Here is a 115,070-nt window from a genome sequence, read left to right on the forward strand (position 1 = left end):
GATCGGGCGCAGGCCCTGGCGATCGGAGGTCAGTGCCGGCAATGCGGCCAGCACCTCCGGCCCAGCCGCGTCCAGGCCGTCCCAGAATGCCTGCTGGCGGCGCCAGGCCAAGGCATGGCGTGGATCGGCCTGCAGCCATCGCTGCAGGGCCCGCTGCTGCCGGTCCGGCAACGGGCCTGCACTGCACCGGATCACCCAGCGCAACGCCTGCCTGGCCTGTCGCGGCGAGGGTTCGGACGTGGTCATGGTCGTAGCCTGTCGCACCACGAACCGGTGCGCGTGACTGTTGTGACAAGGGCGGGCGGCCTCTGCCCACGGTAATTGCAGGTCATCGGCGTGCGCCCTGCTGGTGCTGCTGGATCAGCATTGCCGCGCGCAGCACATGCTTGCCGACCAGGCTCTTGGAAATGCCCAGGCGGGCGGCGATCTCACGCTCGCTCAGGCCCAGGTAGCGGTTGAGCACGAAACATTCACGTACCTGCGGCGGCAGCGCAAGAATGGTCCGGGTAATCTCGCGCAGCTGCGCCTGATCCAGAGCCTGCTCCTCACCACCACCAACGGCATCGCCGACCTCGCACGCGTACTCGGCCATCGCCCGCCGTTCGCGTGCGTCGGCCTGGCTGCGGTTGAGGGCGTGGTGGTACGCCATGCGGTACAGGTAACCGCGCGGTTCAAGAATCGGCGGATCGCCGGGCACGCTGCTGGCCTTCAGATAAAGGTTCTGCAGGGTGTCCTCGGTGCTGGCCGGGTCCAGGTAGCGCGCGATGAAGCGTGACAACGCACGGCGCTCGCGGATCAACAGCTCGACCAGCGCCAGGGCATTGGGAGACATAGGTGCCAGGCCGGACCGGGGAATGATGGGCGTGATGGCGACGGTCCGGGACGTGATTGTAGGGCGCGGCACCCCATCACGCCCAGCCCGCACTACGGCACCCGCCACTCCCGGGATCGTCAGTCCCATTGTCACGATAGCCCTGCCACCCGATCATCACCGGTGATGGCCGCGCGGCACCGCGCCTGATCCGGCCCCACATCCCCCGCACAGGAGAAGCCCATGGCCTACGCACGCATTGTCTCGACGGCTGACAACTACCTGCACCACATCAGCAACGGCACCTTCGATGTCAACGCCGACGAGCCGGCCTCGCTGGGCGGCCAGGGCAAGGGATTCGCCCCGTTCGATCTGTACCTGGCCTCACTGGCCGCCTGCACCGCCATCACCCTGCGCATGTACGCCCAGCGCAAGGGCTGGGAGCTGGGCGAGTTCCACGCCGAACTGCGTTCGGAGCGCGATCCTGATGGTCGTTTCCATGTGCACCGCATACTGCATGCCAGCGCCGCGCTGGACGATGCCCAGTGGCAGCGACTGCTGGAGGTGGTCGAGAAGACCCCGGTCACCCTGGTGATGCGCGAAGGGGCGCGCATCACCAGCGAACGCGGCCAGAACGCCGCTTCCGGAAAGCGCTAACGGCGCGGGTGCAGCACGGTACGCTGGCGCATCGCGTTGAACTCCCGCTCCACCTGCTGGATGTCTTCGGCCTGGAAACCCGCGGCATCCAGCATCTGGTTGGCCGCGGCGGCCGCCAGCGGATCGTCGTCACGCTGGCGCCAGCAGCGGGACGGCAGGAAATAGCCCACCTCGCTGCGCCCGCGCATGATCACCACCGGGCGGCCGGCGTACAGCAGGAACTCGGCCAGGTGCTGGCGCAGGCCCTCCACCGAGACATAGGCCGGACCGATGCCCAGCATCTGGCTGGACGTCCCGGGATTTTCGAACAGCTTGCGACGGCTCATCACACTCCTCCTTGTTGCCACGCGTGGTCTCCTTTCCCTAGACGGGCGCATCGCTGCACCCCCGCCACGTTTCGTGCCGGCCCGTCATCGCTGGCGGCTCAGAAGCCGGTGTTGAACTCCAGCTGGAACACATCGATCGCCAGCGGCGGGCCCGACACCGCCTTGGCAGCCATCCACTTGCCGCTGATCCAGCTGCGCGCGTCCAACGCATAGGCACCACCCACGTAATAGCCGCGCGCGTTGGTGCCACCCAGATGGAAGTTCGGATCGTTGTAGGCATCCGGCAGCGCATCGGCCTCGATCCGCTTGTAGCCCAGCAGTGCCTGCCACTGCCCCTTCTCCTTCAGGTCGGTGGCGCCGAACGTTGCCTGCAGCATCCACGCGGTGTCGCCGCTGCGGAACGTATCGATGCCGGGAGCGTCACCCGCACCGAAATTGTTGACGATGCCGTTGTTGGCGCGGCGGAACATCGCCTGCGTGTCGTACGCCAGGTTGCGGATGAAGTCGCCCTCCAGGCGCAGTCCGATGTCCTGCGCCAGCCGGGTATCCCAACGCAGGTTCAGCGTGGCCAGGCGGAAGGCGGACGCCAGGCCGACATACTGCGGCGTCGGCGTGCCGGCCGGATCCATCGGATTGAGCGCAATGTCGCGGATCAGCATCAGGGTGTTGCCCTTCTGCATGAACGCCGGGCGCGACCAGTCGGTGTCGCAGCCGACGGCGCCGGAGTACAGGGCACAGGGCGAGGACAGCCGACCGCTGATGTTCTTGAAGTCGTAGTAGCCCAGTGCGGCCCGCAGTGCGTTGTCGTCGTTGAAGCGCCAGTTCACGCCAGCCTGCGCGCCGGACAGCCATTTGTTCTCGTTCGGCGACTTCTCTCCGCTGCGGCTCTGCAGGCTGTCCGAGGTGTACTCCAGCGGCGCCACGGCAAGGGTGCCGAACAGGTCCAGATCGCCGTCGCCGAACCCGTACTTCAGGTTGGCGGCAAGTCCATCGAAATTCAGATCGTTGGAGAACAGGGTGTCGCTGCTCCAGAACGGATTGCCGAAACGGCCACCACGCACGGTCACCCAGTCAGCCGGACTGTAGGCCAGCCATGCCTGGTCGAGCCACACGTCCTTCTTGCTCAGGCCGCCCCCCAGCTGCTCGGTGGTGGACACCGGGCCATTGCTGCTGCCGCTGGCCAGGCGGATGCCAGCGGTGGTGTGATCGCCGATCATGGCCTCGACCCCCAGGCGGGCGCGGATGCGCCACAGGTTACGGCGGTCCTGTCGGGTGTTGAGCAAGGGCGGCAGCTGCAGGTTGGTATTGGTGTTGGTGTCGAATCCACTGCCCGCATTGACCGCGGCCCAGTTGCTGACGATGCCGCTGTTGTCATCGCCATAGAAGCGCGACTCGCTGCGCACACGCACGTCCCCGGTCACCTTGATGCGCTGTGTCCATTCGGCGACCTCATTCGGCGCCGCCCAGCCCTCCGCCTTCGCCTGCGCCATTACGTCCTGGCGCACTTCGTCGCGGATGCCATCACGGACACTCTGCGGCACATAGGGCACACGCACATCGCCCGCCTCAAGCGCGATGCCTCCACTGCTGGCCGATGCAGCACCCGTGGCGCCGCGCTGGCCTGCCGCTGCCTCGGCTTCGGCCTGCACCAGCAGCGCCTGGCCGTCCTCGGGCTTGAGCGCGCCACTGGCCATCAGGCCTTTGATCAGCTTGATCATGGTGGTCTCAGCAGCCATTGCACCGGCCGGCGCCGCCAGGCTGAGCAGCACAGCGCAGCACAGCAGCGCCCGTCGGGCCGGCCGCGGCGGGCGGGAGTCGGTTCGAGCGCGGACGTGGTTGTTCATCACGGTTCTCATCGGAAGAAGGGAAATCGGGGAAATCACGGTTCACGCCCCCGGCCTGCGGCCCTGCACAAGCACGCGCGCGGGGAAGTCCAGTGAAGGTGGCGGCGGCTGGTCCACCCGGCCGATCTGGCGCAGTGCGTCGAGCACGGCGGCGTCGGCCTCTTCATTGCCGCTGCCGCGCACCAGCTCGACTTTCTCCAGGCGCCCATCCGGCGCCAGCCACACGTTCACCTGCAACTGGAAGGCCAGGCGCTTGACCCGCGCATCGCGCGCAATCGCCTGCTGCATCAGGTAACCCAGATAGCGGCCATAGGTGGCATTGCCGGCACCACCGCGACCGGTACCGGACGCGCCGCCGCCACTGCCCGCCTGGATGCCGAAGTTGTCACCGCCCGCCTGCGCGTCGGCGTTCATGGTCACCGGGTCGGCGTTGTCCGGCGTCGGCGTCGGCTCCTCGGCCGGGGTCGGCTGATCCAGCGGCTCTGGCTCGGGCAGGGTCTCCTCCGGCGGGGTCTCCGGTTCGGGGGGCTTCTCAGGCGGCGGCGGTGGGGGTGGCGGCGGGGGTGGCAACGCCAGCATCGGCGGCTGCACCACGGGGCGGCGGATGCTGGCCGTGTCCTTGAACAGCAGCCACCACAGCACGGCGCCCACTACCAGCAGCGCCGCCAGCACCAGCGCGACGGTCACCAGCAGCGGGCGGTCACGCATGCCGGGCTCCGGCCGTGGGGAATGAGGGCCGGTCATGCCTCAGCCCTGTGCCTTGCCGGTGACCAGGCCAACCTGGGCCAGTTCCAGCCGCCGCAGCAGATCCAGCACCTCGACCACGCGCGCGTACTGCACCTGGGCGTCGCCACGCACGATTACCGGGAAGTCCGGCGAGGTCGCACGCTCTGTCCGCAGGCGGTCCTCCAGCTCGGCCATCGTCACCGGGTAGGCGTCAAGGAACACCTGGCCGCTGGGATCGATGGTGATCGCCTTGGTCTTGGGCTTCTCCAGCGCCACACTGTTGCTGGCCTTCGGCAGGTTGACCTCGATGCCGGGAATGGAGGCGTTGCTGGTGAGGATGAAGATCACCAGCACCACCAGCAGCACATCGACGAAGGGCGTCACGTTGATGCCCTTCTCGCGCTTCTTGATGCCGAACTTCGCCTTCTGGGCCATGACGCGCTCCTCAGCCCTGCGCCGTGGCCGGGCCGCGCCCGTCCTGCTCTTCAGCCAGGCGGGCGGCGAATTCGTCGATGAACACGGCCATGTCGGCACCGATCGCCTCGGCGCGTGCGCCCAGCCAGTTGTAGCCGAACAGTGCCGGGATCGCGACGCCGAGGCCGGCGGCCGTACACAGCAAAGCCGCCGCCATGCCCGGCGCGACCGAGTTGATGTCCACCGCACCGGCCATCGCCGCGACCACGAACACCAGCATGATGCCGATCACCGTACCGAACAGGCCCACATAGGGCGCGCCTTCGATGGTGGTGGACAGCCAGTTCATGCGACGCGACATCGCCTCCTGCTCGCGCACCATCACCGCATCCATCGATGCGCGGATCGCCGCGATGGTCGCCGCGCTCAGATAGCCGCCGTTGCCGTCGCGCTGGTGGCGTTGCTGCATCTCATCGATGGCCACCTGGTAGATGCGCCACAGTGAACCCTCGCGCATGGCCGCCGGTGCCTGGCCCTGCCGGTCCATGTCCGAGAGCGTGCGCAGCGGCACGCCGGCCAGCTTGCCGAAAGCATCAGTGAACACCGCATTGGCCTTGCCGGTGCGGCCGAAGTGACGGCTCTTGGCGATCATGATCGCCCACGACATCAGCATCATCAGGCCGAGGATGGCCACCACCACCCAGGCGTCGAACGGCATCGCCTTCAGGATGAAGCCGAAGTGACTCTGGCCCGTGGACTGCTCATCGGCGCCATAGCTGATCAGGCGTGAGTCAGCGCCCTGCGCGGTGGCATCGGCCAGCAGCAGTGCCGCCGGACGCGCAACGCGAGAAATCCGCAGTTCATCCAGCGCACCGTCGAAGCTGGCCAGCGGCTGCTCGGCACCCGGCGCGTCAGCACCCACCACCGCTGCGGTGGACATGGCCGGAAGTTCGCCGCTGAGCTGCGCCACCACGTGGCCATTGAGATACAGCTGCAGCGACCCCTTCTCCGCCGTCAGCGCCAGATGCGCCCACTGTCCCTCCGGAATCGGCTGCGCAGGCGTGCTGCGCTGGCCATTGAGCTGCACGAACGGCACCCGGTTGTCGATGCCCAGCAGCAGTTCCGCGCTGCCATCGCGACGGGCATAGATGGCCTGCGCCGCATTCTGTGCACCCGGCTTGATCCACGCGGACACGGTCAATGGCGCGCCGGCCTCCTGCGCCAGCGAAGCACTGGCTGGCAGCGGCAGCGCAGTGCCGGCGAACTGCACGCCGCGACCGATCACCGAACCTTCGGCGGCCGGCACCACTGCGCCCGCATTGTTTCCGTAGGCCGTGGTGTCACGTGCCGGGGCATTGGCGTCGGCGAAGTGGTAGACCAGCGTGTAGTCCGGATCGAATACCTGCTGTCCATTCCCACTGGCCGGCGCCTTGTCGTTGCCGTAGTACATCCAGATCGTCTGAGGTGCGGCGGCGCTGACGGCCGGCACATCCACCCACACCAGGGCCAGCCCCAGCGCCGGGTCGAACTGTTCGATCTGGTGCGCCAGCACGGTGCGCCCGTCTGCCGACACGAAACGCAGATCGCTGCCCGCGGCCTGGGTGCCGTCGAAACCGAAGTTGCCCGTATGCAGGCGAAGCAGCAGCGGGGTTCGACCGGGGTCGCCTGCCAGACCGGCACCCTGCGGGCCTGCGTCGATCGTGATCGGCTTGCGGTATTTCCATTCGGCCTGCCACCAGCTGGCATCGGCCGCAGCGGCGGGCAGCGCGATCAGCGCGGCCAGCAGCAGCAACATCCGGGAAAGCAAACGGTCCATGCGAGGGGTCTCCGGAGAACGCATGTTCAAGGGAAGGGTCAGTAACTGGTGCTGATGTTGAAATGAAGCCGCGGGTCGTCCTTGCGGGTCACCGGCCCATCGGCATAGGGCCACGCATAGTCCAGGCGCAACTGCAGGTGATCTCCCAGGCGCAGCTGCGCGCCGAGCCCGACCGAGGCCAGGTTGTACTGGTCGCGCTGTTCGGGCAGCGGCCGCCGCAGACGCAGGTAGGCCGCATCGGCAAAGCTGTACGCGCGAAGCTGGCTGCCGCTCCACAGCGGCCATGCCGGGGTGCGCCATTCCAGGTTCGCCACACCGCCGTAGTCACCGATCGCCTCGGCCGACAGGTAGCCGCGCACGGTGTACATGCCGCCGGCGGCGAACTGCTCGGCCGAGACCAGTGGCGCATCGGTCACCTGCAGGGCCCCGCGTGCATACCATTGCCAGTCGCTGCCGAAGGTATGCGTATTCGACACATCGGCCTTGAGTGCGACGAAGCTGGGATCGGCCCACGCCCGCTTCTGGCTGAAGTCGTACCCAGTGCTGCCATAGCCGAACAGGCGGCGCGTTCCGGCCACCAGCTGCGTGCTGATGCTCAGCTGGTCCTGTTCGCCCTGGCGCACACCCACGAATGCCAGCGTGAGCGGTGCGTACTTCAGGGGGGTCTTCAGGTTGTCGCTGCCCATCCAGGTGTCCTCCTCGGTGTCCTTGAAGTCGACGCCGAGGCTGAGCTGCCGCCACCAGGCAGTGCTGCCGGGCAGGCGGTAATTGAGCTTGAGCCCGATCGAATGGCCATTGCCGATCACGTTGGTGCCGGTTCCCGCACCCCCCTGGCCACCGGCATTGAGCACGCGGCTGTCGGAGGTATAGCCCGACGCCTCCAGGCTCCAGGGGCTGCCTTCAAACGGCAGCGTGTACGACGCCGAGAACACCTTGGCCTGATCTGTATCTTCCGGAGCGAGGAACACGCCGAGACTGGCGCTGTGCCCGCGTCCCCACAGGTTGTCATGCGCCAGCGAGGCACTCAGGCGCAGTTTCTCGGTGTCGGCACTGCGGTCATTGTTGAGCGCGGCGCTCGCTCGCCAGGGCGACTTTTCTTCCACCTGCAGGTCCACGTCCATCGTGCCGGGCGTCTTTCCCTCGCGGACCAGCGGCATCACCTGGCGGCGACCGCCTTCGTTGAGCGCGGTCAGTTCCTTCTGCGCCCGGTCGAAATCCGGCACCTGGCCCTCGGCCAGCGCCGGTACCCGTGCGCGGATACGCGCCGCCGCAGCAGGCGCAGCACCGACCACGCGCAGTTCGCCGATCGGCGTCTGCTGCACCTTCAGCAGCACCACGCCGGCACTGACCTGCTGCTCGGGCAGTTCCACGTACACCGACTGGTATCCCGCCTGCTGGTACAGCGCGCTGACTGCATCGCGCGCCTGCTCGACGTCGGCCAACGTCCTGCCCGGGCCGAGATAGGGCTCAACGGCGCGCTCGATCAGGCGCGGATCAAGTACGGTGTTGCCGCGCACGATGTACTCGTTGATGTTCACCCTGGCCGCCGGCGTGGCATCCTGCGCGAGCAGCGGCAATGGCAGGGACGCCACGGCCAGCGCGAGTACCCGCGGACGCAGGCGCAGCGGGAGTCGGACAGCTCGGCACGGAACAGGCGTCATTGAAGGCATCGCGTCGTATCGAAGGAAGTGGCCAGGGAGCGGCGCGTGGGTCTACCCACAGGACGTGCAGGGCGCGTCAAAGCCGCCAACAGTTTTGTGACAGCACTGTCATCTGTTGACGGCGGCGGAATGCGCGCAGGCGGACACTGCGCCCGCCACCCGTCCATGAAGCAGCCGACATGGGGTGGCGGGAGATAGGAGATGAGCATGATCCTGACTGCATGGCGCTGGCCTGCCGTGGCGCTGCTCGCGTCCATCGCGATGCCGGTTGCGCACGCCGATGACCGCGCAACGCGCGCGGACACACCGCCCTGCATCGACGTGCAGGTCAACGGAGAGCGCATTCCGGCCTGGGAATGTCTGCAGCGCAGGCTCGCACCGGCACCGCCACGTGCACGATCACCGCGCCTGTCCGAGTCGGAGCGGCTGATGCGGCAGCCCGGCAACCAGCTCATGCAGTACAACCTGGAAGGCACCCGGCAACGGATGGGCGACGCCTTTGGTCGCGCGGTGACACCGCAGCGCCCCTCTCGCTGATCGCGCCTCAGTGCCGCCCCGCAGCGGCAGGCACGATGCCATCGGCAGGAACGGGCGGCAGCGCGGGCACCGGCAGGCTGCGCGACCGCCCCGCCTGCTGCAGTTCGATGGTCTCCGCGCCGATGCCGGCCAGTACCGTGGACGGTCCCAGGCGCTGCCCCGGCACATAGGCATCGACCGCGCCACCATCGACCGACAGCAGTGCCAGCGGTGCGTGCGCGCTGGCCATCACACCCAGCACCACTACCTCGGTGTGGATCGCACCCGGTGACAGCAGCCGCACCAGCGGAGCGCTGGCCGCAGCGTCGAACGGTGGCCGGGCCGGTGTCGACGGCCTTACCGCGCTGGCCGCCGCGGGTGGTCCTGCAGCGAGCAGGGCAATGCCCCAGTAGGCCATCACGGCCAGCAGCAGCGTCGCCGCCAGCAGTGTCAGCAGGTGATTGCGATCCCAGCGCCTGCCGTCCATGTTCCGCACCTTCGTCGACATTGACGGCCACCACGCTAGCAGTCGCCGCTGACGCTTTTGTTTCATCATCCGCCGCTACCCTGTCCGCGATCGGCAGGCACAGGAGGCGATGTCGATGCGGCGCATCCCGCGCGGCTTCACCCTGCTGGAACTGATGGTGGTGCTGGTCATCATCGGCATCTGTACAACGGCCATCGGCCTGGGCCTGGGCACACTGCTCGATCCTGCGCGCCAGCTCCGTCAGGAAGGCGAGCGATTGGCGCAACGCCTGCAGGTGGCACGCGATGAGGCCCGCATCGATGGCCGCAGCCTCCGCTGGCAGGCGGATGCCGAGGGCTACCGCTTCAGCCGACGCGAGGGCGACCGCTGGACCGACGTGCAGCGCGACGACCTGCTGCGCCCCCAGCGGTGGCAGAGCCCGGGCATCGCCGTACAGCCGGCGGCAGCCATCGAACTGAGTCCGGAATGGATCGGCGTGCCGTGGGAGCTGGCGCTGTCGCTGCAGGGGCGACAGCTGCGCCTTCGCGACGACGGCAGTGGACAGCTGCAGGTCGTGCAGTGATGCGGCCGCGGCGGGGTTTCACCTTGATCGAGGTACTGATCGCACTGGCCATCGTGGCAGTCGCGCTGGCGGCGGTGATGCGCTCGGTGGCAGTGGCAACCGATGACCAGTCGCGGCTGCGCGACCGACGTCTGGCACTGCTGTGCGCACAGGACCGCTGGCAGGAACTGCGGCTGGCCGCGCAACCGCCCGCGGATGTGCAGCAGCGCTGCGTGCAGGGTCGCAGCCGCTTCCTGGTGCGGCAGCATCTGGGCAGCGGCAGCGACGGGCTGCCGCTGCTGGAGCTCATCGTGGTGGCGGAGGATGCACCAACGCAGTCGCTGGCACGCATGCTGCTGCCATGGACCGCTGCACCGTGAAACGGCGCGTGCAGGGCTTCACCCTGATCGAAGTGATGATCGCGATCACCCTCATGGGCGTGCTGGCCGTGATCTGCTGGCGTGCGCTGGACAGCGTGTCCAGCAGTGACCAGCGACTGCGCCACGCCGATGCAGGAACCAATGCCGCATTGCGGGTGCTGCAGCAGTTCCAGCGCGACATCGAGATGCGCGCGGACGATGCCCTGATGAATGGTGCGGTACGCCCCGCTGACCAGCCGCAGCGCCTGCTGCCGCCGGCGCTGGTCAGCGAACGGCAGGCCGACGGCAGTTTCGCGCTGGAGATCACCCGCAGCGTCGGCAGCGACGGGCTGCGCTGGCAGCGGGTGCGCTGGTGGCGCCAGGGCAATACCCTGTGGCGGGCCAGCGGGCCGCCATCGGATCGCTATCCGTTGCCGCCACCAGAGCGGTCACGCGGGCTGGCCGTGGCGCACGATGTCCAGTTCTTCGATGTGCGCGCCTGGCAGCCGGGCGCCGGCTGGACGACGCTGCCCAGCCAGGGCGTGCTGCTGCCGGCCACCGGGCTGGAACTGAGGCTGCGGCTGCGTGATGGCCGCGGTCCGTTGAGCTACCGTCGCGTCCTTAAACTCTAGCCGCAAACGCAGCTGCACACCGTAGACCCACGTCATCCGGGGCGCAGCGTCCGCCATCCCGGCCACCGGGCGCTGTCCCGCGCCCGGTGGCGCCTGTGGGTGCTCCTCACCGCCGATGGCTGCTCCCTGCCCTCCGTGCCGTCCTGGCGGGGGCCGCCACCGCTCCGTGGCAGCGGGCCCGATTCCGGATCACCACGCACCGCGTGGATCACCCCCGGCAACTATCGACGCTGTGCGCCACCCTCTCCACGCGCCTGCGGTTCGCGGGCCTGCGGGAACTGGAAAGCACTGTCTACGTCGTAGCCGCTGGCCGCGGTCGTGCCGCGTGCCGGCGGGTTGATGCTGCTGCTGGCGTTGCCGAAGCCCAGGATCTGCACGCTGATCACCGAAGGCTGGTTGCGCCGGGCATCCTCCTGGCTCTTGCGGATCACATCCTGCGCCGCCTGGCTGGCACTGCTGGCGGCGGCGCTGGCCGAAGCCAGCGCGTTGACGTTCACCGACGCCAGCACCGGCAGGCCCTTGCTGTCTCCCTGCACCTGGATGTTGGCCGCGTTGAGTACCTGCAGCGCGGCCAGATTGATGTTGCCCGACACACGGATGCCCGCCTCGCCCGCATCGATGGTGCCCAGCGGCGCGATCAGATCCACATCACCCGGCGCGACTTCCGCGATCGGATTGAGGGTGGCAATGCCCGCACCACTGGCCGGCGCCTGCGGCGACAGGATCACATTGCCCCAGGTGTCATAGACGCGCCGTGGCGGTGTATACAACAGCGTGGTGCGCGAGCCGCGACCCGCATTGATGTCGCCCTGTTCCGACCACGCCAGGATGTCACCACCGAACGTGGTCATCACCCGCGACAGGCCCAGCAGCACGCTGTCCTGGCTGAACAGGCGGATATCGCCCTGCCCCTGGGTGACGAGGCCGGCACTGGCAGGCGGCACCACCCCCTGTACGCCCACCACGACCTGGCCTCCCGGTGCCATCAGTTCGATGTTGCCGCCCGCCTCGGTGCGTACACCGGAGCCGCCGTACATCACGATATCGCCGGTACGGTCGATCGTCGCACCGGCCGCATTCCTGTCCGGCATCAGCGTGGCGATGGCCTCGCGCCCGCGCAGATAGGAGCCGAAGCGCGGCCCTTCCGCATCGGTGTACTCGCGTCCGCCTTCGCGCAGCTCGGCGTAGTAGATCTGCCGCAGGAAGATGCGCTGCTGTTCCTGCGGCAACGCATCGAACGCTGCCAGCGCTGCCTCGCCATCGGCGGCCATGCCGAAGCGTTGCTGCAGCCACTGCTTCAGTTCCTGGTCGTAGACCTTGACTGCCCTGCCCGGCTGCGACGCAAGCGATTGCGCGGGATCGGCCAGGTTTGCGGGATCCAGATAGCGGGCACGCAGGGCGGCGAAATCGATCTGCTGGTTGCCGGCCGTCAGCGCGATGCTGGCACCCGGACGGGTGTCACCCTGCACGATGCCACCGAGGCTGACGATGCTGCCCGCCTCTTCCTGGCGCAGCTGGCGGCCGGCACTGATCTCGACGTTGCCGGGGCCGGCGATCGTCGCGTCCAGATGCACGATGTCACGGCCCGCCGCCGCCACCGTGATATCGGTAGGCGCGCTGTTCAACGCGGTCATCGACGCGCCGAGGATGTCCCGCCCTGCCCGCAGCTGCACCGCGCCTGCTGCCTCGAACCAGTTCAGCTGCGTGCGCTGCCAGGCGGTGCCGTCGAGCGTGCGTTGGGCGCCTGTCGCCAGGCCGATGATGTCGCCCTGCACGGCGTAGAAGCGGCTTGGTGCCAGTGCCGCGGAGACCGTGGACAACGGCGTACCCGGGCCGAACGCGAACAGCGGTAGCGATGCCTCCGGCGAGGCGATGTTGCCATCGACCGACAGGTTGTGCCGCGGGCGCGTCACATTACCGCTGGCATCGCGTTGCTCGGCAACGAATGCGGGGTCGAACGGCCCCGGCAGGCGCGCATCCGCGCCCGAGCGCGTGATCTGGGTCGCGCCGCTGCGGGCGAAGATGCTGCCGCCGGCCAGGACGTCCAGCCGCCCGGTGGCCGAGGGCGCCAGCAGGATCACATCCTGCGTCCCCGTCACGGCACTGATCCGGTCCAGCTTGATGTCACCCTGGGCGGCAACGGCGCTGAAGCGCGAAGGATAGAGCCAGTAGTTCAGCAGCTCCTCCCGGCTGCCCGGTGCCAGCGCAACCTGCTCGGGCCACAGATTGCTGCCGGTCACGTTCTCCGGCCCGGCGAGGCCCGGCGCTAGGTCGCCACCGGCGCTGAACAGGTCCACGGCGGTCGCGTCGGTCCATAGGGAGAACCACGTGCTGCCTGCAGCGGGCGCGCCATCGTCCTTCAGCACCGCGCTGTAGTTGGCCAGCGGAACCCGGCCGGCATCGGCGACGCCGCCGAGCACCACATCACCCCGCGCCTGCAGCTGCGCGACCGCATCGCCCAGCACCAGCACCGGCCCGCCCATCGGGCGGGCGGCGTCGGCGGCGAACAGATCGGCCGCACGCAGCTGGCCCAGCGTCCCGTAGCTGTCCAGGGTGACCCCCATTGCACCGATGCGGCCCGCGTCGAGCTGCAGGCTGCCACGCAGATTGCTGAAGGTACCGTTGAGGTCGAGATTCTGTCCCGCCCTGGAGGCATTGAGGCTGGAGAACGTCGCCCGCAGATTCGGATTCAGTGCGCCACCGATACGCAGCTGCAGGTCACCGCCGCCGGTCAGGTGCAGCTGGCCATCGCTGACCCGGCCGGTCGATCCCACCGCCGCGATGATCGCACCCGAGCGCGGTGCGATCGTCGAATCCAGCGCGTCACCTATCGCATCGCGCACGCCGGCGTCACGCCCGGCCTCCAGCGTCAAGTTGCCGCCGCCCAATGTGCCGAAGCCGGTGAAGCCGACCATCCGCGGAGAGGCGCCAGCAGCAGCGGACACGTTGGTGTAGGCGCCAAAGTTCACCCACCAGCTGGTCGGCACCGGCTCCACGCCGGTGGTGCTGCCGGTTCCCTGCCGCCACAGCCAATTGCCGACCGCGGCACTGGAGTACAGCGCCCAGTCGCGCTCACTGGTGCCCGACTCCGCGCGCGCGGTCCAGACATCACCGACGATATCGCGTCCGGCCTCGACGCGCAGGTTGCCGCCATGATCGGGATACCAGGCCTGGTATCCCGCGATTGCGGCGTCATAGCTGCCCGGCACCAGGTTCTCACCCAGCAGCGTGGTGTTCCAGGGCGCCGCCGCGCGCGGTGAATCAAACGCGGCGTCACGGCCCTCGCCGAGTGAGCTGGGCGTACCGGCGGTATAGACGCCGAACCCGGACTTCATCGCAACGTCGCCCGCCGCGAGCAGTTCCAGGTCGCCCTTGCCGGTGCGCAGGACACTCCAGGCCGGTGTACCGGCGCGCTTGCCGTAGGTGGTGACCTCGGTCTGGGTGCCACCGCCGGCACAGTAGCCCGGTGCCATTCCGCAGAATTCGTCCTCGGTCATGCCCAACAGCTCGGCGAAGTCCTTTGCCGGCGTGCCGACGTAGGATTCATCGCCCCAGAAATCCAGCGAACCCTGCGCGGCGACCTGTCGCGGCGCGGGGCCGCAGTAGCCATCGGAAAGCGCGCAGAACTCATCCTCGCTGAAGCCGAACATGTCTGCCAGCTCGGAAATCGGACGGCCGGCATAGGAGGTGTCGCCCATCCAGTCCAGTGACGCCTGTTCGGTCAGGACCCGGTCGCCCACCCAGATGATCTCGGTCGTCACGGTGCCGACCGAGCCCTGATGGGTATCGGCAAGCACCACGCTGCCGTCGCTTCCCCAGCGTCGCGAACGCGGATCCGCGGCGTCGCTGTCAGCCCCCGCCACCAGTGTCATGTCCCACGATGTCGTACCTTCGGCCAGCATCGGGGCAAGCGCCCAGTTGCGTCCCTGGTTGCCGTTGGCGTCGGCAGGACGCAGGTTCACCGATGCGTCGCCGGGCAGCTCCACCTTGGTCAGCGATGGAATGTACGCGCCTACCTTGAGCTCGACTTCCCGTGCCAGGCGCAGGGTCACCGGCAGCATCGCGCCGGCCGGCCAGTCCTGGGCGGCCATCTGCACATCGCTGCGCAGGCGGAAGCCAGCCCCCAGTCGCGCACCGGCCGCCAGCACCAGCGGCTCCTGCAGCACGGTGCCCGCCGCCAGCGTCTGCCCGGAGTCGGTGGTCACCGCCGCACCCAGCACCGTGCCCGCGGGCAGGCGCAGGTTCTGCGAGATCACCATCGGCGCGGGCAGCACGGTACCGACCGGAAGCGTTACCGATTCGACCGGCACGTCATAGTTCAGGCGGGTACCGGCCTGGAACTCCGTACCGGGCTGCAGCTTCACGCCCTCCACCGGCACCACCAGGTCGCCGCCGAACGGCGTGTGACCGGCGGTGCCGTTGCGGCTCTCATGCAACTGCCATCCTGCCTCGTCCGGATTGGCCGGTGGCGGCGCGAAACCATCGTTGATGCTGCCGTGGATGTTGATGTTGCCCTCGGCCCGCAGCACCAGCGACGCCGACTCGCCGAAGCCGCGCCGTGCCGGATCATTGCGATCGGCATCGGGCCCATAGCGGTAGCCGGACAGGTCGATGTCACCGGATACGGTCAGGTCACCTCCGGGATTGGCCTCGCTGCGGCGGGCGAGGATCTGCACGCCGGGGCGCAGGCGATGCGTGCCCAGCGCAGTCGTGCGTTGTTGGAGGTCCGCATTGGCCAGCGCGCCGTCCATCCACGCGCGGTTGTCCGGATCGACGATCTGGTCCAGCCACTGCTGGGTGACGCGCTGCGCGCGGTTGCCGTTGACGTCGACAGTGTCCGCCAAGGGTGCGTCCTCATAGCGTCGCACCGCATTGACCTGGATATCGGCCGCACCTTCGACGCGCAGACCGTTGGCGACCGTTATCGCCGCATCGTTGCCGCCGATGCGGGGCGCATCGATCTTCAGGGTGCCGCGGGCCACGCCGTCGTTCTGCCCGAGGCCGCCGCCCACCGCCACCGCCGTGCCCGCGCGCAGGTCGAGATGGGCGCCGGCGCCGATGTCGATCCCGCCGGCGGCGCTGCCCAGTTCGATCGTGGCCCGGTTCGGGCTGTCGATGATCTTGCCCTGGCTGTCCACGCGCAGGCCGGTGCCATGCGTATCCAGCGTTCCCTCCACCTGCAGACCGTCACGTGCGTACAGGCGGATCGCGCCGACCTGCTCGCCACTGGCGTCGATGCGCCCCGCCACGCGCAGGCTGCCTGCGTCGAGGCTGATGTCGACCCTGCGCGCCTTCACCTCATCACCGATCAGAAGATCACCCTCACCGATCCGGAACGTGCGCCCGCCGGTGACACCGCCTGCGTTCAAGCGCTGGTTCAGGCCTGCGAAGTCCTGCAACGTGCCGGCGCGAACCACGAGGTCTGCGCCGTCGTAAGGCACCACGGTGCCACCTGCGTCGTAACGGCCACTGGCAGCCCCCTCGATGCCGCCGGCCAGATCGGCACTCCCGGCCAGGGCGTTCACCGTCAGCCGTCCGCCGCGGTTGTTGCGCGCCGAGAGATCGATGCGTGAGGCGGCGTCAGTGCTGACGTCACCCGCATCGCTGGACAGCAGCACGTCGCCGCCCCAGCTGTACCGGTCCACGTCGTACAGCGTAACCCTGCGTCCCGCCAGATCCAGCGCCGCCTGGCTGCCGAGCGCGATGCCTTCGCGTGCGCTCGCTGACAGGCGGCCGGAGGCCAGTGCGATCGTGCTGTCCAGCGCGATCCGCTGCGCATCGATGCTCAGTTCACTGCCCAGTGCGTCGCCGCCGGCTCTGCCGCTGCCGCCCTGCAGGCGGAAGTCGCCGCCGGTCCGTACCTGCAGCTGCGCACCCGGATCGGCCGTCAGCAGCGGCGTGTCGATGCCGATACTGCCACCGCTGTACTGCCAGCCCTTGTCCGCGAGATAGTCGCCGCGCTGCTGATACACGTCCAGCGTACCCTGCGCGGAAAACAGCAGCTGCCCGGACGCGCTGAGGTTGAGCGCGCTGAAGCCGAGCACCTGGCGGTTCGCGGGCACCTCGGAGGTGGGACGGCTGAACGGGGCGCGCGCCAGCTGCAGGTTGCGGGTGACGATGTCCAGCTGCCCCGCGCCAAGCCGGTCCACCATGGGATCGGCCGGCGGCACCGATGCATCGCTGCCCGCCGCCTGCGTCGCCGCCAGCGAACCGTCCCAGACCAGTGTGTCCACCAGGATGCGCGCACGGTCGCTCGCCGCACCATAGCCATGGATGGCCTGCGCGCCCAGTACCAGCGTCTGCAGGCCACCGCGGCCGGTGGCACTGTCGCGCGCATCCAGGTCGACGCTGCCGAACACGTTGACCGAATCGCGTGCGACCAGGGTCAGCGTATCCAGCGCCGGTGCGCCGGTGGCATCATTGCCGCGCAGCAGCTGCTGCAGCACGGACTGGTTCATGGTCATGCCATTTGGCAACGCCCCTGCGGCCGCCGCCTGCGCGATCGCCTCGGCGCTGCCGAGGTTGAGCGCCGCCATGCTCACGCCCAGCTGGCGCGTGCCATAACGGGCGGAATCGCGCATCTGCAGCACGCCATCGGTGGCCACCCCGATGCTGCCATCGGATACCAGCCGTGCCTCGCCTTCGCAGTCCGTCTGGCAGCCGCCGATGTCGATCGCGACCGGCCCTGCCGCCACGCCGGTCGTACCGGTGATCAGGTTCAGGCGCTGGTTCGAGACGGCCAGCAGGCCGCCATTGACCTGATAGGGCACGGTCGGCGCGGACGCGGTGTCGCGTGCGAAAGACAAGGTATCGAGTGTCGCCCCGGCTTCGACCAGGATGCCGCTGCCACCGGACGCCGCAGCCACCAGTATCTCCGGCGCCTGCAGGGTCGCACCGGAGCGGATCGCCACATCGCGCACCGCGCCGGACACCGCCACCAGCGAAGCCGTCTCATTGAACTGTCCGCCGATCACCATGCGTTCCGGCCGCAGCGCATTCAGTGCGTCGTCGGTGAAGGTCGCGCCACGATCGTGTGCCTGCGACGGACTGCCGGCAGCAGCGATCTCCAGCGAACCCACCGCCGGGCTGGCGAGCGTGGCGACCAGGGTGCCGCCGCGTCCCTTTTCATTGGCCGCGGAGAAGCGCGCCGTGCCGGCGAAGTCGATGGCCGCGGTTCCCTCGCGACCAGCGCCTTCACCCAGTGCCAGGGTCAGCCCCAGCGCATCGATGGTCTGCCAGCCGCGCGCCTCGCCACGACGGTCGGCGGTGGCCTGCACGAAGCTGTTGTAGCTGGTTTCGTTGTAGCCGGAATGCCGGCGCACCACCGCCGCCGGCGTCAGCAGGATGTCGGTGAGCAGCGGCGACGCCACCCCACCCAGTGCCGATCCCTGCAGGCCGGACACGCGCCACGTCCCGGTGCCGGTCTGGATCGGCTGCGGTACGCCGGAGGTCCCCGTCGCGCCCAGCTCTACGCGGAATGCACCCGGCTGCAGCGCGAAGCTGGCCGGCAGCAATGTGTAGGTCCCCGCAGGCAGGCCGGGAACGCCGGCCGGTACGGTGATCTGCTGGCCCACCGCCGGCGCAGCGAAGCCATCATCACTGCTGGGTGCGAAGCTGCCGGCACGTCCCGGCATGATCGCGTACACCGGGTTGCCGGACGCACTGAACGCATAGCGCGGGTTGGCATCGGCCAGCGCGGTGCGCAGCACGTCGACGGAGCCACCGCGGCCTGAGACAAACGCCGCGCCCGTCAGTTCGCCGCCACCTGACACGTCCAGCAGCGCACCGGCATGCACATCCACATCGTTGGCGGTAAGGGTCACGCCTTTGGATGCAACTCCACCCGGCGTCAGTGATTCCAGGCTGCTGCTGCCCCTTCTCCACGACACGCCGTCCACGGTACCGCCATAGGGCAGCGCCAGACCTGCGCCACTGGTGGAGGTGATGCTGCCCGGCAACAGCTCCACCCGGCTGGCACGTGTGCCGCCCAGGATCAGGCCGCCCAGTTGCAGCGCTCCCATCGGCGCCTGCACGTTTCCGCCCTGCTGCACGGTCGCTGCCACCAGCTGCAACGCGCCCAGCGCTGACTCCGGCGGAGTGGCCGCCGCCGTACCCGTACCCCGGATGCGCAGCACCGCATCCGGATCCGACCAGTATCCGGGCGTCGCCACGGTCGCCGCAGACGCACCCGCGACCAGATAGCCCGTCGCACCGGAGGTGGGGTACAGGCGGGCGGCACTCACATCCATCGACCCGCTCGCCATCAACGCACTGATCGATCCGCCGTTGGACACCGCGTTGAGCAGCCGCACGTCGCTGCGGCTGTCCAGCACGACCTGGTTGAAGCCGGGCAGCCAGGTGACATCGCGGATGTCGATCAGATCAGCCCTCGCCGACAGCACGTGGTCGCCTTCCGCAGCCGACGCCACGGTATCGGTGACCACCAGGTTCTCACCCGGCAGCGACTGCCAGTGCGACTGTGCCAGCAGCAGGTGCGGAGCACTCAGCGAAATGCCGCTGGACTGCGGTGCTGCCACGGCCATGCCGAGGCTTGACTGCCCCTGTCCGTAGATGCGCAGGCTCTGGCCCATGCGCAGGTCGACATCGCCCTCCGCGCGGACGTCACCGAACACGGACAGGGTGTCGAAGCCACCGGCCTGGATCTGCTCCACCGACAGCGCCGCGTGCCCGTACTCCAGCCGGTCCGGCAGCACCGCGTCGACCGGGCTGCGCTGGCTGAGCGTGATGCCACGCGCGCGCAGCACCTCCTCGCTCGCACCGCGCGCATGAACGCTGCCACCAAAGGCTACGCCCAAGGTGCCGCCACGCGCGCTACTGCCGCCGGCAGAGGCATCCATTGCGCCGTCCAGGTACAGAGCGTTGGCCGAACGCAGCACGATCTGCCCGCCATCGCTGTCCACCCGGGTCCGCCCCTTCCCGTCGACATCCAGCGGCGCCGAGGCGCCCGCTGCCCGCAGCTGCGCGCCACGCTCGAGCACGACGAAGGCTTCAGGCGGACGGTTGTCCACCGACGCAGAGCTCTCCCAGTCGAGCGCGCCGCCGATCTCGATGCGCCCGCCGGCCCGCACCTGTCCCTGCAGGCGGCCACCGGCATCGGCCAGTGACACCGCATCCGCGCTGGCATCCAGCAGCGCACCGTCGGCGAACCGCCAGGTCCGTTCGCTCCGCTGCCCGGCATACAGCGTGGTCGGCAGGCGCACATCGTCGATGCTGATGCGTCCCCCCTGCGCACGCAACGTACCTTCCACGTCGATGTTGCCGGCGCCGAGCAGGGAGATCGCCTGCCCCGGGTCGACCTCGATCAGCGCGGCCTTGCCCACCCGCAGGTCGCCGCCGACGCTGTTGCGATCCGAGCGCAGGCTCACGCTGGCACCGCTGCGCTGGCGGACCAGCCCGCTCAGCGGATCGGCACTGTAGAGCGGTGCCAGCCAGCGCTCCAGTGCGTCCTTCCGGTCCGTCGCGGCGCGCGCGTCGGCGGTGATCCGAAGGCCCGGCATGCGCGCTGCCAGCTGCGTGCCATCGGCAACCTCCAGCCCTTGATGGCCATTGATGTCGTACTGGGCAAAGCCGCTGCCGAACAGGCCGGCATCGATCTGCAGCGCGGCTGCATCGGCCGAATCCGCATCGCCCACCCGCACCCGGCCACCGGTGCCCAGCGAGAACGTGCCGCTGCCCTGGCCACGGCCACTGAACCGGCTGCCCTCGCCCAGCTGCACCCGGCCGCTGCCGTCCGTTGCCACCGTGCTGCTGTTCGCCTGCAGACTGATGCTGCCCCCTTTGCCGACACGACCCTTGCCGCGCAGGTCCAGCGCGGCGCCGGCCTCGACGTCGACCGTCGCCCCCGCGCCCACCCTCACGTCATGGCTGTTGCTCAGGCTCAAGCGGCCGCCATCCGTCCAGGCACCACCCGCATCCAGTGGCTCTCCCAACGCTGCGTTGCTCCATTCACCGGCAAGATCGATGTGGGTACCGTCGGCAATAACGGTGCGTGCGCGGCCATCGTGCAGCAGTGCCGTCGGCCTGCCCTGCACCTCCAGCAGGTTGCCCGCCGACAGCTGGCCACCGGCAACGCCGATGTCGCCCGCCAGTTCAACCTCGCTGCCGGTCAGGTTCAGCTGTCCGCCCGCCTGCAACCGAAGACGGCCGTCGATGCTGATGCGATCGGCGCTCGCCAGATCGATCCGCCCCCAATGCTGGGCACTCAACTCTGCGATGTCCAGCCACACCGTGTCGCGCCGCTCCTCCCCGACCGGTGCCAGCAGTGACCACGCCGCCGTCTTCGGCGCATTGTCATCCACGCGCACGTCCGAACCGAACACGCCGCTGCGGCCCTGGCCGTCATAACGCCCGAGGTAGAGCTGCGCATTGCGCGCTGCCGCCGTCTGCGCCTGTGCATAGCCGTCCAGTGCGGCATCAGGCCGGCGGTTCTGCTGCGCGCCCTGGAAGGTGGCGGTCTCCACACGGCCCTCCAGCACCGCCGTCGGGGCGGAGACGATCAGGCGTCCTGCATCGCGGCCGACCGTATACCCGTTGTCGACACGCTGCGCCGCGAACACGACCGGATCGCGGAACGTCTCGGTGACGCCCCAGCGCTCCTGTTTCACCTCATGGCCGTTGTACACCCCGTCGAACAGCATCTCCGCCGGTGCATCATCAAGGCGGTACACCTGGCCATCCACGCCGCGCACCCAGCTCTGCCGGATCACGCCGCTCTGCACATCCAGGCTGCCACCCGCAAGGTTGATGCGTGACCCACCATGCGTGATCACTTCACGGCCACCCAGCAGGACGGTGCCTCCCTGCGCGGCCCATTCGCCGATCGAATGCCCCTGGTTGTCGAGGTAGCCGCCCACTTCCAGCAGGCCGCCTGCGGCATACCAGCGCTCACCGTCGTAGCCCCCGGTTCCGGCTGGCACGTGGATGAGCCTGCGGCGGTCGACCCAGACCTCGCTGCTGGTCAGCTTGCCGCTGTCGCGGTTGTCCAGCGCATCGCGCAGTTCGTTGCCCTGCACCTTGATCTGGACATTGTTGCTTTCCATCGAGACCTGCACGCCCACGGCACCCGACACGTCCACGCGTGCTGCATCGTCGACGTAGCTGCGGGCCGCCGCGTCGGCGATGACCTGGCCGCCCGTGGCAACCGTGAGCGAGTCCGGACGGAAATGGATGGTGCCACCGGACACGATCTCCACCCGCGACTGGTCGCGTCGGTCGTTGTGCTGGGAGAGATTGTCGAAGGTTGCCGAGCGCGCGCCCGCGCGGATCGCATCCTGCTCTGCCGATTCCCTGATGAGGCTGTCGCGCTGGGTGTCCAGTGCCGTGGCCTTGCCATCGTCCTCGATCAGCACCGCCGTGGTCGATCCATCGGCGAGCGTGACGGTGCTGCCGGTATCACTGGCCGAGGTCAGAAGATGCACGGTGCCGCGCTGTGCGAGCGTCGTGCTGGCCACGGCAACGCCGGCCTGCTCGACGTTGCGTCCGGCCAGGGTCACGTCACCCTCGCGGGCACGCAGCAGGCCGGTATTGCGCACGCTGCCCGCGGTACTGTCAGCGATGAAGCGCGGCGCGATTTCATTGCCACGCGTGGTCGAGCTGGTATTGGCTGCGGTGCCGACGCCGCGCCGGATCACGAAACTGTCGCCGGCCGCCAGCTGCACCTGGCCCTTTCGTGCCTCGATCTGGCCGGCGTTCTCCACGCTGTGTCCCGCCAGCAGCACGTAACCGCCGCCACGCGTGGCGCTGGTCGGCTCGTGGGTCGCGATACGTGCGCCCCGCTCCACCATCACCTTGCCAGCGGCATCGCTGAGGGCGGCCGTATTCGTATCCGCGCTGTACAACCCGGTGTCGCGGAACTGGCCGTCGCTGATGCGCGCCGCCGCCGCGACCAGGTTGCGGACGTTGACCTGGCTGTTGTTGCCGAACACCACGCCGTTGCGGTTGGCCACGAACACGGTGCCGCCCGCGGTGAGCTGGCCGAGAATCTGGCTGGGCCGCGCATTCGGATCGTTCACCCGGTTGAGCACGGCCCAGTCCGGGTTCTGCACGAAGTTCAGGTGGGTGTTTTGACCGACATTGAAGCTCTCCCAGTTCAGGATCGCCTTGTCCGCGGTCTGCTCGATGCTGACCTGGACGCGTCCGTCGCTGCCCTGCGACTGGATTGCCTCGCGGGCGTTGATCCAGCCCCGGGTCAACGGATTCTCATCGACCTTCAACCCGTCCCTGCCCAGTCCGTCGGCAACGATGAACCCGGCCTCCCGCCGCGATTGCCGCGCCTGATCCTGCAGGCGCTGCTGCAGGGCGATGGCCTGTGCGGCAGTGCCGAGATTGTCGATCGACTGCTGCAGCTTCTGCCGCGCGGCATCCTGCTGCTGGGCCGGCAACTGGAACTGGATGGGCACGCCGTTGGGCATGCGCCCGCTCTGGGTGGCCGCGCCCTGCGCTGCGCCGCGTTCGGCAAACCATGCCGGGCTGAACGCCTGCTGGGCCTGGCTGGCCGGGGCGACCACGCTTCCCAGTGCGACCGCGATGGCCCACGCCATCGGATGATTGCGGCGCATCGGCGCGGCCTGATGAACAGCGGACGGGAGCGGGTGCGACATCGTAACCTCATCAACCTGGTGGACCGCACTGGCGGCGGTGATCGCAGACACGCGCAACGCATGCCCTGCCACTGATAGACGGTTCGCGTGACATGAAGCCGACAGCGTGCAGCGGGCGATGGCGTTGCACGCCGCACGGCGGAAAAGGCGACGCCGGCCACAGGGGCCGGCGCCGGGTCAAACAGGGTCCACGCGGTGCTGCGGATTACAGCGGACGGCCGATGCCCGCGCAGGTGCTGGGATTGTTCAGGCCGGCTGCGCTGCTGGCCAGCACGAAGCGGTTGCGGATCGCATCGCGCCAGGCCTTGGTCAGCGGGATGAATCCATGGCCGGTGATCGACGCCTCGTAGGCCGCCGGGTAGGTCGCCGGATAGTGACGGGCCAGGAAGCCGCGCAGGCTGGTGGCAACCGCCGAATCCTTGTAGCACTGGCCGATCACCAGGTTGGTGTAGCCGGCGATCGGATAGCCGGCCGAGGGGTTGCCGAACACCGGCACCCAGTTGGCGGGGTTCTCGGCAGCGGTGCCGGTCGGCGGAGCGACGGTATCCAGGGTGGCCTGCACGCTCACCTGGTCCGGCGAGAAGCCCTTGACCTTGGCAACCTTGGTCGCATCGGTCAGGCTCGGGATCACGTCCGGGCCGACGTAGCCGATGCGGCCATCCGCCGCATAGACAGCGTTGTACAGCGAGGTGCCACCCGTGGCCGGCGCGGCGACCAGGAACGCCGGCAGGTTGTTGTTGGCATCGCGCTTGTACAGGTCGGCGAAGGTCGACTTCACGGCGAACGTGCCACCGACCAGGTTCGAGGTCGCAGCCGGCTCAGCGGCGCAGGCGGCAGCCAGGAAGCGGGTGAACATTTCGCTGGTGCCGCTGCTTTCGGTGCGGTAGACCACACGGATCGGACCGCTGCGGTTGGCGTCGATGGTCGACCAGTCGCTGATCGCGCCGGAGAACACGCCGCAGATCTGCGCCACGCTCAGGTTGACGGCCGAACCCGGCTTGTTGAACGGGATGGTCACCGAGGTGGCCACCGACGGCACCTGGATCAGGGCGCCGTAGCGGTTGGCATTGGTCGACTGGTTGTAGTTGGTGGTGTAGGTGCTCAGTTCGGTCGCGCTCAGCACCGAGTCGCTGCCAGCGAAATGCACGGTGCCGGTGGTCGAGAACAGCGCCGAATTGTTCTCCAGGAACGCCTTCTTGCCGGTGCCCGAACCGGTCACGGCGTAGCTGAAGTTGGCCGGCAGGATGCTGTCAGCCTGGCCCTTGTAGAGGTCGGCCGGCAGCGATGCACCACCGCCGGTAACGGTCTGCGCCGACGCGGCGCCGGCAGTGGCGAGCAGCGCGGTGGCAACCAGCGCGGCCAGAGTCTTGTACTTGTACATGATCTTCTCCTGAAGGGTTTGCTGCGAAGGGAAACGCCAAGGGAGGAACGGTCACTACACGCCTGCTGTCGCTGAGGGCCTCCCAGCCCGCTCCGCGACGACAGGCTCATGCTCGTCCGTGCCGATGACAGGCCGCTTAAGAAACCTGTGGAAGATCGAAAAAAGGTATGGAGGATTGTGTGGAGAAGCGTGGCCTGTGCGCCGCACGCCCGTCACTGCACTAGCTGGTTCATTTCCATGATCGGCATCAGCACCGCCAGCACGATGGTCAGCACCACCCCGCCCATCACCAGGATCATGGTCGGCTCGAGCAGTGCGGTCAGTGCCATCGCGCGCCGCTCGATCTCGCGCGAGAGGGTCTGCGCGGCGCGATCCAGCAGGGGCGCAAGTGTGCCGGTCTTTTCACCACTGGTGACCAGATGCACCAGGATCGGCGGATAGACCTTCTGCACTTTCAACGCAGCGCCCAGTGCCGCGCCCTCACGCACGCGCGCGGCAACATCCTCGGCGCAGCGCACCAGCAGCGTGTTTCCCAGTGTCTGCCGCGCTGCCTCCAGCGCGCGCAGCAATGGCACGCCGGCATCGAGCAGGATGGCCAGCGTCGAGGCGAAGCGCGCACTGTTCACGCCAAGCACGAAGCGCCCCATCACCGGTACGCGCAGCAGCATCGCATCCCAGCGCAGGCGCAGATCGGTGCGGCGCAACGCCAGCCGCCATGCCGCAACCAGCAGGCCGATGCCCAGCGCTGTCCATGCACCCCAGCTGCGCACGAACGCGCTGGCGGCCAACATCACCTGGGTCAGCATCGGCAGTGTCTGCCGTGCCTGCACGAACGCTGTCACCACCTGCGGCACCACATAGCTGAGCAGGAAGATCACGATCGCCACCGATACCAGACTGATCGCCGCTGGATAGATGAACGCCGTGAGCACCTTGGCCTGCAGCGCATTGCGCTCCTCGATGTAATCGGCCAGGCGTTCCATCACCCGCGCCAGGTCGCCCGAGTCCTCGCCGGCGCCGACCAGGGCACGATAGATCGGCGGGAAGTCGCGCGGCCGGGCCGCCAGGGCCACGGTCAAGCGCTGACCCGCACGCACATCGGCGCGCACCGAGGTCAGCGCCTGGGCCACATGCGGTCGCTCTGCCTGCTCGATGACGGCACTCAATGCGCCCTCCAGCGGCAGACTGGCGGCGAGCAGGCTGGCGAGCTGGCGGGTGGCCCAGGCCAGTTCGCTCGCTGAAAGCCGGCGTGTTCCCCAGCCCCCGCCTGCGCCGCGCGCGGGGCTGACCTGCACGGGCGTCAGCCCACGCCCGCGCAGCAGCTGGCGCGCGCCACGCGGGCTGTCGGCATCCAGCTGGCCCTTTTCGATGCGTCCCTGCGCGTTGGCGGCCTGGTAGTCGAACAGCGCCATCGTCGCGTCAACCGTCGCCGCTGACGCGCAGGATTTCCTCCAGCGTGGTCAGGCCGCTGTCGACCCAGCGCTGGCCGTCCTCGCGGAGGCTGCGCATGCCGGCGGCCCGTGCCGCCTGGCGCAGCGCGGGCTCGCCCTGCCCTTCATGGATCAGCGCGCGCACCCGATCATCAACCACGAACAGCTCATGGATGCCGGTTCGCCCGCGGTAGCCGCTGTGTGCGCAGGCTGCGCAGCCCACTGCCCGCCACACCGTGCGACCGTCGGCGTCGACCTCCGCGCGCCGGCACTGCATGCACAGGCGCCTTACCAGCCGCTGTGCCAGCACACCGCGCAGCGAAGACGCCAGCAGGAACGGCTCCACCCCCATGTCTGCCAGCCGGGTCACTGCCGAGATCGCATCGTTGGTATGCAGCGAGGCCAGCACGCCATGACCCGTCAGTGACGACTGCACGGCGATCTGCGCGGTTTCCAGGTCGCGGATCTCACCGATCATGATGGTGTCCGGATCCTGGCGCAGGATCGCGCGCAGCGCGGTGCCGAAGGTCATCCCGATACGCGCATTGACCTGGATCTGGCCGATGCCCGCGAAGTCGTACTCCACGGGATCCTCCACGGTGAGGATGTTGCTGGTGCCGCTGTCGAGCTGGCCGAGCGCTGCGTACAGCGAGGTGGTCTTGCCACTGCCGGTCGGGCCGGTGACCAGCACGATGCCGTGTGGCTGGCGGATCAGGCCGGTGAACGTGGCCAGGGTGTCGTCGGCCATGCCAAGGCGCTGCAGCTGCAGCCGGCCGGCATCCTTCTCCAGCAGGCGCAGCACCGCGCGCTCGCCGTGCCCGGTCGGCACGGTGGACACGCGGATGTCCAGCGGCCGGCCGCCTACGCGGAGGGCGATGCGCCCGTCCTGTGGCAGGCGCTTCTCGGCAATATCCAGGTGCGCCATGATCTTGATGCGCGACACCAGGGCGGCATGCAGGGCGCGCCGCGGCTGCACCATGTCGCGCAGCGTGCCATCGACACGGTAGCGGACCACCGAATGGGTCTCGAACGGCTCGATGTGCAGGTCGCTGGCGCCATCGCGCGCGGCCTGTGCCAGCAGCGCATTGATCATGCGGATCACCGGCGCGTCATCCTGTGCATCCAGCAGATCAGTGATCTCCGGCATGTCCTGCATCAGCCGGTCAAGGTCGACTTCGCTCTCCGCCGCGCCGACGACCGCCGCGGCGTCGCCGCCGTCACGATACTGTTCGCCCAGCCGCTGCTGCCAGGCCGCACTGTCCAGTTGCTGGAACGGCAGGGGTCCATGCCGGCGGCGAAGCTCGGCGACAGCCCAGGCCGGGGTCTCGGCGGTACCCAGCAGGACCGGCCCATCATTCGTGTCGGCCAGCAGCACACCGTGGCTGCGCACCCAGGCATACGGCAGTGATCGCAGATCGTTGGCCACGGTCACGGCCCGATCACCAGTTCCGGGGTGTATCCCAAGCCCCGCAGCTGCTGCAGGGCCGGGTCCAGCTGTGCCGGATCACGTGGCAGTCGCACCCGCAGGCGCTGACCCGCTGCGCCGGGTGTGGCTTCTGCGTACGCCTGCAGCCCCAATGCCCGCACCTGCGCCACCGCCTGCGCGGCGCGTGCGGGGTCCAGGCCCTGCGCGAACTGCACATGTTGCGCGGTGCCCTCGCCGGTCGGGTACAGGGCGGCCAGACTGGTGTTCTGCAATGGTCGCCCCTGGCCGTCGCGCGCGTTGCCCTGGCCGAGCGTACCCAGGTCCTGTGGCGGCAGCTGCGGCGCCGACAGCGCCGGCAATACCCAGCTCTGCACCGGCTGTGCACCGGCCTGAGCGTTGCGCATGTAGTCGTAGCGATCGCGGGTCAGGCGCTGGCCGGCCGCCGGGTCACGCACCACGTGCGGTCGCAGGAACACCATCAGGTTGGTCTTGGCGCGCCTGCGCGTGTCGCTGCGGAACAACGCGCCCAGTACCGGAATCCGGCCCAGGCCCGGCACCGCGTCGCGACCGTGGCTGACGCTGTCCTCGAGCAGGCCGCCCAGCACCATGATCTGGCCGTCGTCGAGCAGCACGCTGGTGTCCAGTGCCCGCTTGTTGGTGATGATGCCCTCGCTGCTGGAGCTCTGCCCGTCGATGCTGCTCACTTCCTGATAGATGTCCAGCTTCACCGTCCCGCCTTCGGAGATCTGTGGGCGCACCCGCAGCTTCAGGCCGATGTCCTCGCGCTCGATGGTCTGGAACGGATTGTTGCTGCCACCTCCGCCGTCGGTGACATAGCGGCCGCTGACGAATGGGACGGTCTGGCCGACCATGATGCTGGCGGCCTCGTTATCGAGCGTCATCAGGTTCGGCGTGGACAGGATGTTGGCACCGCCCTTGCTCTGCAGCGCGTTGGCCAGTGCCTTCATGTTGAGGATCTGGCCCACGCCCGGCAGCGTGATGGTGCCATCGATCACGCCCACGTTGAGGCCATCGCGCGGCAGCACGTCCAGCGTGGTGCGCGCCGTGCCATTGAGGCCGCTGCCGCCGGTCGCACCACCGAAGTGGGTGCCTGCGAACGTACGGCCATTGCCCAGCATCCACTGCACGCCCAGTTCAGCGGCATCGGTCTGGTTGACTTCCACGATCAGGCTTTCCACCAGCACCTGCGCGCGCCGCTGGTCGAGCTGGTCGATCACCCGACGCAGGTTGCGGTACACCGGCTCCGGCGCCGAGATCAGCAGCGTATTGGTGGCGACATCGGCCTGTACGGAGATGCCGTTCTGGCTGAAGCCACTGCTGCCGGCATCAGCGGGGTCGCGCCGGTCCGGATCGAGCCGCTGCGACGGCAGCGCATTGCCCGTGGCCCCGGCCTGCTGCGGCTGCGGCTGCGTCGGCGCGCTGCGAGCGGCCCCGCCAGGCAGCGGCGTGATGCCCTCGCTGCTGCCCATCGCCTGCGCGTCGCTCTGCCCGGCCACCACGCCACGCAGCACGCCCGCCAGCTGCGTGGCCTGTGCATTGCGCAGATAGACCACATGCAGGTTGCCGGACTCGTCCTGTGCCCGGTCCAGCTTCTCCACCAGCTGGCGTGCCAACCGCGTGCGCCCCGGGCTGCTGGAGCGCAGCAGCACGCTGTTGCTGCGCGGATCGGCCATCACTACCACCTTCTGGCCCGGCTCGGCGCCCTGCGCATCCAGCAGCGGTGCGACCATCGCGGCCACATCCACGGCGATCCCCTGCTGCAGCTTGACCACGTCGGTGTCCATGCCAGCCGGGGTGTCCACGCTGGCGATCACCCGCGCGATGCGTTCCAGATTGTCGGCATAGTCGGTGATGACCAGCGTATTGTTGCCCGCGTTGGCGGTGATCGGGTTGTCCGGGCTGATCATCGGCCGCAGCACCGCGACCAGTGCGGCCGCATTCTCGTAACGCAGCGCGAAGGTCCGTGTGGCGACCTCTCCACCTGCCGCTCCGCCGCCTACCCGGCCGCCCAGCAGCTTGGCATCGGCCTGTGGCACGACCCGGCTAATGCCACCGTTCTCGACCACGGCGAAACCACGCATGCGCAGTGCGCCGAGCAGAAGCTGATAGGCCTGCGCGCGACTGACAGGACCATCCGATACCACCGTCATCTTGCCGGTCACGCGTGGATCGATCAGGAACTGGCGGCCGGTGAAACGCGCCGCCATCCGCAGCACGCCACCGATATCGGTATCCACCAGATTCAACTGCACCGGCTCGTCGCTGGCATCCTGCGCCCATGCCGGCGCGGGCAGGTGGACCATCCCCACGACCAGAGCCAGCACCGCGCCACAGGCAAGACCGTGCATCGACCTCATCGAAGCTCACCCGCAACGGCCTTCATCACGATGCTTCCTGAAATGCGTGCCGCCGGCATATCCGCGTCCCCTGTGCGTTGCAGTTGCAGTCGTTGCAGTTCGATGGTCGGGTCGGCCAGCAGCGGCAGGAGCCAGTTCCAGAGCACATCGGCGGGCACCGACTGCACCTGCACGTGCCAGCGTCCCTCGCGCGCGTCGACCCGCACGGCATCGGCAAGGCCGGCGGCGGCGATCCGCGAACGCAGGCTGGTCAGTGTCGGCCGCTGCTCCCGGGCCAGGCGCTGGCGCTCGCGCGCGTCCAGCAAGGGCGCCAGTGCCCGCATCTGTGCCTGCAGGCGCGGCAGCTCAACCTGCCAGTAGCTGCGCTGCTTCAGCAGGGGCTCCAGCCAGAATGCCCACAGCGCAGCGGCCAGCAGTGCACCCACCATCGTCGTCAGCATGACGCGTTCGCGTAGCTGCAGGCGCCGCCAGCACTGCGACAGCGCCGCGATGCCGCCTTCCATCCACGCAGTCCGTACCCTCATCGGCTGCCCCCGGTGCTCAGCCGCAGGCGGCCACCGCCCTGGCGGACCAGCTGCAGGCCCTGCGCCTGCGCCGCCTGCTGCCATCGTTCCAGATGCTGCGCATCATCGGCCAGCGCCTGCGCATCGGCGTCCAGTTCCAGTTCAAGCGCGCCGGGCGTGTAGTCCATGCCGCGAACGCGGCCGGCCAGCTCCGGAACCGCCTGCAATGCCAGCGCGACCTGTTGCTGTATCCGCGGCAGTGGAGCCGTCTGCACCGGTGCGGCCAACGCACGCCGTGCCTGCAGGACCGGATCCAGTACCTCGGTGATTTCCGGATACTGCGCGCTGAACTGCCGCGTCATTTCCCGCTGCAACGCCTCACCTTCGCCGCGCCAGCGCGAGACCTGCAACTGCAGGCCCGTCGCGGCGAGCACCCCGGCCGCCAGTGCCAGCCCGATCGCCACTCGTGGCAGGCGTCGTCCGCCGCGCTGCAGCGGTAGTGCCCATGCCGGCAGCGGGCCGCTGGCCTCGCTGCCCGCGGCCACTGTGCTGGTCTGCAGGTGTCCGGGCCAACCGGTGGGCACCGCATGCACCCATTGCACGGCCTGCACGCCGGCCTGCTGCAGGCGCAGGGAGGTTGCCTGCAGCACGGCTGCCACGTCGCGCCCGCCACTCCACTGCACGAAGCCGCGGTCGCGCCCGCTGCGTACCAGCAGGTGCTCGCCCTTCGCCTCCAGCGTGGCCCGCCCCTCCGTCCACGGCAGCAGCAGCGGCGTCGGGTACAGCCCCTGCAGGCTCAGGCCGCACGACGCCAGCAGCTGCTGCGCCTGGGCCACGGCCTGCTGGCCCAGCCATGCCACCGGCACGGTCCCGTCAGCCGCCTGCGGCCCATTGGCCAGCGCAACATCCTGCAGGTCGTCCAGCAGCATCGCCTCCACCTCGCCCTGCAGCGCGGCCTGCAGCCGGCGACCTGACAGCGGCGGCAGCTGCAGTTCCAGCAGGATCAGGTCATGCGGATCGAGGCAGGCGTGCACCTGTGCCTGCGGATGGCGCTGTCCCAACGCCGATAGCGCCTCGCAGCCATGCGCCGCCACGTCACCGCGTTGCAGTTGCGCCCACTCCACCCGGCTGTCGGCCTGCAGTCGATCCAGCGCCGGCAGGCGCACCCGCAGCTGCACGCTCATGCGCCGATCCTCGTCCATACACGCTGCACGCGCACGCTGTCATCGCGGTACTCACGCCAGATCAACGCGCGGAAATCGACGTCGCGGTCGTCTGCCTGGACCTGTCCGACCGCCAGGAACCATTCGCTGTGGATGCCCAGCGGCATCACCGACATCTGCTCGCTGCTCACCTGCAGGCGGTTGGCAATATCACCGCGGTTGAGCAGCCAGCGGCCGCCATCGCGCTCGTCCACCAGCGCCCGCAGCCGGCCCGGATCAGCGCCGGGTGCAACCGCCTGCAGCACGGCCAAGTCAGTCGTATTGGCGTTGACCAGCGTCTGCGCCGGCAACACCACCGTGCGCCGGGACAACGCCCGGACGGCGCGTGGCTCGGCATCGGCCAGCGCCTGCCCGATCAGGGCTTCGCGCGGCAGGGGCGCCTGCGCGGCGCGATCACCGTCGCGCAGCCGTGCCTGGATGTGGTCCGCGGCACCGCTGCATGTAGCCGCAGACACCCCCTGCTCCACGCACAGCGCCACGAAGGCCTGCCGCGCCTGCGCATCCGGTTGGCCCTGCGACAACAGGTTGCGCAGGTTGAACAGCGACTGCGCGTCCACCATCTGCAGGCGCACCGGCAGCGGCGCATCCAGTTGCACCGGCCGTGCCCAGCGACCGTCGCGCACGGTGGTCAGCTGCTCGCGCGCGTCGTCACGAAGCTGCTGCCCCGCGCGCTCCAGCGCGGCATCCACGGCCATGCGTACCTGCGCCCGCAGCTGGTCGCCACGCAGCGCACGCAGCTGCGCGGCCTGGCGGGTCAGCAGCGCGGTCGCGATCACCGCCACCAGTGCGACCACCAGCATCGCGACGATCACCGCCATGCCCTGCTGGCGACGACACGGAAAGGCTGCCATCGGAGGCGACATCGGTGGACCTCACAGCTGCCAGGAGCCGATGTCCGCATTGCCGGCATCACCTCCGGCCTTGCTGTCCGCGCCAAGGGAGAACACGTCGATGTCGCCGTGCGCGCCCGGGTTCTGGTACTGGTACGGATGCCCCCACGGGTCGTTCGGCAGGCGGTCCAGATAGGGGGTTGTCGGCATCGCGCCGCTGCTCTTGGGCGGCGCCACCAACGCCTGCAATCCCTGCTCGGTGCTGGGGTAGCGGCCATTGTCCAGGCGATAGAGCTTCAGCGCCTGCATCAGTGCGGCGATGTCCTGGCGTGCCGCCACCACCCGCGCCTGATCGGGACGATCCATCAGGCGCGGCACGATCAGTGCGGCAAGAATGCCGATGATCACCACCACCACCATGATCTCGATCAGGCTGAAACCGTGCTGCCGGGCCCTGCCACCACGAAGCTGTCTTGCCATTGTTCCGCCCTCGTCATCCTGGAAGGGACCGCTGCACCATGGTCAGCGGCGCATGTGTCAGTACGATAAACATCCACCTGCAATTCGCTGCTGCTCCACCCTGTCTGCGCTGGCGCCCGCCGGCGGCACGGCAGCCGACTGCAGCAGCGTTGCAGGTACTGCCGCCAACGCGCCTTCCACGCAGCGACGCAGCAGCGGGTGGCGACTGGCCTGCAGGATCCGCACGCATTGCGTCGGCGACCAGGCGCTGCCACGGCCGAAGCCGACGAAGCGGCGGTACACCTGGTGATGGCGCAGGTCATCGTGTACCCGTTGCGCGCTGTCCAGTGCCTGCACCCACAGCAGCAGAGCGGCACGCTGCAGCATGCGGACATCGTCCATGTCCAGGGGCAGCGTCGCGATGGCTGCTTCCGGCCACGCCGGCAGTTGCGCATCGGTTGCGCGGCGCAGCGCCAGCAGCGGATGCGCCTCGACGTCCAGCGCCGCCCATCGCGCGGCGTCTGCCCAGGCGTCGCTGGAAAGCACCCAGACCCACGGATGCCCGTAGCGCTGTACGCACAGCGGCGCGTGCCGGGCCTGTTCCAGCGACCGGCTCAGGTGGCGATCCAGCTCGAGCATGCTGATCCTGCGACGTTCCGCCATCGACGCTGCCTGCGCTCCACGACGCGGATGCGCCGTACTCTGGAGAAGACGTCAGCAGGGTCGATGAAGCGACAGCGCGTTGCGCGTGATGTGCCGTGTGTTGCGCTTCAGCCGCTCTGTCACAGCGACGTCATGCGCCTGCAGGCATCGGCATCCAGCAACGGAGCGATGCCGCCGCATTGTCGTGCCAGCACCATCACGTCGGGACGTCGGGCAAATGCGGACAGCAACCCGGCCGCGTCCGCGTCGGCCAGCAACGCGGCCGTGGCCTGGCGCAGTGCCGGCAACTGCCATCCGTCCATCACGGTCACCGCACCGGCCACGAACCAGTGCCACAAGCGGTGATGGATCACCTGGTCGTGCAACTGTGGCAGGCCCTGTATGCCATGCATCGCCATCAGCAGCAGACCGCGGGCCGCCATTGCCGGTGATACGCTGCCCTTCTCCGGCAGCGACAGCGCCTGCTGCAACCTCAGCAGGGCAGCCAGCGGATGGCCCTGCGGGTCGAAATCCAGCAGCACGGACTGTTCCTGCCACTGCGGATCGGACACCACGCAGACCCAGGGCGATCCATAGCGATGCACCGTCAATGGACGACGCTGCGTGGTCTCCAGCAATGCGGACAGGTTGCGTCGCAGGTCGAGCACACCGATGGTCTCGTTGCGCATTCCTTGGCTTCTCCTTGCATGCGGCAGCCACGCGACGCGCGTGGCCGGGGGCTCTACCCCAGGACGGCGATACCGCCCGGGAAGCGACGCAGCTCCAACGACAGCGTCAACCGCAGCTGTTCCAGCGCCGCGTCCGGGTCATCGATGCGGAAGCGACCGCTGACCGGCGCACGCGCCTGTGCGCCGTCACCGAGCAGGACCCTGCCGCGGCGATAGCGATTGATCTCGTCCACCACCTCGCGCAACGGCGCGCGGCGGAACACCAGCATGCCTTCGGTCCAGGCGCTGACCTCGGCGGCCACGGCCTCGGCCACCACGCCGCTCAGGCGTTCGTCGTAGCGGGTCTGCTGTCCGGCCTGCAGCCGCAGCCGGCCCTGCGGGTGCTCGATGCGGGCGCTGCCGCGCAGGCACGTCACCCGGACGTGTCCCCCGGTATTGCGCACGTCCAGCCGGGCTGCGCCCTCATCGGCGATCACACAGCCCGGCCCCGCGTACAGTGCGAGGCGTGAACCCGCAGCGGTCTCGAATGCCGCCTGCCCCTGCACCAGCTCGTAACCCTCGCCACCCGCACCCATCCGGCGCCGCAGACTGCTCTGCGTATCCAGCTCCAGCGTCAACTGCGGCGTCAGCGCAAGCTGGAGGCGCTCGCCGGTGCCGGTATGGAAGTCGGCCGCCATCGCACTCACCGACGGCCACAGCCCCAACGGTGGACGGATCGCTGCCACCACGGCGAGGCTGGCGGGGGCGGCGATGGCCGCCCCCAGGAATGCACGCCGGCTCCATCGCCGTGCCAGGCCCGGTGCCTGCGGCTGGCGCGCCGCAGCCGGGACCTGCTCACCGGCCAAGCGCACCTGCTCCCATTGCCGCCGCGCACGGGCAAACGCTTCGCGGTGACGCGAATCGGTCGCGCACCATTGGCGGAACCTGCGTCCGTCGGCTGCCGTGGCCTCGCCCGACGTCAGACGCACCAGCCAGGCGTGGGCCTGGCGCTCCACGGCGTCGAGCGTGCGGTGCGGGCGATCATCAGGGTCCATGCGCAGTCCAGCCATGCCCGCACGCTGCGGGGTTCTGCTCGGCGTCAAAGTGTAGACGGACGCCGCCGGTCAGAACCGCACCTGCCGGTCCTGCCCGCTGCGCTCGGCCAGATAGTCCTGGGCCGCTTTCAGTTCGCGCTGCACCAGCCGCAGCGACACGCCCAGCTGCTCGGCCACGTCCCGCTGCTGCAGGCCGTCCACGCGGATCGCCAGCAGGATCCGGCGGCGGCGTTCGGGCATGCGGTGCAGCAGGCCGACCATGTCTTCGAGGGCACGATCAAGCTCCGCAGCCTGAGCCGGACCGGGGCCCGGATCGGCCATCTCCATCAGCGCGTCCACTTCTTCCAGGCTGAGCAGGCGATAGTCGGCGCGCTGCCGATCGATCACGGTGTTCATCGCCATCCGCAACAGATAGGCCGCCGGATTCTGCACCGGGTCCAGCCGGTCGCGGCGTGCGCTCAGGCGCATCCAGGTGTCCTGCAGCGCATCGCCTGCCAGCTCTTCCGAGCCCAGCTTGCGCACCAGCCGGCGCTTGAGTTCATCGTAAGCCCCCAGCAGGTGATCCATCAGGTCCACCGCCCCGGCCGTTCCGTTGCTCATGTTCGAATCCTTATCATGGAAGGGGCTGCCGTCGGCCACAGTCGTGGTCGGCACGGGAGGGCTGGATCTGCAGCGTCACCGGCTGCGGCAACGCGGCGGCGTCGATGGACGGCGCCAGCCTGCCGATGGCAAGCAACAGGCGCCGATCGCGCCGGGCGTCGCCGCTGCCGACGAGCAGTTCGGCATCGTCGACATGGCCCTCGGCGGTGATGCGGAAACGCAGCGTCGCCGCGTAGCGGCCCGGTGCGAGCAGGGGGTCGTCACAGAACGCGTCGCGCAGCCGCTGCTGCAGCCCTCCAAAACGACGGCTGCGCTCGGATTCCGGCAGCAGGCCGACGGGACCGGCTGCGCGTTCGGGTTGCGCGCCCAGCCGAAGCACCACGCGCTGCGCGCCGATCACCTCGGCTTCGACGCCGGTCTCCTGCAGCAGGGTCTGCAGCGCCTGCAGCGGCGGCAGGCTGGCGTGCAGCGGGTAACTGCGCCGACCGGCAGCGAGTTCGCCGGCGTACATCACCGACCACCCGCTGCTGACGCTGAAGCGCTCCACTGCCTGCTCCAGCGGCTGCGCCGGAATGTCGTAGGCACGGACGTCGTCCTCGGCCGTGGCGACGAAGGCCAGCAGCAGCCACGCAGCGATGGCCACTCTCCATGTTCTGACCGCGTGGCGTCCATCCAGCCCCCTGACGTTGAACACATGACCCTCGGCAGCGACCGCAGCTGTGACGGAGGCAGGCGGCACGACCGGGAGGTCGCCCGCGCGCGACCGGCAAGCGGGGTCAGACCCTACCGGGGGCAGATGTCATTGCGATGACCACCGCACCGGCGACCGGCGCGGCACGGCCTCAGAGCGGCAGCCGGGTGGTCTGCTTGATCCGCTGCATCGGGATCTCGGTCTTGGTGTTCTGCACCCCGGCGATCCTGTTCAGATGCCGGATCTGGAACTGGCGATACGCGTCCAGGTCGGCCACGGCCACCCGCAGCAGAAAATCGCAGTCGCCCGCCATCAGATGACATTCAAGCACTTCCGGCAGGGACTTGATGCTGTTTATGAAGTGGTTGGTGGTGTCCTCGTCCTGCCCACGCAGCCAGACCCGCACGAATACGGTGAAGCCCCGTCCAACCTTGGTCTCGTTCAGCAGCGCCACGTAGCGGTCGATGTAGCCGCCCTCCTCCAGCAGGCGGACCCGGCGCAGGCAGGCCGACGGCGAAAGACCGACCTGCCTGGCCAGCTCCAGGTTCTGCAGACGACCATCGACCTGCAGCGCCTCGAGAATCCGGCGATCAAGGTTATCGAGTTGAGATTGCATTGGATTTCAGCCTTATGACCATCTGCCGCATCAGATGCGCAACATTCTCAATTGAATGGCATCAACGCAACCCGATTTCGTGCCGTCGCCGCTAGGATGAAGTCCCCCTCGCTCGCTTCCGCTACATGGACGCCCAACCCTCCCTCCTTCCGCCTGACGCCCCCTGCCACGTCACGCCCCGCGCCGAGTTCCTGCGCGGCCTGCGCGCTGCCGTGCCGGTGATGATCGGCTTCGTTCCCTTCGCCCTGGTGCTCGGTGCACAGGCTGCGCAGAAGGGCCTGTCGGCGCTTGAAGTACCGCTCATGACCGGGCTCAACTTCGCCGGCGGCTCGGAGTTCGCCGCCATCGAGCTGTGGACGTCACCTCCGCACATCGCGCTCATCGTAGCGATCACCGCGCTGGTCAACAGTCGCCATCTGTTGATGGGGGCCAGCCTGGCACCGCTGCTGCAGCACCTGCCACGCCGTCGCACGCTGCCGGCGTTGTTCTTCATGTGCGACGAAAGCTGGGCCCTGGGTGTTGCCGACGCGCGGCGGCGCATGCACGGATTCAGCCTCGCCTACTACCTGGGCACCTCGGCCGGCCTGTATGGGGTCTGGGTGACCTGCACGACGCTGGGGGCGATCGCCGGCCCGCTGCTGGGCGACATCCATGCCTATGGATTCGACATGGCCTTCCCCGCGGTGTTCCTGGTACTGCTGCGTGGCATGTGGCAGGGCCTGCGCGCGGCGCGGCCCTGGCTGGTCAGCCTGCTGGTGGCTGCAGGCACCTATCTGCTGGTTCCCGGCGCCTGGTACGTCGCCAGTGGTGCGCTGGCCGGGCTGGTGGCCGCCTGGCTGCTGGCGGAGGACGCGGCATGATCCAGTGGAGCTCGCTGCTCACCATCGTGCTGATGGCCGCCGTTACCTACCTCACCCGCATCATCGGCTTCCTGGCCCTGCGCAACCGCACCCTCGGCAAGCGTGCGGTGACGGTCATGGAGGCCGCGCCGGGCTGCGTGCTGATCTCGGTGATCGCCCCGGATTTCGTCGCCGACAAGCCTGCCGATCTGGCTGCGCTGGCCATCACCCTGCTGGCCGCCACCCGGCTGTCGATGCTGCCGACCGTGCTGATCGGCGTGGTCTCGGCCGGGTTGCTGCGCCATCTGCTGGGCTGATTCACGGCAGGCCGGGCGGGACCCGGCGCTGCCGATCGGTCTTCGCGCCGAGCGGGCGCGCTGCAATCAGGCGCTGCTGGCCGCGAGCAGGCACAGGCTGCGCGGCGGCAGGGTCCAGTCGCCGGTGCCGTCCTGCTCCAGCGGCGCTTCGTCGGTCTGCAGCAGTACGCGCCGGAACGACAGCGCCTGATCCGATACGCGGAACCGCTGCGGCTGGTCTCCGGCATTCAACAGCAGGGCGAGGCTGACATGCCGCCCGGGCTCACGCAGGCCGCTGTCGGGGCTTCGACCGTCCAGCACAATCAGCAGCGCACGCAGTTCGGGGTCGTGCCAGTCCGCCTCCTCCATGCTGCGGCCGTCCGGATGCCGCCAGTCGATATCGCGCAGGCCCAGCGCTTCATCGTATTCACCGCGCAGGAACCGGTTCCTGCGCAGCAGGCCATAGCGCCGGCGCAGCGATAGTGCACGTCGCACGAATGCCACCTGCGCCTGCGCCGCCGGCTGCGAGGCACGCTCCCAGTCGATCCAGCTCAGCGGGTTGTCCTGGCAGTACGCATTGTTGTTGCCCTGCTGCGAATGACCGAACTCGTCGCCGGCCAGCAGCATGGGCGTGCCCTGCGACAGCAGCAGCGTGGCCAGCAGGTTGCGCATCTGCCGTGCACGCAACGACAGGATCGCCGGATCATCGGTGTCCCCCTCCACACCGTGATTGCTGGAAAGATTGTGCGAATGGCCATCGCGGTTGTCCTCGCCGTTGGCCTCGTTGTGGCGGTCGTTGTAGCTCACCAGATCGTGCAGGGTGAACCCGTCGTGTGCCGTCACCAGGTTGATGCTGGCCGACGGCCGCCTGCCGTGGTGTTCGAACAGGTCGGCCGAGCCGGTGAAACGGGTGGCGAACTCCGGCAGCTGCCCGCCATCGCCACGCCACAGCGCGCGCACTGTATCGCGGAAGCGGTCGTTCCATTCCGCCCAACCCGGCGGGAACTGGCCCAGCTGGTAGCCGCCCGGGCCGATGTCCCAGGGCTCGGCGATCAGCTTCACCTGGCTCAGGATCGGGTCCTGGCGTACCGCATCGAGGAAGCTGCCCGAGGCGTCGAAGCCATGGCGCTCACGGCCAAGAATGGTCGCCAGGTCGAAGCGGAAGCCGTCCACCCGCATCTCGGTCACCCAGTAGCGCAGCGAGTCCATCACCATGCGCAGCGCGCCGGCATTGGTCAGGTCGAACGTGTTGCCGGTGCCGGTATCGTTGATGTAATAGCGGCGATCATCGGCCAGGCGGTAGTAGCTGGCATTGTCGATGCCCTTGAACGACAGCGTGGGGCCCAGCTCGTTGCCCTCGGCGGTGTGGTTGTAGACCACGTCCAGGATCACTTCGATGCCGGCATTGTGCAGCCGCGCGACCATCTGCTTGAACTCGGCCACGGTGCCCATCGACAGGTAACGCGGCTGCGGGGCGAAGAAGCCGATGGTGTTGTACCCCCAGTAGTTGCGCAGCCCACGCTCGAGCAGCTGCTGGTCGTCCACGTAGGCGTGCACGGGCAGCAGCTCGATGGCGGTCACACCCAGATGGCTCAGGTGGTCCACCACCGCATCATGCCGCAGTGCAGAGAAGGTGCCGCGCTCGGCCTGCGGGACATCAGGATGCTGCATGGTCAACCCGCGCACGTGCGCTTCGTAGATCACGGTCCTGTCCCAGGCCGTTTCGGGTGCACGCTCGACACCCCAGCTGAAGGCCGGATCGATCACGGCGCAGCGTGGCATATAGCTGGCGCTGTCGCGGCGGTCGAAACTGAGATCGCCATCGCGATGGCCCAGGGTGTAGCCGAACAGGTGGGGCGCCCACTTCAGCTCGCCGACGATCTGCTTGGCGTAAGGGTCCAGCAACAGCTTGTTGGGATTGAAGCGATGCCCTTCCTCCGGCGCATACGGACCGTGCACCCGGTAGCCGTAGCGTTGCCCGGGTCTTACATCGGGCAGGTAGCCGTGCCAGATCTCATTGGTGTACTCGGGCAGCGCGATGCGTTCCACTTCGCGGTTGCGCGCGTCGAACAGGCAGAGTTCGACCCGGGTGGCGTGCCGCGAGTACAGCGCGAAGTTCACGCCCAGCCCGTCCCAGGTCGCCCCCAGCGGGAACGGCCGGCCTTCGCGCACGCGCGAGGTCTGTGCCCACTTACGGCTCGCCATCGCTGCCCTCCTCGCCGCGCGCCGCGGCAATCTCGGCCTCCACCAGCCGCTCGGCCATGTGCCAGTGCCGCTGCTGCTGGTCGTCCGGGCGCCCTTCCGCTTCCCATATCTGGTGGGCCAATGCCTCAATCCGCTGCCGTCGTTCCCTGCTGTCCATCCCTACCCGTCTCCTCGTTGATCCATACCGCCAGCGGGCTGCCAGCCAGAAGCCGTGCTGCATCCGCGGTTTCATTGAAATGCTCGATGCGTCCGTCCAGGAGGTTGCGCATGCGTCCCGCCGGAAGGCCGCGCAGCGTTGGGCCGGCCTGAACGTCACGCCCAACGTTCAGGCCGGGCCCGGGCACGGCGATGGGCGAGCCACGCTGCACGATCACCAGCAGTACCTGCGTCTGGTGCCTGCGCACGAACGCCAGCCAGGGCGAGCGCGCCGGCGCGGACAGCGGCTGCAGCTCGCCGTACAGGAAAAGGTGCGGGTGCCTGCGGCGGCAATCCAGCAGCTGCCGCAGCAGGAATGCCTTGATGCCGCCGTCCCGCCAGTCCTGCAGCAGCGCGGGCCAGGAGCGCGTGTCCCGCAGCCATGCCTGCCGCGCCGGATAGTCCACGGCCCGGCGGTTGTCCGGGTCCACCAGGCTCAGGTCCCAGCCTTCGCCGCCTTGATAGAGGTCAGGCACACCGGGCAGGCAGTGCTGCAGGCACAGCTGTGCCAATCCATTGCAGGCGCCCGCCGGCGCGATGCGGGCCACGAAGGTCGCCAGCGCCTCGCGCACCGGCAGCAAGGGTGCTCCCTCCAGCAGCGCGTGCAGCCACTGCACGGCGGCGTCCTCCACTGTCACATCGGGATCGGACCAGCTGCTGATCCGTTTGCCCTCGCGCAGGGCCTTGGTCAGCCAGTCCGCCATCCTGGATGCGAAGTCGGCACCGGGGGCGCCCTGCATCGGCCACGCCGCCACCAGCGCCTGCCACAGCGCATACGCCTCGGCGCCCGGCAACGGCAGCGGCATGCCGGCCTTGGCGGCCATCCGGCTCCAGCGCCGTACAGCATCCCGCCACTCCGCCGTGCAGGTGCTGAGCACCGCCAGCCGCGCCCGGCTGTCGCTGCCCCGCTTGTGATCGTGGGTCGCCAGTGCAAGCAGTGCCTTGGGATGGCGTCGCAGGCGCCGCGCTGCATGCTGCAGCAGCTCGCGTCCCTGCATGCCCAGCCGCTGCGGATCACTGCCGACTTCGTTGCGTGAGAGCAGTCTGAAGTAACGATAGAAGCCGGTATCCTCCACCGACTTGGCGTTCAACGGCGCGGCCAGCTGCCCGAAGCGCACGCGCAGCTCGCTTTCAGCCGGCGCCTGGCCGGGAAGTGCCTGCAGCAGCAGGTCCAGTGCCGCCCGTCCGGCACCGTCCAGCGCGGCTCGCGCCGCGGCAGCAGCGGCGACCAATGCCTTCCGCTCACCCGCGTCACGCAGCGAATACGGGCGATAGGTGCGGTAGTGCCGCAGCAGCGCGGCCAGCGCGCGCGCCAGGGCGGCCGTACCGATGTCGGCCTCGGCCAGCCGGGGCTGCAGAACCTGCTGCGCATTGCGCAGCAGGCGCTGGAAGTCGGTGTGAAGCGACTGGCGCAGCAGCATCCCGCGCGCGTCCTGCTGTATCTGGTCAAAGTCGCGCGTGTCGCCGCTCGCCGCCTGCCAGGCGCGCGCGAGCGCGGGCGCCGCTGCCGGATCGTGCAGCCACGCGCCGACCTGGTCCATGAAGTCATAGCCGGTGGTCCCGTCGCAGGCCCATCCCTCTGGCAGCTGCTCGCCCTCGGCCAGTATCTTCTCGACGTGCAGGGTCACCGCCTCCGGATCACGGCTCCCGGCTGCGCAGGCAGCGTTGATCGCTTCGCGCAGGCGCTGCAGATAGGTGCCGGGCGACGACAGGCCATCCACATGGTCGATGCGCAGGCCATCCACCCAGCCCTCACGCACCAGCCGCAACGGCAGCGCATGCACCGCTTCGAACACGTCCTCGCGCTCCACCCGCAGCGCGGCCAGTTCGTTGATATCGAAGAAGCGCCGGTAGTTCACCTGATCGCCTGCCGTGCGCCACCACGCCAGCCGGTAGTGCTGCCGCTGCAGCAGTGCCTGCAACCGCTCGACGCTGCGGTTGCAGCGTTCGGCCCACGCCGGCCACTGCGCGGCGTCCAGGGGATGACTGCGCGGCGACAACGGCAGGACCAGCCCATGATGGCGCAACCCTGGCCGCTCATCGTCCACCCCCACCCGCAGTACGCCGTCGCGCACGGCGTCGTGCAGTGGCCGGTCCAGCACCGGCAACCATAGCCGGCCTTCGCAGCCCGGCGCCTCCCAGTCGATGTCAAACCAGCCTGCGTGGCGGCTTCGACGCCCGTGCATCAGCACATCGCTCCACCAGTGGCTGTGCGGGGATGCCGCCAGATGGTTGGGCACGATGTCCAGGATCAGACCCAGGCCGTGTGAGCGCGCCGCGGTGGCCAGCTGGCGGAAGGCCGCTTCGCCGCCCAGCTGCGGATTGATGCTGGCCGGGTCGATGCCATCGTAGCCATGTGAGGACCCCGGGACCGCAGCCGCGATCGGCGACAGGTAAAGGTGACTGACGCCCAGTGCGGCGTAATACGGCACCTGCGCTGCGGCCGCTTCCAGGTCAAAGCCTGCGTGCAACTGCAGGCGCGCGGTGGCACGCAACCTCGTCATCGCCCTGCCCTGCGGCGCGTGTTGCTCAGGCGCGCCAGGCGCGCATCGGCGGCGGCACCGTCCCACGCCAGCGGCAACCGCCGTCGCCAGTTCGGATGGCCGCTGACGGTGCCTGGCAGGTTCACCTGCGCACGGCTGCCCAGCACATCTTCCAATGGCAGCAGCGCCAGCCGCGACGCTGCATGGGCAACCAGTGACAGCGCTCCGTCCTCCACGGCCGCGCCGTCACCACCGCAGACCGCGGCCAGCGCCTCCACGTCCCGCGCGCGCGCGCGCAGTGCTGCCGGCAGGTCCTCCAGCTCACCCAGGCGGGCACGCCAGCGCAGGTCGCGCCCGCGCAGCCAGCCGGCCAGTGGTGGCAGGTCGTGAGTGGACGGCATGGCCGCCGCATCGCGGCGCCACCGCGGCGCCGGCAGGAAGCGCTCGCCGTTGCGGGCGAACGGCAGCACCTCGATGCCCAGGATGCCCCGGGCTGCCAGCCGCTGGCGGATGCCCGGCGGCACCACCCCCAGGTCTTCACCGATCAGCACGCAGCGATGCCGCCACGATTCCAGCACCAGCAGATTGATCAGGTCATCGAATGGATAGCGCAGGTACACGCCCTGCCCGGCGCCAGCGCCGTGAGGCAACACCCACAGCCGCTGCAGGCCGAGGATGTGGTCGATGCGCAGGCCACCGCGGCCGGCCATCACGGCGCGCAGTACGCGGATGAACGGTGCAAAGCCCTCGCGGTGCAACGCCAACGGTGACCAGCTGGTGATGCCCCAGGCCTGGCCGAGCGGATTGAACGCATCCGGCGGCGCACCCAGTTCAAGCCCCTGCAGCAGATCGGCGCCACCGGTGCGTGCCTCGACGCCCTGCGGTGCACAGCCCACGGCCAGATCGGCAATCAATCCGATCGACGCGCCATCACTGCGCAGCGCCGCGTGCACCTGCACCCAGCCCTGCTGCGCCAGCCACTGCGCAAATGCATGGTCGTCGGCGCTCCCGGTGATCCCGTCGGCGGCATGCTGGCAATAGCGCAGCAGCGGTTCGCCCTGCGCATCGCACCAGGTCTCGATCTGCTCGCACTGTGCCGGTGCCTGCTGCCGCAGCCAGTGGCGCACCTGTCGCATCCAGCGCCACTTCAATGCCGCCGAGTGCGGCCAGTCGATGCGGCGTGCAGCGGTGGCGGCATCAATTGCCATCGCCAGTGCCTCGTCCTGGCCCAGCACGCTGTCGGCGGCTTCCGGCAGTACCTGCGAAAGGGATACCTGCAGCGGATCGAGCCAACGCCGGTCACTGGGCGAATAGGGGCTGTAGCCCGGGCCGGGTGGCAAGCCGGCGTGCAGCGGACTCAACGCCAGTGCATCGCCTCCATGCCGCTGCAGCAGCTCACGCCACTGCGCACAGCCGGCGCTGTCACCGATGCCTGCATCGCCGCGGGCGCGCAGACTGTAGACCTGCGCCGACAGACCCCAACCGCGCAGCATGCGCGGTGGCCACCAGGCTCGCGGCGGCGCCACCGCGACCGCCTGTTGCCGCCCGCCCTGGCGCCATTGCCAATAGCCCGGTTGATCCGGAACTCGCCAGCGCCCCTGCGTATCAGGCCGTGCTGGCAGCTCGCGCTCCTGTTCATCCACCCAGCACGCCCCCCCCGTCGCCTCCGGCATCGCCAGTACCTGACCACAGCAGGCGGTGAGCAAGCGGGGGCGCACCGGCGCGCCATCGCAGTGCAGCCCTTCCAGCACCGCGCGAAGCACGTCCGGCGCGACATCGCGCTCGACGCCGGCCACGTCGGTCCAGCGCTCCAGGAGACCTGCCCGGCGTGCGGCGTCCCGAACCGATGTATCCGTCCTCATGCCGCCACCCAGCACGCAACAACACTGCCGCCTGCCGGCAGCACACCGGCAACGTCGGGACCCACAACGCGCTCGCCGGCCGGCACCGCATGCGCCACGGGCCGTGGGCCCACATTGATCGCGATCCACCATTGGCCCGATGGCAGCTGCCAACCCGCCTGCACCGCCCCCTCGCCAAGCACCCGCGCACCCAGCGACCGGGCCTGCAGCAGGCCGGGCTGCAGATAGCGTCTGCGCAGGGCCAAAAACCCGCCTGTGCAACGCAGCCATTGCTGCGACCAGGGATCATCGCCGGGCGGCGGCGTGTACGAGACCTGCAGGGTGGCCGGATCGTTCGGGTCCGGAATACGCGCACGCGAGGCGGCATCGGCGAAGGCACTGAAGCCGGAAAACTCGCGGCGACGCCCCTCGCGCACCGCCTCGTCCAGCGGCGGCGCATAGTCGGTGAAGAACAGGAACGGCGACCGCGCCTGCCACGGTTCACCCATGAACAGCAGCGGGATCATCGGCGTCAGCAGGGTCAGCGCCAGCGCCGCGCGCAGCCGCGCCGGGTCCACCAGCATCGACAGGCGCTCGCCGAAGGCACGGTTGCCCACCTGGTCGTGGTTCTGCGCGAATACAACGAAACGCGCGGGCGACAGGTCGCTGCTGGGTTCGCCGCGGGGATGGCCGCCCAGGTCAGGTTCACCCTGCCAGGCGAATCCTTCTGCCAGGCAGCGGGCCAGCAGCGCGTCGGCGCGACCGGCGTAGGCCGCGTAATAGCCTTCCTGCTCGCCGGTCAGCATCACGTGCAGCGCGTTGTGGAAGTCGTCGTTCCATTGCCCCTGATAGGCACCGCGCAGCCACCGCGCCTGGTTGCGTTCGTTCTCCAGCACCAGGTGCGCGTGCGGCACCTCCGCGCGCACCTCATCGGCCAGCTGCTGCAGGAAGCGGTCATCGTCGATGGCGTGTACCGCGTCCAGGCGCAGCCCATCGAAGCCATAGTCGCGCAACCACATCAGCGCATTGTCGATGAAGAAGCGCCGCACCCAGGGCTGGCGGAAGTCGATCGCCTCACCCCAGGGGGTGCTGCGATCGTCACGGAAGAACGCCCGCGCGTAGTCACGCAGAGGGTTGCCCTGCGGTCCGAAGTGGTTGTAGACCACATCCAGCAGCACCGACAGTCCGGCATCATGCGCCGCGTCGATGAAAGCCTTCAGCGCTGCCGGCCCGCCGTAGACATGGGCCGGTGCGTAGGGGAACACACCGTCGTAGCCCCAGTTGCGCCGGCCGGGAAACTGCGCAACCGGCATCAGCTCGATGGCGGTGATGCCCGTTGCGGCCAGCATCGGCAGCTGCGCGGTCAGTGCAGCGAGGCCGCCGCCTGCCTCGATGTGCACCTCACAGATGACCAGGTCCTGCCAGGCGGGCCCCTGCCACGTGGCCTGCGCCCTGCCGGTGTCCAGCACCACGGCGCTGTCGCCATCGACGCCGTCCGGCTGCCAGCGCGAGGCCGGATCTGGCACGTCCTGGCCTGAAGGGAGGCGGAACCGGTACCGGTCGCCATGCGATGCCTGTGTCCGCAGCCAGTGGCAACCGTCCGGCTCGCGTTGCATCGGCCGCAGCGCGCCCTGCAGGCACAGCGTCATCGTGTCCGCGTCCGGCGCCCACACACGGAACTCCACCCCCTCACCGGCCGCACGCCAAGCGCCCAGACGCGGGGACGCTGTGGTCATGCATCAACCTGCAGGTACAGCGTGGACAGCGGCGGCAGGGTCAGCCGCAGCGACTGGGCGTGGCCATGCATCGGCCTTGGCTCGGTCTGCACCGCTCCGAGGTTGCCCGCATTGCCGCCGTTGTAATGCGCGCTGTCGGTGTTGAGGCGTTCCGTCCAGCGCCCCGGTTGCGGCACGCCAACCCGGTAACCCTCGCGCAGCACCGGGGTGAAGTTGCTCACCACCAGCAGGGTGCGGCCGCTGCCGGCAGGATCCCGGCGGATGAAGGCATACACGCTGTTGCGGCTGTCATCGGCCACGCTCCAGTCGAAACCGCGTTCATCGCGCTCGTCACGATGCAGCGCGGGTTCGGAGCGGAGCACGGCATTGAGGTCGCCCACCAGACGCGACAGGCCCCGGCCCTCACTGCTGGTCGCCTGTTCCCAGTCCAGTGCTGCATCGTGCGACCACTCATGTCCCTGGCCGAACTCGCCGCCCATGAACAGCAGTTTGCTGCCCGGGTGCGCCCACATGAAGCCGTAATACGCACGAAGCTGGGCCAGCCGCTGCGCCGGTTCGCCTGCCATCTTGGCCAGCAGCGCGCCCTTGCCATGCACCACCTCGTCATGCGACAGCGGAAGCACGAAGCGTTCGGAGAAGGCGTACACCAGGCCGAAGCTGATCTCGCTGTGGTGATGCTGGCGATGGACAGGATCGCGCCCCAGGTACTGCAGGGTGTCGTGCATCCAGCCCATGTTCCATTTGTGGGTGAAGCCAAGCCCGCCCTCCTCCACCGGCGCGGTCACCCCCGGCCACGCGGTGGATTCCTCGGCAATCACCAACACGTCCGGGAAGCGCTCACGCAGGGTCTGGTTCATCCGCCTCAGGAAGGCGACCGCCTGCAGGTTCTCTCGCCCGCCCTGCTCGTTGGGTATCCACTCACCGTCAGCACGGCTGTAATCCCGGTACAGCATGGACGCCACTGCGTCCACGCGCAGTCCGTCGATATGGAACCGCTCCACCCACTCCAAGGCACTACCGATCAGGTAAGCGGCCACTTCGTTGCGGCCATAGTTGTAGATCAGCGTGTCCCAGTCGGCGTGCACCCCTTCGCGCGGGTCGGCATGCTCATACAACGCGGTTCCGTCGAAACCGGCCAGGCCATGCGCGTCGTTGGGGAAGTGTGCGCTCACCCAGTCCACGATCACCCCCACTCCGGCCTGGTGACAGCGATCCACGAAGCGCGCGAAGGCGTGCGGCGTCCCATGGCGCGCCGTCGGTGCGTAGATCCCCAGCGGCTGATAGCCCCAGGAGCCGCCGAAGGGATGCTCGCTGACCGGCAGCAGTTCGATGTGGGTGAAGCCGAGTCCGGCCACGTACGGAATCAGCCGGTCGGCCAGCGCATCCCAGTCCAGCGGTGCGCCATCATCGCCGCGCTGCCAGGAGCCCGCATGTACCTCGTAGATGGACAGCGGCGCGCCGGCGCTTGCCTGGCGCCGGGCCGCCCTCCAACCCTCGTCATGCCACTGCATCGGCGCCGCCGAAGGCACGCGTGAGGCGGTGGCCGGTGGCAGTTCGGCCCAGCGCGCCATCGGGTCGAACTTGTCGGGCATCACCTGGCCATCAGCCCCGACAATGCGGAACTTGTAGCGGGCACCCGCCTGCACGCCGGGCAGGAACAGTTCCCACACGCCAGCCGCATGGCGCAGCCGCATCGGATGGCGTCGGCCATCCCATCCGTTGAAATCGCCGACCACGGCGACCCGCCGCGCATTGGGCGCCCACACCGCGAAGCGCACGCCGGCGATCCCCTGCACCTGCATCGGGACCGCGCCCAGCTGGCGCGCCGCATCGGCATCACCGGCATGGAAGCGTTGCAGCAGCGCCTCGTCCAGCAGCGGGCCGAAGGCATAGGCATCGTGCACCTGCTCCACACCCTGCTCGAAATGCAGGGCAAGCAGCGGCACCGCCGCTTCACCGGCGGCGCCCTCGAACAGGCCGGGCAAGGGGCCCGGGTGCAGATCCCAGCGTCGCCCGTCCTCTCCGATCACCTCGACGCGCTGCGCGTGCGGCACCAGCACGCGCAACCGCCGTTCACCCTCGCGCTGGCGGTGCGGGCCCAGCCAGGCAAATGCATCTGCCGGGCGGGCATGGACGAGGTCCTCCAGCGCCGGCGCGATGCGGTGATCCAGTGCTGTGTCTGCGGTGGTGTCGTCCTCGAGGGCGGCCAGATGCGTGCTGTCGTGGCTCATGCGGCCACCTGGCAGGTCTGCTGGTACAGCGCCAGATAGGCTCGCCCGGCCGCATCCCAGCCGCCCGGCCGCAGCATGGCGGCGCGGCGCATGGCCTGCAGCAGGCCTGGCAGACGGAAGGTGCGCATCGCCCGCTCCACGCAGCGGCGCAGGCCATCGGCATTGGCACCGTGGAACAGGAAACCGGTCACGCCATCCTCGACGGTGTCCACCAGCCCGCCCGTCGCATGCGCGACCGGCAGGCAGCCGAAGCGCTGCGCGTACATCTGGCTGAGCCCGCAGGGTTCAAAACGCGAAGGCATCAGCAGGAAGTCGGCGCCGGCGAACATCTGGCGCGCCAGCGCTTCCTCGAACCCGATGAATGCGCCCACCCGCCCCGGGTAGCGCCGGGCCAGCGCCTGCACCTGTGCTTCCACCTGCGGCTCGCCGCCGCCGATGACGACCAGCTGCCCCCCGGCCGCGACGATCTGTGGCGCCACGTCACAGGTGATGTCCAGCCCCTTCTGGTGCACCAGGCGGGAAACCACCGCGAACAGCGGGCCGGTCGAGGGCGCCAGGCCGAACGCCCTGCGCACCGCATGTGCGTTGGTCGCGCGTCCGGTCCATTCGCCGATGCCGAAGTGCGCCTTGAGGTGGATGTCGCGTCGCGGATCCCAGCTGGCGTCGATGCCGTTGACGATGCCGCTCAGGTGACCGCCGGCGGCGCGCCGGGCCAGCAGATCATGCAGTCCGCATCCATCATCCGGGGCGGTGATCTGCTGTGCATAGCGCAGGCTGACTGTGTTCAGCCGCGTGGCATTGGTGATGCCGCCCTGCAGGAATGACATCTGTCCGTGGAAGTGCAGTTCATCCAGGTGCGCGGCCGGTACGCCCAGCACCGGCGCAAGCGCATACGGGAACAGGCCCTGGTAAGCCAGGTTGTGGATCGTCAGCAGCGTCGGCACGGCCGTCCGGTCCCAACGCACGTAGGCGGCGGCCATGGCCACCGGCCAGTCATTCAGGTGCAGCAGCTGCGGTGACCAGTCCAGCCCGGCACGCCCGGCCGCAATCTCCGCAGCCGCGTGTGACAGCGTGGCGAAGCGAACCGCGTTGTCCTTCCACTCCTGTCCCTGCCCATCCACGTAGGGCGAGCCTTCCCGCTCATACAGCTCAGGCGAGAGCAGCACGTAGATCGGCAGGCCGTCGGCCTGCACCGCCATGCCGATGGTGCACGCAGGCAGGCCGGCCCTTGGGCTGACCTGCCCCACCGGCCGCAGCTGCGGCAGGCGCTGCAGCACCTCCGGGTAGCCGGGAAGCAGCACGCGCGAATCACACGCGCCGCGCACCGCGCGTGGCAGGGCCGCGGCCACATCGCCCAGGCCTCCCGCCTTGACGAAGTCGGCCATTTCGGTCGCGACAAACAGCACGCGCTGTACCAGTTCCGGCAACTTCAACGGCTGTGAGTGGCCCCGGCGGGTCCCGATGGGTACAGATGCACCGGGAGGCGTCGCAACGGGTGAAGCGGACTGGACGACGCGGGCCATGGCGATGATCTCGGAAGTGTTCAGGCAGACGGACGCCAACGGCGCCCGGACGGGCGCTGAAGCGGAGAGGGAAGTCGACGCAGAACGTGGGGGACGTCAGCGAGAGGCTCAGGAGGACAATAGCCCCGCATGCGATCAATCGGCCGTGAAGCCCTGGCGATTTCTTTGTGACAACGCGTCATGAGCTGAGTACGCATGCCGCGTTCATCACGCCCATCGATGCCTCCCGGACGGGACATCCACCTGGATGCCGTGCGCGCGCTGCCCGTGGCCTGGGTGGTGGCGGTCGGCTGGGTGCCATATGCGACATCCCGTCGCAGGCGGTCCCTGCCTCCCCCTTGACCAATGTCAAACCGGCCGCCGGCACGCGGGGGTATCTCTATGCAGGACCCGAACATGCCGGCGTTTCCGGCAGCCACAAGGACCCTGCAATGCACGACACCCCCGACAACAGCCAGCTCCTGAACGCCCTGCAGAAGGTCATGGTGATCTCCACCACTGACCTGCAGGGCAACATCACCTACGCCAATGATCTGTTCTGCACGCTCACCGGCTTCGCACGTGAAGAACTGATCGGCCAGCCGCACAGCATCGTGCGCCATCCGGATGTGCCCAAGGCCGTCTACAAGGACATGTGGGACACGATCAAGGCCGGCGGCATCTGGACCGGCATCGTGCCGAACCTGGGCAAGGGTGGCGTGCTCTATGTGGTCGACACCACCGTGCAGCCGCTGTTCGACGCCGAAGGCAACATCACCGCGTACATCAGCATCCGCCGCGTGGTGAACGACCTGATGCAGGACTTCGAGCAGGTCGAGTTCAGCAAGGAGAAATTCGACGACTTCTACGAGGCCGCGTGAACACCATCGCTGCCACACCGGTTCGCCGCCTGCTGGTGGGTTTCGCCTCCGAATCGGGCAATGCCCGCGCCCTGGCCCAGCGCCTGGGCGCGGACCCTGGCCTGCAAGCGCTCGCGCCGCAGGTGCTGCCGTTCAACGACATTGACGTTGCCAGCCTGGGCCAGGGCGATGTGCTGCTGGCGATCTCCAGTTCGTTCGGCGACGGCGAGCCGCCCGCCAACGGCGAACGCTTCTTCCAGAGCGTGTGCCAGACCGGGTCGCTGCCCGGCCTGCGCTACGCGGTGTTCGGCCTGGGCGACACCGGCTACCCTCGATTCTGCGGCTTCACCCGAGCGCTGGACGCGGCGCTGAGCGAACGCCAAGCCCAGCCGCTGCTGCGGCGGGTCGACGCCGACCTCGGCTATGAACGGTTCTTCCAGCAGTGGCAGCCGGTGCTCCGCCAGGTACTCGAGGGCGATGCCGCCGCCGGCCAGGACCTGCATCTGCAGGTTACCGCCTACGGTGACGACAATGCCTTCGCCGCGCCCATCGTCGAGCGCCACCGCGTCAACAGCAGTGATCCGGCCGCGTGGCACCTGCAGCTGGATATTTCCGGCAGTGGCATGGTCTACCGCGCCGGCGACACGGTGCACGTGCTGCCGGACCACGACCCTGCACTGCTGCAGGCCCTTGCCACCTGGTACGGCGACAATGCGGCCATCGCCATGCTGCAGGACCGCGAACTGCGGCTGCTGGGCAGGGGCGTGCTGCGCGAGCTGGCCAGGCTGGGCGACAGCGAGCGGTTGAAGTCGCTGCTGAAGGTCAGCCAGAAGCGCGAGCTGGATGCCTACCTGCACGGTCTGGACGTGCTGGATATCCTGCAGGACCACGCCAGCCCGGACCGCGTGCCGCTGGCCAGGCTGCGCGACATCCTGTCAGCGCGCCTGCCACGGGCCTACTCTATCGCCTCGCATCCCGGCAACGGCCAGCTGAGCCTGTGCATACGCGAAGTGCGCTACACCCTGCGCGGCCGCGAGCGTTCCGGTACCGCCACCGGCAGCCTGCTGCGGGGGGGCAGCCACGCCCGCGTGTACTGCCGCTCCAATCCTGGCTTCCATCTGGCCGACACCGGCAGCGCGCCCCTGCTGCTGATCGGCACCGGCACCGGCATCGCGCCGCTGATCGGCCTGGTGCAGCAGGTGCAGGCCAATGGCTGCGGACGCGAACTGCATCTTGTGTTCGGCGAGAAGCATTGCGAACACGATTACCTGTATCGCGAGCAGCTGCAGGACTGGCATGCGCGCGGCGTGCTCGCCGGCCTGCATCCTGCCTTCTCGCGTGACGGAACCGAAAAGGTGTATGTGCAGCATGTGCTGCGGCAGCGCGCCCGCGAAGTAAGGCAGGTGTTGTCCCGCGGCGGGCACCTGTACCTGTGCGGCAACAAGCGCCACCTGGAAGACGCGGTGCGCGAGGCCATCGACGCCATTGGCGGCCAGGGGCATTGGGACCTGCTGCGCGGGGAGGGCCGCATTCACTGCGAGCTGTACTGACCCTGCATCGATTCGGCCGGCCGTGGCCCGGCACGAGCGCATGCATCAATCGCCGACGACCCGGCCGTCCGCCATGTGCGCGACCTGCTGGCCGAAGACGACGGCATCCTGAGGATCGTGGCTGATCAGCAGCAGCGGAATGCCGGTACTGTCCAGCACCGCCGCCAGCTCCTCGCGCAGGTGCTGGCGCAGGTCATGGTCCAGTGCGGCGAACGGCTCGTCCAGCAGCAATGCCTGCGGTTGGGTCACCATGACCCGCGCCAGGGCCGTACGCTGACGCTGGCCGCCGGAGATCTGCGACGGCAGAAGATCCCCCACGTGGTCGATACGGAACGCCTGCAGCCACTGCTCGACGACGTCGAAGCGCTGGCCACGGCGTGGATTGAACCACCCCCGCTGCAGCCCGAACGCCACGTTCTGGCGCACGCTCAGGTGGGGAAACAGCGCGTAGTCCTGGAACACGTACCCCAGGCGACGCCGCTGCGGTGGCAGGTCGACCCGCGCGTGGGAATCGAACAGCACCTGCCCCTGCAGCGTTACATGGCCCTGTCCGGGACGCAGCAGTCCGGCCACGGCCTTGAGCGTCAGGCTTTTGCCTGCCCCGGACGGGCCGAACACCACCACCTGGCGCTGCGTGCACTGCAGCGTGACGTCCAGTTCGAAGACTTGGCCCGCTGCCTGCATCCGGCGCTGCACCTTCAGGTCAAGCCACATCGCGCAGCTCCCTGCGATGCCCGCCCACCAGGCGTGCCGCCAGCAGCAGGATGACGATGCACACTACCGACGTCAGGATCACGAGCGCATTGGCCCTGCCGTCCTGCCCTGCCTGCACCGCCTCGTAGATGGCGATCGACAGCGTCTGCGTACGACCCGGGATGCTGCCGGCCACCATCAGCGTCGCGCCGAACTCACCCATCGCCCGGGCAAACGCCAGCAGGAGGCCGGCGAGAATGCCGCGCCAAGCCAGCGGCAGCGTGATGCGGAAGAACACCGCCGCCTCCGACACGCCGAGCGTGCGCGCGGCCTGCTCCAGCTGCCCGTCCACATCCTCGAACGCCGCGCGTGCCGGCTTGAACACCAGCGGCAGCGAAGCCACTGCCGCGGCGACCACCGCCGCCTGCCAGGTAAAGATCAGGTTGATGCCGAACCACGACTGCAACCACGCGCCGATGGGGCCGTTGCGCCCTATCAGCACCAGCAGGTAATAACCGAGCACCGTCGGCGGCAGCACCATCGGCAGGGTCAGCAGCGAATCCAGCAGTTCGCGGCCGGGGAAGCGCCGACGCGCCAGCAACGCCCCCAATCCAACGCCCAGCACCAGATTGATCGCCGTGGCCCAGCCGGCGACCTTCAGCGACAACCCCAGCGCGCTCCAGTCCAGGTCCATCCGTCAGGGCTTGCCGAACCCGTGCCTGGCCAGGATCGCCTGGCCTTGTGCCGACCGCACGAAGGTGGCGAAGCGCCTGGCTTCGGCTGGCTGCGTGCTGGCCCGGGTCACCGCCAGCGGATAGGCGATGCGTCCGGACACCGGCACTGCGAAGGCACGACGCACGCGGTCGGCCATGGCCTGTGCGTCGGTGGCGTAGACGAAACCGGCGTCCACTTCGCCCCGCGCCACGTAATCCAACGACTGGCGCACGTTCTGCGTGGTGACGATCCTGCCCTGCACCGACGGCCACAGGCCCGCCGCTTCCAGCGCACCCTTGGCATAGCGGCCGACCGGCACGCTGTCCGGGTTGCCCAGCGCGAGGCGCCGCACGTCGGCACCCGCGAGATCCTTCAGGCTACGCGGCCCGCCCCTGGTCTGCGGCGGCACCACCACCCACAGCGCGTTCACCGCAAACACCTCGCGGGTACCGGCAGCCAGCAGGCCCTGCCGCTGTGCCTGATCCATGGTGACTTCGTCGGCCGAAGCAAACACATCGACCGGTGCGCCCCGGCTGATCTGCTGCAGCAGCACGCCGGAGGCGGCGAAGTTGAAATCGACCCGGGCGCCGGGATGGGCCTTCTCATAGGCGGCACCGAGTTCACGGAAGCTCTCGGTCAGGCTCGACGCCGCCGATACCGTCAGCTCGGCCGCGTACGCCGGCAGCGACGCCAGCACCCCCAGCACTACCAGTCCCGCTCGCGTCATCGTCGGCTCCCGGCCAGATTCAGTTCGGATCGGATTCATCGGCCGATGCCAGCAATGCCAGGCGCTCGGGCTGCAACAACAGGATTTCCCGCTGCCTGACCGCGATGATCCCATCATCGCTCAGCCGGCGCAGCACGCGGCTGGCGGTTTCCGGTGCCATCCGCAGGTAATTGGCGATCTCGGTGCGTGCCATCGTCAGGTTGAACCGGGTGGCGGAGAACCCGCGGCGTGCGTAGCGCTCGGACATGTCCAGCAGGAACGCGGCCATCCGCTCTTCGGTGCGATGGTTGGCCGCCAGCAGGGCAACCTTGCCGATCTCCGCACTGAGCAGGCTGAACAGCCGCGCCTGCAGGCCCGGCATGCGGGTGGCCAGCAGGCTCAGCCTGGGGAATGAGATCCGGCACAGGTACACGGTATCCAGCGCCACGGCATTGCAGGGAAAGCGCGCCTCGTGGATCGCGTTCAGGCCGATCACCTCACCGGGCAGACTGAAACCGAGCACCTGCTCGTTGCCCTGGCTGTCATCGACAAACGTCTTGACCATGCCGGCACGCACCGCCGCGATCGAATCGAACGGCTCGCCGGCGCGGAAGATGTAGTCGCCCGCGTGGAACGGGCCGACATGGTCGACCAGCACATGCAGTTCGCCCAGCGCGGCCTTGTCATACCCCTGCGACATGCAGGCATCGGAGAATGCACAGGTACTGCAGAAGTGCAGCGCGTCGCCGTCATCGGCAGCGGCGGGGTTCGGCGTCGCCGCGCCCTGGCGAACCTGTGGGGACGGAGTGGAGAACATCACGGAATGCCTGGATGAAGGCCTTCATCATACGGCAGGCGTGCCACGGCCGGTCTCACGGCGGCGGACGCTGCCCCCGCCGCTGATGGCCGCGCTGGCGCATGCTGTCGCGCACATCCACGTCGAACTGAAGCTGCAACGAACTTTCATCATCCAGCGCGATGGAAAATTCCAGACCATCACGCGACGGCAGTCGTGCTGCCAGCCCCTGCACTGCATCGCGCGGCAGCACCAGCCGGCAGACCGTGCCACCGTCCAGCAGCACCGCCTGGTCGCCCCCATGCAGCGACAACGCGGTTCCCCACCCGCCCGTGCCACCAAACCGGGTCAGGTTCTCCAGCGAGTCACCGGCCAGCAGTGCTGCCAGTTCCTCTTCATCGACACGCAGGCGCATGGATTGCCGCTGCAGCTGGACTTTCATGTTGCGATGGACTCCCAGTCGGCCCCGGTATTGCAGTTGAACAGCAAGGCACGCTCATTCTCAGGCAGCGGCAACGCCGTCGCCGCCAGCCGCTCCTGCAGGGCACGCAGCGAACGCCGCGCCTGTGGATCTTCGATCAAGGTCCGCAGGGCCCGCCGGCAATGATCATTGATCTGCAGACACATCGGCAATGGCTCGCCGGAGAACACGCTGCAGGCGGAAGGCACCCCGTGCAGCCGATGCAGCAGGGCGCCGGTCAAGCTGGGCATGTCCACCGGCACCACCCACGCAACGGTATCGGGCATGGCCAGGGACACGCTGTAAAGCCCACCCAGCGGGCCGCAGCGCGCGACCTGGTCGGGAATGCCATCGAAGGCCGGATAGTCACCGCTCACCCACACCCGCTGCGCACCGGCCTCGATCAACACGTCACGCATGTGCTCAAGCAGGGTGCGCCCGCGCCAGGGCAGCAGCGCCTTGTCGCGGCCCATGCGGCTGGACAGGCCTCCAGCCAGCACGATGCCGTCAATGGCCGTGCTCGTGGTCATGGCCATGTGCGGGCGTGCTGTCGGCATGGCACAGGCTGCAGCCCTCGCTCCAGGCGCTGTCGCCATCCTCATAGTGTTCCTGCTTCCAGATCGGGCACTGGTGCTTCACTGCCTCGATCAGCTGCCGGCACGCGCGGAATGCTTCGTCCCGGTGCGGGCTGCCGGCGGCCACCACCACAGCCACATCGCCGATGCCCAGCCGCCCCCTGGCATGCGCCACATACAGCTTCAGGCGCGGCCCGAACGCCGCCTCCACCTCGGCCGCCAGGCGCTGGATTTCGTTCAGCACCAGCGGCTCGAACAGATCGTAAGTGATGCCCGTGACCACTCGGCCGACGTTCACGTCACGTACCTTGCCGATGAACACGTCGATACCGCCGAAACCCGGGTCGGACACCGCGGCGATCCCTTCTGCCGGGTCGATCGCCCCCTGCGCCCGGTCCACCACCTTCGCAATCGGTTTCGCGTCCATCGCTCAGCCCCCGCTCACCGGCGGCAGGATGGCCACGCGGCCATCCTCCGGCAGCATATCGTGATCGCGCAGCACGCGCTGCTGGTCGGCGAAGGCCGAATAGTCCAGCAGGCCAGCACGGAAACCGGGCCAACGCACCGGCAGCAGCTCGCGCAGCGCCTGGCGCAGGTCGGCCACGGTCGCACCCGACACCTCCAGCGTGATCTCCCGACGCTCATCCAGATCGGAGAACGCACCGAACAACTGCAACGTCACCTGTTTCATTCCCACTCCCTGCCCGTCAGCTGCACCGGGTCGGCGTGGCCCCAGCCCTGTACGCGCACCGCGCTGCCGGCCGGAACCAGATCGCCCTCGTCCTCCAGCACCACCCAGGCGTTGGCCTGCACCATGGACATCAGACGGAACGATTCCTGTCCGGACAGCACCCGCGCGCTCAGCTGGCCCTGCTCGTCCAGCTCCACCCGCGCACGGGCGTGGACGCGCAGGCCGGGTGGCTTGCGCACCATCGCCTGCAGGGGAAGCCGCAGCACCGGCTCCTGCGCCAGCCCCAGCAGCCGGCGCAGTACAGGCTCGACAAAGAACCGCTGCCCCACTGCCGCCGACACCGGGTTGCCCGGCAGGCCGAAATACAGCGCACCGTCGGGCAGTACCGCAAACAGCAGCGGCTTTCCCGGACGGATCGCCACTTTGTGGAACACGATTCGCGCCCCGCGCGCGCGCAGTGCGTCGGGCACGAAGTCGTAACGGCCCGCAGAGACCGCACCGGTACTGACCAGTACCCGCGCACCGGCCGCCAGTGCCTGGTCCAGCGCTGCATCGAACGCGGCCACATCATCCCCGACGGTGCCCTGCCACACCACCTCAGCTCCGGCCGCGTGCAGCCGCCCGACCAGGTAGGGGCGGTTGCTGTCACGGATCTGCCCGGACTCCAGCGCCTGCGTCGCCTCGCTCACCAGCTCCTTGCCGGTGGCAATCACCGCCACCGCCGGTCGCGACATCACCACCACCTCGCCAACGCCAAGGGCGTGCAGCAGGGTCCGTGCGTTGATATCCACCCTCTGTCCCGCCCGCAGCACGCATTCGCCTTCGGCTACGTCCTCGCCCCGCAGGCGTACGTTCTGGCCCGGCCTGACCACGCTCTTCAGCGCGATTCGGGTCGGACGGCCCGCTTCGCTGGCGAGGATCTGCACGTTCTCGATCGGTACCACCGTGTCCAGGCCGCCCGGCATGCGCGCGCCGGTCATGATCTCCCAGGCGCCCTCGCCGCCTTCGGCATCGCCATCACCCGCCGCCTGCCAGCCCTGCACCGTGAATTCGGTACCCGACTCGAACGCCACCCCGTTGGCGCGCAGCGCAAAACCGTCCATTGCCGAATTGTCGAACGGCGGCAATGCCTGTGCGCTGTGGATGTCACTGGCCAGGGTGCGGCCTGCGGCCTCCTGCAGGGGCAGACGCTCGGCGGGAAGCGGCGTGGCCGCCTCCAGCAGATGCTGCAGTGCTTCACTGTAGAGAATCACGCGTGGTCACCACCATCGACCATCGCCAGGGCGTGGCCCAGCACCGGCGCCAGGATGTCCAGGCACTGCGCTGCCGCCTTCGGGCTGCCGGGCAGCGCGAACACCAGCATGCTGCCCAGTTGCACCACCTCGGCGCGGCTCAGCCAGGCCATCGGCGTGTGCTGCGCGCTCAGCGCCCGGACCATCTGCGCCAGGCCATGCACCGGCCGCGCGTTCAACGAACGCAGCGCCTCCGGGGTGAGGTCGCGCGGGCCCAGACCGGTGCCGCCGGTGCACAGGCACAGGCGCACGCCGTCGGCGGCCAATGCCTGCAGGCGACCCGCCAACGGTTCGATGCCATCGGGCAGCACGTCGGCAGCCACCACCTCGCCGCCCAGCTTGTTCAGGCCGGCCACCAGGGTCGGGCCAGAAACGTCCTCATAAGTGCCTTCACTGGCACGGTCGCTCAGCGTGATCACCGCGCAGGCCGCACCTTGCAGGCCCTTCGGCGCACGCGGTCTGAAGCGCTCGCGTTCGGCATCATCCATGCCATCAGGATGCAGCCACAGGCCGCGCTTGCCACCTTCCTTGAACAGCAGACGGATACCTTCGATGCGCAGCGCCGGTTCCACCGGTTTGCTCAGGTCGTACAGGGTCAGCAGCGCCGCGTTGACGCCGGCCAGCGCTTCCATCTCCACACCGGTACGCGCCTCGCTGGCACACTCGCACCAGACCCGGATGGCGTGCCGTTCCGGCACCGGCGCGCAGAACACCTGCACCAGTTCCAGCGGCAGCGGATGGCACAATGGCATCAGCATCGACGCCATCTTCGCCCCCTGCAGGCCGGCGATCTCGGCCATGACCAGCGCATCGCCCTTCGGCAGGCGACGCTCGACGATCAACGGGTACGCCAGTGGACCGGCATGCAGCTCGCCCACCGCCACCGCCCGCCGGCGACTGATGCGCTTGTTGCGGACATCGGCCATATGGAAGGCCGCGTTCAGTTCCCCACTCATCGTGCTGCTCATCCTCCGATGGACGCCAGGTGCGGGGTCAGCCCGGTCCGGCCCTGGTGCAGGCCATGCCCGGCCGCTTTCAGGCCAAGCTGGGTGGTGATGCGCGCCAGCAGCGCGTCATGGTCGTCATCGTGCTGCAGCAGCGCGCGCAGCGGCACGCCGAAGTCGCCGAACAGGCACAGCCGCAGGTCTCCCCTGGCTGTTACCCGCAAGCGGTTGCAGCCCTTGCAGAAATCGCGCGAGTACGGCGCGATGATGCCGATGCTGCCACGATGGTCCGGATGGCCGAACTCGCGCGCCGGGCCGGCATCGGCCGCCCGGGCACGCTCGCGCCAGCCGGCCGCCAGCAACTGATCGATCACCCCGTCGGCACGCAGGTGATGCTGCTGGAAATAGGCTTCGTTGTCGCCGGTCCGCATCAGTTCGATGAAGCGCACGCTGAAGGGACGGTCGCGCAGGTACGCCATCCACTGCGGCAGCTCATCGTCGTTGAGGCCGCGCAGCAGCACCGCGTTGAGCTTGATCGACGGCAGCCCCAGCGCCTGCGCCAGGGCCAGGCCCTGCTCGATCTCCGGCAGGCGGTCATGCCCGGTGATCGCGGCAAAACGTTCGCGCCGCAGACTGTCCACGCTGACGTTCAGCGCAGTCAGGCCGGCGCGGTGCCAACCCGGCAGGCGACGCGGCAACTGCGTGCCGTTGGTGGTGATGGCCACTTTGCCGATACCCGGCACCGCCGCCACGGCCGCGATGATGTCATCAAGATCCTTGCGCAGGCTGGGCTCGCCACCGGTCAGCCGGATCTTGCTCATGCCCAGCGCCGCGAAGGCGCGGACCAGGCGGCTGATCTCCTCGACCTGCAGGAAACGCGGGCGGCCATCGGCCTGGTACCCTTCCGGCAGGCAATAGCCACAACGGAAGTTGCAGGCTTCGGTCAACGACAGACGCAGGTACGGAAAGCTGCGTCCGAAACCGTCGGTGAGTTGGCTCATGGCTGGTCCACCTTCTTGCTCCACCGTCCTGCCTGTTGCCGCGTGATGTCGGCGCATCACAGCATGCGGCCTGCGCTGCCACGGGAGTGTGACTGGGCCCATCATGAACGATTTCCGGCAGCGGGTGCACGCTGCCGGGCAACAGGAAGAGCCGCAGCCAGTGTCCGGATGGATGCGCGCCAGGCTGACCGCGCCGCCCAGCGGGCCGGCGGTGGAGCGTCTACCTGCGGGCAGATCGTGCGCGCTTGCCGCCGTTGTGCTGCGCAGCCGCGCGGCTCTGTGCGAACTCGGGGAAGGTCTGCTCGATCGGGTCCACGTCCGGCAGGATGTAGAACACCCCGCCCCGCTCGAAGGTGGAACGGATGATGCGTTCGTAGAACTCCGGCGAGACGTTGATGCAGCCGTGCGTGACGCGGTTGTCGTCCGGCGACGGCGATGCCAGGCGCTCGACACGCCTCTCTGCTGGAACGCCGGTCGCGGTCGGATGGATGGAGACTGCGGACTCGTAGTCCACCCACAGCACCCGCCCTGCATCGATCGAAGGGCCGTAGCCGCCCACGAAGCGACCTGCAGGCGTGGTGCGGTCCCGTCCCGGAATGGCACGCAGGGCGAGACCCGCAACGCCGGGCGCGGTGTGGTCGCCGGTCGCTGAACCGAACAATGCAGGGGCCGCGCCGCGCAGCCGGCCGTCGCCACCGAACACCAGGATCTGCGCGGCAGCCTTGTCCATGACCGCGAACGGATAGCCTTGGCTGTCCTTGGAAGCCACGACCCAGCCCGCCAGTTCGATCACGGTTTCGGAGACATCCTGGCCGGGTGGCAGTTCATCAACGGCGGCCGACGGCGGCGAGACGGCATCTTCCGCATTGACGACACCGACCACCAGGAACGCCAACGCCACTGCCAGAGCAGCGCGATGGGCATGGCGCGCAAGGGAGGAGTGGGTATGGATGGGAGCATTCCTCGAAAGCTGTGTTACGGGAGGACACCAGTGGCCGCTGCGGCCACTGGGCCCCTGACTCCGATGTTCAGGCTACAGGCGGTCAGCCGCGCGGGGTGCGGCGAGGTGCCCGTTCAAGCTGCTGGACGCGGCCTTCGATCTGATCCAGACGCTGGTTGGCCTGCTGCGCCGACTGATTGGCCGACTCGGCGCTCTGCGCCGCACCCTGCACCTTCACATCAAGCTGGTCGAGCCGCGAGTTGATCGTTGCGAAATCGTCCTTGTAGGTGGCGCAGGCCCCAAGGCCTACGGTGGCGACAATCGCCACACCGAGCGTACGTGCCATCATCAGGTGCTGCTTGGTAAGAATCATTCCACTCCCTCCTTCGTCTGGGGTGTCTGGAATATAGCGGCGTTTCGGCACACTCTCCGATTGGCTTTCAGCTGCAGGTGGAAGACGTGGACGTCGCGTGAAGACCCCGTCTCAACCACGTCGCCAAGCGAATCCGGCGGCAATCGCCAAGGATGCCGCGATCACCAGCGAGGCCACCACGAACGCGGTGCGCACCTCCGCGGGCGTTGCCGTGTCAGGCGCGACGGCGAAGAACACACCGCCCACCAATGCCACCGACAGCGCCGCACTGATCTGCAGTGTCGCACTCACGATGCCTGCGGCCAGCCCGGCGTGGCGGGCATCCACATGGTCCACGCTCTGCTTCACCAGCGCCGGAAGCGCAATGCCCTGTCCTGCGCCGATCAGAAACAGCGGAAGCGGCAGCCACGACGGCATGTCCAGCAGCGCGAGCGTTGCGACCGCCAGCAGGCCCGCAACTTCCATCACCATCCCGTGCGATGCACCCTGTGCAGCCAGCCGCCGGAACGCCGAACCACACAGCGGCCCGAGAAGGAAACCCAGCCCCAACGGCAGGATCGCCAACCCCGCCGACGCGCTGCTGCGCCCCAGCGCGGACTGCTGATACACCGCGAAGACGAGAAAGAACGCAGCCAGCGCGTAGAAGAAGAATGTCGCTGACAGACTGCGCCTCAACCCGCGTATCTGCAGCAGCGATGGCAATACCAGCGGCATCTGCCCACGCCCCACGCATCGCTGCTCATGCCTCCAGAACAACAGCAGCAGGGGGCCGCTTGCCAGCAGCAGTCCTACGCACCACCACGGCCACTGGCGCTGGCGGCCCTCGATGATCGGTACCACCAGCGCCAGCAACGACGCCGCCAGTGCCACCGCTCCGACAGCGTCCAGCCGCGCTCCCTGGCGGGCGTGCGACTCACGCAGCAGCACGAATGCAGCCGGCACCGCGGCTGCGATGATGGGAAGATTGATGAGGAACACGCTCCTCCACCCTGTTCCCCACAGATCGGCTGTCACAAGCACCCCTCCCAGCAGCTGCCCGCCCACCGATGCGAGGCCGAAGGTGGCGCCATACAGGCCAAGCGCACGGCGCTTCTCGCTGTCCGGGAACATTGCGTGGATCGATGCCAATGACTGCGGGGCCATCAGCGCAGCCGACATCCCCTGCAGCAGACGTCCGGCCACCAGCACTTCAGCCGCAGGCGCCAGGCCGCACAGCGCCGATGCCAGGCCAAACCCCAGCATGCCTGCGATGAACACCCGCTTCCTGCCGTAGATGTCGCCCAGCCGGCCTCCCAGGATCAGGGTCACCGCGTAGGCCGTGGCGTAGACCGAGATGACCAGCTGCGAGACATCCGGGGGCGCGTGCAGATCGACACGGATGGCCGGCAACGCGACATTGACGATGAAGAAGTCGAGCGGCGGCAGCAGCGTGCCTGTCAGCAGTACAGCCAATGCCATCCAACGGCGCGGATCGGGCGATACAGCGCCCGCAGCGTCAGCCGGTAGATTCATGACGTCCCCCACTCAGCGCATGCCGCCAGAGGCAAGCAGGGTGTCGCCGCTCATCCATCGCGAATCGTCCGAGGCGAGAAACGCAACGATCGGCGCCACGTCCAGCACCTGGCCTGTCCGGCCCAGTGGTGTCTGCGCCAGATTCCAGGCCTGGAACCCGGAATCGACGACACCCGCAGCGTGCGTGCCCTCGGTTTCGATCAAGCCGGGATTGACCGCATTGACACGGATGCCGCGCGGACCAAGCTCCCTGGACAACACGCCGGTGATGGCGTCCATCGCGCCCTTCGAACCGGTGTAGATGGCGCTGTCCACCGGCAGGATGCGGGTCACGAATGAACTGATGTTGATGATGCTTGCACCGGGCCGCAGATGGGGAACGGTGGCGGCAGTGACCAGCAGCGGGCCCAGCACATTGATGTCGAACTGGTGGCGATAGAGCGCCTCGGTGGTGTCCTCGATCTTCGCGAACCGGTACACGCCCGAGTTGTTCACCACCACATCCAGCCTGCCGAACGCACCCAGGGCCGTGGCCACCAGTGCATCGACCTCGCGTGCGTCACGCACGTCGGCGCGCACCGCCAACGCCCGACCACCGGCGGCTTCGATATCGGCAACGACCTGTTCGGCGCCCTCCCGGCTCGAGGCGTAGTTGACGACGACGCTGGCGCCGTCGGCCGCCAGGCGGCGGGCAACCGCAGCGCCAATGCCCTTCGAAGCGCCGGTGACCAGCGCGACCTTGTCTTTCAGCGTGTTCATATCAAGCGGATCCAGTTCCAGGGGGAGGCGGTCAGTGCGACCGGGGCCTATGCTGGAACTTTCAAACTTGTATGTGGACTGACACTGATGCACATTCGTCGTACATTTTTGAACGAGCACGATCATGGAATGGGGTGATGTCCGTGTCTTCCTGGCGATCGTGCGGGGCGGGTCGCTGGGTGAGGCGGCGCGGCGCCTTGGTGTCAGCCATCCCACGGTGGGCCGCCGGTTGAAGGCCCTTGAACAGCACGCCCGGCAGCCCCTGCTGCGGCGGACGCGGGACGGGCTGGTCACGACCGATGCCGGTGATGCGGTGCTGGCCCTGGCCGAAGCCATGGAGAACTCCGCCCTGGCCATGGAGCGCCGCCTGGAAGGCAGCCCGGGCCGGCTGGAAGGCATTCTGCGCATTTCGAGCGCGGACTGGTTTGCCTGCCACGTGCTGACGCCCGTGCTCGCCGAACTGGTACGCCGGCATCCGGCGGTGGTTCCGGAACTGATCGCCAGCTATCGACTGCTGGACCTGTCGCGCCGCGATGCCGACGTCGCGTTCCGCATCGTGCCGTTCAGTGAGCCGGACATCGTCCAGCGCCTCGTGATGACCCTGCCCTACGGCCTGTATGGTTCGGTCTCGACCACCGCCCGGCTGCAGGACGACCCCGATTCGGTCGGACTCATCCTGATGAACACCGCGCAGTCGCACTTCCCCGACGTGGAATGGTTGCTGCAGCGGTTTCCGCGTTCACCGCGCGCATTCACCAGTACCAGTCGCAGTGTCCAGGCGCAGATGTGCCTGCACGGTACCGGTATCGCCGTGCTGCCCCGTGCGTTGGGTGACGCGGTAGCCGGACTGCAGCGCATCGAATCACACGGGACGCCCCCTTCGCGGGGCATCTGGGTGGGCTATCACCAGGATCTGCGCCACATGGACCGTCTGCGTGCCCTGCTGGACATCCTCGATTCGACGCTGCCGCCAACAGGCGCCGCCCCCTCGGCAGGGAAACAGACAGCATGATTCCGTTCACGGGCGTTGGCCTATGGTCCACCTCACCAGGCCGGCAGGACCGGCCACTGACAGGAGGATGCCATGAGGACCCGACACGTCGCACCTGCTCTGATGGTGGCACTGCTCGCCGTCGCACCGGCCTGGGCGGATCCGCCGCACCACGCCCGCGGAAACGGTCCCCCGCCGCACGCAGGCGGGCCGCACAACCGCGACGCACCGCCGCCGGGATGGCAGAAGAAGGCATGGCGGCGAGGCGATCATCTGCCGTGGGCGGAAGTGGATCGTCGCTACTGGGTGGATGACTACGCACGCTACAGGCTGCGTGATCCCGGCCGCGGCCAGCGCTGGGTCCGCCAGAGCGACACCGAGTATCTGCTTGTTGAAATCGCCACCGGCGTGATCGTCGACGCGCTGCGTCGGTGAACGCAGCCCTGGCTGACCCATCGGGCGCAGACGCGCGATGGGTCAGCCCTTCCTGCGCTGCCTGCCGCTGCTGCGTCCAGCGCTGGGCGCTGAAGGGCTAGTTCGGCAGCGCGCGCGCGTTACCGTTTGGCCGCAGATGGAGCTGCCCGGTTCTGGTATCCAGCAGGATATTGAAGTTGCGCAGTGTTTCGCTGCCCAGCGTGCCGTCGGCATTGGATCCATCCTCATCGATGGTGAACGACACCTTGGGCTGTTCCAGTCGCAGCCCGCCCACATCGACCGATGCGATCCGTGCATCGACGGCCCGGATCTTCCTGCCCGCCGAGCCGCTGAACTGCGAGGTACCGATGGTGCGGGTGAACACCTCCTGCAGTCGGTGGCGCGAGCTGTACGCATGACCCAGATCGATGGCGCCGTTGCTGCCGGTGTCCACGAACAGCCAGGCCGCAAGTGTCGAGCCACCCTCACGCAGAAGCACTTCGATGGCGGGCGTATTGTCGATCCAGCGGACGTTCGCGCGGGTGTATCCGTGCAGATCCGGCAACCGGTCGTGCACGTGCAGCAGCTTGCGGTCGTAGTCGATCTCGATGATGCGCCCCGCGAAGAATGTCCAGCCAAGCACGGCGTCGAACGGACGCTTGCCGTAGTCGATCACGGCCGCCCCCATCGTCCGGCGCATGTCTCCCACGACGACCGTGTTGTAGGTACTGTAGTCCACGAAACTCACGCCATCGGAGCCGGTGTTCTCGGAGCGGTCATCGACCTGCATCGACGCCGCCTTGCGGGCGGCAACCGTAGCTGCCAGTCCTTCAGCGCCAGGATGGCTTCCAGTGGAGGGCAACGGCAGATTGCCGCCTGCCTTGGATGCGGCAGGGGTGGAGAAGGTTTAGACGCCTGCCGCGCTGCCCTCGATGATTCCGGACCGAAGCAAACGGGCGCCCGGCGCCCGCGGCCCCGCGTTGCCATCCGGCGCTGACGTCGGCGACCGCAGCATGCACGGGCCGTTGACGTCGCAATGCCAGACTGCTGGAGCGCGCTCCACCGTGGAGCGCCGTTGGTCGTGCGATCTTGGGGGGATCGGCAATGCCCTACTTCACTGATTCGACCGAGGTGGCCGTCGAGGGTATCGGCGCGGCGCGGCGCATCGGTTGGATGCGGTTCGTCGGCAGCAGCCTGGCGGCCCTCCCCCTGGCCTCCATCCTGCTCGAACGCCAGGATGGTGTGTGGCCATGGACGCTGCTGCTGCTCAACGCGCTGGCATGGCCGACGATCGCTCTGGTCCTCACCCGGCGTTCCCCCGAGCCGGCCGCCACCCAGTTCCGCTGCATGGTGCTCGATTCCTTCCTTGGCGGCGCGTGGATCGCGTTCATCGCCCTCAGCATCGTGCCCAGCGCACTGTTCACCGCCCTGCTGGTGGCCGACAAGATCGCAGCAGGGGGAGTGCGGCTGGCGCTGCGGGCGACGCTGGCGCTGGTGCTGGGTTTTGGACTCGTCTGGTTCGCGCTGGGCTTCCCCTACCAGCCGACCACCTCGCAACGCAGCATCATGCTGAGCATGCCGTTCCTGTTCGTGTACGGCATCGGCCTCAGCATCCTGAGCTGGCAACTCGCGCGCCGGGTCAAATCACAGAACCGGCAGCTGCGGCGGCTGAGCCGGATGGATCCGCTGGTGGAGCTGGCCAACCGGGGCTTCCTGATCCACCGTGCCCAGCAGGCGCTGGACAAATCGCAGCGCCACGGCGGCATGGCGTGCCTGTTGATGCTGGACGTGGATGACTTCAAGCGCATCAACGATTCGCAGGGGCATCGCGCCGGCGATCAGGTCCTGCGGCATATCGCCACGACACTGCGCGAATTCGCCAGCCCGGCCGATACGGCTGCCCGGCTCGGTGGGGATGAGTTCGTCGTGCTGCTGCGCGACTGCGCCGCGTCAGACGCCATGCAGATGGCGGCACGCATCCGGCAACGCCTGCACGAGAACGCACGCCGGACAGGACCGGCGAGCGATTTCAGTGTCAGCATGGGAGTCGCTGCGAGCCCGCGACACGGCAGTGTCGAGGACTGGCTGGCACTGGCCGACCGAGCCCTCTACCACGCCAAGCGGCAAGGCAAGGACACCGCCAGTTTCGCCGAGTAATGGCCGCGTAGCAGCGTCATCCTGATCGGTCGCATTCCCGGTCGGGATCAGTGCGCCAGGGCGAAATCCAGGCCCGCACAGACCGCCGCGACCTGCGCGTCGTTGCACTCCTGCGGGTGGGTACGCGGACTGTCCGGGTAGACCTCCGTGGTGGTGGCAAAACGCGCATCGGTGAATGCGGCGCAGGCCCCGATCGAGCGCGATTCACCCCATACCACGCCCGGTGACTGCAACGGCAGGCCGACCAGGTTGCCTTCGGCATCGGCCGGGGCGATATGGGTGATCGGCGCCACGGCGGCGATCAGCGCCTGCTGGAATGCCGGTTGCGGGTCTTCGCTGTTGCCGATCACGTAGAAGCCATCGGGAATGGTGTCCCGCTCGAAGGGCTTGCCATCACGGGCGCAACGGGCCGGGTCGAACTCGTGCAGGTCGCTGTCGGTGGTTTCGTGCAGGTCCAGGTGCACCCGGATGTCGGCCTTGCGCCCGGCCACCCAGCGCATCAGCGAGGCGGCTTCCTCGATCAGGCCGCCGTCGCGGAAGCTGCGGTTCGGGTCCAGGGCAGCGGGGTTCCAGCGCTGGATGCGCTCATAGCCCCACGGACTCACGCAGGGGGCCACGATCAGGTTCAGACGCCCCAGGTAGCGCTCGGCCTGCTGCTCCAGGAACTGCAGGGCACCGTGTACGCCGCTGGTCTCATAACCATGCACGCCGCCGGTAACCAGCGCCGTCGGCAGTGCCGGGTTCCAGTCGTGGTTGACCACGGCGAACAGGGGATAGTGGTCCGGCGCGTAATCGAGCTGCCCGTACTGGATCACGTCGAAACGCTCGTCCAGGCGTTCCAGCGCCGCCACCACATCGTCATGGTAGCTGCGCTGGCGTTGCTGGCGGGCCCGCCACTGCGCGCGTTCCGGATCGCCCCAGGGCTGTCCGGGGGTGCCGATCGGGTAGAACTGCGCAACAGTCATGGGTGCTCCAGAGGTCGAACGTGGTGAGTGCAGCCGGTCATTCTAAGCCTTGTGGCGCCTGCGGGCCCGCCCACCCGTCCCGCCCTTCATCCAGCCAGGCTCATCTGGCTGTAAAATCAACGGTTTTTGGCCCCTCACCCCTTGATGGCGAACGCAGCGCAGACGGTCCTGGGTGGACCGGATTTCCTTCGCCTGCTCGCCCGTCTCAGCGACGGCGCGATGCCGGCCACCAGTCCCGTCCTGACCGATCGCCTCGGTCAGTGGGTGGACTGGAGCCGTGCTGTCGCGCTGTCGACGGCACTGGGCGGACGCGTGCCTGCAGCGGCGGACGCGGGCGAGGCGATGGACGACCTGCTGGCCGACTGCGAGCAGGCCCATGCCAGCCTGCTGGCGTCGATTCGTGATGACGCCGAAGCCGAGCGCCTGCTCGATCTGGCCGAGGCGGCCGCCACACCCACCTTTGCCTCGTTGCGGCAGCGCTACCGGGTGCTGCAGCAGGCCATCCAGACCGCGACCGGGCGCCTGCGCGGACGCCTCCGTGACCAGTTGCTGCGGGCCTCACCCGAGTTGGCGCGGCTGGCCGAGATCGACGCCGTGATGGAGCAGACCCTCAGCCCGCGCGAGCACAGCCTGCTGGCCATCGCCCCGGCAGTGCTGGGCACCCGCTTCGACCGCGTGCATGGCCAGCCCGGCTGGCGCACCGCATTCCGCCATGACATGCGCTCGCTGCTGCTTGCCGAGCTGCAGCTGCGCTTCCACCCGATCAAGGGGCTGCTGGCAGCCCTGCGCTCCCACTGACCCGGAACACCATGTCCAGAACTGCTTTCCCTGTCGTTGTCTTCCTTGTCGGCCTGCTGGCCGTGTGCTGGATCGGCATCGGCTACGTTTCGGTGCACCCGCTGGGTGCAGCGGTCGCGGCGGTCATTGCCGCCTGCTACATCGCCGGTGGTGTGGAGCTGTACCGCTATCGCCAGGCCAGCGCGGGCCTGCGCGATGCCCTGGGCGATCTGTCCGCCGCCGAGGAGCGCCTGGCACCCTGGCTGGAGCGCGTGCCGGCAAGCCTGCGCAATGCCGTGCGCCTGCGCGTGGAAGGTGAGCGCACCGCCCTGCCCGGCCCGGTCCTGACACCGTACCTGGTCGGCCTGCTGGTGCTGCTGGGCATGCTCGGCACCCTGCTGGGCATGATGGACACCCTGCGCGGCACCGGCCTCGCCCTGCAGAGCGCCACCGACATGGCCGCCATCCGCGGCTCGCTGGCATCCCCGGTACAGGGCCTGGCCGTCGCCTTCGGTACGTCGATTGCCGGTGTCGCCAGTTCGGCCATGCTGGGGCTGCTTTCGGCGCTGTTGCGCCGGGATCGCCTGCAGGCCGTGCAGCAGCTCGACCGTGCCATCTCCGGCCCGCTGCACCCGTATTCGCAGGCGTGGCAACGCGCCGAATCCCTGCGACTGCTGCAGGCGCAGTCCGCAGCGCTGCCGGCCCTGGTCGAACGCCTGCAGGCGATGACCGGTGCCTTCGAGCAGCACAGCCTGGCGGCCAACGAACGGCTGCTGGCCGGCCAGGCCGAGTTCCTCAGCCAGAGCCAGGCGCTGCAGGAGCGCCTGGCGGCCTCCCTCCAGCAATCGCTGCGCGAAGGCGCCGAAGCCAGCGCAGCGGCCATCGGCGGTGCCCTGCAGCCGATGGCGGAAACCACGCTGGCTGGCCTGGCCAGCCACGGCCAGGCCCTGCATGCGCGCGTTGAAAAGGCGGTGCAGCAGCAGCTTGCCGGGCTGGCGGACGGCTTCGAGCGCAGCCGCGTATCGACTGAAGCCAGCTGGACGCGGGTGATGGCCGAACAGGCCCAGGCACAGCAGGCGCTGGTGTCCGACCTGCGTCAGCATCTGCAGGCCTTCAGCGACGCCCAGGGTGCACACGGCGAAGCAGTGGTGGCACGCATCGGCGAACGGCTGCAGGCGGATGCCGACCGCCAGACCGACGCGTGGCGCACTGCGGCCGACCAGCAGCATGCGCTGAACACCACGCTGGTTGAGCGCCAGCAGCAGGCGCTGGAGGCGGTCAGCCAGCATCTGGACGAACGGGCCCAGTCGCTGCTTCACGCGCTTGAAGAACGTCATGCAGCCAGCCAGTCGCTGCTGCAGGACCACGAGCAGCAGCGCCAGGCGCGCTGGGAGGCCGCCAGCACCCATCTGCAACAGGCCCACGCCGCGCTGCAGGCACAACTGCAGGCCGGTGACGAGCAGCGCCTGCAACGCTGGAGCGACGCGCTGCACACCCTGTCGAACGATCTGGCCGAACGCCTGCACGCCAATGGAGAACGCCTGGCTGCGCAGCAGCAGCAGATCTGCGACACGCTGGCGGAGACCGCGCAGCAGATCGGCGAGAACGGCCGTGCCCAGGCCAGCGCAACGCTCGCGGAAGTCTCGACCCTGCTGCAGACGGCTGCCGCCGCACCGAAGGCCGCTGCCGACGTCATCAACGAGCTGCGCAGCACGCTCTCCGAGAGTCTGGTGCGCGACAACGCGATGCTGGAGGAGCGCGGCCGCCTGCTGGCGACGGTGCAGACCCTGCTGGATGCGATCAACCATGCCTCGCATGAACAACGCAGCGCGGTCGATGCACTGGTGGGCGGCTCGGCGGAACTGCTGGAGCGCGTCGGCAACCGCTTCACCGACCACATCGCGGCCGAAACCGGCAAGCTCGACGGCATCGCCGCACTGCTCGATGGCAGCGCCACTGAAGTCGGCCACCTTGCCGGCGCCTTCGGCGACGCCGTGGCCCAGTTCGGCGCCGCATCGGCCGAGCTGTCGGGCCGGCTGGAACAGATCGGTGGCGCGCTGGATGCCTCGCTGGCCCGCAGCGACGAGCAGTTGGCCTATTACGTGGCGCAGGCGCGCGAGGTGGTCGACCTGAGCCTGCTGTCGCAGAAACAGGTGATGGAGGAGCTGCAACAGTTGGCCGCGCGCCGCGGCAAGGCCGGCACCGCATGAGCGACGAGCTGGAGGTCGACGGCGGTTCGCACGCGCCGATCTGGGCGGCATTCGGCGACCTGATGTCGGTACTGCTCGGCGCGTTCGTGCTGATCCTGGTCGGCGTGGTAGCGGTCCAGCTGGAACTCTCGCAGCGGCTGGAGGATGAAGTCAGGCAGCGCCAGGCCGAAGCCAAGCGCCTGCAGACGCTGGAGCAGGCACTGGCCGGCCCGCTGGCGGCGGGCCGGGTGACGCTGGTCGATGGCCGCATCGGCATCAGCGGCAGTGTGCTGTTCGCCCTCAATTCAGACCAGCTGCAGCCGGAGGGCCAGGAGCTGCTGCGCAGCCTGGCCGCACCGCTGGCTGCCTACCTGGGCAGCCGCGAAGAGATCCTGATGGTCAGCGGCTTCACCGATGATGCGCCGGTGCGCGAAGGCAACCGTCGTTTCGCCGACAACTGGGAACTGTCCGCGCAGCGTTCGCTGACGGTGACTCGTACCCTGATCGCCGATGGCGTACCGGCCGATGCGGTGTTCGCCGCCGCCTTCGGCAGCGAGCAGCCGGTCAGCTCCAATGCCAGCGAAGATGGCCGCGCGCGCAACCGCCGCGTGGAGATCGCGCCGATTCCCAGGCCCAGGGCACCGGATGGCAGATAAGCTGCCAGCGCTGGAGGGGCTGCGTGCACTGGTGCGCGATCTCGATGCGGGGTCGCGCTCGCTGGCGGACTACCCGCAGGTGCCGATGCTGCAGCAGGTGCAGCACGAGTGGTCGGAGCTGCGCAGTGAACTGCAGGTGCGCCGTTCGCTGCGCGCCGAGGCCCCTGCCGACGGCGGCCCGCTGAACTCCGCGGTACTGGTGCAGCGCATGCTCGATTCGATGCAGGCCGCCAGCCCCGGCTATCTGCGCCACTTCATCGATTACGTCGATACCCTGTCGTGGTTGCAGGCGCTGCAGGACGGTGCGGCCAGCGGCGGTGATGCGGCGAAACCGAAGCGCGCGCGCAAGCCCCGCAACCCCGGTTGAGGCCCGGCCCTGCATCAGGGGGTCAGCCGCGCAGCGTGGCGCCGCCGTCGACGTACAGGTCACTCATCGCCACATGCCCGGCCTGCTCGGACAGCAGGAACATCACCGACTGGGCAACGTCCTCCGGCGTAGCCAGCTTGCGCAGGGGAATGCCCGCCTTGTAGGTGTCGAGGTTGCCGGCAATCACCCGCTCGGCACCGTACGCGTCTTCCCACATGCCGGTCTGCATGGCGGTCAGCGTCGAACCGGGTGCGACGATGTTGCAGCGGATGCCCAGTGGCGCCAGCTCCAGGCCCAGGCAACGGGTGAACATGGTCGCTGCCGCCTTCGAGGCAGCGTAGGCCGCCATGCCGTGACGCGGCACGCCTGCGGCGTTCGAGCTGACGGTGACGATGGCGCCCTGTCTGCGCGGTGACATCACCCGCGCCAGTGCGCGGCCGAGATGGAACACACCGTCAGCGTTGACCGAGAAAACACGGCGCCAATCGGCATCACAGGTATCCGTCACCGCGCCGACCTGCAGCACGCCGGCCACACTGGCCGCCAGGGCGATCGGTCCGATCTTCGCCTCTACCTGGTCGATGAGCGCATCGACCGCTGCGCTGTCGCTGACATCCAGCGCACAGGCATGGACGCGCTCGCCCACGATCGCGGGCGACTCGCGGTCGGTGGCCACCACCTGGCAGCCGGCGGCGACCAGCAGCTTCACCAGCGCGGTGCCGATCCCCCCGGCTGCGCCAGTCACCAGCGCCACGCGACCCTCAAAACCGGTCAACTGCATGTTGCGATCTCCTGTTGTTCATCCCGATGCCGCAGTCGCGCCGACAGCCATGGCGCGAGTTGCGCCACCGCATCACGGCCGGTCAGTTCGGCATGCAGGAACGGCAGTTCCAGCGCCTGCACCGTGCGCGCGTGCGCCTTCCACAGCGCCGACTGCAGCTGTGGTCGTGCCTGGTGGTCCCGCCCTGCGCGCACATGCACCAGGGTGCCGTCGAATGGCCGGTGGTGGTGCTCGCGGATCAGGCGGTTGGTTCCGGTGACCGCGCGCACCACGCCGTCCAGCACCACGTCGGGCAGGCTGCCCAGCGCACTGCCACCTCGACGCAGGAAGGCCAGGATGCGCTCGCGGCTGTCCAGTTCCGGGTGTGCGTCCGGATCGTGGCCGGCGATGGCCAGCAACGCCCGCAGCGCAGCGATCGGATCCGGCTCCGGCTCGGCCCGCCAGCATTCACTGGGATAGGCGTCGAGCAGGACCAGCTCGCCGACCTCGCGACCGATCTCGTGCAGGCGCACGGCCATCGCCTGGGCGATGATCCCCCCCACCGACCAGCCGAGCAGGTGCACCGGCCCGCGCGGCTGCAGGGTCACTACACGCTGCACGTACTCGTTGGCCATCGCCTCGATGCTGGCCGGCAGCGGCTGCGCGGCGTCCAGCGCCGGCGACTGCAGCCCGTACACGGCCCGCGCCGGTTGCAGCGCACGCGCCAGCGCGCGGTAATTCCAGGCGATGCCGCCTGCCGGGTGCAGCACGAACAGCGGCGAGGGTTCAGTCCCATCGGTCGTGGCCAACGCGATGACCGGGCCCAAGGCATGATCGGCCAGCATCGGGGGTTCGGCGATACGCCGGGCCAGCGCCGCCACCGTCGGCTCCGCGAACAGAACGCCGAGGCCCAGCTCGCAGCGCCAGCGCTGTTCGATGGCCAGCAGCAGGTGCACGGCCGAAAGCGAGTCGCCCCCAAGGCTGAAGAAGTCCGCATCCACCGCAACTGCCTGCTCAAGGCCCAGTGCCTGTGCGAACAAGGCGGCCAGCGCATGTTCCAGTGGCGTGCGCGGTGAGACACCGGTCATCCCGACCTGCGGCGGCTTCGGAAGCGCGCTGCGATCCAGCTTTCCGTTGGTGGTCACCGGCCAGTGATCGACTCCGACAAACGCCGACGGCACCATGTAGTCCGGCACGCGCGCGGCCAGGTGCGCGCGCAGGGCAGCGGCGTCGGCCATTGCCGCGGGCAAATAAGCGACCAGCCGCGGCTCACCGGGAAGGTCGTGGCGCAGCAGCACCTCCACGCGCTCCATCCCAGGCAGCTCCCGCAGTGCCGCCTCGATTTCCCCCAGCTCGATGCGCAGACCGCGCAGCTTCACCTGATGGTCGCTGCGGCCCAGATACTCGACCGCCCCGTCGCTGCGCCAACGTGCAACGTCCCCCGTGCGGTAGATGCGCTCGCCCGCCACGAAGGGATCGGCCAGGAAACGTCCGGCGGTGAGATCGTCGCGGCCCAGGTAGCCCCGTGCCAGCTGCACGCCGCCCAGGTAGAGCTCGCCCGGCACGCCCACCGGCAAAGGCTGCATGCGTGCATCGAGCACATACAGGCGGGTGTTCCAGACCGGGAAGCCGATCGGCACCGGGCGTGAGCGATCGCCTGCCGGGGCCGGCCAGTAACTGACGTCCACCGCGGCTTCGGTAGGCCCGTACAGGTTGTGCAGCTGCGCGTCGATGCGGGCATGGAAGCGGTCGCGCAGCGAGGCATCGAGCGCTTCGCCGCTGGTGAACACCCGACGCAGCTGCAGGCCCTGCGAGGCCGGCGCCGAGAGGAAGGCGTCCAGCATCGACGGGACGAAGTGGGCGGTGGTGATGCCCTGCGCGCGGATCAGCCGGCCCAGCTCGGTGGGATCACGATGCGCATCCGGACCGGCGAGAACCAGCGTTGCGCCGCACAGCAGCGGCAGGAAGAACTCCCAGACCGACACATCGAACGTGGCGGGCGTCTTCTGCAGCACGCGGTCGTCGGGGCCGAAGCCGTAGTGCTCGCGCATCCACAGCAGGCGGTTCACGATGGCGCGATGCTCGATGACCACGCCCTTGGGTTCGCCGGTCGAGCCGGAGGTGTAGATCACATAGGCCACATCATCCGGCGCCGGGTCCGGCCAGGGCGCGGCAGCCCCCTGTGCCATCCATTGATCGGGCGGCAGCACCGGCACGCCTGCGGCCCGGTGCGCCATCGTGCTGTCGGCCAGCACGCAGGCCGGACGCGCCGAGCGCAGGATGCGCGCCAGGCGCTCGTCGGGATGTGCAGGATCCAGCGGAAGATAGGCGGCGCCGGCACGCAGCACGGCCACCAGGGCGATGACCAGCTCCATCGAACGCGGCAGCGCGACCGCCACCACACTGCCCGGCCCCACCCCCAGCGCGCGCAGCTGTGCGGCCAGTGCGAAGCTGCGCGCCTCCAGCGCTGCATGCTCAAGCGTGGCGTCGCCGCAGACCAGCGCCGTTGCCTGCGGGTCGCGATCCATGCCCTGCTGCAACAGTTCCACCAGTGTGGTTGCAGGCAATGGGTGGGTCGTCGCGTTGAAGCGGTGAACCACCTGCGTGACCTCTGCCGCGGTGGCCAGTGGCACGCTGGCAATGTCGTCGGCATCCAGCGCCGCCGACACGAAATGCAGCAGCCGTTGCGCATGCGCCTGCACGTCGGCGTCGCTGTACAGGGCGGGGTTCGCCTCGATCTCCAGATCCAGCAGCGCCTGGCCATCACCGCGGAAGCCCAGCACCAGATCCTCCACCGGCCCGGTGCACAGCACCTGCAGCGTGGCCTGCACGCCGGGCAGCGCCAGCGGCCTGTAGAACGGCTGTATGTTCACCAGCGGGCCATGCAGGCGCTGCTGCGCACCGACCAGGCCCAGATCGCGCCGCAGCTGTTCGCCGCGATACCGGCCATGCCTGCGGCTCTGGCTCAACTGCCGGCCGATGCCACGGGTGTAGCTTTCGACACTGCCCTCGGCAGCGGCCACGCGCAGCGGCAGCACGTTCATCACCATCGCGGGCACGCGCGCCGACGCGTTTCCCAGGCGCCCCATGTAGGGCACCCCCAACACCACTTCCTCGGCCGCACTCATCCGCCGCAGGTACTCGGCCGCAAGTGCGGCCAGCACACCCGGCCACGGCTGCAGCCAGCGCACCGATGCCTGCAGCAGCTCTTCACGGAAGGTGGCATCCAGCGGCTGCACCCAGCGCAGCGCGTCATCACTGGCGGCGGCGATGCCGGCCAGACCAGCGGCGGCCGGCGCGTCCCGCAGGTGGTCGCGCCACCAGGCACCGGCCATCTCGCGACGCGGATCGATGCGGTATGCCGCATCGTCGGCCAGTACACCGGCCAGGGGCGGCAGCGCATCGCCGCCGCGCCCGGCGTACAGCGCGCAGACACGATCGCTGAACAGTGCCATGCCATAGCCATCAGCGGCGAGATGGTGAACGCGCAGGTACCAGACCCAGCGCTGGCCTCCCAGTGCGTAGAGCACCTGCTGGCTGATCCGGTCGCGGGTGGGATCGACCGGGCTCAGCCGGTCGGCCCGCATCGCGGCGTTGGCGTCGGCCACCGGATCGGCAGCGCTGGAAAGATCATGGACTGCCAGCAGCGGTACATGCGCCGGCTCATGCCATTGCAGCGGCTGGCCATCGCTGCCTTCCGTGAAGCGCAGTGCGAGCCCCTGCGCCTCTGCCGCCGCCTGGTTGGCGGCGGCCGTGAACGCCGCCACGTCCAGCGCGCCGTCGATCCATACGGCATGGGCCGTGTTGAATGCAGGGTTGTCGGGAGCCAGGCGCTGGGCATACCACAGCCCCGCCTGGGCCTCGGTCAATGCCACCGGTGAGGTTGGCGCTGCACCGTTCATGCGCCTTGTGCGGCCTGCAGCCGTTGCACCACCTGCCACCACTGGCGCAGCGTGGTGTGCTCGGCCAGCTGCGAGAACTCCAGCGGAAGGCCGGTGTTGCTCCACGCAAGAACGAGGCCGAGCATGCGCATCGAATCCAGGTCGAGATCGATCAGGTTGTCGTCATCGCCGATGTCGGCCGGCTCGCATTCGAGCACGCGCGCCACGTCCGCGCGCATCCGTTCCAGGTCAAGCACATCGCCCGTCCTATCCATCACAGTGTCTCCAGCAGCTGGCCGGTGGTCATCGGTACGCCACAGGTCCGTGCGATCCAGTGCAGCGCCTGCTCATGATCGGCGCGCGAGAAGTCGGCGACCGCGTCCGCGGCGATGAATGCCTCGATATCACGCTGGAAGGCTTCGACCACGGTCGCGGTGCAGCCGATATGCGCATACACACCGGTCACCAGCAGCTGGTCGCGCCCGCGCGCGCGCATCAGCGTCTCCAGGTTGCTGCGCTGGAAGGCGCTGTAGCGATGCTTGACCAGTACGTGCTCGCCCGGCTGAGGGGCCAGCGCGGTGATGATCGGCTCATGTTCCTCACTCCGGCGCATGCCGGGTCCCCACAGGTCGGCCTGCAGGCCGCGGTCGCGCCGGTCCTGATCGCCATGCTGGGCGGTATAGAAAACGGGAATTCCCTGCGCCCGGCAATGCGCCAGCAGGCGCGCGACGTTGTCCACGGCGGGGCGCAGCGGCTCGCTGTCCGCGTCGAACGCTGCCAGGAAGTAGCGTTGCATGTCGTGCACCAGCAACGCGATCCGCTCGCGCTGCGGGTGCCAGGGGCCGCGCGGCTGTGGCAACTCGCTGGCGGTCGGCAGGGAATATGAAGCAATGCGGGGCAGCGCCATCAGCGCGTTCCTCCTGTCTGTTGCAGATGACGCGCACGCAGCTGCGCACGCAGTTCGCGGCGGCTGATCTTGCCCACCGCCGTTGTATCGAAGCTGTCCACGAACACCACCTGGTCCGGCACCTTGAACGCCGCCAGCCCGCGCCCGCGCATCCAGGCCTTCAGTGCCGGCGCCGTGATCGGCTCGCCCTGGCGGATGACGAAGGCACAGCTGCGCTCGCCCAGGTACTCATCGGGAATGGACACCACCGCCGCATCGAACACACCCGGATGGGCCAGCAGATGGTCTTCGATCTCCTCGGCGGAGATCTTCTCGCCGGCACGGTTGATGTGGTCCCCGGCACGCCCCTGCACCACCAGATATCCCCCGGGCAGCTGCTGCACGCGGTCGCCGGTGCGGTAGAAGCCGTCGTCGGTGAACGAGCGCGCGTTGGCCGCGGCATCGTTGTGGTACCCACGGATGGTGTACGGGCCGCGGGTCAATAGATGTCCGATCTCGCCCTCGGCAACCGGCTGGTCGTGGTCGTCGACCACACGGACCTCGTCGTCAGGGCTGATCGGACGTCCCTGGCAGGCCACCACCAGTTCCTCGGGATCGTCGAGGCGGGTGTAGTTCACCAGGCCTTCGGCCATGCCGAACACCTGCTGCAGCGTGCAGCCCAGGCCATCGATGACCCGCCGCGCGGCCTCCGGCACCAGTTTTGCGCCGCCCACCTGCAGCACCCGCAGGCTGGACAGATCGTGCTTCGTCGATGCCGCTGCCTGCGCCCACAGCAGGGCCAGCGGCGGCACCAGCCCACAGCAGGTCACCTTCTCGCGTGCAATCAGCGGGAACGCGACATCCGGGCCCGGCCCCGGACTGAGCACCACGCGGGCACCGGCATACAGCGCACCGAAGAAGCCCGGCGAGCTCATCGGAAAATTATGCGCGGCCGGCAATGCGACCAGATACACGCTGTCGCGGTCGATCCCGCAGATCGCGTTGCTGGCACGGAACGAATAGATGTAGTCGTCGTGCGTGCGCGGAATCAGCTTGGACAGGCCGGTGCTGCCACCTGACAGCTGCAGGAACGCCACCGACTGCGGATCCGGGTCGGCCGGCAGCTGGCTGCGGTCGCCCTGCAGGGTCGCCAGCGCGGCGAACTCCTCCGCATCGCCGTCGATGACCACGTGCAGCAGGGCCGGCACCTCCGCCTGCAGTGCCCGTGCCAGCCCGCGATGATCGAAACCCTCGTGCACATCGGCGGTGACAAAGGCACTGGCCTCGGCCTTCGTGGCGAAGTGCACCAGCTCGGTGATGCGGTGCGCGGGCAACGCGTACACCGGTACCAGGCCGGCGCGGAACAGGCCGCAGACGGTGGCGATGAAGCCCGCGCTGTTGCCCAGCTGCACCAGCACCCGTTCACCGGGCTGCAGGCCCAGCGCCAGCAGGCCGCTGCCGATGCGCCCGGCCTCGTGCCACAGCTGCGCATAGCTCAGTCGGACATCACCTGCCACCACCGCGATGTCATCGGCGTAGCGTTCGGCGCGCTCGCGCAGGAAGGCCGGGAAGGTCTCCCCGCGCCAATGCCCCATCCGGCGATAGTGGGCGACCCGGTCTTCGGGCCATACCTGCTGCAATGGCAGGCGGGAAGGAGATCGGCTCATGCGAGGGGCTCGGTCGGGGGCGCGGGCTCACTGACGCCCAGCGCGTTCAACAGGGCAGCAAACTTCGCTGCGGTTTCGGCCACTTCGGCCTGCGGCTGCGACCCGGCGACGATGCCGGCGCCCGCATACAGGCGCAGCTGCGTGCCCTGCAGTCGTGCGCAGCGGATGGCGACGTACCAGTCGCCGTCGCCCTGCGCGTCCAGCCACCCCACGGCACCGGCGTAGAAGCCGCGTGGAACCGGCTCCAGTTCGCGGATGCGCTGCAGCGCCGCCTGCTGCGGCGTGCCGCATACGGCGGGCGTGGGATGCAGCTGCGCCAGCAGGGCGGCGGCCGGCACCCGTGGATCCTTCAACGTGGCATGGATGCGGGTTCCCAGGTGCCACATGGTGGCCGTGGCATGCAGCACCGGCCGCGCCTGCGCATCGATATGGCTGCAATAGGGAGAGAGGCCATCAACGATGGCCTCGACCACATGACGGTGCTCGTCGTGATCCTTGGCCGACGCCAGCAGGGTCTGCGCGGCACGCTCGTCCTGCACCGGATCCGCACTGCGCCGGGCTGAGCCGGCCAGCGGGTGCGACAGCACCTGCGCGCCGCGCTTGCGCAGCAGCAGCTCGGGCGTCGCCCCGACCAGCCATGCCGGGGCCTGGCCCAGCTCCACCGGCAGTGGCACCGCGTAGGTCGCCACCGACGGATCGGCTCCCAGTCTCGCCAGCAGCACATCGGGCGTCAGGGCGTGGCGTGTGTGTGCCAACAGGCTGCGCGCCAGTACCACCTTGTGCAGGTCCTGTCGGGGATCACGCAGGGCCTGCACTGCCCTATCCACCGCTGCGGCGTAGTCGTCCGCCGAAGGTTCGGCCTGCACGACACCCTCCAGCGCAGGCGCAGCCTGCGGCTGCACCGGCAACGCAGGCAGCACGCGTTCGGGCTGGTACAGCGCATCGTCAGCACGTGGTTCGAACGGAATCGCTCCGACCAGCAGGCCCGGCCCGCCCCGCTGCTGCGCGAAGAACGCAGCCACGCGCCCGGCCAGCGTCACCAGCGGACCGGACGCAAGCGCCGCACGACAGCCACGCGCATGCACATGCTGCCCTGCATGCTGCAGCAGGAACAGCGTGGGGTCATCCGCAGCCGGCAACGGCAACGGCGCCGTCTCCTGCCATGCATCGTCCCTGAGCGAATCGTTCATGTCGCCTCCTTCATCCGGTGCGCTGCCGCCAGCACGCACAGCAACAGCAGCAGCACACCGACCAGCAGATACGGCAGGCTCGGCCCGCCCCGATACAACAGCGTGCCGAGCATCGGCCCGACCACCATGCCCAGCCCCTGTGCCGCAGCGACCGTTCCGGCGGCGGCACCCTGTTCGTGTGCCTGCACCGCATCGGCGGCCAGCGCCTGGAACGACGGGAACACGAAGCCCATGCCGAATGCCGCCAGCGCATAGGCCGCCGGCAGCTGCCAGGACTGCTGCACGGCGGCTACCGAGGCGAAGCCGATACCGGCGATCAATGCACCCAGCACGATCCAGCGCCGCGGTGGCACCTCCAGCTTCATCACCAGTGCCTGCGCCAGGATCAGCCCGACGCCCACAGCGGTCAGTGCGATGCCGGCCATGCGCGCGCCTTCAGCCGCTGCCAGGCCGAGGCGATCGATCGCGAAGAAGCCGACCGTCACCTGCGCGATGGTCACCGACACCATTGCTAGGAACGCGGCCAGTTGGGGCAGCCGAAGGCGCCGGTCCAGACGGCGCAGGGGCGTCCGTCGTGCTGACGATGCCGCCGCTGCCGGCGCCGTCGAAGGCAGACGCCACGCCAGCAGTGCCAGCGCCAGCAGCGGCAACAGCGCGGCCACATACAGCGCCAGCGAAAGATGCGTGTAGGCCAGCCAGCCTGCTGCCGCTGGGCCCAGCACCATCCCCAGTGCATTGGCACTGCCCAGACGGGCGAGAAACTGCGTGCGCTGGCCGGCCGGCGCCTGGTCGGCGATCAAGGCTGCGGCCGTCGGTGGCACCGCGGCATAGAACAGCCCGATCAGCCCGCGCGCGCCCACCAGCACCAGCACCGACACAACCACCGGCGGCGTGACCTGCAGGGCCACATCGATGAACATGGCGAGCGCGAGGTAGACGCCGGTGTACGCGCCCATCGCCAGCAGCAGCACGCGCTTGCGACCGATGCGGTCGCTGAGTTGGCCCCAGCGGCGAGCCGCCAGCATCCACAGCACGCCGGCGGCCGTCACCGACAGGCCCGCGTGCCATTCGGACAGGCCCAGCAGCCGGACCACCGGGCCGATCACGGCGACGAAGGACATCATGGCCATGGTGCCGATCAGGGCCGCCAACACCAGGGCCGGCAAACCGGGAACGACGGGACGTGCGTGCATGGAACACCAGCCGTGACAGGGAAGGACGGCAGAACGCCAGCACGACGCTCCGCCCGATGCCGCCACGTCACGCAGCGACACCACCCTTAAATGATAACGGCTCGTATTTGCATTTGATACCCATTCAATTGAATGGACCCGCAACAGCCGTGTCAGCGCGTCACACGCGGCGACAGCAGGCCGCGACGGCGGAACCACCACTCCAGCGGCAGCGTGACCAGCGGCGGGACAGCAGCAAGCAGGGCCAGCGCGCTGGCCCACCATGGCCAGCGCAGGCGCACTGCGGAGAACAGGGTCACGGCCACGTACATCAGGAACGCCACGCCATGCAGCGGCCCGAACAGCTTGACCAGGGCGACGTTGGCCTGCGGGCCGTACTTCAGCCACATGCCCACCAGCAGGCCGGCCCAGGTGATGGCCTCGATGAAGGCAACCACGGCGAACAGCCGTCCGACGGGGTGCATGGGATTGCCCGGGGTCACATCGCGCTCCTGCAGGGACCGAAAATGCGAATGATACGCAGATGCGAACGTTCAGGACACCGTCGGGTCACACCCGCCCACATCGGTAGCGCCGGGCCATGCCCGGCGGGCGCAGCGCAGCTACCGGGGGATATGCGGCAGCACCCGCTCCCCGATCTCGCGCAGCACGGCCTCCACCGGCCGGCCGTTGTCGACCAGATTGAACATCACATGCGCCACGCCCTGCGCATGCACGCGCAGCAGATAGTCACGCAGGCCATCGCGGCCGACCTTCAGGCCAAGCGGCAACGGCTCGGCGGGTGCATGCGGATCCGCCTGCAGGTCCAGCAGCATCGACTGCACGAACGGTCTGCCCGCCGCGCCCTGTTGCGCCAACGCCTGCTGCCACAGACCGATGCGTCCCTCCTGGGCAGCCTCCTCGCGGTGATAGGTGGCCCATCCTTCAGACTCCCGGGCGATCCACTGCAGGCTCTGCCTGGCGGTACCCACCACCAGCATCGGAATACGCGCGGCCGGCGCAGGCAGCACGTCGAAGCCTCCGGTCACCTGCAGCACGGCGGCCCGCTCGTGTGCCTGCGGCGACAGCGCCGCCCGCAGCAACGACCAGCGCTCACGGAACGTCGCGGCCCTGCCCTCCAGATCCTCGCCGAACGCGGCGAATTCCTCCGGGCGGTCACCCGAACCCAGGCCCAGCACGAAACGCCCGCCGCTGATGCGGTCCAGGCTCAAGGCCGACTTCGCCACCTGCAGCGGCTGGCGCAATGGCAGCACGATGGCCGCACTGCCAACCACGATGCGCTCTGTCGCGGCGGCCAGCATGCCCAGCCACAGGAAGGGATCATCCAGCGCGCTCGCGGTCGCCTCCGGTCCCTGCGGCACCATCAAGGGCACGTCGCGCGTCCACAGCGCGGCAAAGCCGAGGTCATCGGCCAACCGGGCGATACGCCGCGCCTCATGCGGATCGGCCAACCCGTGCGCCGCCACCGGCGTCATCAGTCCCAGGCTCAGGCCCTGTTCTGCAAACAGCGCAGCGTAGGCAGAATTGAAATCGCTCATGCTGCCAGCTTAGCGTGGGCCCTGCGGCAACGGCGCTGCCGCAGGTGCGTGCCAAGCCGGTGGGTTCAATGGGGTGGTGTATCGGCAGAGGGTGCGGGCGGCGGACGTCATGCCCTGCAGCGCACCCTTCATGAGCAAACTGAATCAGCAGCCTCTGCCGTCATTCCTACAATGGCCTGTCACCCTGCCCTTCGAGATGCTGCCGATGCGCGTCGCGCTTTCCGTGTTGCTGCTGGCTTCGGCGCTGAGCGCCTGCACCCCGGCCCCGGTTTCCACCGCCAACTCCGCCGAGGCCCCCGCACCGGCGTCCGCCATCGCCTGGCGCCAGGGCGACGTCGACGACGCCTTCGCCGAAGCCGCCGACAGCGGCAAGCCGGTGCTGCTGTACTGGGGTGCGGTCTGGTGCCCACCGTGCAACCAGCTCAAGGCGGGTCTGTTCAAGGACCCGGCCTTCATCGCGCTGACCAGCAAATTCGTTCCCGTCTACCTGGATGGCGACGAGGAAGGTGCGCAGGCCTGGGGCGAGCGCTTCGGCGTGCGCGGCTATCCGACCCTGATCGTGCTGGACCCACAGCGCAACGAAATCACCCGCGTGGCCGGCGGCAACGATGCCGCCGAACTGACCCGGGCACTGACCGTGGCCGCAGGCCGCCGCAGTGCCGTTGCCGCCACCCTGGCCACCGCATTGACGACGCCGGAGCAACTGGCCGCCGAAGACTGGCAGGTGTTGGGCGACTACGGTTGGGAAGTCGACGCCAACCGCCTGGCCGGCGAACGCAACAGCCAGGACGTGCTGCGCCAGCTGTCCAAGGCCGCACCGGAGGCCGCGCTGCAGCGCCGTTTTGCTCTGCTTGCCTTGGCAACAGCCGGAAAGCCCGATGCCTCGCCCACCGAAGTGCGCGAGCTGCTGCAGGCGGTGCTGGCGCACCCCGCGGAGGTGCGACGCAACCGCGAGCTGCTGGGCTATGCCGGCGTGCAGCTGGTCAAGCAGGCCAGTACCGGGCCGGCCACCAGCAACACCCTGGGACAGCAGCTGCTGGTCGCACTGGAGCGCGCAGACGCCGAGCGTGGCAACCGCGCCGACGACGCGTTGTCGCGCGCGCTGACCGAAGTGTCGCTGGCCCGACTGCAACAGCCCAAGGGCGCACTGCCCGCCACTCTGGTTGATCGGGTCAAGCAGCGCGTGGCGGCTGCCAATGCCGCCGCCACCGATGCGCATGCACGCCAGGCCACGATCAGCAGCGCGGTCTACGCACTGCGCCAGGTCGGCGACGACGCCGGCGCGGAGTCGCTGCTGCTGGCCGAGCTGAAGCGCAGCGAGCAGCCGTACTACTACATGCCTGAGCTGGCCGAACTGGCCGAGCAGCGCGGTGACACCGCCGGTGCGCTGGAGTGGCTGAAGCGGGCCTACGACGGTGCGCAGGGCCCGGCGACCCGCGTGCAGTGGGGTGTGCTGTATGTGGAAGGCCTGCTGAAGCTGGCGCCGGACGATGCACCGCGCATCGAACAGGCGACCGCCTCGCTGATCGCCGAACTGGAGGCGCAGCCGTCGGGCTACCACCAGCGCACCCGCCAGCGCTTCGAGCGCCTGGCCGGGCAGCTGAAGGCATGGAGTGGCAAGCACCAGGGCGCGCAGACGCTGGCGCGGCTGCAGCAGCGGATGCAGCAGGCGTGCGGCAATCAGGTGGATGGGGCGTGCAGGGATTGGCTGGGTTGAGTGGATGATGGCGCAGGCGGGTTGACCTCAACCAATGTTGAGGTGCGATAACAGTCTCCCCACGGCCAGCCCGCTGGCCTTCGCTACGGAGACTGCTTCAATGTCGTACTCGCTTCCCCCGCTCCCCTATGCCTACGATGCCCTCGAACCGCATTTCGATGCGCGGACGATGGAGATCCACCACAGCTGGCACCACCAGACCTACGTCAACAACCTCAATGCCGCGGTCGAGCAGGCCGGCCTCGCCGAACAGCCGGTCGAGGCGCTGATCGGCCGCCTCGATGCCGTGCCGGAGGCCCAACGCAGTGCGGTCCGGAACAACGGTGGCGGCCACGCCAACCACAGCCTGTTCTGGACCGTGCTCAGCGCACACGGCGGCACGCCCGATCAGGTGCTTGCGGCGGCGATTGACCGTGACCTCGGCGGCTTCGATGCCTTCAAGGATGCCTTCAGCAAGGCGGCGCTGACCCGCTTCGGCAGCGGCTGGGCCTGGCTGACCCGTGATCGCGATGGCCGCCTGCGGGTTGAAAGCAGCGCCAACCAGGACAACCCGCTGATGGGCGCGTCGGCCGGCCTGTCCGGCAACACGCCGATCCTCGGCCTGGATGTGTGGGAGCACGCGTATTACCTGCATTACCAGAACCGCCGTCCGGACTACATCGGGGCGTTCTTCAACATCATCGACTGGGCCGAAGTCGGTCGCCGCTACCGCCAGGCGGGCGGCGCATGAGCACCGGCACTCCCCATTACGCCGGGCCGTGGGCCGGGGTCTTCCCAGCCCCGGCTGCGGTACCCTCGGTCAGTCTGCCGCCGCGTGCGTTGCGGCGGCTGCTCGGCCACTTCCCTACCGGCGTGGCCATCGTCTGCACCCGTGACGCACGGGGCAGACCGCTGGGCCTGACCATCAATTCCTTCGTGCCGGTGTCGCTGCAGCCGCCGCTGGTACTGTGGAACCTGGCCCTGCACGCACAGAGCCTGCAGGCCTTCCAGCGCGCCACGCGCTTCGCGATCAGCGTGCTGGGCGCGGACCAGGAAGCACTGGCGCGCACGTTCGCCGATCCCCAGGTGCGCAATCGTTTCGACGGCGTACCCCTGCTTCCAGACGAAGACGACGCGCCGCCGCGCATCGCCGGCGCGGTCGCGCACCTGACCTGCACCCGTCATGCGCAATGGCCGGTGGGTGATCACCTGCTGCTGGCCGGCCGCATCATCGAGATCAATGAGACCGGCGGTGCGCCGCTGATGTTCCACCGTGGCCGCTTCCTGCCGGGGCCGCTGGACACCCTGCGGGAGGTACAGACATGAACGTCGAGGCACTGGAGGACCTGCTTGCCAACGGCCACGACAGCGCGCTGCTGCGCTTCGGGCTGGGCAAAGGTTGGCTCGACGCCGGCAATCCGGCGCGCGCGGCGACCCATCTGGGCCGCTGCGTGGCACTCGATCCGCAGTACTCGGCGGCGTGGAAACTGCTGGGCAAGGCCTGGCTGGCGGGTGGCCAGCCGCAGGCGGCGCGCGAGGCATGGCAACGGGGCCTGAGCGTGGCCAGCCACCAGGGCGATGAGCAGGCCCGGAAGGAAATGCAGGTGTTTCTGCGCCGGCTGCAGCGCGAACAGCCGGCGCCGCAGGAGAGCGGGGGCTGAGCCGGCCGCACAGGCCGGCCGCATCGATCAGCCCGCGTTGGCCGGTGCCGGCGCCGTCATGATGTCCGGCATCGGCAGGCGGCGCGGCTTGCTCGGGAAGGCATGCCGCAGGATGCGCCACACCACCTGGCCGAACTGCCGTGGCAGCGAACCGTTGTTGTAGTGCTGACCGTAGCGAAGGCAGATCTCCTTCACTTCCTTGGCGATGGCCGCATAGCGGTTGGCCGGCAGATCCGGATAGAAGTGGTGTTCGATCTGGTGGCTGAGGTTGCCCGACAGCACGTTGATCAGGAAACCACCGCTGATGTTCGACGAGCCACGCAGCTGGCGCAGGTACCAGTGGCCACGCGACTCGTTGCGCAGGCACTCCTTGGGGAACGTCTCCGATTCAGCGGTGAAGTGGCCGCAGAAGATGATCACGTAGGTCCAGATGTTGCGCAGGCCGTTGGCGACCAGGTTGCCCAGCATCACGGTCAGGAAGAACGGGCCGGCCAGCAGCGGGAACAGCACGTAATCCTTCAGCACCTGGCGCAGCATCTTGCGCGCCACCGGGCGGGTCTGCAGCCACATTGCCCGGCCGCTGATGCGGCCCTTCAGCCAGCGCCCCAGGCGCAGGTCCTGGGCGGCCACGCCCCACTGGAACAGCAGCGCGAAGATCGGTGCGATGATCGGCTGCAGCAGATAGAACGGCTTCCAGCGCTGTTCCGGGAAGATGCGCAGCAGGCCGTAGCCGATGTCATCGTCCATGCCGCGCACGTTGGTATAGGTGTGGTGGCGGAAGTTGTGGGTCTTGCGCCAGTTGTCAGCGGTGGCAACGATGTCCCACTCGTAGGTGTTGCCGTTCAACTTCGGGTCGCCGGTCCAGTCGAACTGGCCGTGCATCACGTTGTGGCCCAGCTCCATGTTCTCCAGGATCTTCGACAGCGCCAGCATGAGCGTGCCAGCGATGGCGGCCGGCCACAGCAGCGGTGCCCACAGCAGCGGCGAGAACGCCGCCAGGAACAGCAGGCTGCGGCCGCCGACGCCGAACCAGCGCACGGCCGCGGCCACGCGCCGGATATAGCGCGTATCGGACGCGCCGAGACTGCCGATCACACGGTCGCGGATCGCGTCGAGTTCCTGGCCGAAGGCGTTCATTTCGGCAGGACTCAGGGCACGGTCGGTAGCGCGGGTCATGGCAACGGTTCCTCAGAGATCCAGGGTCAGGTCGGTGGTCGGCGCACTCACGCAGATCCGTACGGGCTGCGCCGCTTCGGAATGCGTATCGCCGGTGCGCAGATGGCGGGTAGCGCCACTGACGCGTTCACAGCTGCAGCTGTTGCAGATGCCCATGCGGCAGCCGTGCCGGGGCTTGATGCCCTGCGCTTCCAGGCTCTCCAGCAGGGGGCGGCCGCGCGGCACGCGCAGCTGGCGCCCGCTGCGTGCCAGGGTCAGCGACACCTCGCCTTCGCCGTCGGCATCCAGCAGCGGCGCGGGCGGCGTGAAGGCCTCGGCCTGGAAACCGGCCACCTGATGCGCAAGGCGGCGGCGCGCGGCGGCAACGAAGCCGTCCGGGCCACAGGCCAGTACATGGCGCTGTGCCAGCGGCGTGTCATCGCCGGGAATGTGCAGGGCGTGGGTATCGATGCGCGCGGCCGGTACCTGGCCCTCGCGGGTGGTCAGCAGGTGCACGCGCAGGCCCGGCGTCGCTGCCGCCAGCGTATGCAGTTCGTCACGGAACTGGATGGCGGCCGCTGTGCGTTCCCAGTAGAACAGGTCCACCGGCGCGCCCAGCGGTCGCTGGCAGGCCTCGCGCAGCAGGCTGCGCATCGGCGTGATGCCGCTGCCCGCCGCCAGCAGCAGCACCGGCGCGGCGGCCGGCATATGGAAGTCACCGAAGGCGGCATCGATACGGAACAGGTCTCCCGGCCGCGCCTGGTTCACCAGGTGCTGGCTGACCCGCCCCCCTTCCACGGCCTTGACGGTAATGGCCAGTTCGCGGCCACTCAGCCGGGTCGGGCTGTAGCTGCGCTGCCATACCCGCCCCTCAAGCTCGACGCCGAGGGTGACGTGCTGGCCGGCGCGCATGCCGGCCCAGTGCCGGTTGCAGCGCAGGATCAGGGTGGCCGCGCCCTCGCCCGCTGGTTCGCGTCGGACCAGGCGTGCCAAGGGCTCGCGCAGCGTCCACAACGGATTGATCTGGCCGGCCCAGAAATCGAACAGCGTGGGCGACAGCCAGCGGTGCAGGGAAAACGGGGACGGACGGACGACAGCGCTCATGGCAGCCACTATACGGGCGCACATACACCTGTGTATACACGTGTATATTGAACCGGATTGGGTATGATTCAGCCTTGCCCCACCGGAACCCTCATGGCCGCTGCCACCGTCCTGTCGATACCCGAAGATGCGCAGAGCCCGGCCCGCCGTACGGTGAGCCGCGAAGATCTGCTGGCCGCAGCCCTGAAGCTGATCGGCCCGCACCGCAGCCTGTCCACCCTCAGCCTGCGCGAGGTCGCGCGTGAGGCAGGCATCGCGCCGAACAGCTTCTACCGGCAGTTCCGCGACATGGACGAACTCGCCGTGGCCCTCATCGATGTGGCCGGCCGCTCGCTGCGCACCATCATCGGCGAGGCGCGGCAGCGCGCGACCTCCTCCGCCACCAGCGTGGTGCGGGTATCAGTGGAGACCTTCATGGAGCAGCTGCGCGCGGACGACAAGCTGCTGCACGTCCTGCTGCGCGAAGGCGCGGTCGGTTCGGATGACTTCAAGCACGCCGTCGAGCGCGAGCTGCACTACTTCGAGGAAGAGCTGCAGCACGACCTGGTGCGCTTGGCGGCCCTCGACGGCGCGGTGCTGCATGCACCGGAACTGGTGGCCAAGGCGATCACCCGCCTGGTGTTCGCGATGGGCGCCACCGCGATGGACCTGCCGCCGGAGAAGGATCCGGAACTGGTCGAACAGATCTCCACGATGATCCGCATGATCATCGTCGGCGCCCGCACCCCGGCCGCCTTCCGCCGCGGCTGATCGCCAGGCTCCAGACCGTTGCCGCTTTGCGCCGGAATGCTGCAATGCAGCAATGCAGGGCGCTACTGCGCCGCCGATCTGTGACTTGCATCACGATTTAGATCGGTGAAATGGGGTTCGCCTCGCTTCGACAGGGGCTTCATGCCGTTTTCACTTCAGCAGGACTATCCAGCATGCGCGAGCTCCGCAGCTGAATAGGCCCTCCATAGCTGGATGGACGCCGCCGCAGTCTTCTGGACGAGTTGCATGGCTCTGCAGGCCGTCGCCCCGCAGAGTGTTGCCTTTGGCCTGTGGGGACGGGCCCCATCCAACGCATTGGAGAGATCCCATGTACACGATGAAATCCGCTTCACGCACCCTGCCCGCGCAGGTCGCTCCGCTTGCGCTGGCCGTGGCGGCCTGCGTCGGCGTGCCGCTGACAGGTCATGCCCAGTCAGTTTCGGTCCCGGCCGGCACCACGCTGACGGTGGATCCGGGAAGCCCCTATGAGGGCCGTGATTTCTCCGTCCGCGGAACATTGAACCTCAATGGCGTCAGTGTGGGTCGCGTGGATGCCCGCGAGGGGGGCGTCGTCAATGCGACGGACACGACCATTACCCGCAATGTGTCGGGAGCGGGAGGATCGATGACCAACTCGCAGGGCCGCTTCCTAAGGTCGGAGATCGTCAACGCGGATGCCAACGGCTACGGCTTTTCAACCGGCGCGCTGGTTACCGCCAACCCCCCTCAGCCTCTCAGCTTCGTCCAGTTCATCGACAGCAAGGTGTCGGGTGCCGCCATTGGTGCTCAGGCCAGTGGTGGCGGCACCATCGTTGCCGAGCGCTCGACCTTCTCCGGAGCCATCGGCATGCGCACCCTGGCCGGCTCGATCGAGCTGCGTGATGGCTCCGCCGCCATCGGCAGCGACATCGGCCTGCTACTGGGAAATTCCAGAGTGAACCAGCCCCCCTATGCGGACCCTGCGGACTGGCATGTACTGGTGGATGGATCACGCGTGGAGGGCACCACCGGTCCCGCCGTCAAGGTGAGAATGGAGATTGGCCGTGCTCCCGATCTGGCACGCCTGACCGTCCAGAACGGCGCAACGCTCATCGGTGGCAACGGCAATCTGGTTGACGTCGATCCCGACATGGCACTGGACTTCACGGCTCGCACGTCCACTCTCAACGGCAACTTCGTCATCGCCGATACCGCCAGCACGACCCTGCGCTTCCTCGATGGGCTGGTGCTGACCGGACAGATCACCGGCCCGGCCGAGGTGATCGTCGACCAGGGCGGACGCTGGACGCTGTCCGGCGACAGCAGCACCGGCAACCTCACCCTCGGCGCGGACAGCCACATCCTGCTCGGCGCGGAAGGTCAGGCGGCGTATCCGCAGTTGACCGTCAATGGCGATTACACCGGCAACGGCGGCACCCTGCATTTCAACACCGTGCTGGCCGGCGACGCCGCCGCCAGTTCGCGCCTGCATGTGACCGGCGCCACCAGCGGCGCCACCAACGTCATTGTCAACAACGTCGCGGGCGCCGGCGCGCAGACGGTCGACGGCATCCTGCTGGTCCAGGTCGATGGCGCCAGCAACGGCAGCTTCGCGCTGCAGGGCCGCGCCATCGGCGGCATGTACGAGTATTTCCTGCACAAAGGCTCGGCCACGACGGCCAACGGCAACTGGTACCTGACCTCGGCCTACACGGGCAATCCGTGCGATATCAATCCTTCCCTGCCGGAGTGCGATCCGGAGGATCCGGTGATTCCTCCTCCCGATCCTGACCCCGATCCCGAACCCGTGCTGCGCCCGGAGCCCGGTGCCTATCTGGCCAACCAGATCGCGGCCGAGCAGATGTTCCAGGTACGTCGTCACGATCGCGGCGAGCCCGGCTTCGACCGCGCGCGCCCGGGAACCTGGGTGCGTGGTGGCCGCGATCAGATCCAGGCCAGCATTGCCGGCCAGGTCGATGCCCGCACGCATCTCAACGTCCTGCAGCTGGGCAGCGATCTGTGGCGCTGGAGCGACGGGCGCGGCCAGGTGGGCGTGATGCTCGGCACCGGCGACGCCACCACCCGCGCAGTCTCCATGCTGTCCGGCTATGGCACCCGCGGCAGGATCAAGGGCAAATCGGCAGGCGTGTACCTGGGCTGGGTGCAGGATGCACAGAGCAGCGGCGGCCTGTACGTGGACGGCTGGGTGCAGGCTGCCCGCTTCGACAATGATGTGCAGGGCGAGGGCATTGCAGCGGAAACCTACGATGCGGACGTCCGCAGCGCGTCGCTGGAGCTCGGCTACGCCTGGGCGATCCGCACCCGCGAGGCCAGCACTCTGTACCTGCAGCCGCAGGCACAGCTGACCTGGACCGACTACGACAGTGACAGCGTAGTTGAGGACAACGGAACACGGGTCGAGGATGGCCGCAGCATCGGGCTGAACAGTCGGCTGGGTGTGCGTCTGTTTGGACAGAGCACCCTGCGCGGCAATCGCGTGCAACCCTTCCTGGCGGTCAACTGGCTGCGCGGCCAGCGAGATCCCTCGATGCGCTTCAATGAAGAGCTGTTGAGCGCGAAGACACCCGACAGCCGCTACGAAATGCAGGCGGGCGCGCAGCTGCAGCTGGGGCAACGCTGGAGTGCCTGGGGCGACCTGCGCGTGCAGCGCGGCGACAGCGGCTATCGCAACCACGGTGCACAGGTCGGCCTGCGCGCCGCCTGGTGACCCCCGGCGTCCCGCCCGGAACCCGCGCCTGAACACCCCTGCCGGATATGACATCCGGCAGGGGTGACGTCGTCTATTGTAATGTTATAACACCGTCGTTCCTGATGAGGCCCCTGCGCCGTCCAGATGAAAGCAGCGCCGCGCCTGATATAGCCATTGCTATATCTATAAGCGTTTGCTTTCATGTGCGCCAGCCAGGTCGCCCTCGCCGCTCTCTTCCCCAAGGACGACGCCTCCATGCCCCACGCCGTGCCGCCGTGCCACCTTCCGCTGGCCACCGCCATCTTCTTTGCCCTGTCGACCCCGGTACTAGCCGGCACGCCCTCGCCCACGCAGCTGGACCGGGTGCAGGTCAAGGTCAGTACCGCCACGCGCAGCGAGCGCCTGCTTGCCGATGTGCCGATCCGTACCGAAGTGCTGCGCAGGGAGGACATCGCGCTGCGTGCGGCCACCGATTTCTCCCGTGCGGTCGAACTGATCAATGGCCTGCGCGTGGAAAGCAACTGCCAGAACTGCAACACCAGCGAAGTGCAGCTGCTGGGCCTGCCGGGTGCCTACAACCAGCTGCTGTTCGACGGCATCCCGCTGCTGTCCACACTGGGCAGCGTGTACGGCCTGGAGCAGATTCCCGCCGGCTTCGTCGATCGCATCGAAGTGGTCAAGGGCGGTGGCTCGGCGCTGTATGGACCCGGCGCGGTGGCCGGCGTGATCAACCTGGTTCCGCCGCTGCCCTCGCGCAGTGGTGGCCATGTGCAGGCCGGCGTGGATGTGCTGCGTGGCACGCCGCAGAAGAATGCAGATGTCCGGCTGGATCTGGTCGCCGCGCAAATCGATGCCGGGCTGTCGGTGATCGCCCAGCGCAACTGGAACAGTGGCATCGACTACAACGGTGATGACTACACCGAGATCACGCGCAAGGATCTCAAGGTCGGTGGACTGCAGGCCTGGTATGCGCCCACACCGGGAACACGGCTGCGCGTGGACGTGCAGGTCACCGATGCAAGCCGGCGCGGCGGCAACCGCCTTGACCAGCCGGAGTATCTGGCCAACATCGCAGAATCGCTCGACACCACGTACCGGCGTGGCAGCGTGTCCTGGGACCAGGAAGTAAGCCCGGACATCGACTTCCGCCTGGCCTATGCGTTCGCCGACATCGATCGTGACAGCTTCTACGGCGGTCTCGGCGATGTGGTCACCGACCCGTCGGCAGCCGGATACGATCCTTCCGAGCTGGACCCCACGGTGGCCGGCAGCGCCGCCTCGCGCTCCTGGCGGCAATACGGGCGCACGCACAATCCGCTGCATTACCTCGACAGCCAGTTGAACTGGCGGCTGGGCGCACATGCCCTGGCGTTCGGCGTGCAGTACAAGCACGAGCGCCTGCGCGACGACAACCGGACCGGTGACGGCCAGCGCCTGGCCGTGCTGGAGGACGCCAGCTTCCACAACCTGGGCGCCTTCGTGCAGGACGAATGGAGCCTGCGCGAGGACATCGACCTGGTGATCGGCGCGCGCGTGGACCAGAGTTCCGAACTGGACAACGCGGTGTTCTCACCGCGAGTCGCCTTGGCCTGGCAGGCCACGGAGAACCTGAAGTGGCGGGCCGGCATCGCCAGCGGATTCCGCGCACCGGAAATCTTCGTCGAGGATGTACATGTGGACACGCTCGGCGGCGAGCAGGTGCGCGTGCGCAATGCCGACGGCCTGAAGGAGGAACGTGCGCTGACCACCCTGCTCGGCTTCGATTGGCGTTCGGATCCAGCCGAGCCGGTGTGGACGTGGGATGCCACCGCCTCCTACGCGCGCATCCGTGACACCTTCGCGCTGGGCGAGATCCAGCGCGGCGCCGATGGCCGGCTCGGCCAGCTGCGTTACAACGCCTCGGGCTCGGACGTACTGGGCATGGAAACCAATCTGGGCTGGCAGCCCTCGCCGCAATGGCGTCTTACCGCGGGCGCATCGTGGTACCGCTCGCGCTTCCGCGAACCCCAGCGCATCTTCGATGACACCGGCGAGGGCGGCGACACCGTGATCGACAGCCGCGACTACCTCAAGACCCCTCGCTGGACCGGGCTGGCCCAGCTCGGCTGGTTGCCTTCAGAACCGTGGGAGACCTTCATCGCGCTGCGCCACACCGGTTCAATGCCGGTGCTGAACAACCGGTTGGGTGAACTGCACCGCACCCGTGCCTTCTGGGTGACCGACCTGGGCGCCCGTTGGCATCGCCACCTGGGGGTGGGCGCCGAACGGGAGGTGTCCGTGGCAGCCGGAGTCAAGAACGTGTTCGACCAGCGGCAGAAGGATCTTGAAGCCGGCGCGCTGCGCGACAGCGACTACGTCTACGGGCCACGCTTCGCGCGCTCGTGGTATGTCAGCCTGCGCTATGCGTTCTGAAGCACTGCGCATTCTGCTGTGCGCGGGCAGCGTGCTGCTGGCCGCACCGGTGGCGGCAGAGAACCTGCACGCGCAGGTCTCGGCGTCGCTGATGCGACCGGAGGCGCGATCGCTGCGCCCGATGCAGTGGTCGCCGCCGCCGCGGTTGATCGCGCTGTACTTCGGCGCGGACTGGTGCGCGCCCTGCCATGCCTTCGTGCCGACCCTGCGCAGCGTGCGTGACGCACTGCGCGAGGCCGGTGCGGACACGGAGGTGGTCTACGTCAGCCAGGATGAGAGCGAGGCCGCGCTGCGCCGCTACATGCGCCACCAGGACATGCCGTGGCCGGTACTGGACCCGCGCAGGGCCGCGCGCATGCCGGTGCTGCAGGCCCTGGCCGGCCCCGCGCCGCCCAATCTTGTGCTGATCGACGCGGAAGGTCGCGTGCTGGCGAACGGTTGGCACGGACGGCGCTATGAGGGTCTGCAGCCTGTGCTGAAGCTGTGGCAGGCAGGGGCATGCGCGCAGGAACAGGCGCGCTGCCCACCGCTTGAGTGACCTGCGGTTGCTTCCACGGCCGCCGGGCATGGCCCGGCGCTACCCCTCCTTCCGAGCGCATGCAGCCGCCGGGCATGGCCCGGCGCTACCGCCACCCTTCAGATCGCGGGCACCGGCCCTACCCGCCCTCGGCCTTGCGCACGAATGCTTCGAACAGGGCCAGCGTCTGCTCGCTGACATGATGCTCGATGCCTTCGGCATCGCGCCGGGCGGTATCGGCATCCACGCCCAACGCCAACAGGAAGCGCTCCACCGTCTGGTGCCGCTGGCGACTGGCATGGGCCAGCGCCTCGCCCTCGGCGGTCAGGAAGACACCACGATAGGGCCGCTGCACGACCCAGCCGTCGCGGGCCAGCCGCCGCAGCATCTTCGCCACCGTCGGCTGCGCCACCCCCAGGCGGGTGGCGATGTCGACCTGGCGGGCCTCGCCCCCATCGGCCAGCAGGTCCGAGATCAGCTCGACATAGTCCTCCACCAGTTCCATCCGGTGCGCCTCGCGCACCTGCCGGAAGCTCTCGACCTGGCGCTCGGCCTCGATCAAGGGGGGATTCTTTGGCGATGTCGAATCGTCGCTCTTGCCCACGCGTGCGCCTGTCCTGCCGAAGTCGTCCGGGAATGAAGCTGAATTCTGGACCAGTGACGCGATAAAGACGATTGTTTCACATTGCTATTGGATATAGCAGGGGCTATATTACACGTATGAACACCCTGGCGCCCGATAACCCTTCGGCCCCTGCCCCGGCCAGCCTGGGTGCGCTCAATGCCTCGGTGGCGGTACCCGACAAGGGCCACTGGTGGTTCCGCCTGCTGGCGTTCCTCGGCCCGGGCTACATGATCTCGGTCGGCTACATGGACCCTGGCAACTGGGCCACCGACCTGGCGGGCGGCTCACGCTTCGGCTACCTGCTGCTGTCGGTCATCCTCGTGTCCAATCTGATGGCGGTGATCCTGCAGGCGCTCTCGGCGCGGCTGGGTATCGCCACCGGGCTGGACCTGGCCCAGGCCTGTCGCGCGCGCTACCCGAAGCCGGTCAACCTGGCCCTGTGGGCGCTGTGCGAGGCAGCCATCATCGCCTGCGACCTGGCCGAGGTGATCGGCACCGCCATCGCACTGAAGCTGCTGTTCGACCTGCCGCTGCTGTGGGGTGCAGTGATCACCGCGCTGGACACGCTGCTGGTGCTGCTCCTGATGAATCGCGGCTTCCGTGCGCTGGAGGCCTTCGTCATCGCGCTGCTGATGGTGATCTTCGCCTGCTTCGTGGTCCAGATCGCGATGGCCGCGCCGCCTGTCATGGCGGTCCTTGGCGGCTTCATTCCACGCGCACAGGTGGTCACCGATCCGCACGCCCTGTACATCGCGATCGGCATCATCGGCGCCACGGTCATGCCGCACAACCTGTACCTCCACTCGTCCATCGTGCAGACCCGAGCGTATCCGCGTACCGACGAGGGTCGCCGCAGCGCGCTGCGCTGGGCGGTGACCGACAGCACGCTGGCCCTGACGCTGGCACTGTTCATCAACGCCAGCATCCTGATCCTGGCCGCAGCCGTGTTCCATGCCAACGGCCGCTTCGACGTGGAAGACATCGAGCAGGCGCATCAGCTGCTGGCACCGATGCTGGGCGTGGGCGCCGCGGCGACGCTGTTCGCGGTGGCACTGCTGGCGTCGGGCCTGAATTCCACGGTGACCGCGACGCTGGCCGGGCAGATCGTGATGGAGGGCTTCCTGCGCCTTCGCCTGCCGCCCTGGCTGCGGCGGCTGCTGACGCGGGCGCTGGCGATCATTCCGGTGGTGGTGGTGATCGTGCTGTTCGGCGACCAGGGCGCGGTGAAGCTGCTGGTGCTGAGCCAGGTGGTGCTGTCGATGCAGCTGCCGTTCGCGATCATTCCGCTGGTGCGGATCGTGACCGACAAGGTGACCATGGGCGCACTGGTGGCGCCGCGGTGGCTGGGTACGATCGCCTGGTTGATCGCGCTGGTGATCGTGGCATTGAATGTGAAGCTGCTGGTCGATACCTTCGCCGGCGCCTGACGAGCGAGGGCCGCCACCGGGCCATGCTCGACGCACGCGTGCAGCGCTGTCGAGCCTGGCCCCGCTCTACAGATGCAGGGCGATGGCAGCCTCGATCTGCTGTGGCGACTGGAATCCGGCCAGGCGGATGCGTTCGTTGCCGTCACGGAACAGCGCAAGCGTTGGTGTCTGCCGCAGCCCCAGCTCCCTGAAGAAGGTTTCACCCAGCACTTCCAGCTGCACCCGCAGCAGGGTCATGCCCTGCCCCGCGCCGCTGCTGGCGACGCGCTGCAGGGACATCTCCAGCATCCGGCAGCCCGGGCACTGGTCCTTGTGGAAATCCACCAGGACCCGGGGGTGTGAGGCCAGCAGCTGCTGGAGCTGCTCAGGCGTGGTGGCGTCGATGATCTGCATCGGTGGTGCTCCGGTAATGGGCCAGGACCGCGTCGGTCCAGGCGTCGATGGCCGCGGCATGGCGCTCGCCGTGCGGCATCTGTTCAATCTCCAGCGGCGGGTAGCCGCTGTGGAAGTAGCGGATCAGGCGGTGCACGGCGCCGCAGTAGTACTCCTGGCCCCACTGTGTCTCGCCGGTGCCGAACACCGCCACCTGTCGCGGCCACTGACCCTGCCCGGCAATACCGGCCACCCACGCCTTCATCTCCGCCGGTGTGCGCCCGGCGTTGTCGGTCCAGCTGCCCAGCAGCACGAGGTCGGCTTCATCGGCCGCCAGCGGAGCCGGCTGGCGCAGGTCGTCGGCCTCCTGCCAATGCACCGCGTGACCCGCCGCGCGACACCGCTCGGCGATCTGCCTCCCCAGCTCCCGGGTATTGCCACTGAGCGAGGCGACCACGATCAGGATGCCCAGCCCCGGCCCCCGCTCAGAGATCGTCGAAGCCGTTGTCGACGTTGGTCTTCTTGTAACTTGCATTGCGCATCTCGAAGAAGTCGGTCTTGGTTTCGGTGAAGTTGTCGGCGTAGGCCTTGATCCACGGCATCACATTGTCAGTCGTATCGCTGTACAGCCGCTCGATACCCAGCATGCCGGCCATCTTGTTGGCGCGGTACTTCACGTAGCGCACCATCTCGTCCACATCGATGCCGTCGATGCCGTCCAGCACTTCCGACGACCATTGCGTCTCCAGCGTGATGGCATGCTCGAAGGCGCTGTGTACGTAAGCCGTCAGCTCGTTGGTCTGCAGCTCCGGATTCTCGCCGACGATGGCCCGGATCACCTCGCTGATGAACTTGGTATGGGCCAGCTCGTCGCGGTTGATGAAGCTGATGATCTTGCCGGTGCCGGTCATGCGGTTCTGCCGCACCAGGTTGTAGAAGTAGGCGAAGCCGGAATAGAAGTTGATGCCCTCCAGGATCGACGACTGGATCAGCGACTTCAGCAGCGTCTCGGCGGTCTTGTCGCGCATGAAGTCGTCGTACGCCTGCATGATCGGCGCGTTGCGGCTGATGATGGTCGGATGCGTGCGGGCCAGTTCGAACACCCGGTTCTGGTTGGGCAGATCGGTGATCGACGCCAGCACATAGCTGTAGCTTTCGTTATGTATCACTTCCTGCTGGCCGATGATCGCCGCATTGGCATGCGCGGCCGGATCGGTGATGTACTCGGCGACGTTGTAGATGAACCGGGTCTGCGGCGAATCGAGCGTGGCCAGCAGGCCGATGATCGAGTCGTAGGCGTTCTTCTCGCGTCCGGACAGTTCACCGTACTGGCGTGCGTCCAGCTTCATGTCCACTTCGTCGGGGATCCAGAAGTTGGTCGACAGTTCCTTGTACGCCCGATAGAACGAGGGGTACGGAATGTCGTTCCAGTTCAGTATGCCGCTGGTGCGGCCGTTGATGATGCCGGTGCTGCGGTTGGGATGGCGTGGTTCAAGGATCTTGATGCGGTCAAGCGGCGTTGCCATGATCGTTCCTGCAGAGGTAGCGCCGGGCCATGCCCGGCGGAATGTAGAGCGGCCGCGCGGTGCGCTCGCCGGGCATGGCCGGCGCTACCGCGGCTGGGGCGCAGCGATCAGCTTGAACACCACTCGCATTCGCTGATGTCGATGTCGTTGGAGCGCACGTAGTAGGTGGTCTTCAGTCCCGCGCGCCATGCGCTCAGGTGCAGCTCCAGCAACGTGCTGGCACGGATGGTGCTGGGCACATACAGGTTGAAGCTGATCGACTGGTCCACATGGCGCTGGCGCCGGGCGTTCTGCCGGACGCTGGCGAACTGGTCCACCTTGTAGGCGCCCTTCTCGTAGTACGGCCAGGTCTCCAGCGACAGCCCGGGGGCCGCGACCGGCCGTCGGAAGTCCTTCTTCTCCTCGTAGTAGAACGCGCTGTAGATGGGATCGATCGAGGCAGTGGAACCGGCGATCTGGGCGGTGCTCATGTTCGGCGCGACCGCCAGCAGCCAGCCATTGCGCAGGCCGTGGCGGGCCACCTCACGCGCCAGGCCCTGCCAGGCCGCATCACGGTAATCGCGGTCGCTGAAGTAGCGGCCGGTGTGCCAGTCGCTGCCGGCGAACATCGGATAGTGGCCCTTCTCTTTCGCCAGTTCGGCACTGGCCTGGATGGTCAGGAAGTTGATGCGTTCGTACAGGCGGTCGGCCAGCGCCTCGGCCTCCGGCGATTCCCACGGGATCGCCTGCTGCGCCAGCAGGTGATGCCAGCCGAACGTGCCCAGGCCGATGGCCCGGTACTTGCGGTTGGTGATCGTGGCCTGCGGCACCGGCAAGGCATTGAGATCGATCACGTTGTCCAGCATGCGCACCTGGATCGGGATCAGCCGTTCCAGCACGTCCTTCGCCAGCAGATCGTCCGGCGCGGTGACCGCCCGTCCAAGATTGATCGAGGACAGGTTGCACACCACGAAATCGCCGGCGCGGCGGGTGGTGACGATCTGGTCGCCGCTGACGATCTCCTGGATCATCCGCGTCGGGCTCATGTTCTGCAGGATCTCCGTGCATAGGTTGCTGGAATAGACCATGCCCGCATGCTTGTTCGGGTTCCTGCGATTGACTTCATCGCGGTAGAACAGGAATGGATTGCCGGTCTCCAGCTGGCTGAGCATGATGCGCTTGAACAGATCGATCGCGCGCACGGTGCGCCGGCTGATGCGCTCGTCGGCCACCAGCTCCGCGTAGCGGTCGCGGAAGCTGCCCGCACCGCGCGTCTCATCGTAGAAGTCCTGCAGGTACCAGCCCTTGGCCTGCTTTACCTCATGCGGGTCGAACAGGTACCAGTCGGCCCGACGCTCGACCGCCTCCATGAACAGATCGGGGACGCAGACCGACGTGAACACATCATGCGCGCGCAGGCGCTGGTCGCCGTTGTTCAGGCGCAGATCGAGGAAGGCCTCGATGTCGCGGTGCCAGATGTCCAGGTATACCGCTACCGCGCCTTTGCGCTGGCCGAGCTGATCGACCGATACCGCGGTGTTGTTGAGCTGCTTGATCCAGGGCACTACGCCGCCGGACGAGTTGGGCACACCACGGATCGGTGCACCGCTGCTGCGCACGTAGCCCAGGTAGGCGCCGACACCCCCGCCGTGCTTGGACACGCGGGCAATGTCCGTATTGGAGTCATAGATGCCCTGCAGGCTGTCGTCCACTGTATCGATGAAGCAGCTGGACAGCTGTCCACCGACCTTGCCGGCGTTGGCCAGCGTCGGCGTGGCCACCGTCATGTACAGGTTCGACAGCGCCCAGTAGGCCTCGCCGACCAGCTGCATGCGCCGCTCACGCGGCTTCTCCTCCTGCATGAGGTACAGGGCGATGGTCAGCCAGCGCTCCTGCGGCAACTCGTACACCTCGCGGCTGCGGTCGCTGGCCAGGTAGCGCGTCGCCAGGAGGTACAGGCCGTTGTACGCGAACAGACGGTCGCGGTCGGGATCGATCATCTCTCCGGCCTGCTGCAGCTCCTCCTTCGAGTAGCAGCGCAGGATGTCATTGCTGTAGACGCCACGGTCGGCCAGGCTCTCCTGCAGGCCCACGTAGGAGCCGTACTTCAGGCTGACATCGTAGAAGCGGTTGCGGCTGGCGCGCTTGTACAGGCGGCGCAGGTAGATGCGGGCGGCGAACCGCTCCCAGTCCGGCGCGACCAGATCCACACGGGATTCCGCCTCGCGGATCAGCAGGTCCACCAGGTCGTCGGCACTGATGCTGGGCTTGCGCTCAACCATCGCCTGTACCACGCGGCGGTAGTCGGCTACGTCCAGCTGCGGGAACTCGGCATGGATGGCGTCGATGCTGCGCTGCAGGCGCCCGGCGTCGAACGGCAGGCGTCGGTTGCCGGCCTCCTTGGTGATCCAGGTCGGCACGCGCTCGCCACCGGTGCGCAGGGCGTCGCCGGCGCCGGCCGGATCGGCCGCGCGGTAGGTGTATTCAGTCATGGTCCTGCGTCTCCAGGCTCGCACGCACGATTGCGCCGATGCCATGGCGGGCCTGCACGCGATACCGGCGCACGGGGCGATCGGGTGGGATGCCAAAGCGCGGAAACACCAGGTCGTCGGCAAGTGCCTGCGCCTGCGGCCGGTATCCGGGCCGTGGGGGCGACCTGAGTCCGCACGAGGGCGGCCGCGTCGACACGGCAAGCCTTCAGGGGCGGGCCGCGGGACGTGTCTTGCATCGTCCGGCGGCGGCGGCTGACCGGGAGTGACGGCCCCAACATAATGGGGATGATGGATATCGTCAACACAAGATGCAGTAAATAGCGCCCTCCGCGACGAACCGTCGCAGGATGCCGTGTTGCGTCCGCGCCGCCTTGTCGACGCCGCACGCATCCCCACTTCGATACAACCTCCACTTTCCGCGGAACATCCCCCATGCGCGCTGCCCAGTACTCCTCCTTCGGCGATCCGTCCGACGTCCTTGCCGCCGCCGAGGCCGCCCTGCCCGAACCCGGTCCCGGCGAGGTGCGCATCCGTACCGTGCTGGCTTCCATCCACAACCACGATCTGCTGACCGTGCGCGGCCTGTATGGCTACAAGCCGACCCTGCCGGCGATCGGTGGCAGCGAGGCACTGGGCGTGGTCGATGCGGTTGGCGACGGCGTCGACGGCCTCCGGATCGGTCAGCGTGTCGCCGCTGCCTCGGTGCACGGCACCTGGGCCGAAGCGTTCATCGCGCCGGCACGGATGGTGATTCCGATGCCGGAATCGATCCCCGATGAGACCGCTGCGCAGCTGATTGCCATGCCGCTCAGTGCGCTGATGCTGCTGGAATTCCTGCATGTCGAGCCAGGCCAATGGATCGTGCAGAACACCGCCAATGGCGCGGTCGGCAAGTCGCTGGCGATGCTGGCGCGGGCACGTGGTGTCCATGTGGCCAACCTGGTGCGCAACGCCGATGCAGTCGCGCAGCTGCAGGCGCTCGGCATCGATCATGTATTCGATACCTCGGTGGACGGCTGGAAGGACCGCGTGCGTGCAGTGACCGGTGAAGCGCAGGCGGCGGCCGCCGTGGATTCCATCGGCGGCGACGCCAGCGGTGACCTGGTCGACCTGCTCGGCCACCACGGCACGCTGGTGTCCTTCGGCGTGATGAGCGGCGAGCCCATGCGCATCCCCGCCGGAGGCCTGATCTACAAGGAGGCCACCGTGAAGGGCTTCTGGGGCAGCAAGGTCAGCCAGGCGATGGCAGTGGACGACAAGCGACGGCTGGTGGGCGAACTGCTGCAGCGTGCGGCGGGGGGTGAACTGACGCTGCCGGTGGAACAGGTGTTCGCACTCGACGATATCGCTGCGGCGGTCAAAGCCGGCGCAGGTTCCGGCCGCAACGGCAAGGTGCTCTTGCGGCCTTGACGGTCGGCCAACCGGGGTCAGATCCCTTTCCGCTGGAAAGGGATCTGACCCCTGAGAGGAATGCGCAGCACCGGTCGATAACAGGGCCAGTCACTCGTTAAGAACCTGTGATGTATAACTGAATGCGCTTTCGTCATTGGAAGGCGCAGGCGAGCGCATGCGGTACTGGCGGCTCCTCTTCTGTCCGGCGTTGTCGCTTCCATGTACCGCACCACCCTGAACCTGCTTGCCGGCGCCATCGCGCTGGGACTTACCGCCGGCGCTGCCGGCGCTGCTGAAACCACCGATACCGGCAAGGACAGCACCACGCTCGGCACCGTGCTGGTGACCGGATCCAACATCAAGCGCAGCGACACCGCCGGCCCCAACCCGGTGCAGATCGTCAGCCGTGAACAGATCGAACAGACCGGTCGCAGCACGTTGACCGATGTGCTGCGCAACCTGTCGGCCAATGCCGGCAACAGCTTCGACGAGCAGTACACCGGCAGCTTCGCGGCGGGCTCGGCGTCGATCGGCCTGCGCGGGCTGTCGCCGAAGAACACCCTGGTGCTGGTCAACGGCTATCGCGTGGCCAACTTCGGTTTCGCCCTCAATACCCAGGACACCTTCGTCGATCTCAATGCGCTTCCGATCAGCGCGGTCGAACGCATTGAAGTACTGAAGGACGGCGCCTCGGCGGTGTATGGCTCCGATGCCATCGCCGGTGTCATCAACATCATCCTGCGCAGGAACTTCCAGGGCGTGGAAGTGGGCGGCGGCTTCGGTACGGCCACCCAGGGCGGCCTCGACGAACGCAAGGCCAATCTGCTGGCCGGTTTCGGTGACCTCGAACAGCAGGGCTGGAACGTGCTGTTCGGGCTGGACGTGCTCAAGCGCGATCGGCTCGACGCCGACCAGCGCGCCTATACCCGCAGCGGCGATTTCCGCGACAAGCCCGGTGGTCGCCTGGCCGGCTGGTCCACTGCCGGTGGCAACTGGCTGGCGAACCCGCGCGCGCCGCAGCCATTCTCGCCCTGCCCCGAGGGCAGCCAGCTGCGGCCCTACAGCGACTTCGGCAGCAGCCTGCCCGGCCAGGCCTGCGCGTTCAATGCGCAGCCATTCAAGACCCTGCAGCCCGGTGCCGAACGCCTGCAGGCCTCGCTGAGCGCGACCTACCGCTTCAGCGACAACGTCGAAGCCTTCGCCGACGTGCTCTACAGCCACAACAAGGCCGACCAGATCTTCAGCGCGCCACTGACCGTCGGCCCGGGCCTGCGCGCCTACAACCCCGCCACCGGCACCCTGCTCGACATTCCGGCAGTGCTGCCGGTCGGGCATCCGAACAACCCGGGCAGCGCTCCCCTGCCCTTCGAGTACACGTTCTTCGATCTCGGCCCGCGCCTGAAGGACAACACGCAGGTGTTCTACCGTGCATTGGCCGGCGTGCGTGGCCAGGGCGAGCGCTGGGACTGGGAGGTCGCCGCGCTGACCTCGCAGAGCGAGCAGCGCGAGTACGTGGACAATTTCATCAACCGCTACGCGTTCGAGCAGATCCTGCGCGATGGCAGCTACAACTTCCTCGACCCGGCCAGCACGCCGGCCGCGCTTGACGCGCTGCGCCTGCAGACCAAGCGCCCGGGCTGGTACCAGCTGCACTCTCTGAACCTCAAGGCATCGACGTCGCTGTGGGAGCTGCCGGCCGGTGCGGTCGGCTTCGCCTGGGGCGCGGAGTTCCGCAAGGAATCGCTGGATGCACGGACCAGTGCGCAGGTCCTGTCCGGAACGGAGCTGCGGCCCGCGATCAACGTGGTCGATGGCGAGCGGCAGGTCAGCGCCGCCTACGCCGAGTTCAGCGTACCGTTGCATCGCACATTGGAACTGCAGGTCGCCGGACGCGGCGACCGCTACGACGACTTCGGCAAGGCGTTCTCGCCGAAGTTCGCGCTGCGCTGGCAGCCGCTGGACAGCCTGCTGCTGCGCGGTTCGTTCTCGCGTGGTTTCCGCGCTCCCTCGCTGCCGGAAATCGCACCCGGACAGACGGTCAGCTACGGATCGGTGATCGACCCGCTCGACCCGTTGCAGCCCGGTGGCAGCCGCGGTGTCACCAACATCCGCACCGGCAATCCCGACCTGAAGGCCGAACGCTCGCGCAATCTCAACGTTGGCGCGGTGTGGTCGCCGGACGCTGACAGCAGCATCGGCCTGGACTGGTACCGCATCGAGCAGGACAACCTGGTCAAGCCCGACAGCGCACAGTTCATCGTCGACAATCCCGCCCTGTTTCCTGGCCGGGTCCAGCGCGATGCGCAGGGTCGCATCCAGTTCATCACCAACCAGTATGCCAACCAGGGGGAGCTGACCACGTCCGGTCTCGACCTGGAGGCCAGCCGCACCTTCCGCACCGACGGCTGGGGCAACCTCACCCTCGCCGGCAGCTGGACCCATCTGCTCAGCTTCAAGCAGCCCCTGGTAGCCGGTCAGGCGCCCTATGACGGCGCGGGCAACAACCGCCACGGCGCGCTGCCGCGCACCCGTGGCACCACGTCACTGAACTGGGCGGTGGGCGACTGGAACAGCACGCTGAGCCTGCAATGTGTCAGCGGCTACGACCAGCGGGTCGCGACGGCCACCAGCAACCCGGGCCTGCGCGATCGCGTCAAGCCCTATCACCAGCTGGACCTGTACGTGGCGTACGAGGGCCTGGCCAATACCACGCTTTCGCTGTCCGTGTTGAACCTGACCGACCGGGACCCGCCGTTCGACCCCGCGGGCGGCTCCAACGGCTTCGACATCAGCCAGTACAACCTGCGCGGCCAGTTCGTCACGGTGGGGGCACGCTACCGGTTCTGATGCGGAAACTGCACATGTAGCGCCGAGCCCATGCTCGGCTGCTCTACCGGCTTGATGGAGCCGAGCGTGGGCTCGGCTCCACGAAGTGTGCGGACCAACGGTCCGCACCCATCGCAGCGGTCGTGCATCACCGGCTCAGGTGCAGGAACTGCAGGTGCCGCTCGTACTGGCTGATGATGTCGTTGATGATCTGCTTGCGGCTGTATCCGACCAGGTCGTAATCCTGGCTGCCTTCGAACAGATGCACCTCGGCGCGGTAGTAGCGCTGGTTGCGCAGCTGCTGGGCGGCGAACGACGGCGTCAGGTAGCCGCGGAGGATCACCCGATACAGGAAGTCCTGCTGCTCGCCATGGTTGACCGAAAGTTCCATGTCGCCGGCTTCGATGCGGGTATGCACATCCCAGCCCTGCCCGCGCAGCTGCTCGGCCACGGCTTCCATCGCCGGTTTCACCGTGTCATCCATGAAGCGGTAGACCTGGTCGCGCACCGGGAAGTGCATCGCCTGGCTCAGGCGCTGGCGCCAGCCCTGGTGGTGGCGATCGTCGCCGATCAGCGGCGATGGCCGGTACTGCAGCGCGCGCTTGCGGTGCGATTCGTCACTGAAGGCTCGGGTGAGGCCCCACATCATCAGCAGCAGCACCGCCGAGAATGGCAGTGACGCCAGCACCACCGCCGACTTCAACGCATCGATGCTGCCCGCCAGCAGCAGGCCTGCGGTGAGCACGGCGATCACCGTGCCCCAGAACACGCGCAGCCAGCGCGGGCCATCGTCTTCCGGAGCGCCGCCGTGCGACGACAGCGTGGACAGCACCACCGCGCCCGAATCGGCCGATGTCACGAAAAAGATGAAGCTGACCAGCACGGTCACCGCGATCACCGTGCGGCTCCACGGATAACCATCAAGCAATGCGTACAGCACGGTCGGTGGGTCATCCACGGCCAGCTGTGCCAGCTGCTGCTGGCCATGGTGCAGCACCTGGTCCAGCGCGCTGTTGCCGAAGATCGACAGCCAGGCCAGGGTGAAGCCGAGCGGAATCAGCAGCACGCCGAACACGAATTCGCGGATGGTACGTCCGCGCGAGATGCGGGCGATGAACAGGCCGACGAACGGCGCCCAGCCGATCCACCAGGCCCAGTAGAACACCGTCCAGCCACCCAGCCATGCCGGCCGTCCGCCATAGGCGTACACGTCAAAGCTCTTGCCGACCACGCTGCCCAGATAGTCGCCCAGATTCTGCATCAACGTGCCGAACAGGTACTGGGTGGGCCCGGCGAACAGCATGAACAGCACCAGCGCGATCGCCAGCAGCATGTTGATGTTGGCCATCCAGCGGACCCCCTTCTCCACGCCGGACACTGCCACGGCCACCGCCGCCCCCATCATGCTGGCGACCAGGACGATCTGAACGAAGTTCGAGTGCGGGATGTCGAACAGGTGCGACAGCCCGGCGTTGAGGTGCAGGACACCGAAGCCCATGTCGGCGCCGATGCCGAACACGGTGGCGACGATGCCCAGCGCGTCCACGGTGTAGCCGATCGGTCCGTTGATGCGCTTGCCGATCAGCGGATACAGCGCCGAGCGCAGCGCCAACGGCAGGTTGTGGCGATAGGCGAAGTAGGCCATGGCCATTGCCGCCAGCGCGAACACGCCCCAGCCATGCAGGCCCCAGTGCAGGAACAGCAGCTGCATGGCCCGGCGCGCGCCGGCCTCGCCGGCGGCGGGATCGCCCTGCGGCGGCTGCAGGTAATGGGTCAGCGGCTCGGAGACACAGAAGAAGAACAGGGTGATGCTGATGCCCGCGGCGAACAGCATGCCCGCCCAGGAGAGATAGCTGAACTCCGGCTCGTCATGGTCGGCACCGAGCTTGATGCCACCGTACTTGGACAGCGCCACGCCGACCACGAACAGCAGATAGAGGGTCATCGCCAGCAGGTAATACCAGCCGACGTTGAGCGCAGCCCAGTCCTGTGCGCTGAGCAGCAGGCGACCGGCACCGATCGGATAGAGGCTGACGAACAGCGCGAACGCCACGACGACGATCGCCGCGAAGGCGAACACAGGCCGCAGGGTGCGCACCGGGGATTGTTGCGGCTCCAGGGCTTCCATGGGGCGGCGTTCTCCGGTCGATCAAAGATTGAGCCGGCGGATTCTGGCTGAACGGCGGTGGACGCAGGATGAAGTGCTGTCGCGCGATGACAGCACAGGGACAGCACGCGCGTGGTATCACGCGCGCGCCGCGAAGTTCAGCGCATCACGTGCACGGCGCACAACTTGTTGCCGTCGGGATCGCGCAGGTAGGCCAGGTACAGCTGCCGCCCGGCCTTGTGGCGTACGCCCGGCGGATCTTCGATGGCGCTGCCGCCGTGGGCGATGCCTGCGTCCTGCCAGGCGTGCACTGCCTGCGGAGTCTCCAGCGCGAAACCAATCGTGCCGCCATTGGCGTGGCACGCCGGCTGGCCATCGATGGGCGGGGTCACGATGAACATCCGCCCGTCCTTGATGTAGACCAGTTTTCCATCTTCATCGGTCATGCCCGGTCGGCCGCCGATGGCTGCGAACAGTGCGTCGTAGAAGCGGCGCGAGACCGCAAGATCATTGGAACCGACGGTGATGTGGCTGAACATGGCGGCACTCCGTTGCGGAAAAACCGCAGTGTCGGACAGCGCGCTCCGGTCTGCAATCGTCGCCGCTCATGCGGTACTGAGCAGAAGCACCGCCCCCGTCACCAGTGCAATGCCGATCCAGCCGATGGGCCGCAGGCGATTGCCGAACAGCAGGCGCCCGCAGGCAGCGGTGCCGATCACGCCGATGGCACCCCACAGCGCATAGGCCGTGGCCAGGTCCAGGTGGCGTACTGCCTGGCCCAGCAGCGCGAAGGCGATCCAGACCATGACGACGGCAGCGACACCCCATTGCCAGCGGCGGAAGCCTTCGGATTTGGCCACCATCATGTTTGCCGCGACGTCGATCAGTGCGGAACAGATCACGAAGAACAGTGCCGTTGTGTTCATCAGTGCGCCTCCCCAAGGGTGACGCAGACAATGCCGGCCACTGCCAGCAGCAGGCCGGCCAGCTGCTGCATCGACAGGCTCTCGCCGAACACCACGATGCCGACCAGGGTCAGCAGGGTCAGCCCCAGCCCCTCCCACACCGCGTACGCAACGCCGACCGCGATGCGCCGCACCGACAGTGCCAGGAAGTAATAGGACAACGCCAGCGCCCCGGCCATCACCAGGTAGCCGGTCCAGCCACCGGCGCGGGCGGCATGGGCCATGAAGGACGTGCCGACCACTTCGGCGACGATCGCCACGGTCAGGCAAGCCCAGGCAATCAAGGGGCCTGGGGCGGGAACACGACGGGTCATTGGGAAACTCCAGCAGGATTCACAGCGCCCGCTGACAGGGGCGATGGCGCCCAGTATCATCGCTCTTTACGATGGCTCCAAAGTGGAACCCATCGACATGAGCGATGGATCGATGCCCTACTCTCCTGAATCCCTGCAGGCGTTCGTCGAGGCTGCCGCACTGGGCTCCTTCTCGGCTGCCGCGCGGCGCCTGCGCAAGACGCAATCGACGGTCAGCACCGCCATCGCCCATCTGGAAGCCGATCTGGGCGTATCCCTGTTCGACCGCAGCGGGCGCTATCCGCAGCTTACCGACCCGGGGCGGCAGGTGCTGGGCCATGCCCAGGAAATCCTGGCTGCCGATGCGCGCCTGCGGCAGCTGAGCGTGCGCCTGGCTGCGCCTGTCGAACCCCGGCTGACGGTGGTGTTCTCCGATGTTTACCAGTTGGACCCGGCGCAACAGCTACTGCAGCGTTTCGCCGAAGCCTTTCCCGAAATCGAACTGGAGTGGCTCGACGCTGAAGGACACGATGTGCTGGAGCTGGTCAGCAGCGGCCGCGCCGGACTGGGGCTGCTGCCCCGCCAGGAGCGCTATCCGGATGCAGTGATTGCACGGCCGCTGGCCCATCACAGCGAGCTGGCGGTGTATGTCGCGCATGGACACGCACTGGCCGCGGCCGGTGCGCGCGCCGCCGCGCAGCTTGCCCGCCATCGGCAGATACGCTTGAGCGCACAGGTCGATCACGCGCGCGCCGTCGCCGGTCCGGCCTGGACCGCATCGGACTATTTGATGGTGATGGAAATGGCCGAGGAAGGCATCGGCTGGGCCGAACTTCCGAGAGCGCTGGTGCAGCGCTACGACCGCGGACACCTGGTGGAACTGGCCCTGCCCGGTTGGCCGCGGCGCATCCACAGCGACCTGGTGTGGCGACGCGACACGCCACCCGGGCCGGCCGCACTGTGGTGGGCCGACGCACTGAGGTAGCGCCGGGCCCTATCGGCCCGGCATGTGTACCAGGGCACTCCCCCTCAGCGATGCGCCAGTGCGTAGTCCAGCGCGGAGCAGACCGCGGCCACCTGCGCGTCGTTGCACTGCTGCGGCGTGGCGCGCGGGCTGTCCGGGTAGACTTCGGTGGTGGTGGTGTACGGCGCACCGGTGATGCCGGCACAGAGGGCCAATTCCACCAGCGGGTACTCGATCACGCCATGGGCCACCACCGGAGAGCCGATGATCTCGCCCTTGTCGTCGGCCGGTGCAATGTGGGTCACCTTTTCCACCGCCGCGATCACGGCCTGCTGGAACGCCGGCTGCGGATTGGCGCTGTCGTCCACCAGGTAGAAGCCATCAGGAATCAGGCCCGGTTCGAACGGCTTGCCGTCGCGCGCCGCCAGCGCAGGGCGGAACTCGCTTTCATCGCTGTCGGTGGTCTCATGCAGATCGATGTGCAGCACGAACTGGCCCTTGAGGGGTTCGATCAGCTCGATCAGCGCGGTTGATTCGCGGGCCGGACCACCGGCACGGAAGTTGCGGTTCGGATCGATCGCGTCGAAGTTCCAGCGGTTGATGCGCTCGAAACCCCATGGGTTGACGCACGGTGCCACCAGCAGGTTGGCCTTGCCCGCGTAGTCGGCCGCGTGCTTTTCAAGGAACTCCAGGGCTCCCATCACGCCACTGGTTTCGTAGCCGTGCACGCCGCCGGTGACCAGCGCCGCCGGCAGCGCCGGGTTCCAGTCGCGGCTGCGCAGGGCGAACAGGGTATAGGTCTCTCCCGCGTAGTCGAGCTGGCCGTACGCCACCTTGTCGAAGCGCGCTGCCAGTGCCTCGATGCGCGGCAGTACTTCCTCGTCGTAGCGGCGCAGGCGCTGCTGGCGCGCACGCCACTGCTCCCGTTCCGCCGCTCCCCACGGCTGGCCAGGGGTTCCGACGGGATAGAAGACAGCTGCAGGCATGACGGATCTCGGTGAGTCAGGAGGCAATCGTTCACTTTACCACCCGACCCCGGAGGCCATCGGCCCTCCATTCCATTCACGAATGGAATCAGCAATAATTCTCATTTACCACCTTTCCTGCGCCGCCCAGATGCCCCTCCACACCCCGAAACCGGCCCAGCTGCCCTTGGCGGCAGCCCTTGCCCTGTGCCTGCTGCCCCCTGCCTCCGCCCTCGCCCAGGACGCCCCGACCACGCTCGACAGCATCCAGGTGTCCGGCAGTTGGCTGGGCACCGGCCTGCATGACAGCGTCAAGAGCTTCGCCGGGGCACGTACGGTGGTCGATCGCCAGCGCATCGAGGCCAGTGGCGCGGCCAGCATCGGCGACGCCATGCGCCGCATCCCCGGCGTGCAGATCACCGACAACTCCGGCACCGCCGGCAGTTCGGTGTCGCTGAACATCGGCGTGCGCGGCCTCACCGGCCGCTACTCACCCCGCTCGACGGTGCTGCTGGATGGCGTGCCGCTGGCCGTCGCACCCTACGGCCAGCCCCAGCTGTCGTTCGCGCCGGCCAGCCTGTCCAACATCGAATCGATCGACGTCGTGCGTGGCGGCGGAGCCGTGCGTTACGGGCCGCAGAACGTGGGCGGCATCATCAACTTCAGCACCCGCGCCATTCCGCAGCAGAGCGGCCTGCACGGCGAGGTCGGGATCCGCTACAACGCCCATGACCATGGCGGCGGCGACAGCACCCAGTACAACACCTTCCTCGGCGGTACCAGCGACAACGGCCTGGGCGTCGCCCTGCTCTATTCCGGCCAGGACGGTCGCGGCTGGCGCGAAGGCAGCGACGACCGTTTCAACGATCTGGCACTGAAGTTCGCCTACGCCATCGACGACCAGCAGACGCTGCGTGCCAAGCTGTCCTACTACGACGTCCGCTCGCTGACGCCAGGCGGCCTGACCCGCGCGCAGTACGAGGCGGATCCGTTCCAGAACACGCGTCCCGATGACTTCTGGAAGGGCCACCGCACGGGCATCGATCTGGGCTACACCCACACGTTGTCCGACACCCGCGAGTTCGAGGTACTGGCCTATTACAACGAGAGCACCCGTGCCAGCTCGCTGATCAACGCTGCCAACACCCAGGTGAGCGTGCAGCCGCGCGACTACCGCGTGCTCGGCATCGAACCGCGCTACACCCAGCGCCTGCACTGGGGGGCAAGCGTGCACGACGTCACCGCTGGCTACCGCTTCCTGCGCGAGCGCGGCAACGACCGCAGCTACACGGTGACCCGCCGCACCGGCGCCGCAAGCCCCATCAACCGCTTCGACAATGCCACCGACGCCCACTCCTTCTATCTCGACGACCGCATCGCCATCGGCCAGTGGCGGATCACGCCGGGGGTGCGCATGGAATGGATCGACATGGACCGCCGCCAGGCCGATGGCGGCACCACCTTCAGCAGCCGCAACGACAAAGCCCTGCCCTCGCTCAACGTCGCCTACCTGTTGACCCCGCAGCTGACCGTGTTCGGCAACTACACCACCTCGTTCGGGCCGGTGCAGAACATCCAGCTGAACTCGCAGACCGCCAGCAATCCGCTGAATCCAGAGGTGGCCAGGACCACCGAGCTGGGCGCCCGCTGGCAGGACGGCGCACTGCGCGCGGACGTCACGGTGTTCAGGATGCGCTTCGACAACCAGATCCTGCAGGTGCCGGGGATTACCCCGCCCACCTTCCAGAACATCGGTGCGACCGACCACAAGGGTGTGGAAAGCGCGCTCGAATACCGCTTCGCCGAAGACAGCGTGCTGGCCGGACTGGAACTGTACGCCAACTACACCTGGACCAAGGCGATCCAGCAGTCCGGTGACAACCGCGGCCGGGACGTGCCCTTCTACTCGCGCGACACCGACAGCATCGGCGCCCGCTATGCGCTGTCAGCCTGGACCTTCAATGTCTCCAGCACGCACCAGAGCGGCCAGTTCTCCGACGCTGCCAACACCTGGCAGGAAAGCGCCGATGCACGCGTGGGCCGCGTGCCGGGGGTGCGGCTGTGGAATGCGCAGGTGGCCTGGCAGGTTCCGGGGCTGGGCGACAGCGAGATCACGGCCGGCGTGAACAACCTGGCCGACAAGCGCTGGTACACCCGCAATGTCGACGGCAATGCCGGGCGCATGGTGGCCGCGCCACGCACCTTCTACCTGCAGGGACGCTACCGCTTCTGATGCGGTAAATGCCCGATGCGGTGACGGTGGCGATCACGATGGCGGCGTATCATGCCGCCACCATGGCCTCCACGGTTCCACCATCGCGCCTGCATCTGGCCTTCCAGGGCCTGCGCCTGCGCCTGCGTGGCAGCGACCTGTGGTTCATCGCACTGGCCTTGCTGGTCGGCCTGATTGCCGGTGGCCTGACGCTGCTGCAGTCGGACATCGCGCGCGGGCTGCAGAGTGCGCTGTACGGGCTGGAACCCGGCATGCGCCTCAGCTCCCTGCCCGCGCTCAGCTGGACCGCCCTGCTGGTGCTGCCGCTGGGCGGCCTGCTGGTCGGGCTGGTCAGCCTGACGGCCGCGCGGCGCAAGCGCCCGCTGCTCGACGCGGTCGAGGCCAATGCCCTGCATGGCGGTCGCATGTCGATGCGCGACAATCTGATCGTGCTGACCCAGACCCTGCTGTCGAACGGCTGCGGTGCGTCCGTCGGTCTTGAGGCTTCGTATACCCAGATGGGTGCGGGCAGCGGCTCGCAGCTGGGCCGTGTCATGCGCCTGCGCCGCAATGATGTGCGCATCCTGGTCGGTGCCGGTGCCGCCGGCGCCATCGCCGCCGCCTTCGGCGCGCCGCTGGCCGGCGCCTTCTACGCGTTCGAGATCGTCATCGGCGCCTACACGCCCGCCGCTCTCGCGCCTGTGGCCCTGGCCGCACTGGCGGGTGCATTCGTCGCCGACCAGTCCGGCATCGAGGCGTACCTGCTGCCCGCAGCCTCGACCATCGATGTGCGTGCCGCCGACT

99 protein-coding genes (2 of these 99 cut by a window edge) are annotated in these 115,070 nt (G+C 68.3%); 30 read left to right on the plus strand and 69 right to left on the minus strand.

Features of this window, described 5'->3' with window-relative positions; all coding sequences use genetic code 11:
- On the minus strand, window positions 1-246 hold the start of the coding sequence (locus ACZLIF_RS11615) for a FecR family protein (RefSeq protein WP_128989647.1). 711 nt of this gene lie to the left of the window's left edge; the window shows 246 of its 957 coding nt (coding positions 1-246); the start codon lies at window positions 244-246; the stop codon falls past the left edge of the window.
- A gap of 82 nt (window positions 247-328) precedes the next feature.
- Window positions 329-832 carry an RNA polymerase sigma factor gene (locus tag ACZLIF_RS11620; RefSeq protein WP_128989645.1) on the minus strand — a complete coding sequence of 168 codons (504 nt, stop codon included), beginning with the start codon at window positions 830-832 and terminating at the stop codon, window positions 329-331.
- A 222-nt stretch (window positions 833-1,054) separates the two neighbouring features.
- Between ACZLIF_RS11620 and ACZLIF_RS11625 the strand changes: the two genes are divergently transcribed.
- Window positions 1,055-1,468: an OsmC family protein gene (locus ACZLIF_RS11625; RefSeq protein ID WP_065176174.1), complete on the plus strand. Its 414-nt coding sequence runs from the start codon at window positions 1,055-1,057 to the stop codon at window positions 1,466-1,468.
- On the opposite strand, the gene ACZLIF_RS11630 is transcribed toward ACZLIF_RS11625, so the two are convergent.
- From ACZLIF_RS11630 to ACZLIF_RS11655, 6 genes are all read right to left on the minus strand, one after another.
- Entirely contained in the window at window positions 1,465-1,794 is a 330-nt protein-coding gene (locus ACZLIF_RS11630; RefSeq protein ID WP_065176173.1) for a hypothetical protein, read from the minus strand. The two genes, ACZLIF_RS11625 and ACZLIF_RS11630, sit on opposite strands and share 4 nt — an antisense overlap.
- A 98-nt stretch (window positions 1,795-1,892) precedes the next feature.
- The gene (locus ACZLIF_RS11635; protein WP_478461967.1) at window positions 1,893-3,638 is read right to left on the minus strand and encodes a putative porin; all 1,746 of its coding nucleotides are present in this window, start codon (window positions 3,636-3,638) and stop codon (window positions 1,893-1,895) included.
- A gap of 42 nt (window positions 3,639-3,680) precedes the next feature.
- Window positions 3,681-4,346 carry a cell envelope integrity protein TolA gene (gene tolA, locus ACZLIF_RS11640; protein ID WP_478461969.1) on the minus strand — a complete coding sequence of 222 codons (666 nt, stop codon included), beginning with the start codon at window positions 4,344-4,346 and terminating at the stop codon, window positions 3,681-3,683.
- Window positions 4,347-4,385: 39 nt separating this feature from the next.
- Window positions 4,386-4,799: an ExbD/TolR family protein gene (locus ACZLIF_RS11645; protein ID WP_053516303.1), complete on the minus strand. Its 414-nt coding sequence runs from the start codon at window positions 4,797-4,799 to the stop codon at window positions 4,386-4,388.
- A 10-nt stretch (window positions 4,800-4,809) separates the two neighbouring features.
- The gene (locus ACZLIF_RS11650) at window positions 4,810-6,594 is read right to left on the minus strand and encodes a DUF2341 domain-containing protein (RefSeq protein ID WP_128988238.1); all 1,785 of its coding nucleotides are present in this window, start codon (window positions 6,592-6,594) and stop codon (window positions 4,810-4,812) included.
- 38 nt (window positions 6,595-6,632) lie between these two features.
- Entirely contained in the window at window positions 6,633-8,255 is a 1,623-nt protein-coding gene (locus ACZLIF_RS11655) for a ShlB/FhaC/HecB family hemolysin secretion/activation protein (RefSeq protein WP_128988240.1), read from the minus strand.
- Between the two features lie 201 nt (window positions 8,256-8,456).
- Between ACZLIF_RS11655 and ACZLIF_RS11660 the strand changes: the two genes are divergently transcribed.
- Window positions 8,457-8,792: a hypothetical protein gene (locus ACZLIF_RS11660; RefSeq protein ID WP_128988242.1), complete on the plus strand. Its 336-nt coding sequence runs from the start codon at window positions 8,457-8,459 to the stop codon at window positions 8,790-8,792.
- 7 nt (window positions 8,793-8,799) lie between these two features.
- Here ACZLIF_RS11660 and ACZLIF_RS11665 read toward each other — a convergent pair whose 3' ends face one another.
- Window positions 8,800-9,258: a general secretion pathway protein gene (locus ACZLIF_RS11665; protein ID WP_128988298.1), complete on the minus strand. Its 459-nt coding sequence runs from the start codon at window positions 9,256-9,258 to the stop codon at window positions 8,800-8,802.
- Between the two features lie 115 nt (window positions 9,259-9,373).
- Here ACZLIF_RS11665 and gspH point away from each other — a divergent pair, with 115 nt between their 5' ends.
- Genes gspH through ACZLIF_RS11680 form a run of 3 tightly spaced genes read left to right on the plus strand, consistent with a single transcriptional unit; the run spans window position 9,374 to window position 10,790 of the window.
- Complete coding sequence (gspH, locus tag ACZLIF_RS11670) at window positions 9,374-9,820, plus strand: type II secretion system minor pseudopilin GspH (RefSeq protein ID WP_053516372.1); 447 nt, start codon at window positions 9,374-9,376, stop codon at window positions 9,818-9,820.
- On the plus strand, window positions 9,820-10,179 hold the full coding sequence (gene gspI, locus ACZLIF_RS11675; RefSeq protein ID WP_478461971.1) for a type II secretion system minor pseudopilin GspI: 360 nt from the start codon (window positions 9,820-9,822) through the stop codon (window positions 10,177-10,179). The genes gspH and gspI overlap by 1 nt, the downstream gene beginning before the upstream one ends.
- Window positions 10,176-10,790 carry a prepilin-type N-terminal cleavage/methylation domain-containing protein gene (locus tag ACZLIF_RS11680; RefSeq protein ID WP_128988300.1) on the plus strand — a complete coding sequence of 205 codons (615 nt, stop codon included), beginning with the start codon at window positions 10,176-10,178 and terminating at the stop codon, window positions 10,788-10,790. The genes gspI and ACZLIF_RS11680 overlap by 4 nt, the downstream gene beginning before the upstream one ends.
- Window positions 10,791-11,011: 221 nt before the next feature.
- Here the strand turns inward: ACZLIF_RS11680 and ACZLIF_RS11685 are convergent, their stop codons facing one another.
- The 15 genes from ACZLIF_RS11685 to ACZLIF_RS11755 all read right to left on the minus strand — a co-directional run bounded on the left by ACZLIF_RS11685 (window position 11,012) and on the right by ACZLIF_RS11755 (window position 37,312).
- A complete protein-coding gene (locus ACZLIF_RS11685) occupies window positions 11,012-23,410 on the minus strand; it encodes a filamentous haemagglutinin family protein (RefSeq protein WP_128988246.1) in 12,399 nt (4,132 codons plus the stop codon).
- Between the two features lie 205 nt (window positions 23,411-23,615).
- Window positions 23,616-24,791 (minus strand): substrate-binding domain-containing protein, encoded by a 1,176-nt coding sequence (locus tag ACZLIF_RS11690; protein ID WP_053516316.1) that lies wholly within the window; start codon window positions 24,789-24,791, stop codon window positions 23,616-23,618.
- Window positions 24,792-25,003: 212 nt separating this feature from the next.
- The gene (gspF, locus tag ACZLIF_RS11695; RefSeq protein ID WP_128988248.1) at window positions 25,004-26,203 is read right to left on the minus strand and encodes a type II secretion system inner membrane protein GspF; all 1,200 of its coding nucleotides are present in this window, start codon (window positions 26,201-26,203) and stop codon (window positions 25,004-25,006) included.
- A 7-nt stretch (window positions 26,204-26,210) separates the two neighbouring features.
- A complete protein-coding gene (gspE, locus tag ACZLIF_RS11700) occupies window positions 26,211-27,647 on the minus strand; it encodes a type II secretion system ATPase GspE (RefSeq protein WP_343132734.1) in 1,437 nt (478 codons plus the stop codon).
- A gap of 2 nt (window positions 27,648-27,649) precedes the next feature.
- Entirely contained in the window at window positions 27,650-30,025 is a 2,376-nt protein-coding gene (gene gspD / locus ACZLIF_RS11705) for a type II secretion system secretin GspD (protein ID WP_128988250.1), read from the minus strand.
- The gene (gspM, locus tag ACZLIF_RS11710) at window positions 30,022-30,549 is read right to left on the minus strand and encodes a type II secretion system protein GspM (protein WP_065176113.1); all 528 of its coding nucleotides are present in this window, start codon (window positions 30,547-30,549) and stop codon (window positions 30,022-30,024) included. Before gspM ends, gspD begins: the two co-directional genes overlap by 4 nt.
- Complete coding sequence (gene gspL, locus ACZLIF_RS11715; protein ID WP_128988252.1) at window positions 30,546-31,712, minus strand: type II secretion system protein GspL; 1,167 nt, start codon at window positions 31,710-31,712, stop codon at window positions 30,546-30,548. The genes gspM and gspL overlap by 4 nt, the downstream gene beginning before the upstream one ends.
- Window positions 31,709-32,569: a type II secretion system minor pseudopilin GspK gene (gspK, locus tag ACZLIF_RS11720; protein ID WP_128988305.1), complete on the minus strand. Its 861-nt coding sequence runs from the start codon at window positions 32,567-32,569 to the stop codon at window positions 31,709-31,711. Before gspK ends, gspL begins: the two co-directional genes overlap by 4 nt.
- Window positions 32,570-32,623: 54 nt before the next feature.
- Window positions 32,624-33,061, minus strand: coding sequence for a type II secretion system major pseudopilin GspG (gene gspG, locus ACZLIF_RS11725; RefSeq protein ID WP_111186858.1), 438 nt, complete (start codon window positions 33,059-33,061; stop codon window positions 32,624-32,626).
- Between the two features lie 57 nt (window positions 33,062-33,118).
- Complete coding sequence (locus ACZLIF_RS11730; protein ID WP_241685947.1) at window positions 33,119-33,679, minus strand: hypothetical protein; 561 nt, start codon at window positions 33,677-33,679, stop codon at window positions 33,119-33,121.
- Between the two features lie 143 nt (window positions 33,680-33,822).
- Complete coding sequence (locus ACZLIF_RS11735) at window positions 33,823-34,371, minus strand: hypothetical protein (protein ID WP_128988254.1); 549 nt, start codon at window positions 34,369-34,371, stop codon at window positions 33,823-33,825.
- Window positions 34,372-34,424: 53 nt separating this feature from the next.
- Complete coding sequence (locus ACZLIF_RS11740; RefSeq protein WP_128988307.1) at window positions 34,425-35,405, minus strand: FecR family protein; 981 nt, start codon at window positions 35,403-35,405, stop codon at window positions 34,425-34,427.
- Window positions 35,406-35,474: 69 nt separating this feature from the next.
- Window positions 35,475-36,005, minus strand: a complete 531-nt coding sequence (locus ACZLIF_RS11745; RefSeq protein ID WP_128988255.1) for an RNA polymerase sigma factor — start codon at window positions 36,003-36,005, stop codon at window positions 35,475-35,477.
- Window positions 36,006-36,018: 13 nt separating this feature from the next.
- The gene (locus ACZLIF_RS11750; RefSeq protein ID WP_128988257.1) at window positions 36,019-36,699 is read right to left on the minus strand and encodes a TonB-dependent receptor; all 681 of its coding nucleotides are present in this window, start codon (window positions 36,697-36,699) and stop codon (window positions 36,019-36,021) included.
- Between the two features lie 148 nt (window positions 36,700-36,847).
- Window positions 36,848-37,312 (minus strand): Lrp/AsnC family transcriptional regulator, encoded by a 465-nt coding sequence (locus tag ACZLIF_RS11755; protein WP_128988259.1) that lies wholly within the window; start codon window positions 37,310-37,312, stop codon window positions 36,848-36,850.
- A gap of 125 nt (window positions 37,313-37,437) precedes the next feature.
- Here ACZLIF_RS11755 and ACZLIF_RS11760 point away from each other — a divergent pair, with 125 nt between their 5' ends.
- Window positions 37,438-38,172 (plus strand): AzlC family ABC transporter permease, encoded by a 735-nt coding sequence (locus ACZLIF_RS11760; protein ID WP_053516354.1) that lies wholly within the window; start codon window positions 37,438-37,440, stop codon window positions 38,170-38,172.
- Complete coding sequence (locus tag ACZLIF_RS11765; protein ID WP_053516356.1) at window positions 38,169-38,468, plus strand: AzlD family protein; 300 nt, start codon at window positions 38,169-38,171, stop codon at window positions 38,466-38,468. Before ACZLIF_RS11760 ends, ACZLIF_RS11765 begins: the two co-directional genes overlap by 4 nt.
- A gap of 66 nt (window positions 38,469-38,534) precedes the next feature.
- On the opposite strand, the gene glgX is transcribed toward ACZLIF_RS11765, so the two are convergent.
- Genes glgX through glgA form a run of 7 tightly spaced genes read right to left on the minus strand, consistent with a single transcriptional unit; the run spans window position 38,535 to window position 50,661 of the window.
- Window positions 38,535-40,652, minus strand: a complete 2,118-nt coding sequence (glgX, locus tag ACZLIF_RS11770) for a glycogen debranching protein GlgX (RefSeq protein WP_065176123.1) — start codon at window positions 40,650-40,652, stop codon at window positions 38,535-38,537.
- Window positions 40,639-40,809 carry a DUF2934 domain-containing protein gene (locus ACZLIF_RS11775; RefSeq protein WP_080375226.1) on the minus strand — a complete coding sequence of 57 codons (171 nt, stop codon included), beginning with the start codon at window positions 40,807-40,809 and terminating at the stop codon, window positions 40,639-40,641. The genes glgX and ACZLIF_RS11775 overlap by 14 nt, the downstream gene beginning before the upstream one ends.
- Complete coding sequence (treY, locus tag ACZLIF_RS11780; protein WP_128988263.1) at window positions 40,778-43,351, minus strand: malto-oligosyltrehalose synthase; 2,574 nt, start codon at window positions 43,349-43,351, stop codon at window positions 40,778-40,780. The genes ACZLIF_RS11775 and treY overlap by 32 nt, the downstream gene beginning before the upstream one ends.
- Entirely contained in the window at window positions 43,348-45,192 is a 1,845-nt protein-coding gene (locus ACZLIF_RS11785; protein ID WP_128988265.1) for a 4-alpha-glucanotransferase, read from the minus strand. Before ACZLIF_RS11785 ends, treY begins: the two co-directional genes overlap by 4 nt.
- Window positions 45,189-46,907: a malto-oligosyltrehalose trehalohydrolase gene (treZ, locus tag ACZLIF_RS11790; protein WP_128988267.1), complete on the minus strand. Its 1,719-nt coding sequence runs from the start codon at window positions 46,905-46,907 to the stop codon at window positions 45,189-45,191. The genes ACZLIF_RS11785 and treZ overlap by 4 nt, the downstream gene beginning before the upstream one ends.
- Entirely contained in the window at window positions 46,904-49,138 is a 2,235-nt protein-coding gene (locus ACZLIF_RS11795; protein WP_128988269.1) for a 1,4-alpha-glucan branching enzyme, read from the minus strand. Before ACZLIF_RS11795 ends, treZ begins: the two co-directional genes overlap by 4 nt.
- The gene (gene glgA / locus ACZLIF_RS11800) at window positions 49,135-50,661 is read right to left on the minus strand and encodes a glycogen synthase GlgA (RefSeq protein ID WP_128988271.1); all 1,527 of its coding nucleotides are present in this window, start codon (window positions 50,659-50,661) and stop codon (window positions 49,135-49,137) included. Before glgA ends, ACZLIF_RS11795 begins: the two co-directional genes overlap by 4 nt.
- Window positions 50,662-51,092: 431 nt before the next feature.
- Here glgA and ACZLIF_RS11805 point away from each other — a divergent pair, with 431 nt between their 5' ends.
- The gene (locus ACZLIF_RS11805; RefSeq protein ID WP_065176127.1) at window positions 51,093-51,521 is read left to right on the plus strand and encodes a PAS domain-containing protein; all 429 of its coding nucleotides are present in this window, start codon (window positions 51,093-51,095) and stop codon (window positions 51,519-51,521) included.
- A complete protein-coding gene (locus ACZLIF_RS11810; RefSeq protein ID WP_128988273.1) occupies window positions 51,518-53,050 on the plus strand; it encodes a flavodoxin domain-containing protein in 1,533 nt (510 codons plus the stop codon). The genes ACZLIF_RS11805 and ACZLIF_RS11810 overlap by 4 nt, the downstream gene beginning before the upstream one ends.
- 45 nt (window positions 53,051-53,095) lie before the next feature.
- On the opposite strand, the gene ACZLIF_RS11815 is transcribed toward ACZLIF_RS11810, so the two are convergent.
- The 15 genes from ACZLIF_RS11815 to ACZLIF_RS11885 all read right to left on the minus strand — a co-directional run bounded on the left by ACZLIF_RS11815 (window position 53,096) and on the right by ACZLIF_RS11885 (window position 64,506).
- A complete protein-coding gene (locus ACZLIF_RS11815; RefSeq protein WP_128988275.1) occupies window positions 53,096-53,764 on the minus strand; it encodes a sulfate/molybdate ABC transporter ATP-binding protein in 669 nt (222 codons plus the stop codon).
- Complete coding sequence (gene modB, locus ACZLIF_RS11820) at window positions 53,754-54,437, minus strand: molybdate ABC transporter permease subunit (RefSeq protein ID WP_065176130.1); 684 nt, start codon at window positions 54,435-54,437, stop codon at window positions 53,754-53,756. Before modB ends, ACZLIF_RS11815 begins: the two co-directional genes overlap by 11 nt.
- Before the next feature lie 3 nt (window positions 54,438-54,440).
- Window positions 54,441-55,184, minus strand: a complete 744-nt coding sequence (modA, locus tag ACZLIF_RS11825) for a molybdate ABC transporter substrate-binding protein (protein WP_128988277.1) — start codon at window positions 55,182-55,184, stop codon at window positions 54,441-54,443.
- Window positions 55,185-55,203: 19 nt separating this feature from the next.
- A complete protein-coding gene (locus ACZLIF_RS11830; RefSeq protein WP_111186845.1) occupies window positions 55,204-55,980 on the minus strand; it encodes a helix-turn-helix domain-containing protein in 777 nt (258 codons plus the stop codon).
- Between the two features lie 55 nt (window positions 55,981-56,035).
- Complete coding sequence (locus tag ACZLIF_RS11835; RefSeq protein ID WP_065183008.1) at window positions 56,036-56,401, minus strand: hypothetical protein; 366 nt, start codon at window positions 56,399-56,401, stop codon at window positions 56,036-56,038.
- The gene (gene mobA, locus ACZLIF_RS11840) at window positions 56,398-56,955 is read right to left on the minus strand and encodes a molybdenum cofactor guanylyltransferase (protein ID WP_478461976.1); all 558 of its coding nucleotides are present in this window, start codon (window positions 56,953-56,955) and stop codon (window positions 56,398-56,400) included. The genes ACZLIF_RS11835 and mobA overlap by 4 nt, the downstream gene beginning before the upstream one ends.
- Window positions 56,927-57,421 (minus strand): molybdenum cofactor biosynthesis protein MoaE, encoded by a 495-nt coding sequence (locus ACZLIF_RS11845; RefSeq protein ID WP_065176134.1) that lies wholly within the window; start codon window positions 57,419-57,421, stop codon window positions 56,927-56,929. Before ACZLIF_RS11845 ends, mobA begins: the two co-directional genes overlap by 29 nt.
- 3 nt (window positions 57,422-57,424) lie before the next feature.
- A complete protein-coding gene (locus tag ACZLIF_RS11850) occupies window positions 57,425-57,685 on the minus strand; it encodes a MoaD/ThiS family protein (RefSeq protein ID WP_111186843.1) in 261 nt (86 codons plus the stop codon).
- On the minus strand, window positions 57,682-58,938 hold the full coding sequence (locus tag ACZLIF_RS11855; protein ID WP_128988281.1) for a molybdopterin molybdotransferase MoeA: 1,257 nt from the start codon (window positions 58,936-58,938) through the stop codon (window positions 57,682-57,684). The genes ACZLIF_RS11850 and ACZLIF_RS11855 overlap by 4 nt, the downstream gene beginning before the upstream one ends.
- Window positions 58,935-59,933: a bifunctional molybdenum cofactor biosynthesis protein MoaC/MoaB gene (moaCB, locus tag ACZLIF_RS11860; RefSeq protein WP_128988283.1), complete on the minus strand. Its 999-nt coding sequence runs from the start codon at window positions 59,931-59,933 to the stop codon at window positions 58,935-58,937. Before moaCB ends, ACZLIF_RS11855 begins: the two co-directional genes overlap by 4 nt.
- Window positions 59,934-59,941: 8 nt before the next feature.
- A complete protein-coding gene (gene moaA / locus ACZLIF_RS11865) occupies window positions 59,942-60,922 on the minus strand; it encodes a GTP 3',8-cyclase MoaA (protein WP_128988285.1) in 981 nt (326 codons plus the stop codon).
- A 220-nt stretch (window positions 60,923-61,142) separates the two neighbouring features.
- Window positions 61,143-61,823, minus strand: a complete 681-nt coding sequence (locus tag ACZLIF_RS11870) for a L,D-transpeptidase (RefSeq protein WP_128988287.1) — start codon at window positions 61,821-61,823, stop codon at window positions 61,143-61,145.
- A gap of 142 nt (window positions 61,824-61,965) precedes the next feature.
- Window positions 61,966-62,235 carry a hypothetical protein gene (locus tag ACZLIF_RS11875; protein WP_053519770.1) on the minus strand — a complete coding sequence of 90 codons (270 nt, stop codon included), beginning with the start codon at window positions 62,233-62,235 and terminating at the stop codon, window positions 61,966-61,968.
- A gap of 111 nt (window positions 62,236-62,346) precedes the next feature.
- Window positions 62,347-63,747, minus strand: a complete 1,401-nt coding sequence (locus ACZLIF_RS11880; RefSeq protein WP_128988288.1) for an MFS transporter — start codon at window positions 63,745-63,747, stop codon at window positions 62,347-62,349.
- Between the two features lie 12 nt (window positions 63,748-63,759).
- Window positions 63,760-64,506: a glucose 1-dehydrogenase gene (locus tag ACZLIF_RS11885; protein ID WP_128988290.1), complete on the minus strand. Its 747-nt coding sequence runs from the start codon at window positions 64,504-64,506 to the stop codon at window positions 63,760-63,762.
- 124 nt (window positions 64,507-64,630) lie between these two features.
- Here ACZLIF_RS11885 and ACZLIF_RS11890 point away from each other — a divergent pair, with 124 nt between their 5' ends.
- Window positions 64,631-65,518: a LysR family transcriptional regulator gene (locus ACZLIF_RS11890; protein WP_128988292.1), complete on the plus strand. Its 888-nt coding sequence runs from the start codon at window positions 64,631-64,633 to the stop codon at window positions 65,516-65,518.
- 72 nt (window positions 65,519-65,590) lie between these two features.
- Complete coding sequence (locus ACZLIF_RS11895; RefSeq protein WP_128988294.1) at window positions 65,591-65,932, plus strand: RcnB family protein; 342 nt, start codon at window positions 65,591-65,593, stop codon at window positions 65,930-65,932.
- A gap of 97 nt (window positions 65,933-66,029) precedes the next feature.
- Here the strand turns inward: ACZLIF_RS11895 and ACZLIF_RS11900 are convergent, their stop codons facing one another.
- Window positions 66,030-66,773, minus strand: a complete 744-nt coding sequence (locus tag ACZLIF_RS11900; RefSeq protein WP_241685951.1) for an aspartyl protease family protein — start codon at window positions 66,771-66,773, stop codon at window positions 66,030-66,032.
- A 242-nt stretch (window positions 66,774-67,015) separates the two neighbouring features.
- Between ACZLIF_RS11900 and ACZLIF_RS11905 the strand changes: the two genes are divergently transcribed.
- On the plus strand, window positions 67,016-68,068 hold the full coding sequence (locus ACZLIF_RS11905) for a sensor domain-containing diguanylate cyclase (RefSeq protein WP_128988296.1): 1,053 nt from the start codon (window positions 67,016-67,018) through the stop codon (window positions 68,066-68,068).
- A 47-nt stretch (window positions 68,069-68,115) separates the two neighbouring features.
- On the opposite strand, the gene ACZLIF_RS11910 is transcribed toward ACZLIF_RS11905, so the two are convergent.
- On the minus strand, window positions 68,116-69,033 hold the full coding sequence (locus tag ACZLIF_RS11910) for a M14 family metallopeptidase (RefSeq protein ID WP_478461981.1): 918 nt from the start codon (window positions 69,031-69,033) through the stop codon (window positions 68,116-68,118).
- Window positions 69,034-69,177: 144 nt separating this feature from the next.
- Between ACZLIF_RS11910 and ACZLIF_RS11915 the strand changes: the two genes are divergently transcribed.
- Genes ACZLIF_RS11915 through ACZLIF_RS11930 form a run of 4 tightly spaced genes read left to right on the plus strand, consistent with a single transcriptional unit; the run spans window position 69,178 to window position 73,022 of the window.
- Window positions 69,178-69,831: a DUF3348 family protein gene (locus ACZLIF_RS11915; RefSeq protein WP_128987980.1), complete on the plus strand. Its 654-nt coding sequence runs from the start codon at window positions 69,178-69,180 to the stop codon at window positions 69,829-69,831.
- Between the two features lie 11 nt (window positions 69,832-69,842).
- A complete protein-coding gene (locus tag ACZLIF_RS11920; RefSeq protein ID WP_128987979.1) occupies window positions 69,843-72,020 on the plus strand; it encodes a DUF802 domain-containing protein in 2,178 nt (725 codons plus the stop codon).
- On the plus strand, window positions 72,017-72,655 hold the full coding sequence (locus tag ACZLIF_RS11925) for an OmpA family protein (RefSeq protein ID WP_053517790.1): 639 nt from the start codon (window positions 72,017-72,019) through the stop codon (window positions 72,653-72,655). Before ACZLIF_RS11920 ends, ACZLIF_RS11925 begins: the two co-directional genes overlap by 4 nt.
- Entirely contained in the window at window positions 72,645-73,022 is a 378-nt protein-coding gene (locus ACZLIF_RS11930; protein WP_128987977.1) for a DUF2894 domain-containing protein, read from the plus strand. Before ACZLIF_RS11925 ends, ACZLIF_RS11930 begins: the two co-directional genes overlap by 11 nt.
- Before the next feature lie 22 nt (window positions 73,023-73,044).
- Here the strand turns inward: ACZLIF_RS11930 and ACZLIF_RS11935 are convergent, their stop codons facing one another.
- From ACZLIF_RS11935 to ACZLIF_RS11975, 9 genes are all read right to left on the minus strand, one after another.
- Window positions 73,045-73,803, minus strand: coding sequence for a 2,3-dihydro-2,3-dihydroxybenzoate dehydrogenase (locus ACZLIF_RS11935; protein WP_128987976.1), 759 nt, complete (start codon window positions 73,801-73,803; stop codon window positions 73,045-73,047).
- Window positions 73,794-77,684 (minus strand): non-ribosomal peptide synthetase, encoded by a 3,891-nt coding sequence (locus ACZLIF_RS11940; RefSeq protein WP_128987975.1) that lies wholly within the window; start codon window positions 77,682-77,684, stop codon window positions 73,794-73,796. The genes ACZLIF_RS11935 and ACZLIF_RS11940 overlap by 10 nt, the downstream gene beginning before the upstream one ends.
- The gene (locus ACZLIF_RS11945; protein WP_053517795.1) at window positions 77,681-77,938 is read right to left on the minus strand and encodes a phosphopantetheine-binding protein; all 258 of its coding nucleotides are present in this window, start codon (window positions 77,936-77,938) and stop codon (window positions 77,681-77,683) included. The genes ACZLIF_RS11940 and ACZLIF_RS11945 overlap by 4 nt, the downstream gene beginning before the upstream one ends.
- Window positions 77,938-78,570 (minus strand): isochorismatase family protein, encoded by a 633-nt coding sequence (locus ACZLIF_RS11950; RefSeq protein WP_053517796.1) that lies wholly within the window; start codon window positions 78,568-78,570, stop codon window positions 77,938-77,940. The genes ACZLIF_RS11945 and ACZLIF_RS11950 overlap by 1 nt, the downstream gene beginning before the upstream one ends.
- Entirely contained in the window at window positions 78,570-80,216 is a 1,647-nt protein-coding gene (locus ACZLIF_RS11955) for a (2,3-dihydroxybenzoyl)adenylate synthase (protein ID WP_128987974.1), read from the minus strand. The genes ACZLIF_RS11950 and ACZLIF_RS11955 overlap by 1 nt, the downstream gene beginning before the upstream one ends.
- The gene (locus tag ACZLIF_RS11960) at window positions 80,213-81,406 is read right to left on the minus strand and encodes an isochorismate synthase (protein WP_128987973.1); all 1,194 of its coding nucleotides are present in this window, start codon (window positions 81,404-81,406) and stop codon (window positions 80,213-80,215) included. The genes ACZLIF_RS11955 and ACZLIF_RS11960 overlap by 4 nt, the downstream gene beginning before the upstream one ends.
- Window positions 81,403-82,599, minus strand: coding sequence for an MFS transporter (locus tag ACZLIF_RS11965; protein ID WP_128987972.1), 1,197 nt, complete (start codon window positions 82,597-82,599; stop codon window positions 81,403-81,405). The genes ACZLIF_RS11960 and ACZLIF_RS11965 overlap by 4 nt, the downstream gene beginning before the upstream one ends.
- Before the next feature lie 152 nt (window positions 82,600-82,751).
- Window positions 82,752-83,063, minus strand: coding sequence for a DUF3817 domain-containing protein (locus tag ACZLIF_RS11970; RefSeq protein ID WP_128987971.1), 312 nt, complete (start codon window positions 83,061-83,063; stop codon window positions 82,752-82,754).
- 138 nt (window positions 83,064-83,201) lie between these two features.
- Window positions 83,202-84,137: a TIGR03571 family LLM class oxidoreductase gene (locus tag ACZLIF_RS11975; protein ID WP_128987970.1), complete on the minus strand. Its 936-nt coding sequence runs from the start codon at window positions 84,135-84,137 to the stop codon at window positions 83,202-83,204.
- A 196-nt stretch (window positions 84,138-84,333) separates the two neighbouring features.
- Between ACZLIF_RS11975 and ACZLIF_RS11980 the strand changes: the two genes are divergently transcribed.
- The 4 genes from ACZLIF_RS11980 to ACZLIF_RS11995 all read left to right on the plus strand — a co-directional run bounded on the left by ACZLIF_RS11980 (window position 84,334) and on the right by ACZLIF_RS11995 (window position 87,494).
- Window positions 84,334-85,854: a thioredoxin family protein gene (locus ACZLIF_RS11980; protein WP_128987983.1), complete on the plus strand. Its 1,521-nt coding sequence runs from the start codon at window positions 84,334-84,336 to the stop codon at window positions 85,852-85,854.
- 100 nt (window positions 85,855-85,954) lie between these two features.
- The gene (locus ACZLIF_RS11985) at window positions 85,955-86,584 is read left to right on the plus strand and encodes a superoxide dismutase (RefSeq protein WP_128987969.1); all 630 of its coding nucleotides are present in this window, start codon (window positions 85,955-85,957) and stop codon (window positions 86,582-86,584) included.
- Window positions 86,581-87,159, plus strand: coding sequence for a flavin reductase family protein (locus ACZLIF_RS11990; protein WP_128987968.1), 579 nt, complete (start codon window positions 86,581-86,583; stop codon window positions 87,157-87,159). Before ACZLIF_RS11985 ends, ACZLIF_RS11990 begins: the two co-directional genes overlap by 4 nt.
- Window positions 87,156-87,494, plus strand: a complete 339-nt coding sequence (locus ACZLIF_RS11995) for a tetratricopeptide repeat protein (protein ID WP_065175224.1) — start codon at window positions 87,156-87,158, stop codon at window positions 87,492-87,494. The genes ACZLIF_RS11990 and ACZLIF_RS11995 overlap by 4 nt, the downstream gene beginning before the upstream one ends.
- Window positions 87,495-87,521: 27 nt before the next feature.
- On the opposite strand, the gene ACZLIF_RS12000 is transcribed toward ACZLIF_RS11995, so the two are convergent.
- Both ACZLIF_RS12000 and ACZLIF_RS12005 read right to left on the minus strand, forming a co-directional pair.
- Entirely contained in the window at window positions 87,522-88,670 is a 1,149-nt protein-coding gene (locus tag ACZLIF_RS12000) for a fatty acid desaturase family protein (RefSeq protein WP_128987967.1), read from the minus strand.
- 12 nt (window positions 88,671-88,682) lie between these two features.
- Window positions 88,683-89,753, minus strand: a complete 1,071-nt coding sequence (locus tag ACZLIF_RS12005; RefSeq protein ID WP_128987966.1) for a ferredoxin reductase — start codon at window positions 89,751-89,753, stop codon at window positions 88,683-88,685.
- Window positions 89,754-89,846: 93 nt separating this feature from the next.
- Here ACZLIF_RS12005 and fabR point away from each other — a divergent pair, with 93 nt between their 5' ends.
- From fabR to ACZLIF_RS12025, 4 genes are all read left to right on the plus strand, one after another.
- The gene (fabR, locus tag ACZLIF_RS12010; protein WP_053517811.1) at window positions 89,847-90,503 is read left to right on the plus strand and encodes an HTH-type transcriptional repressor FabR; all 657 of its coding nucleotides are present in this window, start codon (window positions 89,847-89,849) and stop codon (window positions 90,501-90,503) included.
- 328 nt (window positions 90,504-90,831) lie between these two features.
- Window positions 90,832-93,210, plus strand: coding sequence for an autotransporter family protein (locus tag ACZLIF_RS12015; RefSeq protein WP_128987965.1), 2,379 nt, complete (start codon window positions 90,832-90,834; stop codon window positions 93,208-93,210).
- A 237-nt stretch (window positions 93,211-93,447) separates the two neighbouring features.
- Window positions 93,448-95,604, plus strand: coding sequence for a TonB-dependent receptor plug domain-containing protein (locus ACZLIF_RS12020; protein ID WP_128987964.1), 2,157 nt, complete (start codon window positions 93,448-93,450; stop codon window positions 95,602-95,604).
- On the plus strand, window positions 95,594-96,142 hold the full coding sequence (locus tag ACZLIF_RS12025) for a thioredoxin-like domain-containing protein (RefSeq protein ID WP_128987963.1): 549 nt from the start codon (window positions 95,594-95,596) through the stop codon (window positions 96,140-96,142). The genes ACZLIF_RS12020 and ACZLIF_RS12025 overlap by 11 nt, the downstream gene beginning before the upstream one ends.
- 118 nt (window positions 96,143-96,260) lie before the next feature.
- On the opposite strand, the gene mntR is transcribed toward ACZLIF_RS12025, so the two are convergent.
- Window positions 96,261-96,725 (minus strand): manganese-binding transcriptional regulator MntR, encoded by a 465-nt coding sequence (gene mntR, locus ACZLIF_RS12030; protein WP_053517818.1) that lies wholly within the window; start codon window positions 96,723-96,725, stop codon window positions 96,261-96,263.
- Between the two features lie 116 nt (window positions 96,726-96,841).
- Between mntR and ACZLIF_RS12035 the strand changes: the two genes are divergently transcribed.
- The gene (locus ACZLIF_RS12035; protein ID WP_128987962.1) at window positions 96,842-98,173 is read left to right on the plus strand and encodes an Nramp family divalent metal transporter; all 1,332 of its coding nucleotides are present in this window, start codon (window positions 96,842-96,844) and stop codon (window positions 98,171-98,173) included.
- 66 nt (window positions 98,174-98,239) lie between these two features.
- Here ACZLIF_RS12035 and ACZLIF_RS12040 read toward each other — a convergent pair whose 3' ends face one another.
- From ACZLIF_RS12040 to ACZLIF_RS12055, 4 genes are all read right to left on the minus strand, one after another.
- Window positions 98,240-98,566, minus strand: a complete 327-nt coding sequence (locus tag ACZLIF_RS12040) for a thioredoxin family protein (protein WP_128987961.1) — start codon at window positions 98,564-98,566, stop codon at window positions 98,240-98,242.
- Window positions 98,538-99,017 (minus strand): flavodoxin, encoded by a 480-nt coding sequence (locus ACZLIF_RS12045; RefSeq protein WP_065182973.1) that lies wholly within the window; start codon window positions 99,015-99,017, stop codon window positions 98,538-98,540. Before ACZLIF_RS12045 ends, ACZLIF_RS12040 begins: the two co-directional genes overlap by 29 nt.
- A gap of 13 nt (window positions 99,018-99,030) precedes the next feature.
- Window positions 99,031-100,074 (minus strand): ribonucleotide-diphosphate reductase subunit beta, encoded by a 1,044-nt coding sequence (locus tag ACZLIF_RS12050; RefSeq protein ID WP_231107806.1) that lies wholly within the window; start codon window positions 100,072-100,074, stop codon window positions 99,031-99,033.
- Window positions 100,075-100,178: 104 nt separating this feature from the next.
- Window positions 100,179-102,542, minus strand: coding sequence for a ribonucleoside-diphosphate reductase subunit alpha (locus ACZLIF_RS12055; RefSeq protein ID WP_128987960.1), 2,364 nt, complete (start codon window positions 102,540-102,542; stop codon window positions 100,179-100,181).
- A 432-nt stretch (window positions 102,543-102,974) separates the two neighbouring features.
- Between ACZLIF_RS12055 and ACZLIF_RS12060 the strand changes: the two genes are divergently transcribed.
- Window positions 102,975-103,952 (plus strand): zinc-binding dehydrogenase, encoded by a 978-nt coding sequence (locus ACZLIF_RS12060; RefSeq protein WP_128987959.1) that lies wholly within the window; start codon window positions 102,975-102,977, stop codon window positions 103,950-103,952.
- Between the two features lie 201 nt (window positions 103,953-104,153).
- A complete protein-coding gene (locus ACZLIF_RS12065) occupies window positions 104,154-106,781 on the plus strand; it encodes a TonB-dependent receptor (protein WP_128987958.1) in 2,628 nt (875 codons plus the stop codon).
- Window positions 106,782-106,908: 127 nt separating this feature from the next.
- Here the strand turns inward: ACZLIF_RS12065 and betT are convergent, their stop codons facing one another.
- The 4 genes from betT to ACZLIF_RS12085 all read right to left on the minus strand — a co-directional run bounded on the left by betT (window position 106,909) and on the right by ACZLIF_RS12085 (window position 110,146).
- Window positions 106,909-108,888: a choline BCCT transporter BetT gene (gene betT / locus ACZLIF_RS12070; protein WP_128987957.1), complete on the minus strand. Its 1,980-nt coding sequence runs from the start codon at window positions 108,886-108,888 to the stop codon at window positions 106,909-106,911.
- A 137-nt stretch (window positions 108,889-109,025) separates the two neighbouring features.
- On the minus strand, window positions 109,026-109,406 hold the full coding sequence (locus ACZLIF_RS12075) for a VOC family protein (protein ID WP_053517829.1): 381 nt from the start codon (window positions 109,404-109,406) through the stop codon (window positions 109,026-109,028).
- 66 nt (window positions 109,407-109,472) lie between these two features.
- Window positions 109,473-109,793, minus strand: coding sequence for a DMT family transporter (locus ACZLIF_RS12080; protein WP_065175236.1), 321 nt, complete (start codon window positions 109,791-109,793; stop codon window positions 109,473-109,475).
- Complete coding sequence (locus ACZLIF_RS12085; RefSeq protein WP_128987956.1) at window positions 109,793-110,146, minus strand: SMR family transporter; 354 nt, start codon at window positions 110,144-110,146, stop codon at window positions 109,793-109,795. Before ACZLIF_RS12085 ends, ACZLIF_RS12080 begins: the two co-directional genes overlap by 1 nt.
- Window positions 110,147-110,258: 112 nt before the next feature.
- Between ACZLIF_RS12085 and ACZLIF_RS12090 the strand changes: the two genes are divergently transcribed.
- The gene (locus ACZLIF_RS12090) at window positions 110,259-111,110 is read left to right on the plus strand and encodes a LysR family transcriptional regulator (RefSeq protein WP_128987982.1); all 852 of its coding nucleotides are present in this window, start codon (window positions 110,259-110,261) and stop codon (window positions 111,108-111,110) included.
- Between the two features lie 44 nt (window positions 111,111-111,154).
- Here ACZLIF_RS12090 and ACZLIF_RS12095 read toward each other — a convergent pair whose 3' ends face one another.
- The gene (locus ACZLIF_RS12095) at window positions 111,155-112,075 is read right to left on the minus strand and encodes a M14 family metallopeptidase (protein WP_111185920.1); all 921 of its coding nucleotides are present in this window, start codon (window positions 112,073-112,075) and stop codon (window positions 111,155-111,157) included.
- Window positions 112,076-112,205: 130 nt separating this feature from the next.
- On the opposite strand from ACZLIF_RS12095, the gene ACZLIF_RS12100 reads away from it, so the two are divergent.
- The gene (locus tag ACZLIF_RS12100) at window positions 112,206-114,287 is read left to right on the plus strand and encodes a TonB-dependent receptor family protein (protein WP_128987955.1); all 2,082 of its coding nucleotides are present in this window, start codon (window positions 112,206-112,208) and stop codon (window positions 114,285-114,287) included.
- A gap of 38 nt (window positions 114,288-114,325) precedes the next feature.
- Window positions 114,326-115,070, plus strand: partial view of a chloride channel protein gene (locus ACZLIF_RS12105; RefSeq protein WP_478462632.1) — the 5' portion only. It continues 1,052 nt past the right edge of the window; 745 of the gene's 1,797 nt are visible here — the first part of the coding sequence; its start codon is at window positions 114,326-114,328; its stop codon lies beyond the right edge, outside the window.

Source organism: Stenotrophomonas sp. 2201_Sma, from assembly GCF_056486685.1.

Coding starts and splice junctions, on each gene's coding strand:
- ACZLIF_RS12060 (WP_128987959.1), top strand. CDS start 102,975: ATGCGCGCTGCCCAGTACTCCTCCTTCGGCGATCCGTCCGACGTCCTT.
- ACZLIF_RS11910 (WP_478461981.1), bottom strand. CDS start 69,033: ATGACTGTTGCGCAGTTCTACCCGATCGGCACCCCCGGACAGCCCTGG.
- ACZLIF_RS11830 (WP_111186845.1), bottom strand. CDS start 55,980: ATGTTCTCCACTCCGTCCCCACAGGTTCGCCAGGGCGCGGCGACGCCG.
- ACZLIF_RS11760 (WP_053516354.1), top strand. CDS start 37,438: ATGGACGCCCAACCCTCCCTCCTTCCGCCTGACGCCCCCTGCCACGTC.
- ACZLIF_RS11740 (WP_128988307.1), bottom strand. CDS start 35,405: ATGGACCCTGATGATCGCCCGCACCGCACGCTCGACGCCGTGGAGCGC.
- ACZLIF_RS11775 (WP_080375226.1), bottom strand. CDS start 40,809: ATGGACAGCAGGGAACGACGGCAGCGGATTGAGGCATTGGCCCACCAG.
- ACZLIF_RS12025 (WP_128987963.1), top strand. CDS start 95,594: ATGCGTTCTGAAGCACTGCGCATTCTGCTGTGCGCGGGCAGCGTGCTG.
- fabR (WP_053517811.1), top strand. CDS start 89,847: ATGGCCGCTGCCACCGTCCTGTCGATACCCGAAGATGCGCAGAGCCCG.
- mobA (WP_478461976.1), bottom strand. CDS start 56,955: ATGGCCATGACCACGAGCACGGCCATTGACGGCATCGTGCTGGCTGGA.
- ACZLIF_RS11850 (WP_111186843.1), bottom strand. CDS start 57,685: ATGAAACAGGTGACGTTGCAGTTGTTCGGTGCGTTCTCCGATCTGGAT.
- ACZLIF_RS11930 (WP_128987977.1), top strand. CDS start 72,645: ATGGCAGATAAGCTGCCAGCGCTGGAGGGGCTGCGTGCACTGGTGCGC.
- ACZLIF_RS11970 (WP_128987971.1), bottom strand. CDS start 83,063: ATGCACCCCGTCGGACGGCTGTTCGCCGTGGTTGCCTTCATCGAGGCC.
- ACZLIF_RS12055 (WP_128987960.1), bottom strand. CDS start 102,542: ATGACTGAATACACCTACCGCGCGGCCGATCCGGCCGGCGCCGGCGAC.
- ACZLIF_RS11660 (WP_128988242.1), top strand. CDS start 8,457: ATGAGCATGATCCTGACTGCATGGCGCTGGCCTGCCGTGGCGCTGCTC.
- ACZLIF_RS11920 (WP_128987979.1), top strand. CDS start 69,843: ATGTCCAGAACTGCTTTCCCTGTCGTTGTCTTCCTTGTCGGCCTGCTG.
- modA (WP_128988277.1), bottom strand. CDS start 55,184: ATGACGCGAGCGGGACTGGTAGTGCTGGGGGTGCTGGCGTCGCTGCCG.
- ACZLIF_RS12075 (WP_053517829.1), bottom strand. CDS start 109,406: ATGTTCAGCCACATCACCGTCGGTTCCAATGATCTTGCGGTCTCGCGC.
- treY (WP_128988263.1), bottom strand. CDS start 43,351: ATGACGAGGTTGCGTGCCACCGCGCGCCTGCAGTTGCACGCAGGCTTT.
- ACZLIF_RS12080 (WP_065175236.1), bottom strand. CDS start 109,793: ATGAACACAACGGCACTGTTCTTCGTGATCTGTTCCGCACTGATCGAC.
- ACZLIF_RS11875 (WP_053519770.1), bottom strand. CDS start 62,235: ATGATTCTTACCAAGCAGCACCTGATGATGGCACGTACGCTCGGTGTG.
- ACZLIF_RS11960 (WP_128987973.1), bottom strand. CDS start 81,406: ATGAACGATTCGCTCAGGGACGATGCATGGCAGGAGACGGCGCCGTTG.
- moaCB (WP_128988283.1), bottom strand. CDS start 59,933: ATGAGTGGGGAACTGAACGCGGCCTTCCATATGGCCGATGTCCGCAAC.
- ACZLIF_RS11655 (WP_128988240.1), bottom strand. CDS start 8,255: ATGACGCCTGTTCCGTGCCGAGCTGTCCGACTCCCGCTGCGCCTGCGT.
- ACZLIF_RS11835 (WP_065183008.1), bottom strand. CDS start 56,401: ATGAAAGTCCAGCTGCAGCGGCAATCCATGCGCCTGCGTGTCGATGAA.
- ACZLIF_RS11925 (WP_053517790.1), top strand. CDS start 72,017: ATGAGCGACGAGCTGGAGGTCGACGGCGGTTCGCACGCGCCGATCTGG.
- treZ (WP_128988267.1), bottom strand. CDS start 46,907: ATGACCACAGCGTCCCCGCGTCTGGGCGCTTGGCGTGCGGCCGGTGAG.
- gspD (WP_128988250.1), bottom strand. CDS start 30,025: ATGAGGTCGATGCACGGTCTTGCCTGTGGCGCGGTGCTGGCTCTGGTC.
- ACZLIF_RS12005 (WP_128987966.1), bottom strand. CDS start 89,753: ATGAGCGCTGTCGTCCGTCCGTCCCCGTTTTCCCTGCACCGCTGGCTG.
- ACZLIF_RS11995 (WP_065175224.1), top strand. CDS start 87,156: ATGAACGTCGAGGCACTGGAGGACCTGCTTGCCAACGGCCACGACAGC.
- ACZLIF_RS11620 (WP_128989645.1), bottom strand. CDS start 832: ATGTCTCCCAATGCCCTGGCGCTGGTCGAGCTGTTGATCCGCGAGCGC.
- ACZLIF_RS11990 (WP_128987968.1), top strand. CDS start 86,581: ATGAGCACCGGCACTCCCCATTACGCCGGGCCGTGGGCCGGGGTCTTC.
- ACZLIF_RS11625 (WP_065176174.1), top strand. CDS start 1,055: ATGGCCTACGCACGCATTGTCTCGACGGCTGACAACTACCTGCACCAC.
- ACZLIF_RS11650 (WP_128988238.1), bottom strand. CDS start 6,594: ATGGACCGTTTGCTTTCCCGGATGTTGCTGCTGCTGGCCGCGCTGATC.
- ACZLIF_RS11635 (WP_478461967.1), bottom strand. CDS start 3,638: ATGAACAACCACGTCCGCGCTCGAACCGACTCCCGCCCGCCGCGGCCG.
- ACZLIF_RS12040 (WP_128987961.1), bottom strand. CDS start 98,566: ATGCAGATCATCGACGCCACCACGCCTGAGCAGCTCCAGCAGCTGCTG.
- ACZLIF_RS11795 (WP_128988269.1), bottom strand. CDS start 49,138: ATGAGCCACGACAGCACGCATCTGGCCGCCCTCGAGGACGACACCACC.
- gspI (WP_478461971.1), top strand. CDS start 9,820: ATGCGGCCGCGGCGGGGTTTCACCTTGATCGAGGTACTGATCGCACTG.
- gspG (WP_111186858.1), bottom strand. CDS start 33,061: ATGGCAAGACAGCTTCGTGGTGGCAGGGCCCGGCAGCACGGTTTCAGC.
- ACZLIF_RS11765 (WP_053516356.1), top strand. CDS start 38,169: ATGATCCAGTGGAGCTCGCTGCTCACCATCGTGCTGATGGCCGCCGTT.
- ACZLIF_RS12100 (WP_128987955.1), top strand. CDS start 112,206: ATGCCCCTCCACACCCCGAAACCGGCCCAGCTGCCCTTGGCGGCAGCC.
- ACZLIF_RS12000 (WP_128987967.1), bottom strand. CDS start 88,670: ATGACCCGCGCTACCGACCGTGCCCTGAGTCCTGCCGAAATGAACGCC.
- ACZLIF_RS11735 (WP_128988254.1), bottom strand. CDS start 34,371: ATGCGCAACGAGACCATCGGTGTGCTCGACCTGCGACGCAACCTGTCC.
- ACZLIF_RS11915 (WP_128987980.1), top strand. CDS start 69,178: ATGGCGAACGCAGCGCAGACGGTCCTGGGTGGACCGGATTTCCTTCGC.
- ACZLIF_RS11975 (WP_128987970.1), bottom strand. CDS start 84,137: ATGAGCGATTTCAATTCTGCCTACGCTGCGCTGTTTGCAGAACAGGGC.
- gspH (WP_053516372.1), top strand. CDS start 9,374: ATGCGGCGCATCCCGCGCGGCTTCACCCTGCTGGAACTGATGGTGGTG.
- ACZLIF_RS11985 (WP_128987969.1), top strand. CDS start 85,955: ATGTCGTACTCGCTTCCCCCGCTCCCCTATGCCTACGATGCCCTCGAA.
- ACZLIF_RS11890 (WP_128988292.1), top strand. CDS start 64,631: ATGGAATGGGGTGATGTCCGTGTCTTCCTGGCGATCGTGCGGGGCGGG.
- ACZLIF_RS11805 (WP_065176127.1), top strand. CDS start 51,093: ATGCACGACACCCCCGACAACAGCCAGCTCCTGAACGCCCTGCAGAAG.
- ACZLIF_RS11630 (WP_065176173.1), bottom strand. CDS start 1,794: ATGAGCCGTCGCAAGCTGTTCGAAAATCCCGGGACGTCCAGCCAGATG.
- gspM (WP_065176113.1), bottom strand. CDS start 30,549: ATGAGGGTACGGACTGCGTGGATGGAAGGCGGCATCGCGGCGCTGTCG.
- ACZLIF_RS12065 (WP_128987958.1), top strand. CDS start 104,154: ATGTACCGCACCACCCTGAACCTGCTTGCCGGCGCCATCGCGCTGGGA.
- ACZLIF_RS12090 (WP_128987982.1), top strand. CDS start 110,259: ATGCCCTACTCTCCTGAATCCCTGCAGGCGTTCGTCGAGGCTGCCGCA.
- ACZLIF_RS12035 (WP_128987962.1), top strand. CDS start 96,842: ATGAACACCCTGGCGCCCGATAACCCTTCGGCCCCTGCCCCGGCCAGC.
- ACZLIF_RS11935 (WP_128987976.1), bottom strand. CDS start 73,803: ATGCAGTTGACCGGTTTTGAGGGTCGCGTGGCGCTGGTGACTGGCGCA.
- ACZLIF_RS11945 (WP_053517795.1), bottom strand. CDS start 77,938: ATGGATAGGACGGGCGATGTGCTTGACCTGGAACGGATGCGCGCGGAC.
- ACZLIF_RS11905 (WP_128988296.1), top strand. CDS start 67,016: ATGCCCTACTTCACTGATTCGACCGAGGTGGCCGTCGAGGGTATCGGC.
- ACZLIF_RS12020 (WP_128987964.1), top strand. CDS start 93,448: ATGCCCCACGCCGTGCCGCCGTGCCACCTTCCGCTGGCCACCGCCATC.
- ACZLIF_RS11950 (WP_053517796.1), bottom strand. CDS start 78,570: ATGGCGCTGCCCCGCATTGCTTCATATTCCCTGCCGACCGCCAGCGAG.
- ACZLIF_RS11785 (WP_128988265.1), bottom strand. CDS start 45,192: ATGAGGACGGATACATCGGTTCGGGACGCCGCACGCCGGGCAGGTCTC.
- ACZLIF_RS11690 (WP_053516316.1), bottom strand. CDS start 24,791: ATGTACAAGTACAAGACTCTGGCCGCGCTGGTTGCCACCGCGCTGCTC.
- ACZLIF_RS11965 (WP_128987972.1), bottom strand. CDS start 82,599: ATGCACGCACGTCCCGTCGTTCCCGGTTTGCCGGCCCTGGTGTTGGCG.
- gspF (WP_128988248.1), bottom strand. CDS start 26,203: ATGGCGCTGTTCGACTACCAGGCCGCCAACGCGCAGGGACGCATCGAA.
- ACZLIF_RS11980 (WP_128987983.1), top strand. CDS start 84,334: ATGCTGCCGATGCGCGTCGCGCTTTCCGTGTTGCTGCTGGCTTCGGCG.
- ACZLIF_RS12015 (WP_128987965.1), top strand. CDS start 90,832: ATGTACACGATGAAATCCGCTTCACGCACCCTGCCCGCGCAGGTCGCT.
- tolA (WP_478461969.1), bottom strand. CDS start 4,346: ATGCGTGACCGCCCGCTGCTGGTGACCGTCGCGCTGGTGCTGGCGGCG.
- ACZLIF_RS11685 (WP_128988246.1), bottom strand. CDS start 23,410: ATGTCGCACCCGCTCCCGTCCGCTGTTCATCAGGCCGCGCCGATGCGC.
- gspL (WP_128988252.1), bottom strand. CDS start 31,712: ATGAGCGTGCAGCTGCGGGTGCGCCTGCCGGCGCTGGATCGACTGCAG.
- ACZLIF_RS11665 (WP_128988298.1), bottom strand. CDS start 9,258: ATGGACGGCAGGCGCTGGGATCGCAATCACCTGCTGACACTGCTGGCG.
- ACZLIF_RS11955 (WP_128987974.1), bottom strand. CDS start 80,216: ATGAGCCGATCTCCTTCCCGCCTGCCATTGCAGCAGGTATGGCCCGAA.
- ACZLIF_RS11730 (WP_241685947.1), bottom strand. CDS start 33,679: ATGCTCGAGCTGGATCGCCACCTGAGCCGGTCGCTGGAACAGGCCCGG.
- gspK (WP_128988305.1), bottom strand. CDS start 32,569: ATGGCGGTGATCGTCGCGATGCTGGTGGTCGCACTGGTGGCGGTGATC.
- ACZLIF_RS11880 (WP_128988288.1), bottom strand. CDS start 63,747: ATGAATCTACCGGCTGACGCTGCGGGCGCTGTATCGCCCGATCCGCGC.
- moaA (WP_128988285.1), bottom strand. CDS start 60,922: ATGAGCCAACTCACCGACGGTTTCGGACGCAGCTTTCCGTACCTGCGT.
- ACZLIF_RS12085 (WP_128987956.1), bottom strand. CDS start 110,146: ATGACCCGTCGTGTTCCCGCCCCAGGCCCCTTGATTGCCTGGGCTTGC.
- ACZLIF_RS11745 (WP_128988255.1), bottom strand. CDS start 36,005: ATGAGCAACGGAACGGCCGGGGCGGTGGACCTGATGGATCACCTGCTG.
- glgX (WP_065176123.1), bottom strand. CDS start 40,652: ATGGCGAGCCGTAAGTGGGCACAGACCTCGCGCGTGCGCGAAGGCCGG.
- ACZLIF_RS11895 (WP_128988294.1), top strand. CDS start 65,591: ATGAGGACCCGACACGTCGCACCTGCTCTGATGGTGGCACTGCTCGCC.
- ACZLIF_RS11885 (WP_128988290.1), bottom strand. CDS start 64,506: ATGAACACGCTGAAAGACAAGGTCGCGCTGGTCACCGGCGCTTCGAAG.
- ACZLIF_RS12095 (WP_111185920.1), bottom strand. CDS start 112,075: ATGCCTGCAGCTGTCTTCTATCCCGTCGGAACCCCTGGCCAGCCGTGG.
- ACZLIF_RS11845 (WP_065176134.1), bottom strand. CDS start 57,421: ATGGACGCGAAACCGATTGCGAAGGTGGTGGACCGGGCGCAGGGGGCG.
- ACZLIF_RS11940 (WP_128987975.1), bottom strand. CDS start 77,684: ATGAACGGTGCAGCGCCAACCTCACCGGTGGCATTGACCGAGGCCCAG.
- betT (WP_128987957.1), bottom strand. CDS start 108,888: ATGGAAGCCCTGGAGCCGCAACAATCCCCGGTGCGCACCCTGCGGCCT.
- modB (WP_065176130.1), bottom strand. CDS start 54,437: ATGGACCTGGACTGGAGCGCGCTGGGGTTGTCGCTGAAGGTCGCCGGC.
- glgA (WP_128988271.1), bottom strand. CDS start 50,661: ATGGCCCGCGTCGTCCAGTCCGCTTCACCCGTTGCGACGCCTCCCGGT.
- ACZLIF_RS11645 (WP_053516303.1), bottom strand. CDS start 4,799: ATGGCCCAGAAGGCGAAGTTCGGCATCAAGAAGCGCGAGAAGGGCATC.
- ACZLIF_RS11815 (WP_128988275.1), bottom strand. CDS start 53,764: ATGTGGCTTGACCTGAAGGTGCAGCGCCGGATGCAGGCAGCGGGCCAA.
- ACZLIF_RS11755 (WP_128988259.1), bottom strand. CDS start 37,312: ATGCAATCTCAACTCGATAACCTTGATCGCCGGATTCTCGAGGCGCTG.